Raw genomic sequence first — 114943 nt, 5'->3', positions numbered from 1 at the left:
GCCCCTCCCGCTCATGGGGGCCCCTCCCGCTTGAGCGAAGCCGAGAGTGGGGGAGAAGCCGAGAGTGGGGAGCGTGCCGGGCGTCGGGCGGCAGGTGGGACTTTCGCAACACGCCCTAGGCGCCGTTGGGGTGCTTCTTGGTTGCCGGGTGCGCCCCTTCAGGTTTCGTGCTGTCCCCTCTCGTTACAAGGAATCCGTGGCGTTGTAGCCCCTGTCTGAGCTCTCCTTGGCCGCTTTCGGGAGTCTTGGGGGCTTGAAGCGTTTAAGGGGTTTGGCTTTCGGGTCCGGGCGAACTGCGCCCAGAATCGGGTTGGCCGCGATGGGGGAGACCTTGATCTTGGTGCCGGGGCGGGGGGCCTGGATCACCTTGGCGTCGCCCAGGTACAGGGCTACGTGGGTGGCCTTGGGGAAGTAGACGACCAGGTCGCCGGGGCGCAGGCGGTTCAGGGGGACACGGGGGAGGCGGGACCACTGTTCCTGGCTGGTGCGGGGGATGGGGTGGCCCGCGTGGGACCAGGCCTGGGAGGTCAGGCCCGAGCAGTCATAGGCCTTCGGGCCCTCGGCGCCCCACTCGTACGGTTTGCCGATCTGGGCCACGGCGTAGCGCAGGGCCTTGGCGCCCGGGCCGGTCGGGGGGCGGGCGGAGCTGAGGGCGCCGGAGGTGACGAGGTTCTGCTGGGCCTCGGCGGTGGTGGCCTTCTCCAACTTCCGGACGCCTGCGAGTTGTTCGGCGGTGAGGGAGGCGAGGAGTTTCTCGACCTCGGCCAGGCGGGCGCGAACGGTGTCGTGTTTCTCCTTGCGGCGCTCGGTGAGGGTGAGTTGGCGGTCGAGGGCCGCGCGGGCCTTGCGGGCGAGGGCGTCGGTCTGCTTCTCGCTGCCGACCATGCGTTCCACGGTCAGGGCCCGTTCCCGGGCGACCTGTCCGATCACGTGGCCCTGCTCCATCGCGCGGTGCGGGTTGCGGGTGAGGAGCAGCCGTACGTACGGGGAGAGGTCGGTGCTGCTGTTCTGGTACTGCTGCCGGGCCAGCCGTCCGGCGGCGCCCCGGCTGTCGTACAGGGAGATACGGGCCGACGTGAGCTTCCGGTCGAGCTTCGCGACCTCGGCCCGCTGCTTGGCCAACTCCTCCTCGGTGGCGTTGTGGGCCTCGGTGGCCTCCTCGGCCTCGCGGTAGAGCCGCTGGAGGTCGGTGAGGAGGTCGGCGACCGAACGGTCCTCGGGGGCGGCGTCCGGGTCCGGGGCGTTGGGGGCGGCGTCCGGGTCCAGGGAGTCGAGGGCGGCGTCCGGGTCCAGGGAGTCGGGGGCCGTGTCGCTGGGCGCCGGTTCCGGGGCGCCCGGGGCGGCCGTTGCGGCGGCTGGGGTCGTCGTGAGGAGCGTGCCGGCCGCCAGGGTCGCGACCGCTGCCGTATATGTCCGGCGCAGAAGCCTTTCTGACACTTCATCACCTCCGGTGCGCAGGTGGGCCGTCCACCTCGCATCGGCAGCATCAGAGGAGCGCGGGGCGGGCGCGCGCCGGGGTGGACCGTCCGGCCCACGAGGGTCACTCGTCGTGGCGGTGCGGCTTCTCGGGCGGCGTGGCGGGTTGCCCCTCGCGGGTCCTGCGCGTGGACGACCAGGGCCACTTCAGGCGGCGGCCGGGGTCCGCGTCGGGGGCGTACTCGTACTTCCACAGCTGGTGCAGGAAACCGCCCCGGCCGGCGTCCACCCTCCGGTACACCAGCACGGTCGGCGGGCCGCCGGCCCGGTTCGGCACGGGGATCCGGTACGTCTTCGGCGGGTGCCCGGTGATGCCGAGCAGCACGGGCAGGACGCGCCCGTCCAGGGGCCCGCCCACGAAGGGGGTGTCTTGGCTCTTCACCGGACCAGTGTCACAGCAGGTGAGCCGCGTCGCCGACCAAGGACAGGACGCGGCGGGCCAGGGTGCCGACGGCGCCGTCGGAGGGCTCGATGGTGAGCGCGGCCCGGACGACTGCGGCGGTCTGGGGGTCGCGTCCGGCGGTCGCGGTGAGGCAGGCCACGAACTGTTCGACGAGCCAGTCGCGCAGCTCCGCCACGTCCGGCTGCTTGCCATCGTCCAGCCAGATGAGGGAGGCGGCCTCGACGGAGGTGATCCACATGCGGACGGTCATACGGAGCCTCAGGCCGGGTTCCGCGACCTCCAGGTGCCGGAGGATGTGGTCCGCCGCCGCCCGCCGTACCCCGTCCACGATGGCCGTCGCCCGCGAGGTCTCCACGACGCTGCCGCCCTGGAGGAGGGCGCTGAAACCGGTGTCGTGCTCGTCCACGAAGGCCAGGTAGCGGTCGAGGGCGCGGGTCAGCCGCAGGGTGAGGGGGCCCTCGGTCGGCTCGTCGAAGCAGTGCTCCAGCTCCTCGGCGGCCGAGCGGAGGGCGGCCTCGTAGAGCTGCTGCTTGCCGCCGGGGAAGTAGCGGTAGACGAGGGGGCGGGAGACTCCGGCCGCCTCCGCCACGTCGTCAAGGGAGACGTCCTCCGGGGCGTGGTGCGCGAACAGCTCCAGTGCGGCGTGCAGCAGCTGGCTGCGCCGCTCCTCGACGCTCAGTCGGCGGTACGCGCGGGTGGGGGCGTCGGACGTCATACCTGGCAGGGTAGTCGTGAGGCCGGGAGTTGCTTCGCCCCCGCCGCCCCTACCCGTCCCTCCCCCACTCTCGGCTTCTGCCCCACTCTCGGCTTCTCCCCCACTCGGCTTCGCTCGAGCGGGAGGGGCCCCCATGAGCGGGAGGGGCCCCATGAGCGGGAGGTGCCCCCACCCAGGGGCGCTGCCCCTTCGACCCCGATCTGCGGGTGGTTCGTGGTTGCTCGCGCAGTTCCCCGCGCCGCTGAAAGACACGGCCCCGCCCCACAACGCCGGCCTCCCGAGCTCTCCGGCCCTCCCGCGGCCTCCGCTTACGCCAGCAACCCCGACGACCTCCACATCCGCCGCCCCACACCCCGCAGCACCCCGATGTCGTCCAGGAAGTCCGTCAGCCGTTTCGCGCCGGTTTGCATGATGTCGCGGCGGTGGGTGCTGGCCCGGACCTGGGCGACGGCCTCGCGCTGGTCGAGGCCGACGTTCGGGTAGACCTCGGGGTTGATGAAGGCGACGGAGAAGACGCGGGCGAACTCGCCGGAGGTGACGCGGGTGAACTCGCGGGACCAGCGCGGGGCGGTCACCATCTGGCGGCGGAGCTCCTCGCGGGCGTAGCGGACATGCCGGGCCTCCTCCACCACATGGATGCGGGTCACGCCCCGGATCAGCGGCTGGACCCGCTCGTCGGGGAAGGTCAGCCGCTGCATCCAGTCGAGGATCTCCTCTCCGAGGAGGGTCGCCGTGAAGGAGCCGGGGGTCGTGGAGATCGTCTTGAAGACGCGGCCGAGGTTCTGGTGGAGGCGGCTCACCGGGTAGTACGGCGTCCCGCCCTTGCCGATGAGGCGGGCGAACATCTTCGAGTGCCGGCACTCGTCCTCGATCTCGGTGAGCGCGTAGCGCACATGCGCGCTGGTCGCGGCCCGGTCGTAGATGTGCCGTACGAGCAGCTGCATGAGGATGATCTCGAACCAGATGCCGAGCGAGGCCAGCGCCGCCGCCTCGTGCCGGGACAGGGCGATCCGCTGCTCCTCGGACATCCGCCGCCACATCGGCGTCCCGTACAGCGACACGAGCTCCGGCGGCCAGAACCACTTGCCCTCCTCGAAGGGCGCGTCCCAGTCCAGCTCCTTGTCCGGGTCGAAGGAGTGCTTCGCGGAGGAGGCGAGCAGTCGCTCGGCCACCTGCTCCCGGTCCTTGAGGAGCCCGAGCGCGTCGCGCAGCACCTCCGCCTCGGAGATCGAGGTCACCGTCGTCATGGCTCTGATCAGCTCCTGGTGCGGGTGCTTACCGGCGGTCACCGTTATGAGACTACTTGTCAGCAAGGCCGTCAATCCCCCGCGCACCACTTGTTGACGACCCGTCTACCCCATGTGACTGTGCGAGGTATGCCGACGCACGAGCTGTACGCCAAGGATCCGGGAGACCCGCTGTGGACAGTGCCCGCGAGCGGTGCGGCGCGGTTCAGCTGGGAGTACGACGACGGTCGCGAACGCCTGCTCGCCCTGTACCAGAAGGGCAAGGACAAGCAGTGGGACGGGCAGCGGCGCATCGACTGGGAGCTGGAGGTCGATCCGTACGACGCGCTCGGTACGCCCGACGAGTCGATGACCCTGTACGGAACGCCGTACTGGGCGAAGCTCACCGACCGCGACAAGGGCGAACTGCGCAAGCACTACGCGTCCTGGCAGTTCAGCCAGTTCCTGCACGGTGAGCAGGGGGCCATGGTCTGCGCGGCCCGGATCGTCGAGTCCGTTCCCGACCTCGACGCCAAGTTCTACTCCGCCACCCAGACCATGGACGAGGCCCGGCACGCCGAGATCTACGCCCGCTTCCTGCACGAGAAGATCGGGATGGTCTATCCGATCAACGACGACCTCCAGGCCCTCCTCGGCGACACCCTGCGGGACTCCCGCTGGGACATGCCGTACCTGGGCATGCAGGTGCTCATCGAAGGGCTCGCCCTCGCCGCCTTCGGCATGATCCGCGACACCACCGACAAGCCGCTGCCGAAGCAGATCCTCGCGTACGTCATGCAGGACGAGGCCCGGCACGTGGCCTTCGGCCGGATGGCTCTCAGGGACTACTACCGGCAGCTCACCGACGCCGAACTGCGCGAGCGCGAGGAGTTCGTCATCGAGGGCTGCTACCTGATGCGCGACCGGTTGCGTGGCATGGAGGTCCTGGAGAACTTCGGCATCCCGAAGGCGGAGGCCGAGGAGTTCAGCGAGCGCTCCGAGTTCCTCGCCCTCTTCCGCAAGCTCCTCTTCAGCCGCATCGTGCCCTGCGTCAAGGACATCGGCCTGTGGGGCAGACGGCTCCAGCAGGCCTACGTCGACATGGGCGTCCTGGAGCTGGGGGACGCCGGCCTCGACCTCCTCATGGCCCAGGACGAGGAGATCGCCGAGCGCTTGGACGCGGAGCGTTTCGCCGTGGAGGAACGGGAGCGGGTCGCGGAGGTGGGGGAGGCGATCGAGGCGGGGGCGGAGGGCTGATGCGGGCGTCAACGGCACGCCCGTCGATCACTCGGCGGAGCGGCGACGTCAGACCGAGCACCCCAGATCCTCCGGCACCGCGAACGACACCGGCTCCGCTCCCTGTGCCGGGAACGACGTCCGCAGTGTGAACGCGTACGGCGTAGGGCCGTTCGCGCGCAGATGCAGGAGGCGGGACTCCGCCTCCGCGACCGTCGGGCGGTGGCCGGCCGGAACCCACCACAGGACCACCATCGCCTCCTGGACGCGCTCGAACCACTCGCGGCGGCGGGCCAGCAACTCCCTGTGCTGCCCCTGGTACATGAACGCGGTCAGGGCGTTGGTGTCCCGCCACACCGACATGTTGATGACCAGCCACTCGTCGTTGAAGACGGGTACGTCCGTGGCGTTGCCGGAGTCGCTCTGGAGGCGCCAGACGAAGCCGTCCGAGCCGTCGGCGACGGCGTTCACCGGGTCCAGGGCGGCTACGAAGTCCTTCAACTGCGGGGAATCCAAGGGGGCTTTGAGACGGGCGATGTTCACCTGGGCCAGTTCGTACGCGGTGGAAGTCATGGACCGAACGATAGGTCGGTCGGGGGTGGGGATCACACCCCTTATCTCAGCTGGTGGTCGGTGGATTTCAGTACCGCCTCCATCACCTCCCGCGCGATCGGGGCCGCGTCGCCACCCCCGCTGATGTCACCCCTCACCGTTTCCGCGTCCTCCACCACCACCGCCACCGCCACCTGGGGTTCCATCGCGTCGTCGGACTGGGCCCAGCCGATGAACCAGGCGTAGGGGGTGCCGGAGTTGCCGATGCCGTGTTGGGCGGTGCCCGTTTTGCCGCCCACCGTGGCGTGGGGGATGGCGGCGTTGGTGCCGGTGCCGTCCTCGACCACCCCTCGCATCAGCTCGCGCAGGCGCATCGCGGTCCCCGGGTTCATGGCCTGGCCGAGGGTGCGGGTGCTCGTGGTGGCGACCGTGCGGCCGGCGGCCGTGGTCGTGCGCTCCACCAGGTACGGCGATCTGACAGCACCGCCGTTCGCGACGGCGGCCGTGACGATCGCCATCTGGAGCGGAGTGGCCCGGGTGTCGTACTGGCCGATCGAGGAGAGGGCGAGCTGGGCCCGGTCCATCTCGGTGTCGAAGTTGCTGGGGGAGACCGAGAACGGGATGCGCAGGTCCGCGTTGTTGAAGCCGAAGGCCCGCGCCGTGTCCTTCATGGCGCCCAGGCCCACGTCCACGCCCAGCTTCGCGAACACCGTGTTGCACGACCACTCGAAGGCATGGCGCAGGGAGGCGTTCTCGCAGCCCTCGACCTCGTTCGCGAGGGAGGTGGTGGTACCGGGGAGGGTGTACGGGGCGGGGGAGCGGGTCGGGGCGTCGAGGTCCGTGATCACCCCGGTGTCCAGTGCCGCCGCTGCCGTCACCACCTTGAAGGTCGAACCCGGCGGATACGTCTGCCGCACCGCCCGGTTGAGCATCGGCTTGCCCGCGTCCCCGTTGAGGCGTGCCCAGGCGTCCGTCACCGAGGGGCCGTTGCCGGACAGTACGCCGGGGTCGTACGACGGTCTGGAGACCAGCGCCAGGACGCGCCCGGTGGCCGGTTCGAGCGCCGCGACAGCGCCCCGGCGGGCGCCGAGGCCGAGGTAGGCCGCCTGTTGCGCCGCTGCGTCGATCGTGGTGACGACCTCGCCGCCGGCGTTGCGGTCGCGGGTGATGTCGTTCCACAGGGGGAGGAAGGACAGCAGTGGGTCGCTGCCGTCGAGGAGCGGGTCCTCGGCGTGCTCCAGCAGCGTCGTCCCGTACCGCTGCGAGGCGAAGCCCGTGACCGGGGCGTACAACGGGCCGTCCTGGTACGTCCGTTCGTAGCGGAGCTGCTCTCCCGTGTCCTTCGAGCCGGTGACCGGCCGGCCGTCGACCACGATGTCCCCGCGCGGCTGGGCCCAACGGGCGATCACCGGGCGGCGGTTGGCGGGGCTGTCGTCGTACGCCCGGGACGGGAAGACCTGCACGCGGGTGGCGTTGACGAGGAGGGCGACCAGGAGAAGGACGCACAGGGCGGCGGCGCGGCGGATGTACTTGGTCATGCGCCGGTCGCCTCCGGGCCGTCGTACTGGCGGCGGGCCGAGTCGCTCAGACGCATCAGCAGGGCCACGATGATCCAGTTGGTGACGACCGAGGAACCGCCCTGGGCGAGGAACGGCATCGCCATGCCGGTCAGGGGGATCAGCCCGGTGACACCGCCCGCGATCACGAAGACCTGCAACGCCACGATCGACGCGAGGCCGATGGCCAGCAGGCGGCCGAAGGGGTCACGCAGGGCCAGGCCGGTGCGGTAGCCGCGCTCCACCAGCAGGGCGTAGAGCAGGAAGATCGCGGAGAGCCCGGCGAGGCCCAGTTCCTCGCCCGCCGTGGCCAGGATGAAGTCCGACTTGGCGGCGAAGCCGATGAGGATGGAGTGGCCGAGGCCCAGACCGGTGCCGAGCAGGCCGCCGGCGGCGAACGCGAAGAGGGACTGGGCGAGTTGGTTCGGGCCCCGGCCCGCCTCGATCGACGCGAACGGATGCAGCCAGTCCTCGACCCTGCTGTGCACATGCGGTTCGAGCCAGCCGACGGCCACCGCGCCCACGCACGCCAGCAGCAGCCCCACCGCGATCCAGCCGGTGCGTCCCGTGGCGACGTACAGCAGGATCACGAACAGCCCGAAGAACAGCAGCGAGGTGCCCAGGTCCCGCTCCAGGACCAGCACCCCGACGCTCAGCAGCCAGATGGTGACGATCGGGCCGAGGACGCGCCCGGTGGGCAGTTGGAGGCGCTTGAACCTCCAGATCTGGCGCCCGGCGTACGCCAGCGCGTTGCGGTTGGCCGCCAGATAGCTGGCGAAGAACAGCGCGAGCAGCACCTTCGCGAACTCGCCCGGCTGGAGCGAGAATCCGGCGATCCGCACCCAGATGCGGGCCCCGTTGACCGGCGGGAAGAGGATCGGCAGCGCCAGCAGCACCAGCGCGGCCACCACCGAGACATACGCGTACCGCTGGAGCACCCGGTGGTCGCGCACCAGGGCCACGACCACGATGAACAACCCCACACCCAGCGTCGACCAGTTCAGCTGCGCGGGCGCCGCCTGGTCCGCCGGGGTCTGAAGATCCAGCCGGTGGATCAGCACCAGTCCGAGCCCGTTGAGGAGCACCGCGATCGGCAGCAGCAGCGGATCGGCGTACGGCGCCCGCAGCCGCACCGCGAGATGGGCCAGCAGCGCGAGCACGCCGAGCCCGGCGCCGTAATCGGCGGCGCCGGGCGGGAGGGTGCCGTACTTCGCCAGACCGACCGCGCAGTAGCCGTACACGGAGAGGAGAACGGCCACGACGAGGAGGGTGAACTCGACGCCTCTGCGCCGGGGGAGGCGTACGGCGGGCGGGGACGGTTCCGCGGGATCCGCCGCCAGGGTCGTTCCGGCCTTGGTGGTCATGTCCGGAACTTACCTAAAGGGGATGTCTTGTGGGCCTTGGTTCAGCGGCACCAGCGTGGCGTTTCCTTGGTGGTGATGTAGCGGGCCGGTCCCCAGGCCCAGCTGTGGTTCTTGAGCAGGTACCAGGTCGAGTTGCCGTCGACCTTCTGGCTCTTGATCTTGCAGTGGATCCAGACGTGCTCGCCGTAGGGGGCGACCCGGACGACCGAGCCGCCGCGGATCGGGGCGGTGCGCAGGACCAGCCCGCTACGGGCGGTTACCTGGCCCACGACGGCGCCGGCGGCGGCGCGCTCGTGCTGTCCGCTGTCTTCCCGGTCGTCGCCGATGGCGGGGGTCGTGACGGCGAGCGCCACGAGAGCGCCGCCGGCGGCAGCTATGCCGAAGCGCATGAGCAGAATCCGCAGGGACATTGAGGCTCCTCCAGGAAAAGGGGGCGAACGTGACTATTCGCCACGTTAGGAGTCGCCTGTCGGCCGCGCCCGCCGCAATGGGCCATCAGGGTGCGGTCAGTCCTCAGTCCTCAGTCACCGGCAGCCGCAGGACCGCCGACGCACCCCCGTCGGCGGCGTTCTCGAATTCCAGCCGGGCGCCCAGCACTTCCGCCTGCCCCGCCGCGATGGTCAGCCCCAGCCCGTGCCCCTTGGCGGAGCCCTCCGTCCGGAACCGCTGAGGCCCGTCCTTCACCAGGTACTCCGGATACCCGGCTCCGTGATCCCGCACCGTCACGACGGGCCCCTCCACGGTCAACACCACCGGAGGTCCCCCATGCTTGTGCGCGTTGGCCACCAGGTTCCCCAACACCCGCTCCAGCCGCCGCCGATCCGTCTCCACGCGCGCGTCCTCGACGACCCGGACCTCGGTGCGGGCCGCCCCACCGGCAACCGCTGCCGCGGCCACCCGCTCGGCCACCCGGCCCAGCCGCGTCTCCTCCAGTTCCAGCCGCTCGCTGCCCGTGTCCAGCCGCGAGATCTCCAGCAGATCCTCGGTCAGCGTGCGCAACGCGGCCACCCGGTCCCGCACCAGCTCGGTCGGCCGCCCCGGCGGCAGCAACTCCGCGGCCGCGTGCAACCCGGTCAACGGCGTACGCAACTCGTGCGCGACGTCCGCGGTGAACCGCTGCTCGCTGAGCAGCTTCCGCTGGAGCGTGGACGCCATGGTGTCGAGCGCGGCGGCCACCGCGGCCACCTCGTCCCAGTGCCGCGTCGGGTCCGTCGTACGGGGATCGTCGACCCGGGCGTCGAGGTCGCCCGCGCTGATCCGCCGGGCCACCTGGGAGGTCGTGCGCAGCCGCCGGGTGACGCCCGTGACGGTGAACGCGCCCACCGCCAGCGTCGCCCCGATGGCCAGCGCCGACGAGCCCAGGATGGCCTGGTCGAGGTTCTCGATCGTGGCCGCGCTCTGCGTGTAGTCGATCCGCACGGCGAGGGCTCGGCCGTCGGCGGGGGCGGCCGCCCACATCGTGGGGTACCCCTCCACGTCGCTGACCATCGTGCCCCGCTCCCCGCCCTCGGCCAGCTCGCGCAGCGCCCGCGGCAGTTCCGACGGATCGACCGCGGCGCCCGGCGGAAGCCGGTCCCCCGACTCGTACGCCTGGACCGCCTCGTCGAGCCGTGCGAGCGCTCGCGCGCGGGCCTCGTCGACGGTCTGGCCGGTGACGGAGACATGCACGAGCGCGCCGAGCAGCGCGGCCAGGGCGCAGCACATGACCGTGATGAAGGCCAGCGCCTTCCAGGTGAGCGTGGCGGTCCAGCGGCGCAGCCCGGGCCGTTTCGACGGGGGTCTCATGGCGGGGCCGACCGGGACGGGGCGTGCGAACCGGCCACGCGCAGGATCTCGTCGCGGGTGAGGAGCATCGACAACTGGTCCTTGTCCCAGGTCCACTGCGTGCGGTACTCGTAGCCGACGAGCCCCGCCGGGGAGCGGATGATGATGGAGCGTCCGACCAGTTCGACGGCTGTCACCCCGCTGTCGCTGGTGAGGACCTGCACCAGCTTGTCCTGCTGGAAGGTGTACATCCGTATGGCCGTCTGGTTGACGGGCAGCAGCCGGAATCCGAGCACCATGTCGTCGCGCCCGTCACCGGTGAGATCCCGATAGTAGGCCTTGAGGACGGGGCACTCGCCGCGGTCCCCACTCCTCTTCCGGCAGTCGGCCATGCGGCGGGTCGTCCCGTGGTACGGGGCCTGGGGGTCGGAGTACGCGTACGGCTGCGCGGCTATCTCGGCGCGGACGACCGCCACCGGGTCCACCTTGTGGATGTCGTTGCCGGGGGCCTTGATGCCCTTGACGACGCCCCTCTGGGCCTCGCCGTACTCGTACGGGGGGGAGGAGGCGGGTGGTTCCCCGGGCCACAGTCGGGTCGGGCCGCTCGCGGTGGGCGTCGCGCCCGCGCTCACCAGGCCCCCGGAGTCGCCGCAGCCCGACAGCAACAGGGCGACGGCCACGGCGGCCGCACGGCCGACGGCCGTGCGCGACGCGGGGCGGCTGGGGAACACGGGACTCCTGGGTACGGGACTGGGTACGCGATTGGGTACGGGACGGGCGCGAGGGCTTCCGGCGCCTCCCTCGGGTGGCTGGGATCCCGTACACCCTATTCGCGTGAAAGTCCGTTTTTCATACCACCCTCCGTGACGCACTCCCGTTACTCGGTGACCTCCTCCAACTCCTCCAGCAGGCGGACGGTGGGCAGCCCGGTGTGCAGATAGTCCACGAAGAGTTCGTTGTGCAGCGCGTACGGCGAGCGGCGGGTGCGGATCAGCCGGATCGCCTCCTCGGCGGAGTGGCCGTCGCGGATCAGCGCGTGCGCCACGACCAGACCGGACCGGTTGTAGCCGCTGTAGCAGCGGACGAGGACCTTCTTGCCGTCCTCCAGCGCGTCGCACGCGGCCTGCGCCAGTCGCATCACGCCGGCCAGCTGCGTACCGTCGAGCGGCCCGTCCGGGATCGGCCACACATGGTGCTCGACCCCGTCGTCGGGCCCGCACCCGGGCAGCCGAAGAAGGGTCAGTACGAGGTCGAACTCATCGCGTACGACGGCGAGTTCGACCTCTCCGGTGCCGTTCCGTCGCGCGTACTGGTGCCCGCCCATCCACAGTCCGGGCACCACCTCGCTCCACGGTTCGTCCGGAGCCGGAACATCGGATTGCTTGCGCGTCCGCAACGGCGGCCTCCCCATGGGGCCCTGGCCCCTGACGGCGGGTGGTCACCCCAAAGGTAACGGGGTTCTTGCCGATGGAGCACCCCGCCTGGTCCCATGGTCGTGGGGTGATGGTGTATGAGCGGACTGCGCGTCATACCGACCTGGCGCCATGGACAGGAGCGCTTGTACGTGTGCCGGACCGACGGGAGGCATGTGGCCTGGTACGACCGTGAGGCGGGCCGGGTGAACCTCCTGAGCGAGGAGCACGGCGAGGAAGTGCTCGCCGTCCTCGGCCCCTTCCTCACCGGCTCCGTCACGGTGGGCCCGCCGCCCGTGCCCACCGCCGCGGAGCTGGCCCTGCTGAGCCTTCACCCGGACGACGACCTGGCCCCCAACCGCCCCGGCGAGGCCCTCCTCGTCGCCCTCGACCGCGACCCCGGGCCGCCGCGCCGGCTGCGTCCCGATCCGCGCCGCCGTGCCCTGGCGGCGGAGCGGACGGTCGGGGAGGCGCTGGACCGGCTGGAGGGCGCGGGCTGGCACACCCTGCACTCGGTGCCGCTGCCCGGCGGGGACCGGATCCACCATCTCGTGATCGGACCCGGCGGCCTGTTCTGCGTGCGCTCCCTCTATGCCCGCAGGCAGCGCGTCAGGGTCGCCGACCCCATGGTCGCCGTCGGCCGCCACGAACCGCGCCCCCTGCTCCGCCGGCTCCGCGCCGACGCCGACCGCGCCTCCTACGCCCTGACCGCCGAGGTCCGCCCCGTCCTCGCCCTCACCGAGCCCGCCGACCTCGCCGTCCCCGCGCCCCTGCGGGAGGCCCGCGTCCTGAAGGACACCGACCTCCCGGAACTCGCCCGCATGGGCGGCGTACTCAAGGCGGCGGACGTGGAGGCCCTGCACGCGATGGCCCGCGACCGCCATACGTGGGCCCGGGTGTAGACCGGTCCGCCGGGTGGCTGACGCTCGCGGGGTCAGGGAAGTGGCTGTTCCGTCCAGATGGTTTTGCCTTCGGGGGTGTAGCGGGTGCCCCAGCGTTCGGTGAGCTGGGCCACGAGGAAGAGGCCGCGGCCGCCCTCGTCCTCGGTACGGGCCCGCCGCGGTCGCGGTGACGTGCCGCTGCCGTCAAAGACCTCGCAGATCAGCGCACGGTCGCGCAGGAGGCGGAGCTGGACGGGGCCGGTGGCGTGGCGGATGGCGTTGGTGACGAGCTCGCTGGCGACCAGTTCGGTGGTGAAGGCGAGGTCGTCCAGGCCCCACGCGGCCAGCTGTTCGGTGACCGCCATCCGGGCCCGGGAGACGACCGCCGGGTCGCTCGGCAGCTCCCACTGGGCGACCCGCCCCGGGCCGATCGCGTGCGTACGGGCGATCAGCAGGGCCACGTCGTCCTCCGGCCGGGCCGGGAGCAGGGCGTCGAGGACCACCTCGCAGGTCTCCTCCGGCGCCCGGCCCACGCAGCTCAGCGCGGTGCGGAGCTTGGCGAGACCGGTGTCGATGTCCCGGTGCCGGTCCTCTACCAGGCCGTCGGTGTAGAGGATGAGCTGGCTGCCCTCGGCCAGCTCCAGCTCGACCGTCTCGAAGGGCATGCCGCCGAGGCCGAGCGGCGGCCCCGAGGGCAGGTCGACGAAGTCCACCGTGCCGTCGGGGGTGACCACCGCGGGCAGCGGGTGCCCGGCGCGGGCGAGGGTGCAGTGCCGCGACACCGGGTCGTAGACGGCGTACAGACAGGTCGCGCCGATGATGCCGGAGTCCTGGTGGGTGTTCTCCACGGCCCAGCCCTCACCCCGGTCGAGGCGGCCGACCAGGTCGTCGAGGTGGGTGAGGAGGTCGTCCGGGGGCACGTCCAGGGAGCAGAAGTTGTGCACGGCGGTACGCAGCCGGCCCATGGTGGCGGCGGCGTGCAGGCCGTGGCCCACGACATCACCGACGACCAGCGCCACGCGGGCGCCGGACAGCGGGATGACGTCGAACCAGTCGCCGCCGACGCCCGCCTGCGCGGGCAGATAGCGGTACGCGACCTCGACGGCGTTCTGCTCCGACCTGCCTCGCGGCAGCAGGCTGCGTTGCAGGGTGAGCGCGGTGTTGTGCTCGCGGGTGTAGCGGCGGGCGTTGTCGATGCAGATCGCCGCGCGGCCGACCAGCTCATGGGCCAGCGACAAGTCGTCGTCCTCGAACGGGGCGGGCTGTTCGGAACGGTAGAAGCTGACGACGCCGAGGATGGTGCCGCGGGCCCGCAGCGGGACCGTGATCAGGGAGTGGATGCCCGCCGCGAGCGCCCGTTCGAGCCGCGCCGGATCCTGGGCGATCCAGCCGCCGGCCTCGGCGAGGACGGGTTCGAGCACCGGCCGGCCGTTCTCGAGGCTACGGGCCTGGGGGGTGCTCGGCACGTACTCGACCGGGTCGCCGACCTCGTACAGATGTGACTCCTGGTGCACGGCCCCCAGCGCGACCCGCCGCAACGACCTGCGCACCCCGAACGGCTCCGGTTCATCACCGCGCAGCACGGAGTCCGGCAGGTCCACGGCGGCGAAGTCGGCGAACCGCGGCACGGTCACCTCCGCGAGTTCCTCGGCGGTCCGCGTGACGTCCAGGGTCGTCCCCACCCGGACCCCGGCGTCGTGCAGCAACTCCAGCCGCCGCCGAGCCAGCACGGCCAGCCGCCCGACCCCGGCTTCACCGACGAGCAGCAGCCAGCCGTCGGCGGAGTCGGAGTCGGAGTCGCCGAGGGGGCCGCCGACGGTTCCGTACGGGGTGGTCCGGGGCGGCGCGGGCCGCGTCGGGAGGGGCTGGGCCTGTGGGGAGGGCGGTGCGAGCGTGTGCAGTACGACGGTGGGGGCGCTGCGGGGGCGGGGGGCGACTCCACCGCGACCGCACTCGCCGTTGTGGTCCGCGGTGACGCCGGTCCCGCCGCGGACGGTGTCGTCCGTCCCGGCGGCGGCGACGGCATCTGCCCGATCGGGGCCGATGGCGCCTGCTCGATCGGGGCCGATGGCGCCTGCTCGATCGGGGCCGATGGCGCCTGCTCGATCGGGGCCGACGGCGCCTGCTCGATCGGGGCCGACGGCATCTGCCCGATCAGGGCCGACACCGGCACTGGCGCCTGCCCCACCGGCGGCGTCGGCGCCGACCTCAGTTCCGTGTGGCGCAGCTGGGGCCCGCCCAGGACGCGGGCCTCGACCACCACGCCCAGCTCGCCCGCGGTGCCCATGACCGGGCGGCGCAGCAGCGTGGCGACGCGGCCGCCGGAGAGGGCGACCTCGTCGAGGGTGAGGTGCGGGGAGGCGATGAGTTCCTCGGCCTTCTCGCGGAGCACGGCCAGGTCGACGCGGCCGAGGCGCTCGCCGTCGTGGCCGTGCGGCCCGTGCTCCCCGGGCGGGACCTCGGGCTGGCGGGGCCACAGGGCGGGGCCGGGCGCGTCCCGGGCGGCCCGGCGGTACGCGGCGAGCAGCGCCCGCTCGCGCTCCGTGGCCTGCTCCAGCAGCCGGGCCTCGATGTCGTGGGCGGCCTCGCGGACGAGCCGCAGCATCGCGGGGTCGCCGTCGTCGCGCAGACAGGTGAGGTCGAGGATGGCCTCGATACGGCCGCTGAGCGGGTTGCGGACGGGCGCGCCGGCGCAGGCGAAGGGGGAGAGACAGTCGGCGAAGTGCTCGCGGCCGAGGATGTAGACGGGCCGCCGCTCGACCAGCGCGGTGCCGACGCCGTTGGTGCCCGCGGCCGCCTCGGAGGCGCAGAAGCCGGGGGCGAAGTTCACGTCGTCGAGGCGGGCCAGCAGCTGCCGGTCGCCGCCGTGCCGCTGGACCATACGGGCCTGCCCGTCGCAGAGCACGACGGTCATGCTCACATGCGCGAGGGAGGCGGTGAGCTGCGTGAGCACCGGGTCTGCCGCGTGGAGGAAGGGGTCCTCCATGGCGAGATCGGGTGCGTAGGGGATCAGCAGACGATGCGGTTCGAGCCCCGCGGAACGGCACCGCTTCCAGGAGTCGAGCACCGGGTCGCGGACATCCGAGTCGACCGGCGCACCGGCGAGGAAGCGCTCATGGGCATCGACGAGACCGCCGATGCTGTCCCAGGCGACGGACAACGGGATCACTTCCCTCGCCTGGAGGCGAACCCCGTCGCGCTCCGCCACCCGGCTCGCCCCCGGGGACGCCTGCCAAGCGCTTCAACCCTAGACCTCGCGTGAGTCGAATCACAACATCAGCCGCAGAAGGGTACGGGGGAGTACAAAGTCCCTGTATGGACGCCTGAAAATGGCTCCTGCGGCGGTGGGAATTCGGCTCCTCCACACTTGGGCGTCACGTCCAACGGGAACGGTCCTGTCGTCCCCCTCGTTCTTGTCACGCCTTGCCACCGCCGGTCCGGCCCCCGCCGGGCCGGCGGCGACACGGAAGGACGACGTGCCCCTTGTATCCGCTCCCGCTCGACGCGCCGCCCCCCGCGCGGCCCGCCGCCCCCGCCCCAGGCCCCTCGCGGCTCCCCCTCCCCGCCAGACTCCGGACCCACCTCCCCGCCCTCACCCCGGCCGCCGCCCGTAGGCTCCGCCTCGCCCTCAGCCTGCTGCCCCTGCTGCTGCTCGCGATATGGGCGGCGGTCGACTGGCACACGGTCTACACGGGCGCCGCCCGGCTGGCCTCCGCCCATCCCCTGTGGCTGCTGGCCGGTGCCTTCTTCACCGGCCTGTGCTCCGTGGCCTCCGCGTTCATACGCCAGGGCGCGGTGCCGGAGCGGCTCCCGCCGGGCCAGTTGCTCGCCACGCAGTTCGCCGCGGGCGCGGCCGGCCACGCGCTGCCGGGCAACATCGGCGCCCACGCGGTCGTCCTGCGTTTCCTGCGGGGCCGGGGCATACCCCTCGCCCGGTGCACCGCCTCGCTCGCCATGTACTCGGCGGTCAAACCGGTGGCCAAGACGCTGGTGATCCTCGCCTTCCTCGTCGCCTTCCCGGGCACGCTCCGCCTGACCGCACTCCTCCCGAAGGGCGAGACCCTCGCCCTGGCCGGCGCGATCACCGCCGTCAGCCTCGCCGCCGTGGTCACCCTGATCACCACCGTACGACCGTTGCGTCGGCCCCTGATCGGTGGCCTGCGCACCGCCTTCACCGACACCCGGCTCGTCCACAGCCGTCCCGTCCGCGCCTTCGCCCTCTGGGGCGGAGCCGCTGCCTTCCCCCTCTGCCAGGGGGCCGTTGTCGCCTCGGTCGGCTCCTCCCTCGACCTGCCGGTCTCCTGGATCCAGATGGTCTTCGCCTATCTGGTGGCCAGCACCGCGGCCGGCGCCGTACCCGCCCCGGGCGGCCTCGGCCCCGTGGACGCGGCCCTCGTCTTCACCCTCGTCGCCTTCGGCGCCCCCGCCACCCTCGCCACCACCACGGTCATCGGCTACCGCGTCCTCACGGTCTGGCTGCCACTGATCCCGGGCACGCTGGTCCTCTCGGCGCTGGTACGGGCCAAGGTGCTGTGAACCCGGGCGGTGGGCGTGGATGGGGGTCTGTTGAACGGGGAACTATTCCTGCGACAGGAGGCGTCGGGCGGGTGAGAGCCTGTGTCTGCCCCCCCGGCCGGATCAGCGCACGTCGTCTGGTGCGTGCGATCGCAAGGACCGGACGACGCGATCCCCCTCGACCTGGTCACCAAAGCCCCACGCCCCCTACCCACCGACGGCGACCTCGCTCTCAGCAACTCCTTCGGCTTCGGCGGCCACAACGCGGTCCTGGCCCTCCGCCGCACGGTCCAGGTGCGGTGACCCGCATGGGCGGGGGTCAGGCCGAGCGTTTGCGGCTTGGGGTCTTCTTCGCTGTGGTCTTCTTGGCCGTCGTCTTCTTCGCCGTCGACTTCTTCTCGGCCGACTTCTTCTCGGCTGTCTTCCCCGCGGTCGTCTTCTTCGCCGTCGACTTGGCCGTGGACTTCTTCGCGGCGGCCGAGGGGGCGGCCGTCTTCGTCGTCGCCGTGGACTTCTTGCCGGTGGGCTGTTTGGGGGTGGGCCGGGACCGCATGGGGGCGACTTCGGCGACTTCCTCGCCGCGGGACTCCTTGGCCTCGCGGACGCTCTTCTCCAGGGCCGCCATGAGGTCGAGCACCTTGCCGCCCGGCGCGGGGGCGGGGATGCTGGGGGGCTCCTCGCCGGAGGCCTTCGCGGCGATGAGTTCCTCGACTGCCTCCCGGTAGTCGTCGTGGAGCGATGCGAGGTCGACCTCGCCGAGGGTGTCCATGAGGGCGTCGGCGAGGTCGAGTTCCTTGTCGCGGACGGTGACGCCCGTGTCGGGGGCGACCCCCTCGGTCGTACGGATCTCGTCCGGCCACAGGAGCGCGTGCATGGCGAGTACGTCGTCCACCACCCGGAGCATGCCGAGCCGTTCACGCCCCCGTAGGGCGAACTTGCAGATGGCGACCTTCCCGCTGCGCTTGAGCGCCTCGCGGAGGAGGGTGTACGGCTTGGCGGCGGGAACACCGTTCGCGGCGAGATAGTACGCGGCGTCCACCTGGAGCGGGTCGACGCTCTCCGCCGGCACGAACCCCTCGATCTCGATGGTCTTGGCGGTCGGGATGGGCAGCGCGGCGAGGTCGTCGTCCGTGATCGGGATCATCGTGCCGTCCGCGTCCTCGTACGCCTTGCCGATCTCCCCCTGCGTCACCTCGCGGTCCTCCAGCTCGCACACCTTGCGGTAGCGGATGCGGCCGCCGTCCTCCAGATGGATCTGGCGGAACGAGACGGAGTGGCTCTCGGTGGCGTTGACCAGCTTGATCGGGATGCTGACCAGGCCGAACGAGATGGCGCCGTTCCATATGGATCGCACGAGCAGCACGCACCTTTCGGATCAGTCCGAGTCATCCACACGGTATCCCTTTCAGATGTTTTGTGCCGTTTTCATGCGATTCTCATCGCATGACGCCGATCACCGAGGTGGAGGGCCACCGGGTCGCCCTGTCCAATCTGGAGAAGGTCATCCATCCGGCGACCGGCTTCACCAAGGGCGAGCTGCTGCACTACTACGCCACGACCGCCGACGCCCTGCTGCCCCATCTGCACGACCGCCCGGTCTCCTTCCTGCGCTACCCGGACGGCCCGGACGGCCAGGTCTTCTTCGCCAAGAACGTGCCGCCCGGCACCCCCGACTGGGTCACGACCGCCGAGGTGAAGCGCATGGAGGGCCCGGCCCGGATGGTGCTGGTCCAGGATCTGGCGAGCCTGATGTGGGCCTCGAACCTCGTCACGGAGTTCCACACGCCCCAGTGGACCGCGTACTCCCCGGACGAGGCCGACCGGCTGGTCTTCGACCTGGATCCGGGGACGCCCGCGACGATCGTGGAGTGCTGCGAGGTCGCCTGCTGGCTGCGCGAGCGGCTCGCGGCGGACGGGATCGAGGCGTACGCGAAGACGTCCGGGTCGAAGGGGCTCCATCTGCTGGCGGCGGTGCGCGGGGCGCCCTCCGAACGGGTGACGGAGTACGCCAAGGAGCTGGCCGTGGAGGCGGAGAAGGCGATGCCCCGGCGCGTCGTGCACCGTATGACCCGCAGCCTGCGCCCCGGCAAGGTGTTCGTCGACTGGAGCCAGAACGCGGCACGCAAGACCACGGCCACCCCCTACACCCTGCGTGCCCGCCCCGAACCCACGGTCTCGGCCCCGGTGACCTGGGACGAGGTCGAGGGCTGCACATCCCCCGGCCAACTGGTGTTCCGGGCGCCGGACATCGCCCCCCGCCTCCAGGACTACGGCGACCTGCTGGCCCCCCTGCTCGACCGGGGCGCCGCCCATTCGCTGCCCTGACGCCCCGAAACCCTCCGAAGGGGTAACGCAAAACCTTCTGAAGCGGGCATCTCATGACAAAGTGCCTAAACGCAGGTTCGGAAGAGCCTGCTCGACAAAGGAGCAGCATGCACCCAGCACCACGGCCCCACCGGCCCCGCAGACCCCGACCTTCCCGCAGCACCCGCCGTACCCTCGCCGTCGGCCTCGCGGCCGCCACCCTCGCCGCCCTTCCCTGGGCGGCCGAGGCCACCCAGGACCGGACGTCGGCGGCGCCCTCGGCGCATCCGCACACACCGGGGTCCGAAGTGATCAGCGACTGGAGCAGCGTCGCCACCGCCGTGGTCGGCAAGGACGCCAAGCGCCCGACATCCGAGCCGTTCATCTTCTACGGCATCATGTCGACCGCCGTGTACAACGCGGTCGTGGGCATCGAGGGCCGCTACACCCCGTACAAGTGGCACCCCCGCGAGGCCCGCGGCCCCCGCCACGCCTCCTCCGAGGCCGCCGCCGCGACCGCCGCGCGCCGCGTCCTGCTGACCTACTTCCCCAAGTCGCGGAAACGGATCGACACCGCGTACGCCGCGTCGCTCGCGAAGATCCCCGACGGGCCTGCCGAGGACAAGGGCGTCCGCTTCGGCGAGCGGGCCGCCGCGCACATCGTCGAACTCCGGAAGGACGACGGGCGGGACGTCAAGATCGCGTTCGACAAGAAGCCCGCCCCCGGTGTCTGGCGACCCTCCCCGCCGAACAACGGCGTCTTCACCAACATCTGGCTGGGGAGGACGCGGCCGCTGGTCGCCGACTCGCCCGACCAGTTCATGCCGGCCCCGCCGCCCGCGCTGACCTCGAAGCAGTACGCCCGGGACCTCGCCGAGGTGAAGGCGGTGGGCGGGAAGAAGAGCAAGGTGCGGACCGCCTGGCAGACCGAGACCGCGCGCTTCTTCGCCGACTCGCTGCCGCAGCAGTTCCAGGCCGCCTACCGCGGCTACGCCACCCGGCACAAGCTGGACATCGTCGACGCGGCCCGCTTGTTCGCCGCCGCCGGCGCGGCCACCGCCGACGCGTCGATCACCACCTGGAACTCCAAGTACACCCACGCCCTGTGGCGCCCCATCACCGCGATCCGGCTGGCCGACACCGACGGCAACCCCGCCACCAAGCCCGACCGCACTTGGGAGTCACTGCTCAACACCCCGCCGTACCCGGAGTACATCGGCGGCCACTGCGCCAACGACGGGGCCGTCATGGCCGTACTCGACCGCCTCACCGGCGGCGACATCGACTTCCGCATCTCGTCGGCCGCAACGGACACCACCCGCACGTACACCAGCTCGGCCGACTTCAACCGCGACGTGATCAACGCCCGTGTCTGGGGCGGCGTCCACTTCCGCACCGCCGACATCGTCGGCAACCGAGTCGGCCGCGAAATCGGCGAATGGACCCTGGACCACTACTTCAAGCCGGTCGAATGACGGAGGGTGGGGGCTGACCTGGGGTTCGCCGGCGCTGAGCCGCACTGTCGCGATCCGGTCGACACCGGTTCGCATGCCGAGTGCGGCAGCGATCCGCTCCCAGGTCTGCCCATGGGCACGGGCCTGATCCTCCCGGCCGCCGCCGATATCGCGCCGGTGCTCGTCCCCTGGGCCGCGCTCGGCGGTGTCGCGTCGGCCGGGGGCGGGCCCGTTGTCCACCTCCGTCGCTCCGATCGCCGACGTGGAAAGCCCAGTCGTAGTCCGCCGAGACCGCTGCCGCGGCACCCCCAAAGGCCCGAGCCACCGGCGCCCGCCCGGTCTGGCTGGGCCTTGTCAACGACCCCGACGCGACCGAGGACGCCGCCAAGGAGCCATGTAACGACATCTGCGACCTCGGCGCCACCTCACTGACGACGATGCGGCTGGTGGTGACGATCAAGCAGCGGTACGGCGTCAACATCCCGATCGCCGGCGTCCTGGAGACACCCACCGTCGCGGACCTGGCCCGGCGGCTGAGCTCGGCCCACGCGGTACCCGTCTTCGACCCGCTGGTCCCGATCCGGCCCGGCGGCGGCAGACGCCCGCTGTTCCTGGTCCACCCCATGGGCGGCAACGTCCTGTGCTACCTGCCCTTCGCCCGGCACCTCCCCGCCGACCAGCCGCTGTACGCCCTCCAGGCCGCCGGCGCCGACCCGGCCACCGAGCCGCTGAGATCCATGGAGGCACTGGCCGCGAGCTACATCGAGGCCCTGCGCCGCGTGCAGCCGCAGGGGCCGTACCGTATCGGTGGCTGGTCCTTCGGCGGTTACGTGGCCTTCGAGATGGCCCGCCAACTGACCGCGGCGGGCGAGGAGGTCACCGACCTGTTCGTCCTCGACACCACGGCGGTCACCCCCGGCGAACGCCACCACCACACCGAGGACGAACTCCTCGTCTGGTTCTTCTGGGAAATGCTCCTCCTCGAACGCGGCGGCCGCTCCCCGATCGAGACCATCCCACCCCACCGCACGACCCTGACCGAGAAGTTCGAGTACATCGCCGAACTGGCCGTTGCGGAGGGCGTCCTGCCCGCAGGCACGTCATCCGCCGTCGTCCGCCGCCTCTTCGACGTCTACGCCGCCCACTGGACAGCCGCCCTCGACTATCGCCCCACCCGCCTCCCCCTGGACCTCATCCTCCTCCGAGCCACCGAGCCCTTCCCCCAGGAACTCCGTCCCATGCACGACGCCATGGGCACCCAGTACAACGACAGGACGAACGGCTGGCACCACCTGGTCGACGGCCACGTCGAGGTCCTCCCCGTCCCGGGCGACCACCTCACCCTCATGGAGGAACCCCATGTGAAGACCACGGCCGAGACGCTCCTGACGGCGACGCGCCGAAGCGACTAGGGAACGGCGACCGCGGGCCGGGAAGCGGCCAGCCGCAGGCCGACCTCCACGAGGGTCCAACCGAGACGGGCACGGAGGCGGAGGCCGCGGCGGTGCCGGGCCGTGGTGGCGAGGCGGTACGCGTCGGCTTCGCCACGGAGTTCGGCGGCGCGGGTGTGGTGCAGGGCGAGGTGGGTCTCGGGGTGCATCAGTCGGCCTCTCGGTCCGTGCGGGTGGGGAGGACGTGCGAGTGGATGCGTACCTGCTCGGTGCCCGGGGTGCCCGCTTCGGGTGCCAGGGCGCGGTAGCTCTCCATGAGGGCGTGCGTCTTTTCGACGAGTTCGAGGGCGAGCTCGGGTGTGAGGTTCAGCGTCCAGTCGCTCATGTCCGAGGCGCGGTTCCACTCCTCGGACCAGTCGTGGCGGGTGCCGAGCCAGGTCGCGAGCTCCCGGGTGTGTTGGTTGGCGACCTCGTGCATGAACAGGTCGGCGGCCCCGCGCACCTCGGGGTCGCGGTTCTTGAGCAGCGCATCGTCGAACTGCACGCCCATGTGGACCGCCTTCCACCACCGCTCCCGGCCCTTGCCGTGCTCCGGCGCGTCCTCCACGAAGCCGTGTGCGGCGAGCTGACGCAGGTGATAGCTCGTGGCGCCGCTGGACTCGCCCAGTTTCGCGGCCAGTTGTGACGCGGTGGCCGGGCCGCCGCGCCACAGGGCGGTCAGCAGCTGCATACGGAGCGGATGCGCGAGTCCGCGCAGCGAGTGGGCGTCGAGATTGTGGACCTGCGGGTCCTGCGGCTCGTTCATGCGTACCAACATAGCTTTGCAAAGAAAGCGTTGCAACGGTTCCTTTGCAAAGCTTTCTTTGGGATCGATGGGCCTATGAGGTCACGGCCTCATGCCCCCTCACCGATGCCGCCGAAGCGCCCCACGAAGCGGGCCGTTCCGTCGGCGGAGGTGAGGCCGTGGGCGGCGAAGCGGACGGCGTCGTACGCCTCGGCCGCCCACGGCCCGGGCGCACCCCCGTGACGGGTCCGGAACGCGGCGGCGAACCCCTTGGTACGGGAGTCGGCGCTCGCGTCGGTGTAACCCGTGCCGATCCGCCAGTCCTCGCCGACGCCGAGGAAGGGGGGCGGCGAGTACGTGCTCGCCCGCGACCTTGGCGCCCCGGTGGTCCGTGTCCCGCAGCGCGCGGGCGCAGGCGGCGGCGCGACCGGGGCTCACCTCGGCGAAGAGAACGGCGTCGCGGGGACGGGCGGCGATCCGGCGCGCCGTGTCGGCGAAGGCCTCCTCCGCGGCGGCCTCCTCCACGGCCGTGTCACGTCGAGCTTGCCGTGGACCGTGGCGATATGGACCGTGGGCAGGCTCTCCGCCCCGGTGGCCAGGTCGTGCACGGCCACCGTGTGGGCGGGTTTCACCACCCGGTTCAGATGGCGCAGCGCGGCGGGCGGGTGGTCTGTTGTTCGTCCACCACCGTGGGCTCGACGTCGGGCAGCGCGCGACTCTCACTCGACCGTGCGGCGACGATCCGGCGACGGTGTCGGCGAGCCGGCCGCCGGAGGCGTCCGGAGTGTCCTCGGCGAGCAGCCGCCGTATCTCGCCGGCCGTGGGCCGTTCGTCCCGGTCCTCGCATCCCCGGTTCCGCTCGTACACCCCACCAGCAGCAGCCCCGCTCTCCACCCGCCCACGCGTCCGCTCCCTTCAGCGGGTGACCAGCAGGCCCCGGCCGCGCAGTACCCACCGCTCCAGCGGGCTGAAGATCAGCAGGTCGATGGCGATACCGACGAGCAGGATCAGGAAGATGGCCAGGAACACCTGCGACATGCTGGAGTTCGTGCGCCCGTTCTCCAGCAACTGGCCGAGACCGACGCCCAGATCGGGCGAGGAGGCGATGATCTCGGCGGCCATCAGCGACCGCCAGGAGAACGCCCAGCCCTGCTTGAGCCCCGCCAGATAGCCGGGCAGGGCACCCGGCATGACGATGTGCCAGGCCTCGCGCAGACCCGTGGCGCCCAGTGTCCGCCCGGCGCGCAGGAACAGCGGCGGTATCTGGTCGATGCCCGCGACGAGGCCGTTGGCGATGGACGGGACCGCGCCGAGCAGGATCACGGCGTACATCATCGAGTCGTTCAGGCCCAGCCAGATCACGGCGGGCGGCACCCAGGCCACCGACGGCAGCGACTGCAGACCGGACAGGATGGGGCCGATGGCCGCCCGGACGAACCCCAGCCGGGCGACCAGCAGGCCGAGCGGCGTGCCGATGGCCAGGGCCATGAGGAAGCCGAGCAGACCGCGCGAGGCGCTGGTCCAGATGTAGTCGAGCAGCGTGCCCTGGAGCCAGGCATCGCGCACCTCGTCCCACACCGCGGACGGCGCGGGAAGCTGGTAGCCGGGGGCGATCTCGGCCCACACCAGCAGTTGCCAGACCACCAGCACCAGTGCCACGGCGGTGAGGGGCGGCAGCACTTTGCGCATCAGGGTCTGGCGCAGCGGCGTACGACCGGCCTGCACCGACTCGAGCGCATCGAGGCCGGCCTCCAGGCCGGCCAGACCGTTCGGGTCCTGGGACTCCCCGGCTGACGGGGAGTCGTCGTTCCTGATGTCGATGCGGTTGTCAGTGCCGGCCATGGCGGCGGATCTCCCTGCGCAGTTCTTCGGTGATCTCGACGGACAGTTCGGCGACCGCGCTGTCCTCGAGGCGGCGCGGCTGCGGGATGCCGACGGTCCATTCCCGGGCGATCCGTCCCGGCCGTGAGGACAGCAGCACCACCCGCTGCGCCAGCTTCACCGCCTCCCGCACGTTGTGCGTGACGAACAGCACCGACAGTCCCGTCTCGTGCCAGATGCGGGTCAGCTCGTCGTGCAGCACGTCACGGGTGATGGCGTCCAGCGCGGCGAACGGTTCGTCCATCAGCAGCAGCCGGCTGTCCTGGGCGAGCGCCCGGGACAGTGCGACGCGCTGCCGCATACCGCCCGACAGTTCGTGCACCCGCTTGCCGTGCGCGCCCTGCAGCCGTACGAGTTCCAGGAGCCGTTCCGCCTCGGCGCGGCGCTCCGGCCCCGCGACCCCGCGCAGTTTCAGCGCGAGCTCGATGTTCTTGCCCGCGGTCAGCCACGGGAACAGTGCGTGTTCCTGGAACATCAGGGCGGGCCGGCCGTCCGTGGCGATCGTGCCCGCGGACGGCCGGTCCAGCCCCGCGACCAGGTTGAGCAGGGTGGACTTGCCGCAGCCGGAAGCTCCCAGGAGGGTGACGAACTCGCCGGGTGCGACATCGAGCGTGATGTCGTCCAGCACGAGCTGCCGTCCGCCGGGTGTGCCCGGAGCGGGGAAGGACTTCGAGACGTGCTCGATACGGGCGGCGTGTGTCACCGCCGTGGCGTCCTCGGGGGCCTTGGAGATCGTGGTGGCCATGGTCGTCACCTCCTGGGAAGTCATCGGGTCCGGTTGTCGTTACTCGGCGCCGAGACCGGCGTCGTCGACCTCGTCCTTGCCTTCGGCCTTGAGGACCTTGTTGAGGAGCGTGAGGTCGTAGATGCCCTTCAGATCGGGCTTCTCCAGTAGGCCGGCCGTGACCGCGTGCTCCGCCTCGGTGTTGAGCGTGGCGGCGAGAGGGTCGTCGAGGAAGGTGATGGAATTCCAGGCCGGGTCGATGACCTCGGGGGGCAGAGCCTTGCCCGACTCCGCTTTCAGTGCCGCGTTGGCGGAAGCCTTCGCCTTCTCCGGGTTGGCGTTGATCCACTGATTGGTCTTCACCGAGCCGCGCAGCACGGCCTCGACGACGTCCGGGTGCTCCTTCAGGAACTCCTGGCGCACGATGATGTTCGTGATCACGAACTTCTTGTCGGGCCACAGCGTCGACTCGTCGAGCAGTACCTTCGCGCCCTCGGCGACCAGCTTCGACGCGGTCGGCTCCGGTACCCACGCGCCGTCGACCGAGCCCGCCTTGTAGAGGTCCGGGGTGACCTTGTTGTCGGAGCGGATCACGGAGACGTCACCCTTGCCGCTCTCCGCGTCGACCTTCCAGCCCTGGTCCGCGATCCAGTTGAGGAACGCGACGTCCTGCGTGTTGCCGAGCTGCGGGGTGGCGATCTTCTTGCCCTTGACGTCCTTGAGGGACTTGATCTTGTCCGGGTTGACGACCAGCTTCACGCCGCCGGAGGCGGAACCGCCGATGATGCGCAGGTTCTTGCCGTTCGACTTGGTGTAGCCGTTGATGGCGGGGGAGGGGCCGATCCAGCCGATGTCGAGGGAGCCGCCGTTCAGCGCCTCGATCTCGGAGGGGCCGGCGTTGAAGGTCGCGGCCTTGATCGTGGTGCCGCCCAGCTCCTTCTGAAGCAGGCCTTCCTGGACGCCCACGAGAGCGGTGGCGTGCGTGAGGTTGGGAAAGTAGCCGATCTTCACTTCGTCGGCGGAGAGCTTCTTGGCGCCCGCCGCGACCTTCGTCTGCTTGGCGTCGTCGGTGGACTCGGCACCGTAACCGCAGGCGGTCAACAGGAGGGGCAGTGCCGCCGTGACGGCGATGGTGCGCAGGGTGGTGAGCGGTCTTGCGGCAGACACGGAGGTGTCCTCTCAGGGGAGGGGTGATCAGGGAGGCGTGGAAAGCGAGGCATGAGGCCCATGGGCACGCACCAGCACTCCACTCGCCGGCCCTCGGCAACGGCAAAGCCATCTCGGGCTGAGGAGTGGATCGTGGGGGGAGTGGATGTTGCGCCTGTCCGTCACGGCGCCGCGCCTGAAGCGTGCGGTCAGCGGGTGCGGCGGCGCGTCAGCTCTTGCGGAGGTCTCGGACGGGCCGACAGATGGCGCTGGCCGTACGGCCGAAGTCGATGTGGCGACGCCAGGTCAGGAGGGGGAGCAAGCGGACTGCGCGGTCGAGCGTTCGCATGACCACACCCCTCATTCCCTAGTTTTCCTACCTGGTTGCTAGGGATAGTGGCAGAAGGCGGCGCCCACCCCAAGAGGGTGTTCACATGATGGATGGCGTCATCTCGCTTCTTGGGATCAGAGGTGAGTGCCCTGGTGTGTCACGGCTCAGGCGGGCAGGGTGAACGGAGGGTGGGCTCCGTTGAGGAAGTAGTCCCCGACATCGCGGAGTCGGTGGGCGACGGGCTCGTACAAGGTGTGGGTCCGGGCGTTGCGCCAGAAGCGGTCGAAGCCCAGCCGCGAGGAGGTGGAGCGGGTGCCGATGATGTCGAGGGCGCGGGTGGTGGACTCCTGCGCGGCCCTGGACGCGGCGGCTTCGGCCATGGCCGCCAGGACGGAGATGTCCGCGTACTCGTCGTAGGTGAGGTCGTCGCCGCGTGTCAGCCCGCCCTGCACGGCTTCCAGCGCCTGATCGGTGAGTGCGGACGCGGAGCGGGTGAGGACGGTGAGTTCTCCGTAGGCGGTCAGCGCCTGCGAGTCGTGGGGAGTGCCGACCGGCCGGGCGGGGGGCCAGGGTGTGTGGCCCGTCCTGCTGTACTCACGGGCTTCGGCGAGCACTCCCTCGGCCATGCTGAGAAGGAGTTGGACGGAGACGAGACGTCCGACCGGAGATGCCAGGGCGGCCAAGGGGGACAGGGCGTCCTCGTCCGCGGACAGGGAGCCGAGTACGTCGTCGGAGGCCACCGGCACGGCGTCGAACTCCACGCTTCCGCCGGCCGCGAGCCGCTGGCCGAAGGTGTCGGCGTCGTCGTCGATCCGCACGCCGTGATGGGTGGGGTCGACGATGACGGCGAGTGGTTCGCCGGTGTCGGCCCGGACGGCCCGCACGGCGAGGCGGTCGGCGACCAGGACCCCGGTGGTGTAGCTCTGCCGGCCGTCGAGCACCAGGCCGGCGGCTGTCCTGGCCACCGTCGGAGACGGTTCCTGACGGGCTAATCCACCACCCCACAACCACTGCCCCGCCGCCGACCGCCGCTCGGCCTCGGCGGCGAGAGAGGGCTCCGTGAAAAAGCGGGCGCTCCACGACAGGAAGTAGTGACAGCCGAGCAGTTGACCGATCGCGCCGTCGGCCGCGCCGATCTCCCGGACAACGGCGTAGGCCGTGGGCCAGGCCGCGCCGCCTCCTTCGGACGCGGCCGGTACCAGGAGCGTCAGGAGCCCCGCCTCGCGCAGCCGGGACACCTCGTCGAACGGGGCCTTGCCCGCCTGCTCCCGCGCCACCGCGTCCGTGGCCAGGTCGTCCGCCATCTCACGGGCCACCCGCAGCCAGTGCTCCCGGCCGGGCCCGGTCCGGTCGTATTCCGCGTCGGGGCCGGCCGGAGCGGTGGCAACGCCCATGGCGGTGGTCTCCTCAAGGTCGGTGGCAGGGTGCGGTGTTGGGGCTTTCCCGCTGATCGGGCACGTACTTGTAGCCCACGCGTCGTACGGTGACGATCCGGTGCCGGTGGGCCTCGCCCAGCTTGCGGCGCAGGCGGGCGATGTGGACATCCACGGTGCGGCCGTCGCCGATGTGGTCGTAGCCCCAGACGGCGGTCACCAGCCGATCGCGCGCATGCACCTGGTGGGGATGCAGAACGAGATGCGCCAGCAGCTCGAACTCCAGGTAGGTGAGGTCGAGTTCGCGTCCGTCCACCTCGGCGACATGGCGCGCGGGATCGATGCGGACGACGTCGTCTCCCCTCTGCCGGACAGGGGCCGAGTCCGTGGAGACGACCGGTCGGATCTCGGGCCGGGGCCTGTCCTTGACGAAGAGCTCGGCGGGATCGGTGCCCTCGGGGACGAGCAGGAGATAACCGACGAGCGGCGCGGAAGTGTGTCCATCGGCACCGCTCTGAGCGGTGTCGCCCACCAGGCGGAGATGGCGCGTGTCGGACAGGGGCGGATCGTGTGGAGTGGCCTGGGCCGGAAGTGCCGTGGTCATGGCGGTTGTCCCTCAGGTGTGTGTCGGGCCGTCAGGCGCGGTGGTGAAGGCGTCTGATCGCCGGGGAAAGAAGGAGCGGAGCGGCACGGGCGCTGTGAGCCGCGTGCCTTACGCGCGACAGCAGGCGGCGCTGACGACGTGACCAAAGTCGACATGCCGACGACGAACGAGTCGTTGCTGCGTACGGGACATGTGCATCATCCTGCGCATCCGCGCGGGACGCCGTCAAGGTTTTCCTAGTAATTCGATAGGAAAACTGGGGAAGGGCTCACAACGGCTCACAAGGGCTCACGCCCCCTGGCCGCCCATCCCGCCTTCGGCGGCCACCTCGACCTGGACGGCATCCCCCTCAGGCACCATGCCCGCTGCCGGGGGCTGGAGGTCGCGGGGGCGGCGGTGCAGATTCTGGACTGGGCGGTTCACATCGCGGACGGGGCCGCTCAGCCCTCCCGGGAGCGTCCGGACGCCCGCACGGAACCGCAATACGCTCTCCCCCTCCGTCCGTCCAGCTCCGCCTGGCCGGAGGCGTTCGCCGAGGTTCCGGGCGAAGGGAAGAGCCGGCGCGTCAGACGCGTGGCCACCGACCCGTACGCCACACCGAACACCAGGCAGACCAGCAGGGCCAGCACCGGCGAGTGGTCGCGTACATACGGGTAGACCTGGAAGTGCGTCAGATAGATGTACAGCGAGCTGCCCGCCAGAACACTCGCGAGCCGGTTGAGCGGGTCCACGCTGGGCAGGGACGGGACCCACAGCAGCAGGAGCAGGCCGCCAATGACGATTGTGGTGCGCAGGGGCTGTCCCCCGGGGAACAGCCCCGGAACGCTGACCAGCAGAACGGCGGTCAGGAGCAGCCGCTGTCCCGCTGTGCGTGCCCGCGCCGCTGCCCAGCCCACCGCGAACAGGAAGAACACGACGGTCGGGCTGAGGTGGTAGCGGATGTGCGCGAGGCTCCAGGGGTCGTAGCGCCCGACCAGGCCGAGGCCCACCAGCGCCAGGGCGAAGCCGAAGGGGCTGCGCCGCTCCGCGCGGTCCAGCAGGGGGACCGCCAGGAGCATCGCCAGCCCGGTCAGGAAGTAGACCAGCGCCTCGACGAACCAGTAGCGCCACTCCGGGCCGGAGTTGTCCTGTTCGAAGAGGCTGTTGGCCAGCACGATGTTGGCGAGGTCGTACTCACGGGTCAGCAGCAGCGCGAAGGTGATCCACAGCATGCTCGGTACGGCGATGCGCGCGATGCTGCGGCACATCCGCCGCAGGCGCTCCCGGCGCTCGTGCGCGGAGAGTTGGAAGCGGGCGAAGTTGAAGCCGGCCACGCCGAGCAGTACATGGGCGCCGCCCTGGACGGTGAAGACGGGAATGTGCGAGCCCACGATCAGGACGATCCCGATCGCCCGCAGGGCGATGCCGGTCTCCAGAGGCCGCAGGACCCCGCGCCGCGAGGGCGTACTCCCGGCCGGGAGCGGCGCGGCACGGTGCCGGCGCAGCTCCCGGATCGATGTGGTGTGCCAGTCGGCGGGCAGCCGGCCCAGTGCCCGCTCCAGCCGCAGTGACATCTCGACGTAGGACAGCGAGTCGCCACCCAGGCTCACGAAGCTGCTGTCCTCGGTGACGTCGCTCCGGTCGAGGATCTCCGCGTAGAGCGCGCACAGGTCGTCGGCGGTGGTGCCGGACTCGGCCGGCGGCGCTTCCACCTCGCGCACCAGCCGGCGTACGGCCTGGTAGTCGGGCTTGCCCGAGGCGAGCCGGGGAAGCTCGGAGACCACCCGCACCCGTATCGCCCGCGGCGGCAGACCGCAGCCGTCCGCCACCAGGCGCCGGACGCGTGTCGCGTCGACACCCGCGGTGCGGGCCGCGAGCACGGCCAGCGCGTCGTCCTCACCCGCGCACAGGGCACGTATGCCATGGCCTTCCAGGATCGCTTCGACGCGCTGCGGGTCTATCCGCAGGCCCACGATCTTGGTGAACCGGCTGCGGCGCCCCACGATCTCGTACAGCCCGTCCGGAGCATGCCGGGCGATGTCCCCGGTGTGCAACTCCTCGACCGTCCGGCCCCGGGCGAGGTCCGACGGGCTCTCGGCGTACCCGAGCATGACGTTCGGGCCCGAGTAGACCAGTTCGCCCGCGTCCGGATCGTCGATGCCGTCCACCGGCTTCAGCCGGAAGGAGCCGCCGGGGATCGGCACTCCGACGGCCTGCGGGCGCTCGGCCGCGAACGCCGGGGGCAGATACGCCATGCGGGCGGTCGCCTCGGTCTGCCCGTACATCACGAACAGCTCCCATCCCGCGCGGCGGCCCAACTCGGCGTAGTGAGCGACGCGTTCGGGCGCCAGGCGGCCTCCGGCCTGGGTGACGTAGCGCAGGTGGGGCAGCCGCATCCGGTCGAAGCCGATCCGGTCGAGGAGGTCGAAGGTGTACGGCACTCCGGCGAGCGAGGTGCCGCGGGCGGCGCGGAACTCCTCCCAGAAGTCGGCGTCGGCCACTGACCGTTCGGTGAGGAGCAGCCCGGCGCCGCGCAGCAGATGGCTGTGGATGACGGACAGGCCGTAGCAGTAGTGCATGGGCAGCGTCGTGGCGGCCCGGTCGGTGTCGCGGATGTCCAGGTAGGCGGCGATGGACTCGGCGTTGGCCTGGAGGTTCTCGTGCGAGAGCCGGATCAGTTTCGGGGAGCCGGTGGAACCGGAGGTGCTGAGCAGCAGCGCGAGATCCGGGTGGAGGGTGTGGGCGCTCTCGCGCCGCCGTTCGTCGAGCACCCAGGTGCCGTGGCCGTCCGGCCGTGCGACCACATCCGGGTCGTACGCGGCGGTCAGGGCGTCGATGGTGCCGACGCTGTCGCCGGGTACGAGCAGGACGGGGTGGCCGGCGAACAGGGCTGCGAGGTGGACGACCAGGGCGTCGGCCCGGTTCGCCCCGGCCAGCAGGACCAGGCGGCGTGCGGGGCCGAGGCGTTCGGCGGCGGCGGCGACCCGCTCGGCGAGCGCCAGGTAACTGAGCTCGCCGGAAGGCGTGATGAGCGCGGTGCGGTCACCGTACGACGCGAGGTCCCGTGCGAACGGAACACCACGCGGCCGTACGGGCCGTCGCGGAAAGGGAACCGAGGTCGTGCGTGACGTGGGGAGGGTGAAAGGGGCCGAGAGAGGTCTGACGGGGTCTATCACGCGCGCGCGACCTTTCTGCGGCAGCGTCCGCATCAGCACAGATCCCTTGACGGTTAGGCAAGCTTTACCTTATTCATAGCATGTTCACAGCTGGCTTGAAAGCATCACTTCGCCGCTCGCTGACCGACGACGAACTGCGGCGTCACGGCGAGCCACGCAGGAAGGCACACCACATGCGACGCCCCCTGGCTGGCCGGGTCACCGCGCTCCTCGCGGCCGGTCTGCTGCTCCCCGCCCTTGCCGCCTGCGGCTCCGACGACGACAAGAGCGGCTCGGAGGGCGGCGACACCGGCCTCGTCATCTACTCCGGCCGCAACGAGAAGTTGGTCAAGCCGATCCTCGACAAGCTGGAGAAGGCCGTCGGCGCCGAGGTCCAGGTGCGCTACGGCGACAGCGCCGAACTGGCCGCGCAGATACTGGAGGAGGGCGACGGCACCAAGGCCGGGCTGTTCCTCTCACAGGACGCGGGCGCGCTCGGTGCCCTCTCCAAGGAGGGCATGCTGGCCAAGCTGCCGCAGTCCAGCCTCGACGAGGTCGACTCGGCCTACCGGGGCGGCGCCGGCGACTGGGTGGGCCTGTCGGGGCGCGTGCGAGTCATCGCGTACAACCCGGACAAGGTCACCGAGGACGACGTCCCGGACAGCGTCCACGACGTGGTGAAGCCCGAGTGGAAGGACAAGGTCGGCTTCGCGCCCACCAACGCCTCCTTCCAGGCGTTCGTCACCGGCATGCGCGTCCTGGAGGGCGACGAAGCCACCCGCAAGTGGCTTGAGGACCTGAAGGCCAACGGCGCCAAGACCTACGCCCACAACCTCGCGACCCTGGACGCCGTCGAGGCCGGCGAGGTCTCCCTCGGTCTGGTCAACCACTACTACTGGTACGAGCGGGTGGCCGAGAAGGGCGAGGACAAGGTGGGCGCCAAGCTGCACTTCCTGCCCGGCAAGGACCCCGGCGCGCTGATCAACGTGGCCGGCGTGGGCATCCTGAAGGACAGCGGCCAGACCCAGACCGCGCAGAAGGCCGTCGACTACCTGTTGTCGAAGGAGGCGCAGACGTACTTCGCGGACAAGACGAAGGAGTACCCGCTGGCCGCGGGCGTGACCAGCACCGTTGAGGGGCTGCCGCCGTTCGACTCCCTTCAGTCCCCCGACATCGACCTCGGCAAGCTGGAATCCCTACAGGAGACTCTGGCCATGCTGCAGGACGTCGGACTGGTCTGAGCGGCTTGAGCCCGACGGAAACCGTGAGCATCACGTGACCACAACTTCCTCCGCGGCACGCCCGGCCGGAGCACCCGCTCCGGCCGGGCGCCGACGCCTGCGTACGGCTCGCGGGGCCCCGGCCGGCTCCGGCCGCAGACCCCCGCTGGTCCTGCTCGTCCCTGCCTGCATCGCCGCCCTGTTCGCCCTGCTGCCGCTCGGCTATCTCGCCGTCCGCGCCCTCGAACGCGGGCCGGGCTACGCCTGGGACGTCGTCGCCGACGAACGCACGCTCCAACTCCTGGGCCGCAGCCTCGGCTTGACGGCGGTCGTCGTGGCGGCCTGCCTGGTGCTCGGCATCTCCCTGGCCTGGCTGACCGTACGCACCGATCTGCCCGGGGCACGCGCCTGGTCGGTGCTGGCCACCCTGCCGCTCGCCGTGCCCAGCTACGTCGCCGCCTTCGCCTGGCTGGCCGCCGTGCCTCAGGCCGCCGGCTTCGGCGGGGCCGCCCTCGCGCTGACCCTGGTGAGCTTCCCTTACGTCCATCTGCCCGTCGCGGCCGCGCTGCGCGGGATCGACCCGGCACAGGAGGAGGCCGCACGCTCCCTCGGTCACGGGCCGCTGCGCACCTTCCTCCGCGTCACGCTGCCGCAGCTGCGCCCGGCCGCCGCCGGCGGGGCACTGCTCGTCGCGCTGTACGTGCTCTCCGACTTCGGCGCCGTGTCGCTGATGCGGTACGACACCTTCACCCGGGCCATCCACACCTCCTACCGCGCATCCTTCGACCGCACCCCGGCCGCCGCGCTCAGCGTCGTGCTGGTGGTGATGACGGTGACGCTGGTCGCCGCCGAGGCCCGCACCCGCGGCCGGGCCGGGCACGCCAGGGCCGGAACGGGCACCGCCCGCCCGGCTGTTCAACTCCCCCTCGGGCGCCGGCAGCCCATCGCCCTGCTCTGGTGCGGAGCGGTGGTGGCCGTCGCACTCGCCTTCCCGCTCGGCACCCTCGGCTACTGGCTGGCCGCGGGGACCTCGGCCACCTGGGACCTGGCCGGCCTCGCGGACACCGCCTGGGCCACCCTCGGGGTCGCCGCCGCGGGCGCCGCCCTCACCACGGCCCTCGCCCTGCCGGTCGGCGTGATCGCCGCCCGGCACCGGGGCAGGCGCGCGCAGCTGCTGGAACAGGCGGCGTACGCGGGGCACGCGCTGCCCGGCATCACGGTCGCCCTCTCGCTGGTCTTCTTCGCGGTGCGCTACGCCTATCCGCTCTACCAGCAACTCCCGCTGCTGGTCTGCGCGTACGCCGTGCTCTTCCTGCCGGTCGCCGTCGCCGCCACCCGGGCCGCCGTGCTGCAGGCGCCACCCGTACTGGAGGACGTGGCCCGCTCGCTGGGCAGGTCGCCACTGCGGGTCCTGCGCGAGGTCACCGTGCCACTGGCAGCACCGGGTGTGGCCGCCGGTGCCGCGCTCACCTTCGTGGTCTGCATGAAGGAACTGCCCGCGACGCTGCTGCTGCGCCCCACCGGCATGGACACCCTGGCCACCCGGCTGTGGACCGAGACCGGAGCCGGATCCTTCGCGGCCGCCGCTCCCTACGCCGCCACCCTCATCCTGCTCGCCGCCGTCCCCTCCTACCTCCTGGGCAGGCACCGCACATGAACGACCGTCACAACGAGCTGCGCATCGAGCGACTGACCAAGTCCTACGGCCCTGAAGCCCCCGTCCTCCAAGGGCTGGACCTCACGGTGCCGGGCGGCGCGCTGGTTGCCGTGCTCGGACCCTCCGGCTGCGGCAAGACCACCCTGCTGCGCATCATCGCCGGGTTCCTGCAGGCGGACATGGGCACGGTCAGCGTCGACGGACGCACCCTGACCGGCCCCGGCGTACATCTGCCGCCGGAGCGGCGCCGCATCGGGATCGTCCCGCAGGAGGGCGCGCTCTTCCCGCATCTGAGCGTGACCCGCAATGTGGCCTTCGGCCTCACCGGCCTCGACCGGGCCGAGCGACGCAGCAGGACCGAGGAGATGCTCGATCTGGTGGGACTCGCCGGGTACGGCGACCGGATGCCGCACGAGCTCTCCGGAGGACAGCAGCAACGCATCGCCCTGGCCAGAGCACTCGCTCCGCGCCCCGCGCTCGTCCTGCTCGACGAGCCGTTCAACGCCCTCGACAGCGCGCTGCGCGCCGGGGTACGCGCGGACGTACGGGCTGCCCTGCGGACCACCGGAGCCACGGCACTCCTGGTCACCCACGACCAGCAGGAGGCACTGTCCACCGCCGACCTCGTCGCCGTCGTACGACAGGGCCGCATCGCCCAATGCGACACCCCACAGAACCTCTACCTGCGCCCCGCCGACCCCTGGGTCGCCGGTTTCGTCGGCGATGCCGTACTCCTCTCCGGAACGGTCGGGAACAGCGGCTCCACCGCCACCACACCACTGGGCACCGTGGCGCTGGCCGAACCACCGGACAGACCGCGCACGGGCACGGTGGTGCTGCGCCCCGAACAACTCCGGCTGGCCGACCCGGGCACGGCCGGGACGGTGCCGGGCACGGTGACCGACGTGTGCTTCTACGGCCACGACGCCAAGGTGACCGTGGCCGTACCGGACCTCGACCATCCGGTGGAGGTCCGTGTCACCGGCCTGCCGCCGGTCCTGGGCCCCGGCCAGGAGATCGGCATCCGCGTGACGGGCGAGGCCACGCTCCATCCGTAGTCAGGACCCCTCTCGTCGAGCGCGGTCGGGGTGCTCTGGCCCTGGAGCGCATCGAGCGCTCGTGGACGTCCTGGCGGGGGCGTGCGGTCGAGCTGGTCATCCGCGAGTCGCTGCTGCGGCTGTTGCGGGGCGCCGTGCGCTTCGTCGGCTCCACAGGAGTCGAGTGCCGCGTGGCGGCCGGAGGGAGGGGAGGCCGAGGGCCGGTGCGGCGCGGCACCGGCCCTCTCGGGCATCGCCGCCTACAGCGCGATGACCTGCCATTCCTGGTTGGCTTGGCCGGTGTTGGGCCACTGGATGACCGTGGCGCCGTCAGCGGTGGAGGCGTCCTTGACATCGGCGCACCAGCCGTTGCCGACGTTGACGAGCCGCTAGTAGCCGCTAGTAGCCGCTTGACGCGGGGACCAGGTTCCACCACTGGTTGCTGCTGTCGGTATCGGTCCACTGGTCGAGGGCCGCGCCCTCGGCGGAGCCGCCGGGACTGTCCAGGACCTTGCCGCTGCGGACGTTGGCCAGCCGGTATGAGCCGTCGATGTTCGGCAGCAGCTTCCACTGCTGGTTGGTACCGCCGGTCGACGGCCACTGGATGACGGCCGCGCCGTCGGCGCCGGAGGCTCCGCTGACGTCCAGCACCTTGCCGCTCTTGCGGTTGACCACCCTGTACGTGCCCAGGTCAGCAGCGAAGGGCCGGTCGTAGACCTCCAGACTGCGGATGGACGCCCAGGCCCCGGAGGGCACACCGGTGACGGTCACCCAGGCCGGAAGTCCGGGGCCGGGGAGGGGATGGCTTCAGCGCGGCGCAGCACGACCACGATGGACATGCCGGTCTCGGTGCGCATCCGCGCCTCACCCAGCAGCCGCCCGTTCCAGTGCGACGTGGCGGACAACTCGATCCGCTCGGCCACCAGCCCCAGGTCGGTCGTGGACAGCAGGTTCGGGCTGTGATGCGCCGGCATCAGAGCATCGACGAGGGTCGCCGCCTCACCGGAGGTCAGGCGCACCGACAGGTCGCACGCGTCCGGATCGTGCTCGCGGTAGGCGCTCAGGGTCCGTGTACCGCCCCGGTGCGCGACCACCGACAGGCGGCGCTGCTCCCGCGTGGTGAGGTCGTAGCGGACCCCGATCCCGGGCAATGGCGCACTGCTCAGACGTGGAGCACGCACAACTGTCCCTCTGTCTGGTTCCGGTGTTTCTCCGGGCTTTCTTCAATGACACCCTGACGAGCGCCCGGTCACGACCGACGGCAGCACCCTCCCGGGCGGAGTGGGTGGACAATCCCCGTCAGGCTCCTTGGTGGCGGGACCGCAGGGATGACCCGCGCGCGTCCCGTTGCTGAGGCCGGGGAGACCGGAAGGAAACGGTGAGCATGATCGAGTGGGTGTCTCTCAGCACCGGGGCGAAGCCCGTCCCCCGACCCCTGGCCACGCCCCTGGTGTGGGCCGCGGCCTTCGGCGGCGCGCTGCTGCTGGTGGCACTCCTCAACACCCTGGTGGGTCCGGACCGGCCCTCACTCGCCCTGGCCGTGCTCTCCCTGCTGGCCGCGCTGCTGGGCCTGTGCGCCCGCTTCACCGCGGCCCCCGGCACGGCCGTCATGTGCTGGCTCTTCCTCAACGGCTTCGCCATTCCGCCTGCCGGTACCCTCACCTGGGCCGGTACGCGTGACACATTCTGGCTCGCCTGCCTGTTCACCGCCGCCGTCGTCGGAACAGGCGCAGCACGCCTCATTCATGCTCGTGCCGCCTATCGCCGCCTGACCGAGAGGGTTTTGGGAGACTGACCCCCGGGCTCAGCTGCAATCCCTGGACCCGGCCGGCGGGTCAGCGAACCATCGGGCACGCCGCCCACGATACGAAGGTCACCGACGCCATGACCGCGGCCGACCGCGGCGAGTCGCCGGCTCCCGGTGCGAACGCGTGGGCGGGTGTCGCTGGGTGACAGGCCAATGGCGGTTGGGGCGACGCAGCGTCGCCCCAACCGCCACCGGGTTGCGATCAGGCGGTGGTACGGAAGGGGCCGGTGACCTCGTAGGTGATGCCGCCGGAGGAGCTGCCGGACGTGCCGCGCTGGCTGGAGAAGTACAGCCGCTTGCCGTCGGGGGAGAACGCCGGGCCGCAGATTTCCGAGCTGGACTGGCCGGTGATCCGCAGGAAGGGGGCGACGATGTCGTCGGGGGTGATGATGCAGATCTCCATGTTGCCGCCGTCCTCGGCGACGAACAGGTCGCCCGATGAGCTGCCGGTGACGTTGTCGACGCCGGTCAGCGGTGCCGTGCCGTTGGTGACCAGGCTGTCGTCGTAGGCGAGTTCATAGGTGCTGTTGAGCAGGTTGAGCTGCCAGACGCGGCCGTCGCCCTTGGTGGTGAACCAGACGGTGTCGCCCGCGTAGTGGCAGCCCTCGCCGCCGTTGAAGATCTTGGCGCCGGAGACCTGGTCGCGGGTGTAGGTGGGGGAGCCGTCCGGGTCGGGCACGTTCGTCCAGGTGAAGGAGCCGGAGGCGGCGGTGCCGGCGACGAGCACCTGGAGGGTGCCGGAGGAAAGGTCGCCCCAGGTGGTGGGGATGAACCGGTAGAAGCAGCCGTCCGACTCGTCCTCGGTCAGGTAGATCACCTTGCGCACCGGGTCGGCGGCGGCCGCCTCGTGCTTGAAACGGCCCATCGCGTCGCGGCGGACGGCGGCCTTCACGCCCCACGGGTCGGTCTCGTAGACGTAACCGCGGCTGACCTCCTCACAGGACAGCCAGGTGTTCCACGGGGTGGCACCGCCCGCGCAGTTGCGGTTGGTGTTGGACAGGATGCGGTAGGCACCGGTGATGGAACCCGAGGAGTTGAACTTGACGGCGCCCGCGCCGCCGGTGGAGGAGATCTCCGAGTTGGAGACGTAGATCCAGCCGGTGCCGTCGGCGAAGCAGGCGCCGCCGTCGGGGGCGCCGTGCCAGGTGTACGAGGTGCCGGGGACCGTCTGGCTGGAGCGGGCGATGACTCTGCTGGTGAACCCGCTGGGCAGCATGATCCCATTGGTGTCGGCGGCCAGCAGGCCACCGTACGGGCTGACGCCGTTCTGGGCCGGGGCCGCGTAGGCGGCACCCTGCATGAGGGTGCCGCCGAAGACGGCGGCCGAGGTGCCGAACACTGCACCACGCAGGAAGTTACGACGTTCCACAGCTACTCCTTCATCAAAGAAGGGCGAACAAAGAAGGGCGAACAAAGAAGGGCGAACGATGACTTGTTGAGCGCCGCCGACTGGTCACAGGGACCGTAGGGCCCCTGGCAGCGGAGGATCAGGCTCCCTTCGGCCAACTCTTCCTGGCCGACCGGTGAGTAGATTCGGTGCAGAAACGATCGGTCCGCCACCAAATGAATGATCAGGGAACCCTTGCGGGCCAAGTGGTGGAGGTTCCTTGTCGGAACCAGGGCAAGGAGCCCTGGACCGAGGGCCGTTGGCGATGTGACTGCGGGTGCTGCCACGGAATTGTGGCTCCGCCGTGCGTCAGGCGTGTCGACCCGGCGGTCGCGCTGCGCCGGCCGCGTGGAGTAGGGCCGCGCCGGCCAGGAAGGTAGCCAGGGCCGCGGTCGGCAGCCCCAGCGGGCCGTGCTCGGCCGGCCCGGCGGCGGTCACACCGAGCAGACCGAGCACGGAGGCGGCGTAGCCGACGGTGGTCGCGGTGGCGCGCAGCAGCCTTGGCCGGCCGAGCACGCTCGGCGTCCACCGACTGCGGGAGGTCGTGGCGCCGCGTCGCAGGCTGCGCCTCTCGACCCGGCCGAAGAACGTGACCAACGCGCCGAGCATGGTGAAGAGCATGACCGGCCATGGCAGCTTCCACAGCAGCCACGCTTCTGTGTCGCCGGGGGGTGGGGCAGCGGGAACAGGCCGGAGTCGTCCACGGCCACGGCCACGGCCACGGCCACGGCGACGAGCACGAACGCGCTCATGTGCCACAGCAGCACGGTCAGGAACACCGAGTTCACGGCGATCACGGCCATCCGGCCCGAGCCGTCGCAGTCGCCGCTCCGCTGCGTCGCGCAGCAGCAGCACCAGCCCGAGCTGGGCCGTGGCCAACGCGAGCAGCGCGAGCGTCGGCGGCGAGAGGGTGCGCAACGACGTGCCGGGAACGTCGACCATGCTGATCGGGTACGGGCCGGCCACCGTGAGCAGCACCGCCACCGCGGCCCCGCCCATCAGCAGTGGCACGGCCCCCCCTGGGCCGGGCCGGTGGCATCCCGTCCTGCCGGGCGAAGCCGATCTGGTGCACCGCCGGCCAGGTGAACAGGTAGTTGCCCGGTTGCAGCGTCGACGTGTCGAAGGCCAGCCACGCCAGGCCCCCCGCGGCGACCAGTCCCACGTCAGGAAAACCACCACGAGATAGACGAGCAGGAACCACAGCGGGATGGAGGCCGGCCACACCGCCCGGCCCACCTGAACGGGATCGACGCCCGCCAGCCGGGCGATCAGTGCAGTCGTGGCAGGCGTCACCAGCAGCATGGGCGCGCGGGCCGCCCTCATGGTCGTCGGCCGTACGAGCGTGCGCTGCGGTCGAGCAGCCAGTCCCCGCCGTCCCCGCGGGTGTGCGAGGCCGGCGAGGCGGCGTTGGCGAACGGCAGCACTTCCAGGGCGCTGAAGCCGTCCACGCCGAGGGCCCCGCCGGTGACCACGAGACCATCCAGTGGCCGAGCACCACGATGAGGATGGCGAGTGCCCGCAGCAGGTCGACATGGCGTTCCCGCCGTGGCGGTGTGCGCTCCGCGAGCTCGCGCGGCAACCACCCACAGGCGGCGCGAGCGGGCAGGCCATGTGAGACAGCTTCTTCGCGATCGGCCCTGCCCTCGGCCCACGGTCCAGGTGTGACATCCGCAGCGCCCGGCGCGCTGTAGCAGTTGGGCCGCGAGGGCGGCTCTGTGAGGCCCGCTTTCCCCCCGTGAGCGGGTACTCGTCGCAGGGGCAGGCAGGCGCACCCCCGTCGTCTGCCTGCCCCGCGCGTGGTCCGCATGACTTCGGCCCCGGCCGCCCGCAGCCGAACCCGGGACTGGTGCCCGGTCGGCCGGGACCGGATGGCTGCGCTTCCGTTGCCACTTGTCTCGCTGCCCGCGCCGCCTTGCGACCGGACGCCGCCCCTGGTTCCCGCTTCGGCGCGGTGTCCTGTGCCGCCGCCGCCCGGACCTGTCCCCTGCCGTCGGCGGACCGAGCACAGGAGATCTGTCAGCAGAAGAAACCAGCCCCAACCGCCGGGACACCGCGCGGCTCGAAAGGCCGGGCGTCACGGCAGGTCGGAGCGGACCACGGTGACCGGGCAGTGCGCATGATGGAGTACGGCATGACTGACCGACCCCAGCAGCAGTCCGGCGAATCCGCCGCGTCCGCGCGCACCGATCACCATCAGCTGGGCGCCGCCACTCGCCTCGATCAGCGTGTGCCGCGTACGGCCACGCACGACACGCTCATGGACGGTTACATCCGGGTGGTCCTCCCTGTGCCCGGACAGGGCATCGGTCAGCATTCGCTCTTCCTCTGCCTGCAGTCGCTCCACGTCACCGATCAGGTCCACGAGGTTCGCCGGGCGTGCGTCACTGTGGTCGCTCCACGTTGTCCAGGCGTGCAGCGCGATCAGGTCCGTGCCGCGCAGGGCGGCCTCGTCGAAGGCGAACGCGATCGCAGCCCGAGCCTGGGGAGAATCGTCCACCGCCACCAGCACCGGCCCGTCCTCCCGCATCCGTTCACGCACCACCATCACAGGGCAGTGGCTGTGAGCGGCCAGGTGGACCGCGGTCGATCCCAGCAGCCCCGCGAGACCGCCCGAGCCGCGATGGCCCACCACCATCAGCCGCGCTGTCCTCGACTCGGCTTCCAGGGCTCCGCCTGCCTCCCCCGCGATGACCGCGTGGCCGACCACCACTCCGGGCGCAGCAGCCAGGGCTCGTTCGACGGCTTCCGCGAGCAGGCCCTCGACCGATTCCCATACGGCTCCCGCGGGCGGGCCCAGAGGCGACCCGCCGGGTGGAACGTGAAGGGCGGGCCATAGGAAGGCATGCACCACGCGCAGCTCCGCGCCCCTCATCCCCGCCTCGCGTGCCGCGGCCTCCACGGTGGCCAGCGCGGAGGGCGAGCCGTCCACCCCCACCACCACTGGCGCGGACATAGCGCTTCGTTCTCCTCACGCGGCGCCGACGCGGGTTCCGACCCGGCGTCCTGTTCTCCCAGGCTCTCTCGCTCCCAAGACCGGCGCCACCGTCCCAGCCGCCTTCGCAGCCCCGCACGCCGTCCCGGGGATCAACGATCGCGGCCCGGGAACAAGCGCGGCCAGGTGTGTGCTGACGCACGCCTTGGCCTGGAGCCGCGCATGGGTGGCGTAAACACACTCGGCGACGGTAGCCGGTGGCCGATGACGGGGCGTGCACCGACAGCCCGGGCGTTGCTGCCGCCGCATCATCGATAGCGGTTGCCGTCCCGCAGGTATAGCGTGGTGATTCAGCAGTCGTGGTTCCGAAGTCCCGTTCGCCCGTGATTCGCAATCACGGGCGTTCTTGCTGTTCAGCGCCTCTCCGGACCAGGGCGATCACCTCCCGGGCGCGCAGGGCGCGGGCCCGGTTCCTCTCGAAGGAGACAGTCATGGCCAAGGGCACCGTCAAGTGGTTCAACAGCGAGAAGGGCTTCGGCTTCATCGAGCAGGAGGGCGGCGGCCCCGACGTCTTCGCCCACTACTCCAACATCGCCAGCCAGGGTTACCGCGAGCTGCACGAGGGCCAGAAGGTCGAGTTCGACGTCACCCAGGGCCAGAAGGGCCCGCAGGCGGAGAATATCCGCCCCGCCTGATCGAGCCGCCTCAACAAGGCCCGGCTTCCCGACTTCGGGAGCCGGGCCCAGTTGGCCGGCGAGTTCAGGGCCGAACTCGCCGATCCGGCCGAAGTGTCCCGGCGTGCGGCAACAGCGTCTACCGGGCGGGCGGCCGCCACGGCTGCCGCGCCTGCGGCAGTGACCGGCCTGGTCGGCAGGCTCGGGAATGGTGCAGGCGATCTGGCGCCGCCGCAGGTGGGCGCGGATGGCGCGGGAGGAATATCCCTCCGGAGACCTCACTCCTTCCCGATCAGGACACGCCGCCGCTCAGCTCACTCCGAAACACGCCCTAGTCGCGCTTGGGCCAGATCAGGCCCTGATCGGTCCAGATGACACCCTTGTTGCGGCAGAGGCAGAAGGGGTGGCCGATGGGGTCGGCGTAGACGCGGAAGCCGTAGCCGTCGGGGTCGGTGCAGTCCCGCTGCAGGGTCGCGCCGAGGGCCAGGACGCGGCGCTGTTCGGCCTCGATGTCGTCGACTTCGAAGTCGAGGTGGAACTGCTTGGGGTGCTCGCTGTCGGGCCACTGCGGGGCGCGATAGTCCTCCACCTGGATGAAGGCCAGTTCGATGTCGCCGAACTGGATACCGGCCCAGTTCTCGTTACTGCCCTCCTTGACCGGGAGCCCCGTCACCTCGGAGTAGAAGGCTGCCAGCTTCATCGTGTCCGGGCAATCGATGATGAAGTCGGTTAGTCGTAGCATCCCGCGATCTTGCCACAAGATCAAATGAGCCGGACTTTGAGACAGGCCCTAGCCGTTGGCGTATGCGCAGGAGCCAACGCATCAGGTGCGCGAGTTGCTGGGCCGGGGTCTGCGGGGAACGAAAGGCGCAGCGCACTGCTCACCGAGTTTCTTGTCGGCCTGGACCGCCAGGCCGACGCCCTCCGTCCGGCCGACGCCCTCCGTCCGGCCGACGCCCTCCGTCCGGCCGACGCCCTCCGTCCGGCCGACGCCCTCCGTCCGGCCGACGCTACGCGGCTGGGTACGGTCGTACTCAGTCTGGTGTCGGCCTGGCTCGCCGAGGTACTGGAGATGGAGCGGGCCCTGCCGGAGGAGACCCGGCAGCGAGGGACGGCCGAGCGCGTTCGGTCGTTCATCCGGCAGAACCTGCACGACCCGGAGCTCGCGCCGCCTGTGGTCGCCGCCGCGCATCACATCTCCCTCAGCTACCTGCATCGGATCTTCCAGCAGGAGTCGCCCGGCGAGACGGTCGGCGCCTGGATCCGCGGCCGACACCTCGAAGGCGCCCGCCGTGACCTGGCGGACCCCGCGCTGCGCGGCCTGCCGGGCCATGCCCTCGCCGCCCGCTGGGGCTACCCCCGCGCCTCCGACTTCACCCGCGCCTTCCGCCCCGCGTACGGGCTCCCGCCCACGGAGTACCGGTTTCAGGTGCTGCCTTGCGACGGTGCCTAGTTGTAGACATACCGGCTGTAGGTGTCCCAGACGCCGTTGAGCTCCAACTGAGCCCTGCCCTTGGCGACGGCGCTGCCGACTTGGGCCGAGGGCCCGTAACAGCCGTGCGTGTAACCGGGGTTGAGTGGGGACGGGGCGCAGAAGACCGTGTATTCGGACCCGGCTCCCTCGAACTCGAGCCAGCCCTCGATCGCCACCGCTACGCTCGCCCTGTTCTGCACCACCAGGACGGTCTGGGCGTCGCCGTTCGCGTTGTGGACGACGCAGGTCTTGAACCTGACGTTGTTGGACACCACGTGGTTCTCGTAATCACCGCAGTTCCAGGTGGAGTTGGTGCTCACGGGGCCCCAGTTCTCAGCCGCGGTGGCAGGAGTCGCGCCGAGCGCGATGGTGAGCTGACCCCAGTTTCGTGGAGTCCCTGAAGCCAGGCTTATGATCCTGGCCCGAAGGAGAACCACGAGCCGTGCCGGCACCCCCAGGTCGTTGCTGACGCCGAGGCTGAGCCGGTCATCGAGGCGAAAGCCCAGGTCGTTGCTGACGCCGAGGCTGAGCCGGTCGTCGAGGCGAAGGCCGCGGGCGCGGAGACGCCGGAGCCTGTCGCCGTGGCCGAGCCCGAGCCCGTCGCCGAGCCCGCTGTCGCGGAGATGCCGGAATCCGCTGCCGAGCCCGAGCCCGAGCCCGAGAAGCCGGTCGCTGTGACCGAGCCCGAGCCCGTCGCCGAGCCGGAGGCCGCGGTTGCCCCCGAGCCGACCGTCGAGCCCGAGCCGCAGGCCCAGCCGGAGCCCGAAGCCGTAAAGGCGCCGAAGGCTGAGCCGGAGGTTGCGCCGGAACCGGAACCGGAACCGGAGCCCGTGGCTGCGGCCGTGGAACCCTCCGTGGCCGAAGAAGCACCCGAGGCTGCGGAGGCCCCCCAGCCTTCGCCGTCCTCCTCCCCGTCCCCCGAACCCGCAGTCGCCGCACCCGCAGTCGCCGCACCCGCAGCCGACGACGAGAGCGGTACAGGTGGTGCTGGAGGGAAGACGGAGGCGACCGAGGGCGAAGCCGAGGCCGGGAAGCCCGCCACCACCGCCGCCAAGGTCAGGACCCGCGCCCCCGGGCTCTCCGCCCCGTACAAGGCCGCCGGTGCCGTACTCAAGGAGCGGGACCTGACCGGCGCCCGGGCGAAGGTGTACCTCGTCCTCGACCGCTCCGCCTCGATGCGCCCGTACTACAAGGACGGCTCCGCCCAGGCCCTCGGCGAGCAGACCCTCGCCCTCGCCGCCCACCTGGACCCGGAGGCCACGGTCCCCGTCGTGTTCTTCTCGACCGAACTGGACGGCACCGGCGAGCTCACCCTCACCGAGCACGAGAACAAGGTCGACGAGCTGCACAACGGCCTCGGCCGCATGGGCCGTACCAGCTACCACGTGGCCGTCGAAGAGGTCCTCGCCCAGCACCAGAAGTCGGCCGACCCCACGGCTCCCGCCCTGGTCGTCTTCCAGACGGACGGCGCCCCGGACGCCAAGACCCCCGCCACCCAGGCCCTCACGGACGCCGCCAAGAACCACCCCTCCGTCCACTTCGCCTTCGTCGCCTTCGGTGACCCGGAGAACAAGGCCTTCGACTACCTCCGCAAGCTGAAGTCGGCCAACACCTCCCACTTCCTCGCCGGCGAAACCCCCCGCGAGCTGACGGACACCGAGGTCTACGAGGGCCTCCTGGCCACCTGGCGCCCGTAACCCGCCACTCACGCCCCTCACGCCCCGTGCCGCCCGCTTCCCACCCCTCAAAAGGGGAGGCGGGCGGCACACCCATGTCGGCTAGGATTTCAAGACTCACGAAAACGACCGACCTGGGAGCATCCCCCGATGGCTCGACACCTCATCACCAGCGCCCTTCCGTACATCAACGGGATCAAGCACCTGGGCAACATGGTGGGGTCCATGCTCCCGGCGGATGTGTACTCGCGGTACCTGCGGCAGCGCGGCCACGATGTCCTGTACATCTGCGCGACGGACGAGCACGGGACCCCGGCCGAGCTGGCGGCGAAGGAGCAGGGGATCCCGGTCGACGAGTTCTGCGCGCAGGCGCATGACGCGCAGAAGGCGGTGTACGACGGGTTCGCGCTGGCCTTCGACTACTTCGGGCGGAGTTCCAGCCCGCAGAACGTGGAGATCACCCAGCACTTCGCGCGGAAGCTCAAGGAGAACGGGTTCATCGAGGAGCGGGCGATCCGCCAGGTGTACTCACCCGCCGACGGCCGGTTCCTCCCGGACCGCTACGTCGAGGGCACCTGCCCGCACTGCGGCTACGACAAGGCCCGCGGCGACCAGTGCGAGAACTGCACCCGCGTACTCGACCCGACGGACCTGATCGACCCGCGCTCGGCGATCTCCGGGTCGACCGAGCTGGAGGTCCGCGAGACCAAGCACCTCTTCCTCCTGCAGTCGAGGTTGCAGCACGAGGTCGAGGCCTGGGTGGCGGCGCACGAGGAGGAGTGGCCGCATCTGTCGTCCTCGATCGCCCGCAAGTGGCTGAACGAGGGTCTGCACGACCGCGCCATCACCCGCGACCTGGACTGGGGTGTGCCGGTCCCGGCCGACACCTGGCCGGAGCTGGCGGCCGAGGGCAAGGTCTTCTACGTATGGTTCGACGCGCCGATCGAGTACATCGGCTCCACGAAGGAGTGGTCGGACCAGGACCCGGAGAACCGCGACTGGAAGTCGTGGTGGTACGACGTCGACACCGACGTCCGCTACACGCAGTTCATGGCCAAGGACAACGTCCCGTTCCACACGGTGATGTTCCCGGCCACCGAGCTGGGCATCCGCGAGCCGTGGAAGAAGGTCGACTACGTCAAGTCCTTCAACTGGCTGACGTACTACGGCGGGAAGTTCTCCACGTCGCAGAAGCGCGGTGTCTTCACCGACCAGGCGCTGGAGATCCTGCCCGCCGACTACTGGCGGTACTTCCTCATCGCCAACGCCCCCGAGTCGGACGACTCGTCCTTCACCTGGGAGCACTTCACCGCCACGGTCAACAAAGACCTCGCCGACACCCTCGGCAACTTCGTCAACCGTGTCCTGTCCTTCTCCCGCAAGCGCTTCGGCGACGAGGTCCCGGCGGGTTCGGCGGCCGGCGAGGCGGAGGCCCGTCTGGGCGAGGAGATCGCCCGCCTGCTCGCCGAGTACGAGTCCCAGATGGAGGCCCTCCAGTTCCGCAAGGCGGCGGCCGCGCTGCGCGCCCTGTGGTCGGCGGGCAACTCCTACCTGGAGGAGAAGGCCCCCTGGCTGGAGATCAAGACCGACCAGGACGGCGCGGCCCTGACCCTCCGTACGGCGATGAACCTCATCCACCTCTACTCGGTGGTCTCCGAGCCGTTCATCCCGGCCTCCTCGGCCGCCATGCGCACCGCCTTCGCCCTGCCGGACGACACGGCCACCTGGGTCACGGCGGACGAGGCCAAGGCCCTGGACTTCGTCCCGGCCGGCACCCCGTTCACCGTCCCGCCGGTCCTCTTCGCGAAGCTGACGGAGGACGACCTGGAGGCATACAAGGAGCGCTTCGGCGGCGAGCCGGTGTAAGTAACTCGCAGACTCCGGAAAAGGGGACCGGTGACGTCGGATGGCGTCACCGGTCCCTGCCGCTGTCGCGACGCGGGAGTTGCCCTCACTCCCGCCCCGGCCGGATACGCTGGCAGGGCCACTCCTGGAGGACACCATGAGGACACTGGCCGACCACGGACGCGAGCTGATCCCCCGACCCGAGCAGACCCCCGACGCCCTCCGTGTCGCCCTCGCCGTCATTGCTCCGGGCCGCCTGGAGGAGATGCAGGCCTCGAAGGACGAAGCCTTCGCCAAAGCCGTCGAGTGGCAGTCCCTGAGCCCGGTGCAGAGCTGGGTCCTCATCTGGGCCCGGGACATCGAAATCACCCGCCGCCCCGATTTGTCCGCCCGCTTCTCCCAGGCGCAGAGGAGTGGCGCGGCGTATCCGTAAAGCAACCCTGTGCGCCCGTGTGTGCGTCTCCCCGGGCATGGCACTGTTCGGAAACGCGCACACCGTCAATCCCGGCAAGGCCCAGCAGGACTACGCCCGTCTGCTGGGGCACGGCGAGCAGGTTCACGCGGCGTTCCTGCTGATCCGCGACACCATCCTGTTCACCGACCGTCGGCTGATCCTGATCGACAAGCAGGGACTCACCGGCAAGAAGGTGGAGTACCACTCCGTCCCGTACCGCAGCATCACGCACTTCTCGGTCGAGACGGCGGGTCACTTCGACTTGGACGCCGAGCTCAAGATCTGGCTCTCCGGCACCCATGAACCGATCGAGAAGACCTTCACCAAGGGCGTGGACATCTACGAGGTCCAGGCGATCCTCACGCAGTTCGTGGCCCGTTAGGGGACGACGATGCGGCCCGGAGGTACGTGGTTCGGGAACACGTGGTTCGGGACCACGTGGTTCGCGTGGAGCCCCCTGAAAGGGAGTTCCGACTCATCTGCGGTCGCGGGTTCGGGAAGGGTTGCCGCCAACTTCCTTATCCGTCACGGGTTCTGAGTGGGGGTCAGCCGAGGTTCGACTTGACGTGGCTGATGACCTGCTCGAATTCCTTGCGGGGCGAGAAGTCCACGTACTCGCAGTCCTCCAGCGCTTCCGGTGCGTGACCGGGCGGCCAGTAGAAGGCCTCGCCCTCCTTGTAGGTCTTGTCGCCCTCCTTGGTGTGCATCACGAGCCGGCCCTTGAACATGTAGCCCCAGTGGGGGACCTGGCACAGGCCGTCGGGCTCGTCCTTGAGGGCCGGCCGCATGTCCGCTCCCTTGGGGAACCGGACGAACGCGACCTCCGTGTCGCCGCCGATGTCCTGCATCCGCAGTTCGACGCCGTTGCCCTCGATCTCGACGGGTACATCCGTCCGCGTGACTGCCGTCATGTTTCCTCCATGACCGGATCACTGCGGGGCCTCGGGAATCTCCGTACGGCGGTCCGCTCTCTCGGGAAACCCCGCACTTCCAGCCTGCGACACACCACCGTGACATGCATCACGCCGGGGATATGCATGCATATCCCCGGCTGTCCGATTTCCTTTTGGCGACAACCACTTTCTTTTGCGCACGAATCGGGCTCTTGCCGTCATCGTGGCCAATTCAACCGGTCTTCCGGCTCGATGAATTCGGCGCCCGCGACTGCGGGAGAACACCTCCCGCCAGATCCCGGGGGCCAGTTCGCGTGTGACGGCGGCGGGATCCGCAGGCCTCACACCCCCGGCGAGACCTCCTCGGCGCCGCTCGGCGGTCGGACGGGTGTTCGTTGCCCGGGGCGCGCGAGGGTCCCCATAATGACGGCTCGCCAGGGCCAAGGCCGGCCGACGTCGCTTGTGAGTGAGGCCACGCATGGGCAAGCACCGCCAGAGAAAGAAACGCTCCAAACGCCGCAAGATAGCCATCGCCTCGGCTGTCGTAGTGGCTGTGGGCGCCATCGGCATACCCGTGGCCGCGCAGGCGAGCGGTGTCGGACTCGGCGGCTGGCGCAGTGTGGCGTTCTCCTGGTGGGGAGGGGACGACTCGGACCGGGCGGCTCCCGCGCGGCCGTCGCGCACACCTTCCGCGTCCGCGACACCCTCCGCCCCGACACCCTCCGCCCCGGCCACCTCCGCCGAACCCACCGGCAAGCCGAGCCCCTCTCGCTCCCGCACCAGCCCGAGCGCGTCACCCTCGAAGTCGGCGAGTCCGACCCCCAAGCGCACCGCCGACGAGCCCGCCAAGACCACGTCGCCGCCGAGCACGCCCAAGCCCACGCGTGCCGCGAGCGCTCCCACCAGCGCCGCGAGCAGCACCGCCTCCGGCCCCACGGCCCGGGTGCTGGAGTTGGTCAACTCCGAACGCGCGAAGGCCGGTTGCGCGCCGGTCACCGTGGACACCAAGCTCACCAAGGCCGCGCAGAACCACAGCCAGGACATGGCCGACCACCAGAACATGTCCCACACCGGTTCCGACGGCTCGTCCATGACCGACCGGCTCGCCCGTGTCGGATACCAGTACAGCTCCGCGGGCGAGAACGTCGCCGCCGGGTACGGCACCGCCGACAGCGTCATGGACGGCTGGATGAACAGCCCCGGCCACAAGGCCAACATCCTGAACTGCGGCTTCAAGGAGATCGGCATCGGCCTGGCGGGCCCGGGCAGCTACTGGACCCAGAACTTCGGCTCACCCGGATAGCGGCTACTGCCTGCCGCCCGGGCCGCCGCCCCCGAAGCCGCCGCCCTCGGGGGTTTCGCTCGGCTGTGACCGTGGCGATCTTCTCGGCGTCGCCGAGTTTCCCGGACTCGGCGACGCCGGAGGTGGTGCCGCCGGAGTGGACGGTGTACTCCTCGCCGGGGTAGACGACGTTCTGGATGGTCTTGGAGGTGACGTACGAGGCCATGACCTCGCCGTCCGCGTCGACGACTTCGGTGGTGGCTGTGAAACGGCTGTGGAGATCCATCGGTATGTGAGACTTCAAGATTCATTACTGGCGAGTTCTCTGTGACATTGGGGGCCAATGGGGGACGAGGTCTTACCAATTCGATTGACATGGACCACAGTTGACTCACCATCACATACGCCCGAGAGCGGCTGTCACCCTTCTGGCACCGCTCCTCGCCGGAGCCCTGACGCTGACCGCCGTCACCGCTCCCACCGCCTACGCCGCCGACAACTCCGTGGAGAGCGACGGTAGTTACGGCCCCGGCATCTACGTCGTGACACTCGCCGACGCGCCCGTCGCCGCCTACGAGGGCGGCCTGCCCCGCCTGAAGCGGACTGCGCCGAAGGACGGCAAGCGGCTCGACCCCGACTCCGGCGCGGTCGACGCCTATCGAGACCACCTGGACGACCGCCGCGACGACGTCCTCGACGCCGTACCCGGCGTCAAGCCGCTCTACGACTACGACTTCACACTCAACGGCTTCGCCGCGAAGCTGACCGGCCGGCAGGCGTCGAAGCTGGCGGGGATGCCGGGGGTGGTCGCGGTGACCCGGAGTACGGTCAACAAACTGACCGCCGAGACCCCGACGCCCGATCACGGCCCCGCGGCCGACGCCCTCGGCCGATCCGACGCCACGGCCGGCATCGCGAAGGCACCGGCCGCGCCCGACACCGGCGAAACCACCGGCTCCGCCTCGCTCCCCGACCTCCCCGCCCTGCTCGGCCTGTCCGGCAAGAAGGGGCTGTGGTCGAAGTTCGGCGGCCCCGAGCACGCCGGTGAGGGCATGATCGTCGGCATCATCGACACCGGCTTCGACCCGTCGAACCCGATGCTCGCCCCGCTGCCGGAACCCCGCCCCGACGCCGAGATCATCGCCAAGAAGTGGCGCGGCGCCTGCGACGAGGGCAGCGACCCCAACCCCGCCAACCGTGTCACCTGCAACAACAAGGTGATCGGCGCCCAGTGGTTCCGCAAGGGCGTCGCCAAGCCCACCCCCGACGACGTGGCCTCGCCGCTGGACCGCAACAGCCACGGCACCCACACCGGTACGACGGCCGCCGGGAACCACGGCGTCGAGGCGTCGATCCCCGGCAGCGGCACCAGCGGCAAGCTCAGCGGAATCGCGCCGGCGGCCCGGCTGGCGTACTACAAGACCTGCTGGAGCACGAACTGCCCGGTCGTGGACACCGTGGCCGCGATCGACCGGGCAGTAGCGGACGGCGTCGACGTCATCAACTACTCCATAGGTGGGGCCATCACGGGCACGACCACCAAAAAGGCCATGTTCAACGCGGCCAAGGCGGGCGTGTTCGTCGCCACCTCGGCCGGCAACAGCGGACCGGACACGGTCGAGCACACCGCACCCTGGGTGACGACGGTCGCCGCGTCGACGCACGACACCGACTACACCGCGTCCCTCGCCCTCGGTAACGGCCGCCGCTTCACCCAGCGCAACATGAACCCGGGCGTCCCCTCGACCCCGCTGGTCAACGCCGTCGACGTACGCAAGTCGGACGCGACCGCCGAGCGGGCCGCACTGTGCGCGCCGGGCACGCTCGACCCCGAGCGGACCAAGGGGAAGATCGTGGTCTGCGACCAGGGCGGCGAGGGCATCTTCGTCGATGTCAAGGCCACCGAGGTCAAGGCGGCCGGCGGCGCGGCGATCGTCCTCACCCATACCCCGACCAGCGGCCAGGACTTCTTCGTCTTCGTCTTCTCCGTCCCCGTGTTCCAGGTGGGCAAGGAGGACGCGCCGGCCGTGAAGGAGTACGCGGCCACGGCGGGCGCGACCGCGGAATTCCTCCCCAGCGAGCGCCACAAGGTCAAGACCCGGGACGTCACCTCCTGGTCCTCCAGCGGCCCCGACCACTACAGCAACGGTGACCTGCTCAAGCCGGACATCGCCGCCCCCGGCGAGACCATCCCGGCGGGCACGGTACCGGGCAGTCTGAGCGGCTACACGGGCTCGTTCGGCTTCATGTCCGGTACGTCGATGGCGTCGCCGCACATCGCGGGCCTCGCAACCCTGCTGAAGCAGCTCCACCCGAGCTGGTCGCCGATGGAGGTCAAGTCGGCGCTGATGACGACGGCGACGACGAAGGACGAGGCGGGCGACCCCGTCGGCCGCCAGCTCGCCGACTCCGCCACCCCGCTCGACTACGGCTCCGGCACCCCCCGCGTCACCCGCGCCGCCGACCCCGGCCTGGTCTACGACTCCACGTCCGCCGACTGGACCGCGTACCTCTGTGCGATCGGCAACCCCCCGGCGGCCGAGAACGGCGAGGACCCCTGCGCGACGGCCGCGCCGCTCGACCCCAGTGACCTGAACTACCCGTCGATCTCGGTCGGCGACCTCTTGGGCCACCAGACGGTCACCCGCAAGGTCACCAACGTGGCGGCGAAGGCGGCCACGTACAAGGCCAAGCTCCAGACCCCGCCCGGGTTCCGCGCCCAGGTCACCCCGAAGCGGCTGAAGCTCGCGCCGGGCGAGTCGGCCTCGTACACGGTCCGCTTCAAGCGTACCGACGCCCGCTTCGACACCTGGTTCTACGGCTCCCTCACCTGGAGCGACGCCCACGCCCGCCACCGGGTCACCAGCCCGATCGCCCTGCGCCCCACGGGCCTCACGGCGCCGGCCGAGGTCACGGTCAGCGGCCAGGAATCGGTGAAGCTGACCACCGGGGTGGGCTGGACCGGCTCCCTGACAGCGAAGGCGGCCCTGTACACCGGCAAGAAGACGACCGGCACCCTCACCGGCACCGACACATCCGACTTCCCGAAGAGCCCGCACACCAACGACGCGGTCGTGAAGCACCGGATCCACGTCCCCGAAGGCGCCGCCTTCACCCGCCTCGCCATCACCTCCGCCGACCACCTCCCCGGTAGCGACATCGACCTGTACGTCTTCGACACCGCCGGCAAGCACATCGGCCGCTGGCCGGGCCCCGACTCCGACGAGCACACCGACCTGCCGCCCGGCGACTACGACGTCTACGTCCTCCAGTACCAACTCCCGGCCGGCGCGAGCAGCCAGCAGTACACGCTGTGGACCTGGGAGGTCGGCCAGGGTGACCCGGCGCTGACCCCCACGGTCAGCCCTTCGAGCCAGCGGGTCACCGCGGGCGACCGCTCCGAGGTGACGGTGACGTGGGGTTCGGCCGCGACGCGCGGCGAACGGTACGTCGGCGTCGTGGAGTTCGGGGACGGGAAGACGAAGGTGCAGCATACGGCGTTGGCGGTGACGCCGTAACGCCGTAAGTGAACAGCTGTCGTCCCGACGAGCCGCCCGCGAACTCCCTTGAGTTCGCGGGCGGTTGGCGTTACCCAAACCTTCGCCTCCCTGGTTTCCCCCGATGGGATGGCGGGTCGCTCCATCCTCTATGGCGCTGCTCTCCCCTCCTCTACAAGTAGCGACGGCAGCAGGGGAGTTGGGGCATGAGGGGGTACGAATCGTGCGGCAGAACGGGCTGCGGACGACCGGGCTCGGCGGCTGGATGGCAGCGGTGATGGTGGCGGCAGCGCTGGCGCCGGGTGCGGCGGCGCGGGCCGCTGTTCCGCCATCGGCTGCCATCGGGGAACAAGCCGAAGCGGCGGCGGCTGTGCGAAAACCGGAGATCAACGGCTTCATGACGATCGTCAACAAGGCGCGAGCGGACGTGGGCGTCCTTCCCCTGGTCTGGGACGACACGCTCACCGCCCACGCCCGCCACTGGGCCCGCCTGCGCGTCGACGACTGTGGGCTCATCCACTCGAACAGCCGGTACGGCGAGAACCTGGCCAAGGGAACGAGCGCCGACTTCTCGATGCCGGACGCGGCCCGTCTGTGGGTGGAGGAAAAGCCCGACTACGACCGCGCCGCGAACTCCTGCGTCAAGGGCAAACCCTGCCTCCACTACACCCAGGTGGTGTGGCGCACCTCGACACGGGTCGGCGCGGCGAAGGTGCGATGCGGCAACGGCTGGACGTACGTCGTCGCGAACTTCGACCCGCCGGGCAACTGGGTGGGCCGGCGGCCGTACTGAGCCGATGAGCCGTACAGGTACGGCAAGGGGGACCCGGGGCCGTGATAATCCCTCCATGGCCCCACCCCCCACGACCACCCCACAGGCCCCCAGGTGAACGACCTCCCCGAAAACCCGCTCCCTGCCCCGCCCCCGGACCCGAACCCGGTCCACCACCTCCTCACCGACATCCTGACCATCGGCGCCCCCTACGCCCTCGCCCTCACCGGCGACTACGCGGCCCAGGCCCACGGCCTGACCGCCAGGGGTGGCGGCCGCGCACTGGAGCTGGCGACGGAACACCCCGCCCCCATGGACCAGATCGCGACGACGATCCGCGCCGACCTGATGTCACGGGGCTGGCTGGTACACGAGGTCGAGACGACCCCCCTCTCCGCCCGCCTCCTGATCACCGACCCCACGACGGCGGAGGAACGCACGCTGGACCTGATGAAGGAGACCCTCTGGCGCCCGCCGGTGGCCACGTCCCTCGGCCCGACCGTCTCCCTCGAAGACCTGATCGGCACCAAGGTCCGCGCCCTGGCCGACCGGGGCACGGCCCGCGACCTGGTCGCCGTCCACGCCACCGCCGACCACTGGTCCCACCCCGAACTGGAAGAACTCGCCCGCCGCCACGCCCCCGACACCTTCGACCTCACCGACCTCCAGTCCCGCCTGGAGGCCACGGAGTGGCTCGACAACAGAGAATTCGCTCGCCACGGCCTGGACGCCGAAGCCATCATGGCCGTCCGCCAGTGGGCCCAGACCTGGGCCGACGACATCGCCGAACGCCTCCTGGAAGAGGAGGCGATGGAACCCCCTCCGGAGGACGACCCCTGGTGAGCGCCTGATGAGCAGGAGACGCTACGTCGCCCGAGGTGTCCCCGGCGGCTACCGCATCTACGACAACCGGCGGCGGGGTTGGTGGGGCGACCTGTACGAGCTGTGCCCCGACGCCCTCCTCACAGAGCTGAACGGCGCGAAGGACCCGGCGAGGTTGTCGGCGCTGCTGAAGCGGTACCGAGCGCTGAAGCGGTAGTACGGCGGAGCCGATGGAACCGTGGAGAACCGGGGTCCCCGCATCCGGCGTTTCGGTGTACGGGAAGTGGCGTATCCCTACGCTGTGTTGGCAGCGAGAGGGCTGGGGGTCGGGATGAGCACGGAGATCGGTCAGCTGGTGGGCCAGGCGGGCCCGTATCTGACGGCGGCGGTCGTCGCGTACGGCACCGGCGTGCTGACGAGAGCGGAGAGCGCGGCGGTGGAGGCCACGGCGAACATTGGCCGCCGCATGCTTCAGGCAGTCTGGCACCGCCGCGACGACCAGAGCCGCGCCGCCCTGGAGTCGGCGGTGGCCGACGCGGCGGCGGAACCGGAGGACGACGACGCGTCGGCAGCGCTGCGCGTGCAGATCAAGAAGGCGCTGCGGGAGGACGAGGAGCTGCGGCGCGAGCTGGCGAGCCTGCTGCCGTCCGGTAGTACGGGGACCGTCACGGTCACGGCATCCGGCACCCGCGCGATCGCCGCCGGCGGCAACATCGGCATCGCCATCACCGGCGACGGCCACGACGTACCACGGCAGTGATCGGCGAGCAGCCTCCGGGGGTCGGGGCCTCCGGCGACCGTTCGATGGCCGCCGGCGGCTCCATCGGCGTGGCGATCAGCGGGGACAACACGCGCGTGGTGATACTGCCACCCGATGCGGTGCACTGGGCGCGGACGGTTCAGGCGCCGCCGGAGGCGGGGTACTTGCCGGGGTCGGCGTCCGGTGTCTTCGTTGGCCGGGAGGACGAACTCGCCGGGCTTCGTGCAATGTTGACGGGCGAGGGCACCGCAGCCGTCACGCAGGCTGCCGTACGCGCGATCCACGGCCTGGGCGGCGTCGGCAAGAGCACACTGGCGTTGCAGTACGCGCACCGCTACCGCGGCGAGTACACGCTGGTGTGGTGGATGACGGCCGAGTCGGCGGAGTCGATCGTAAGGAGTCTGTCGGAGCTGGCCATGTCGCTGTGCCCGCACTGGGCGGGGGCGGCGAGCCCGGACGAGCGAGCGGCCTGGGCGATGCTGTGGTTGCAGGAACACTCCGACTGGCTGCTCATCTTCGACAACATCGAGAACCCGGCCCACCTACGCCCGTACCTGGGCACCCTGCACCGCGGCCACCACCTGGCGACGAGCCGCAAGGCAACCGGCTGGCACGCGCTGGCGCCCACGATGGCTCTGGGTCTGCTTCCTCTGGAGAAGGCCACGGACCTGCTGTGCACGCTGGTGGCGTTCCCGGACGGTACGGCCACGGATCACGACCGTGACGCGGCCCGGGAGTTGGCACGCACACTCGGCTGCCTGCCACTGGCTCTCGAACAAGCGGGTGCCTACGCCTTCCAGACCGGAACCGATCTGGACACGTACCGCCAGTCCCTGGGCCTGGTCCTGGACGAGGTCACGGAAGGCATCGACCCGGAGCGGACCATCGCCCGCATCTGGGATCACACGATCACCGCCATCACCGACCGCAACCCCTTGGCGGTCACCCTCCTGACAGTGATGGCGTGGTTGGCCCCCGATGACATCCCCCGCACCTACCTGGCGCCGCTCGCCCCGACCTCGATCGCCCTCAACTCCGCGCTGGGGGTGCTGCACACGTACAACATGGTCACGTTCACCGACCAGAAGAACCTCAACGTCCACCGCCTGGTCCAGACCGTCCTGCGTACGCGCGGCAACCCACCGCCCGGCCGCGCCGACGCCGAGCGCCTGATCCACCAGGCCATGCCCTCCCACGACGGCTCGCCCGCTCCCGCCGAACAGTGGCAACAGTGGCTCCCACACATCACGGCTCTCGCCGAGAGCTCACCGCCCGACCACATGGCGGCAGCCGAAACCATAATGGCCTACAGGACCGCCACCGATTACCTCCACAGACAGGGACGGACAGTCCACGCTGTCTCCCTGCTCCAAGCCATCCTGGCTCACGCCGAGCGGACCCTCGGAGACACCCACCCCGCCACCCTCACCAGCCGTCACCAACTCGCCTATGCCTACAAAGAGGCAGGGAACCCGGAGCGGGCGATCCCCCTGCACGAGACCACCCTCGCCCAGCGCGAACAAACCCTGGGACACACCCACCCCAGCACCCTGACCAGCCGCAACGGCCTCGCGACCGCCTACGACGACGCGGGCGACCTGGAGCGCGCGATCCCTCTCTACGAGACCACCCTCGCCCAGCGTGAACAAACCCTGGGACACACCCACCCCAGCACCCTGACCAGCCGCAACAACCTCGCCTACGCCCACTGGAAGGCGAGAGACCTGGAGCAGGCGATCCCTCTCTACGAAACGACCCTCGCCCAGCGCGAACAAGTACTCGGACACACCCACCCCGACACCCTGACCAGCCGCAGCAACCTCGCTGTCGCCTTCGAGACTGCAGGAGACCTCGAGCGCGCTATCCCCCTGTACGAGGCCACCCTCGCCCAGCGCGAACAAACCCTGGGACACACCCACCCCAGCACCCTGACCAGCCGCGGCATCCTCGCAAACGCCTACGCGAATGCAGGAGACCTGGAGCGCGCGATCCCCCTCTACGAAACGACCCTCGCCCAGCGCGAACAAGTCCTCGGACACACCCACCCCGACACCCTGACCAGCCGCAGCAACCTCGCTGTCGCCCGGGCAGCCCAACGGACTTCCTCATCCACCTGCCCGCCGGACGACCACACCAATGCGTCTACTCCCCGCCCCCACGACTGAGCAACTCCCCAACCCTCGAAACAGCGACCCCCGTCCGAGGACACACCCACACCGCCGCACTCTTCTCCACAGTCGCCCTCAACGGATGCGTATCCGGATGCTCCGGGCACTGCGGCCACACCGCCGACAGCCCCGCCTCCCACAGCGCCTCCACCGCCCACCCCTGCACCTGGTCGGCCACATCGGAGAGAAGGACCGCCGGGCGCCCGTCCGGCTCGGCGTAGACGCCCCACCCGGAGAGCAGAACTCCGGGATAGTCGTCCTCGGGTTCACGGATGGCCGGCCGTACGGCGCACTGGGCACGAAGGTCACGCAGCACGGTTTCCAGGGCACGGCCGAACTCGTCGTCGTGGCTCACGGTCAGCTGCGCTCCGCCTGAATCCGCCGGAGGAGCGCGGCGAGACCGCCGGGGGCGACGCGAAGTATTCGAGTCGGTTCATCGCTCTCACGCACGACCAACTCCCCATCATTCCGAGCGAGTTGAACGCACTCATTTCCGTTGGCGCCGCCCGAGAAGGAGGACTTCTGCCACTGGATCACGGTCACAGCTCCTTCGACAAACGGTGGATGAAGTCACGGGACCTCACGGGGTCGAGTGCCGCCGATTCCACCTTACGAAAGAGCGTTCGCATGTTCCGGAGCTCCATGGCGTCGTCCAGGAACGCGGTGCCGTACGGCGTGTCCCGTTGCACGGTGTCCAGCGCGGGCACTGCCCCACCCACGTACAACAGCGCGGAACTGGCTCCGCCGAAGCCATCCGTGTCGAAGGGGACCACTCGTACGGTGACGCTCGGGCGCTCCGACTCCCGGATGATCTGGTCAAGTTGGGCCCGCGCGACTCTGCGATCGGCGACTCGCGTACGAAGCACAGGCTCGTGCAGCACCACCTCGTACGGGCACCGCTCAAGGACCGCCTTGCGCCGCATGCGATGCTCGACCCTCGGCTCCACGTCGCCCGTCACTAACTCCGGAACCCAGTACGAGAACACCGCCCGCGCGTAGTCCTCGGTCTGCAACAGCCCAGGAACGTGCGAGGTTCCGATCACCTGGATGGACTGGGCATGGTGTTCCAGTTCCGCGAGGCATCCCCACCCTGGCCTCCACGCGAGAGCGCATCAGCTCGTGCCATGACCCCGTCACCCTGCTGCACTGGGTGGACGAGGCCCTCACGGTCACCAGCGCCGAGGAACTGTTCGACCGGTTCCCCGAAGCGTCCAGATCAACAAGTTAGGTAGAACCAATCTACGTAGAATTAATCTACCCTCGATTTCGGCGCCTCAGGAGGCCCCATGCCCACCCCCTTCGTAGGCCGTCAGACCGAGCTGGCTCTCCTCCGCAAACGCCTCGACCGCGTCACCACCGACGGCGCCGGGGTCGCCGTCGCCATAAGGGGGCGACGGCAGGTCGGGAAGTCGCGGCTTGTGCAGGAGTTCTGTGATCAGGTGGGGCGGCCGTACGTCTTCTTCACCGCGACCAAGGGTGCCTCCCCTCTGGAAGGGATCGCCGACTTCATGGCCGAGCTGAGGGAGTCGTCCCTCCCAACCGATCCCGAACTCGTACCGAAGAGCGCCCCGACCAACTGGCCTGACACCCTTCGCGCACTCGCCGCCGTTCTCCCCGCCGACTCCCCGAGCATCGTCGTCATCGATGAACTGCCCTGGCTCGCCGAGCAGGATCCCGTCTTCGATGGAGCGCTCCAGACCGCCTGGGACCGGCTGCTGGCCAATCGGCCCGTGCTTCTCCTCCTGCTCGGCAGTGATCTGCACATGATGGAGCGGTTCACGGCATACGACCGGCCGTTCTACGGACGGGCGGACAGCCTGGTCCTCGGTCCGCTCAACCCGGCAGAGACGGGGGACGCGCTGGGGTTGGAGGCCGCGGACGCCATGGACGCGCACCTCGTTTCAGGGGGACTGCCGGGAATTCTGCGCGCTTGGCCGCACGGCACACCCGCGCTCGACTTCATCGAGGCCGAGTGCGCGGACCCCGCCTCGCCGCTCTTCGGCGTTCCGGAGGCGGCCCTCTTGGCTGAGTTCCCCGCGCCCGACCAGTCCCGGCGGGTGCTGGAGGCGGTGGGCAGCGGCGACCGTACACACGCCAACATCGGGGCGACGGCGGGAAGCCAGAGCGGGGCCCTGCCGTCCGGGATACTGTCCCCTCTTCTGCGCAGGCTCACGGAGGAGAAGCGCGTCCTCGCCTGCGACACACCACTGTCCACCAGTCCCGGCAAGCCCGCCCTCTACCGCGTCGCCGACAGCAACCTGCGCCTCTACCTCGCCGCCATGCGCTCCGCGCAGGAACTGTCGCGGCGCGGCCGACCCGAGGCCGCGTACCGGCTCGTTCAGCGGCGTTGGGCCGCCTGGCGTGGGCGGGCCGTCGAGCCGCTGATCCGGGAGGCACTGGAACTGGCCGCCGCGGCCGGGGGGCTCCCGTGGCCGGACACCGAGGTCGTGGGCGGGTGGTGGAACCGACAGTTCTCCCCAGAAATCGATCTGATCGGTGCCGATCGCGCACCCGTCGCGAGCCGCCTTTTCTTCGCCGGCTCCGTGAAGTGGCTCGCCTCTCCGTTCGACCAGCACGACCTGGCCGCGCTGCGGAGGGGTGCCGCGCAGGTTCCCGGTTTCGCCTCGGACGTCGCTGGGCGGCTGGCTGTGGTGTCCCTCTCCGGGACCGTGGGGCCCATGGGGCGTGACGATGCGGTTGAACTCGTGTGGGGTGCCGGGGACGTTGTCTCCGCCTGGCAGTCCTGAGGTTCGCAAGGAAGTGCGGGGCACATCCCCGGGCGGCAGCAGGTGGGGTTAACCGTCCGCCGTCCGCCGTCCGCCGTAGGAAACCTCATCCCGCCCGCCCCCGAAACCGCCCTCAGGAATCTGGTCAGCCGTTCGAGCCGTCGGGATGCTCGGAGCAACGGGGGTGCTCGACACAACCGGGACATTCGATGGCGGGGACCGCAAAGGGGAGCTACGGCCATGAAGGCGATCGTTCAGGATGCGTACGGGTCGGCGGATCTCCTGGAGCTGCGGGACATCGAGCGCCCCGTACCCGGCGACGACGAGGTGCTGGTCGAGGTGCGGGCCGCCGGTTGCGGCCCCGAGGTGTGGCATCTGATGACGGGCAAGCCGTATGTGGCCCGGGTCGCCCTCGGACTCCGTAAGCCCAGGAATCCCGTACGGGGGTGGGACGGGGCCGGGCGGGTCGAGGCGGTCGGGGCGAAGGTGACCCGGTTCAAGGTGGGGGACGAGGTGTTCGGCAACTGCGAGGGGTCCTTCGCCGAGTACGCGTGCGCCAAGGCCGACAAGATCGCGCTCAAGCCCGCCAACCTCACGTTCGAACAGGCGGCCGCCCTCCCCGTCTCCGGCATGACCGCCCTCCAGGCCCTCAGCGGCAGGTCCCGCCCACAGCCCGGCCAACGGGTCCTCGTCATCGGCGCGTCCGGCGGCGTGGGAACGTACGCCGTCCAGCTCGCCACGATGTACGGCGCGGAGGTCACCGGCGTCTGCGGTCCGGCCGGCGCGGACCTCGTCCGCTCACTCGGCGCCACCCATGTCATCGACTACACGCGCGAGGACATCACCGACAGCCCGCACCGCTACGACATCATCGTCGACAACGCGGGGCTCCGGCCACTGCCGGTACTCCGTCGCGTCCTCACGCCACGCGGCACTCTCGTCATCGTCGGCGGCGAGGGCGGCAGCGGCTTCCTCGGCGGCATGAGCCGTGGTCTCCGGGCCGTCCTGCTCTCGCCGTTCACCACGCAGAACCTCCGCAACCTCGTCTCCCTCAGCCGCCAAGAGGACCTCCTGGCCCTGAAAGACCTCGCTGAGCAGGGCAGGATCACCCCGGCCATCGACCGCGCGTACCCCCTCGGCGAGGCACCCGAGGCCCTCCGCCATCTGCGCGACGGCCACCCCCGGGGCAAGCTCGTCATCACGGTCTGAACCGTCTGACGCTCTCTCGGTCGCCGTCCAACCGCTCACGTCACCGTCGTGATCACCACCACCGTCGTCACCATCGTCGCCGCCGTGAGGGCCGCCGCCGTCGCGGCCGCGGTATCGGCCATGCGGCGGAGGGCGGGGTCCGCCCAGTGGTGTTCGGCGATCTCGGCCATGCGCTGTTTGGCCGGCGAGCCGTCGGTGTCCGCCTCGGGGAAGACGAGGGCCTGGAGTTCGCCGTGGTGGAGGAGGGTGATCAGGGCGGCGGTACGGGGGTCCGGGTCGGCTCCCTCCAGGACCACCTCGGCCAAGCGGCGTCGCAGGGCCGACTCCACGCTTCCGTCCGACTCCGGGTACCTGGTCGTACGGAAGACCAGGAGGACCCGGCGCTTCTCCTTACGGATCAGGCCCTTGGCCACGAGGCCCTGGAGCGCGGTCTCGTACTCCTTGTTGCGATGCTCGAAGATCCACTTCTCGGCATCGTCCGGGAGCGCCGCCTCCGCCGCGTCGCCGGACAGGGCCCGTTCCAGCAGGGTCGCCGCGGCGATCGCGTACGTCGTCCGCAGGGGCAGCTGAGTCTCTCCCGTGGTGTCGTCGAGGGAGAGGAGGAGGACTTCTTCGCCGAGGGTCGTGGGGGTGGGTGTGGGGGTGGAGGGGAAGGCGGTCATGATCTGTAAGACGTGGGCCGAAGTACCCCAGTTCCGGGCCCACCCGAACCGGAATCGGAACCGGAATTCGGTTGAGCTGTCCCTCAACCCGCTCGCTGCCCCAACCCGGCTGGTGGCCTCGGGGTCGAGGCCCACCGTGATGGAGCCGATGACGCCCTTGGCGATGTCGTTCTTCTGGTAATTCGGCTTGAGCAGACCGCCCTGGGTGCCGCTCTGGTCGTAGATCGTGTCCTCGTCAGCTGAGAAAAGGGACCCTTTCCCCCCGCGCACAGGAAAGGGACCTGAAATCGACGGGCGCGATTTCAGGTCCCTTTACGAAAGGCAAGCGGAAAGACTTGCCTTACTTCAGCTACGGGCTACTTCGGCTGCGGGCTACTTCGGCTGCGGCTTCCGCACCGAGAGATGCAGCTCGCGCAGCCGCGCCTCCTCCAGCTCCGTCGGCGCGCCCATCATCAGGTCCTGGGCGTTGCCGTTGAGCGGGAAGGCGATGGTCTCGCGGATGTTGGGCTCGTCCGCGAGGAGCATGACGATGCGGTCGACGCCGGGTGCGATGCCGCCGTGCGGCGGGGCGCCGAAGCGGAACGCGCGCAGCATGCCCGCGAACTGCTCCTCGACGGTGTCCCGGTCGTAGCCCGCGATCTCGAAGGCCTTGAGCATGATGTCGGGCTCGTGGTTCCGGATCGCGCCGGAGGAGAGCTCGACGCCGTTGCAGACGATGTCGTACTGCCAGCCGAGGATGTCCAGCGGGTCCTGGGTCTGCAGGGCCTCAAGGCCGCCCTGCGGCATGGAGAAGGGGTTGTGCGAGAAGTCGATCTTGCCGGTGTCCTCGTCCTTCTCGTACATCGGGAAGTCGACGATCCAGCAGAAGCGGAAGACGCCCTCCTCGAAGTGGCCGGCCCGCTTGGCGGCCTCGACGCGGACCGCGCCCATGATCTTCGAGACTTCCTCGAACTCGCCCGCGCCGAAGAACACCGCGTGCCCGGCGGCCAGCGACAGCCTCTTGGTCAGCTCGGCGACGTTCTCCTCGGTGAGGAACTTCGCGATCGGACCGGACAGCGAACCGTCCTCGGCGACGCGCACCCAGGCCAGGCCCTTCGCGCCCTGCTCGATCGCGTACTCGCCGAGCTGGTCGAAGAACTTACGGGGCTGGGCGGAGACGTCCGGCACCGGCAGCGCGCGTACGTGCTTACCCGCGAAGGCCTTGAACTCCGAGCCCTCGAAGATGTCGGTGATGTCCACCAGCTCCAGCTGGGCGCGCAGGTCCGGCTTGTCGGAGCCGTACTTGAGCATCGCCTCGCGGAACGGGATGCGCGGGAAGGGGGAGGTGACGTGACGGCCGTTGCCGAACTCCTCGAACAGCTCGGTCATGAGCTTCTCGATGGGCTGGAAGACGTCCTCCTGCTCCACGAAGCTCATCTCGACGTCGAGCTGGTAGAACTCGCCCGGCGAGCGGTCCGCGCGCGCGTCCTCGTCACGGAAGCAGGGCGCGATCTGGAAGTACCGGTCGAAGCCCGAGATCATCAGCAGCTGCTTGAACTGCTGCGGGGCCTGTGGGAGCGCGTAGAACTTGCCCGGGTTGAGACGGGAGGGGACCACGAAGTCGCGGGCGCCCTCGGGCGAGGTGGCGGACAGGATCGGGGTCGCCATCTCGTTGAAGCCCAGCGCCGTCATCTTGTGACGGATCGCGGAGATCACCGCCGTACGCAGCATGATGTTGCGGTGCATGCGCTCGCGGCGCAGGTCCAGGAAGCGGTACTCCAGGCGCCGCTCCTCGTTGACCCCGTCCTCGGCGTTGATGGTGAAGGGGAGCGGGGCGGCCGCGCCGAGCAGCTCGACCTCTCCGACCTCGACCTCGACCTCGCCGGTGGGCAGCTCGGGGTTCACGTTCTCGGTTCCACGTGAAACGACCTTGCCGTCCACGCGGACGGTCGACTCCTTGGAGATCTTGTCCAGCGCTTCGTACGCCGGGGTGCCCGGACGGGCGACGAGCTGCGTGATGCCGTAGTGGTCGCGCAGATCGATGAAGAGGATGCCGCCCAGGTCGCGCCGATTGTGCAGCCAGCCGCTCAGCCGGACGTCGGTGCCGACGTCAGAGGCGCGGAGCTCGCCGCAGGTGTGGGACCTGTACCGATGCATCGTCGTTCATCCAGTCTTCGCTGATCGGGGATTCCGGGCTGTGTTTCACGTGAAACAAAACCAGGGTACCGGCCGGGACCGGCTCGCTCGGGGCGCCCCGTAAGGGGCACGGGGCTGTATCGATGTGCGGCTCCGCCGCGTGGGCACGACGAACCCCCACGCACCCGCGGATTCTCAACAGCCCTCAACCGCCCAAAAACCCCACCTCGCCCCCAGCGGAGCGACTACGCTTCGGTGGCACCGTCCGATCAGCTGTTCTTAGAGTGGGTCAATGCGCACTGGTGAGCCCCCACCCACCGTGGAGGACGTCCTGTCCGCCCTCGCGACTGGGCTGTGGACCTGGGACAGCGCTGCCGGTGCCGTCACCGTGGACGCCGAAGCCGCCCGGTTACTGGGGCTGCCCGGGGAGCCGACGACGCTGAGCCAGGCCTACGCCCGGGCGAGGCTCCACCCCGTCGACTGGAACGAGATCGTCTCCGTCGTCCAGCTCGCGGGCGCCGAGGACACCATCGCCGAGGTCCGGATCCGCGTCATGGACGAGCGGGGCCGGGTGATCCGAACGCTCCGCAGCCGATCCAAGTCGAGGTTCGACCCGGTCCGGGACTCCGTCGAGATGATCGGCACCATCCAGGAGGTCACCGAGCCCTCGCCGAAGACCGCCTCCCGCGCCCCCGCCGTCACCGGCGACTGGCGGCGCTCACGCGAGGCGTTCCTGCTGGACGCGGGGCGCGCGCTGGCCGAGGCGCGGTCCACGGACGAAGTGCTGCGGGTAGCGGCGGGCCTGGCGATGCCGGGCATCTCCCCGGACGGGCTCGCCGTGTTCGGGGTGGAGGCCGACCGCCTCACCGTCATAGGCCACCACGGGCACAAGAAGGGCGACGAGGCTGCCTTCCACATGCCCTTGGAGACGGACTACCCGGCTGCCGAGGTGGTCCGCACCGGCCGCGCCGTCTACCTCTCCTCCCCCGAGGAGTACAAGGCCCGCTATCCCACCTCCTGGCCGCTGGCCGAACAGTTCGGCCGCCAGTCCTGGGCGTTCCTGCCGCTGATCGTCGCCGGCCGCACCATGGGCGCGTGGATGGCGGGCTTCACCTATCCGGTCACCTTCACGCCCGACGAGCGCTCGGTCCTGACCACCGTCGCCCGTATGCTCGCCCAGGCCCTGTCCCGCGCGGGCGCCGCCGAGACCGAACGCGAGCTGACCGACGGACTCCAGCGCACGATGCTGCCCACGCTCGGCCCCGAGATTCCCGGCATGAACGTCGCCGCGCGGTACGTCCCCACCGGCGGCGGACTCCAGGTCGGCGGCGACTGGTACGACATGATCGCCCTGCCGAGCGGCCGCTTCGCCCTGGTCATCGGCGACGTCCAGGGCCACGACGTACGCGCCGCCGGGCTCATGGGCCAGCTCCGCATCGCCCTGCGCGCCTACGCCTCCGAGGGCCACCGCCCCGACGCCGTCCTCTCCCGCGCCTCGCGCTTCCTGCACGGGGTCACCAACGACTCCGCCGCCGACTTCACCGACCTGCGCTTCGCGACCTGCCTGTACGTCGAGGTCGACCCGGTGACCGGCGTACTGGACATCGCCCGCGCCGGGCACCTCGACCCGGCGATCCGCATGGCCGACGGCACCGTGCTGATCCGGACGACCGCGGGCGGCCTGCCGCTGGGCATCGACCCCGACGCCGACTACCCCACCACCCGGCTCGTGCTGGAACCCGGCGAGACCATGCTCCTGTGCACCGACGGCCTCATCGAGACCGGCGGCCACGACCTCGACACGGGCTGGCGCCGCGTCCGGACAATCCTGGAGGGGTTCGACGCGAGTGCGGAGGACGGGGACGGCAGCGCAAACGACGACGCGAACGGCAACGTGGGCGACGGGCTGGGGTCCGATGGCATGGGATCCGACGGCCTGAGCTCCAACGACCTGGGATCCGACGACCTGGGATCCGGTGGCATGAGGTCCGGTGGGCTGAAGCCGTTGCCGGGCCTTCTGGAACCGGGGCGGCTGGAGGCGCTGGCCGATGTGCTGGTCCAGGCCGTGCACGGTCCCTCCTCGCACCACACCCCCGGCCCGCTCGCCGACCGGCGCGAGGACGACATCGCGATGCTGCTGCTGTGCCGGGCGGGCGAGGGCTGCGGGTGCGGCGACACCACGGTCGTACGGCCTCCCGTACGGCGTACCGCCCTGACCGTCGCCCAGGCCGAGCCCGAGCGCATCGCCGGGGCCCGCCAGCAGGTCCGCGAGCTCCTGCACGACTGGACCTGCGACGACCAGGTCCACTCCGCGGTCCTCCTCGTCTCCGAGATGCTCACCAACGTCCTCGTCCACACCGACGCCGACGCGCTGCTCGTCGCCGAGATGACCGGGGAAGGGGGCAAGCGCCGGATGCGTATCGAGGTGACCGACACCAGCGACGACCTCCCGCACAAGCGCCACCCCGGCGAACTGGCCTCTTCCGGCCGCGGCCTGGTCCTCATGGACATGCTCGCGGACGCCTGGGGGGTGGATCCGCGCGGCGACGGCAAGAGCATCTGGTTCGAGCTGCAGGAGGCGGCACCGGCGGGCGGGTCGGACGGGGCATTGGTCATCTAGGGTGTTGGTCATCCAGGGGGATCTGGCGCCGCACGAGCTCGGCGAGCAGTTGCGCGCCTCCAGCGCCCATGGCCCGACCGTCACCCTCGCCCGATGAGGAACACCTGCGCGGGGGCGACCGTATCCGTCCCCTTCTCCGTCCCCTTCTCCGCGCAGTTCTCCGCCACGGCCACCGCGTTCGCCTCGTCGGCGTTCCCGCGGATGCCGACGCACATGTCGCCGGACTGCTCGGGGCGCAGTCGCCAGCCGTCGTCGGTGCCCTCGGCCCGCTCGATACGGAAGAGTTGGGAAGATCCCCCGATCTGGCAGTCGCTCCAAGGTTCGAGCATCTGCCGGAACTCCCCGTCGGTCAGGAGGGTGAGGCAGCCCTTCCCCTTGGCCGGGTCCGGGTGGTCCCACTGGATGCGGTACAGCCCGTCGTCCGCCTTCAGCAGATACGTCTTCGGCGGTACGGCCTCGCTGCACGGCCGCTGTACCGCCACGACCTTGGACGCACCGCTCTCGACGCGCGCCTCCCCCTCGGTCAGGCACAGTTCGGGGGCGCGCACCGGGCGAATGCGGGACAGTCCGGGGGCGGGGCCGGGTCCTACCGGGGTGGACGTCTCCGACGCCTGGCCGCCCGCACCCTCGGTGGCCGGCGCCTCCCCGTCCTGCGGCAACAGCACCACCGCGCCGATGACGAGCAGAGCGACCGTCCCGAGCGAGGCCACGGTGGCGAGGGAGGCGGTACGGATACGGCTGCCGGAGGCGTCGGAGCTGCCGGAGGACGACACGGGGGAGTCCGGAGAATCCGGTGAATCAGGTGAATCAGGTGAATCCGAAGACTCGCCCTCGGCCCCACCCATGGACGCGATCCGCTCCCTGGCCGCCAGCCACGCGGACTCGTCCCTCCCGGCCCCGCACGCCCGGACGAGCGCGGCGACGACTTCCGCGCGGGGCAGCGCGTCGCGTCGCAGTACGTCCGCGAGGGTGCTGCGGGCCAGGACGTCACCCCGCTCGGCGGCCTTCTGCTCCAACTGCCGGAAGGTGAACCCGCTGTGCTCCTTGAGCCGCCGCAACAGGACGACGTACTCCGCTGCGGTGCGTGCGCCGCCCGGTTCTAACCCCCCGGTGTTTCCACTGCGTTCGCTGTTGTCGCTGTTGTGACTGTTGTCGGCGTTCTCGCCGTCCCCCGTGATCGCCATGCGGTCATTGTGATCCCGGCCGTCGCGGCCGACAACCCTCGTCCCGGCCACGTCGGGCGCCCCCAGCCGCACCGCCCGTACCGCCCGGACAAGCCGCCGACCAGCCCGCCGACCAGCCGCCGACCAGCCGCCGACCAGCCCGGACAGCGGCCCGTCTGTCCCGGACACGGAAAGCCATTGCCGGACAAGATCCCACGGCCCAGGCTCGGTTGCTGTCGCGACGGCCGGCCCCACGGGGGAGGCCCGGCCGCACCCCACCCACCCGACCAACCTGATGAGGAGTTGCCCCATGCGTACGCACGCCCCGCGTACCCGTTCCGTACCGAAGGCCTTCGTCACCACCGCGGTCGGCAGCGCGCTGATCCTGGGTGCCCTGGCCGAGCCGAGCTGGTCGGCGCCGGACGTGGCCGCGAAGTACCCGGGGCGTCTCCGGCGACCCCGTACGCATCCGGGACCGCAGCAGCGACAACACGGTGAGCGGCAACACCTTCACCAAGTCGGGCACGTACGCCATGTTCAGCGAGTGGCGCGACACGGAGCGGGCCCCAACAAACTCACCTGGAAGAACTGCGAGAAGGCCACCATCGTCAACAAGGGCGACAACAGCAGGCTTTGACGTTCGGCCGAGCGACAAAGGGGGAGAGGGGCAGGCGGAGGGGACCTGCCCCTCTCCCCCTTTGTCACAGAATCGATACCGCTGTCCACTATAGGGTGAACATCCTTGCTATGCCCGCGAGTTGTTCCGCCCTCTGCCTAGCGTCCGAGGCGGAGGTGATGCTCGATGTACGAGCAGAACAACACGCCGCCCGACGAATCGGCGGCACGGCGACCGGACGCCATCGACATCAACGACTTCGTGTTCGCGGCCACGGGGCGCGCATGCGGAGGCTTACGACCCCGGACGGGGAGCACTGGTTCGTGGCGGCCGACGTGGCCTCGAATCTCGGCTACGCAAACACGCGTCAGGCTCTCGGCTGGCACGTTGCGCCAGATTGCACGAAGCCTCTGAGTGAGATTGCACAAGGCGTCTATACAGTAGACACCTCACGCAAACTTGCAGATCACAGGCTGCAAAAGTCAATGAAGATGGTGAACCTGCGCGGCCTCGTCGCGCTCGTCAACGGGTGCACCAAGCCGGAATGCGCACCCTTCAAGGCGTGGGTCTCCGACGTCATCACCACCATCCAGCGCGACGGCTCCTACGCCCTCGAACCCTCCCCCGTCCAAACCCCCGCCGTCGGCCCCCCGGCCTACGTCATGCCCCAATAAGTCGCCGACGCGATCGTGCGACTCGAACAACGCAACCTGGAGGCGGACGAGATGCTCGCGGCCTTCACGGAGGACCGCAACCATCTGCTGCAGCAGCTCAACCAGAGCCAGAGCAGGATCGCCGACGCCCTCCAGGACATCGCCGAGTCCCTCAGACGCCCCAACCGCTCCCACTCGACCCCGGAACCAGAACCGGAACTCACCCCCCAGGACCTGCTCGCCACCTGGAAGGCGAAGAACCTGGTCGTCACCGAGGATGTCCACGCGGTCGCGGCCTGTCTCGCCCCGGCGCTGGTGCGCGGTGAGGCCCGCTATCGCCTGGAGGAGATCTCCACTCGTACGGGGCTGTCGCAGGAGCGCGTCAACGACTGCCTGCGGATGCTGCTGAAGCGGGGATGCGTACGGCAGAGGGGCTGCACCGAGGACGGGGCACCGGTGTACGTGCTGCCGTAACCCGTAGAACCCCGCACTACCTCGCAGTGCAGCCCTCGTAAGACAGGCCCGAAGTCGCAAATCCAAGTTGCGGCTTCGGGCCTCGTCGCACCGTACCGGACTCAAGCACCCGCCGGAAGCGAAGAGGCCCCCGCCCATGGTCCGGCAGGAGCCTCGGCTCGCTCAGGCTCAGATACCGCCCTCGGCCATCCCGTGGACCGCCGGGATCGTCCCGAGCCGGCCCTTCTGGAAGTCCTCGAACGCCTGCTGCAGCTCCTCGCGGGTGTTCATGACGAACGGCCCGTAGTGGGCCATGGGCTCACGGATCGGCTCTCCGCCCAGCAGCACGATCTCCAGGTCGGGCGCGTTGGAGTCCTGCTTCTCGTCCGCGCGGAAGGTGATCGAGGAGCCCGCGCCGAAGACCGCCGTCTGTCCCATGTGGATCGGCCGCCGGTCCGCACCGACAGTGCCGCGCCCGGCGAGGACGTACGCGAGGGCGTTGAAGTCCTCGCGCCACGGCAGCGTGATCTCCGCGCCCGGCGTCACGGTCGCGTGGAGCAGGGTGATCGGCGTGTGGGTGATGCCCGGCCCCTGGTGGCCGTCCAGCTCACCGGCGATGACGCGGAGGAGCGCGCCGCCGTCGGGGGTGGTGAGGAGCTGGACCTGGCCGCCGCGGATGTCCTGGTACCTGGGGGCCATCATCTTGTCCTTGGCCGGGAGGTTCACCCAGAGCTGGATGCCGTGGAAGAGCCCGCCGGACATGACGAGGGACTCCGGCGGCGCCTCGATGTGGAGCAGGCCGGAACCGGCCGTCATCCACTGGGTGTCGCCGTTGGTGATGGTCCCGCCACCGCCCTGGCTGTCCTGGTGGTCGAAGATCCCGTCGATGATGTAGGTCACGGTCTCGAAGCCGCGGTGGGGGTGCCAGGGCGTGCCCTTCGGCTCTCCCGGCGCGTACTCCACCTCACCCATCTGGTCCATCATGATGAACGGGTCCAGGTGGCGGTAGTGGATCCCGGCGAACGCGCGGCGAACCGGGAAACCCTCACCCTCGAAGCCACTGGGCGCGGTTGTCACACCGAGCACGGGACGGGCCACCGCGTCGGCCGGCGCCACCACTCGGGGCAGGGCCAGCGGGTTCTCGACGGTCACTGCGGGCATGTCGGTACCTCCTCGTCGTACGCTCACTTTAGTTGATTGTTGAACTTTCCGCCAGCCTCAACAGCGCACGACCCGCGTCGCATTCCCGTCTTCGCCATGGGGCTTCATTCCGCTTTCCGCCGTGGGCCTCATTCCGCCCCGGCCCAGGGGCACAGGGCCACCACGCCCACGACCATGAACGCCGCCCCGGCCACCACCGCCGGGACCCCGACGAGCAGGACGAGCAGCCATGCCCCTGCCAGCCGCACCGCCGTACCGCGTCCGACCTTGTTGTTCTCCTTCGGGTCCGCGGGGTCGTAGACGATCTCGACCCGCTCGGCACCGCCGCCCTGCGTGCCATGGCGCTGATGGACCTCACCGCTCGTGTCGGCGAAGGAGTAGACGTACTTCTTGACGGTGTCCTCCCCGGAGCGTTCCTCGTACGAGTACTCCAGTCGTCCCTCCACCGTGATCCCCCGGGTGCGCAGCGCGGCGGCCTTCTCCTTCGCCTCCCAGCCACCCATCACGCTCCCCAGTCCGAGCAGGGCCACCCAGGGGCCCAGCAGCCACAGGACGAAGGGTGTCGTCCTTCCGGCGACCCAGAGAATGAGTGGCACCAACAGATAGACGATCAGCAGGCCCGTCGCCACCCAGTGCGCCGGACTCGGCGACCACCGCTTGACCACCTCCTCCGACACCAGCCCCGCCCCGTCGTGACGCGGCTCCTCGGCATCCCGCACGGGCAGCGCCCGGCTCACGGCCGCCGCGAACTCCCGGACCATCGGGGCGCTGCGTGCCCGCAGAACATACGTCACGGCGGGCGGGGTCCCGGCGGTCAGGACGACCGTCAGTTCACACGCCCGAGGGCCGCCCACGTCCACCCGTTCGATCGCCGAGACGGGGATACGGCGACGGATCCGCCCCTGGTCCAGCAACAGCACGCCGGCCTTCAGTCGGGCAACAGAACGCCGCCGGCCATACAGGACCAGCGGCGAGGTGTCGATCTCGGTCACCGGGGCACAGTAGGCCACCCAATGAACGGAAGAAACAGTTCAGTAAAGCCGTGAGGGCCCACGGCAGCCAAGCAAAGGGGCGCGGGGAACTGCGCGAGCCCCACACACAACCCGCACCCCGCAGCAAACCGCAGCCCACCGGGCCGAATCCGGACCCGGCCCAACCAGCGGAGCTACCCGTACATCCGCCGCATCGCGAACTCCACCATCTGTTCCACGGCCTTCGCGTCGAAGACCATGCGGTGCTCGCCCTCCATGTCGAGGACGAAGCCATAGCCGGTCGGCAGCAGGTCGATCACCTCAGCGCCGGTGATGACGAAGTACTTGGACTCCTTGCCGGCGTAGCGGCGGAGCTCCTTGAGCGAGGTGAACATCGGGATCACCGGCTGCTGGGTGTTGTGCAGGGCCAGGAACCCGGGATTGTCGCCGCGCGGGCAGTACACCTTCGACGTCGCGAAGACCTGCTGGAAGTCCTCGGCGGCCATCTGACCGGTGGTGAAGGCGCGCACCGCGTCCGCGAGCGAGGGCGGTGACGGCTCGGGGTACAGCGGTGGCTGCTGCCCGTACCCGCCGCCCATCGGGCCGCCGGGCATCTGCTGGCCCGGCATCTGCTGCTGCGGTGGCGGGGCGTACTGCTGCTGAGTGCCAGCGCTCTGGTCGTAGCCGTACATGCGGCAAAGCGTAACGAGTCACAGATGACCCGATCGGGGTTGCTTCTTATTACCGATGGGTAGCATCATCGACATCGAAGCTACTTGTTGGTATGTGAACTAGCGCGAGGATCCAGTGCCTCGCCGATCTCTCTACGGAGCCATCGCCATGGGGCACTACAAGTCGAACCTCCGCGACATCGAGTTCAACCTCTTCGAGGTCCTCGGGCGCGACAAGCTGTACGGCACCGGTCCGTTCGCGGAGATGGACACGGACACGGCCAAGAGCATCCTGGAGGAGCTGACCCGCCTCGCCGAGAACGAGCTGGCGGAGTCCTTCACGGACGCCGACCGCAACCCGCCGGTCTTCGACCCGGAGACGAACACCGCTCCGGTCCCGGCCTCCTTCAAGAAGAGCTACAAAGCGTTCATGGAGTCGGAGTACTGGCGCCTCGGCCTGCCCGAGGGCATCGGCGGTACGACCGCTCCCGCCTCCCTGATCTGGTCGTTCGCGGAGCTGATCCTCGGCGCCAACCCGGCCGTGTGGATGTACTCCTCCGGCCCGGCGTTCGCCGGGATCCTCTACGACGAGGGCAACGACGTACAGAAGAAGATCGCCCAGATCGCGGTCGAGCGGACCTGGGGTTCGACCATGGTCCTCACCGAGCCCGACGCGGGTTCGGATGTGGGTGCCGGCCGTACGAAGGCGGTGCAGCAGGAGGACGGCTCCTGGCACATCGAGGGCGTGAAGCGGTTCATCACCTCCGGTGAGCACGACATGGAGGAGAACATCCTCCACTACGTCCTCGCCCGCCCCGAAGGCCACGGCCCCGGCACCAAGGGCCTGTCCCTCTTCCTCGTCCCGAAGTACCTCTTCGACTTCGAGACCGGCGAGCTGGGCGAGCGCAACGGCGTCTACGCCACCAACGTCGAGCACAAGATGGGCCTGAAGGCCTCCAACACCTGCGAGATGACCTTCGGCGACCGCCACCCGGCCAAGGGCTGGCTGATCGGAGACAAGCACGACGGCATCCGCCAGATGTTCCGGATCATCGAGTTCGCCCGGATGATGGTCGGTACGAAGGCGATCTCGACGCTGTCGACCGGTTACCTGAACGCGCTGGAGTACGCCAAGGAGCGCGTCCAGGGTCCCGATCTCGCCAAATTCATGGACAAGACCGCGCCCAAGGTCACCATCACGCACCACCCCGACGTCCGCCGCTCGCTGATGACGCAGAAGGCGTACGCGGAGGGCATGCGCGCGCTCGTCCTCTACACCGCGTCCATCCAGGACGAGATCGCGGTCAAGGAGGCGGCGGGCGAGGACGTCTCGGCCCTGCACGCGCTGAACGACCTGCTCCTGCCCATCGTCAAGGGCTACGGCTCCGAGAAGGGCTACGAGCAGCTCGCCCAGTCGCTGCAGACCTTCGGCGGCTCCGGCTTCCTGCAGGAGTACCCGATCGAGCAGTACATCCGCGACGCCAAGATCGACACCCTGTACGAGGGCACCACGGCGATCCAGGGCCAGGACTTCTTCTTCCGGAAGATCGTCCGCAACCAGGGAGCCGCACTGAACTCCCTCGCCGAGGAGATCAAGAAGTTCCTGGCGCTCGGTGAGGGCGGCGAGCAGCTGGCCGGTGCCCGTGAGCACCTCGCCAAGGCCGCGGTCGAGCTGGAGGCCATCGTCGGCCTGATGCTGACCGACCTCGCCGCCACCGAGCAGGACGTCAAGAACATCTACAAAGTGGGCCTGAACACCACGCGTCTGCTGCTGGCCTCCGGTGACGTCATCGTCGGCTACCTGCTGCTCAAGGGTGCCGCGGTCGCCGCCGAGAAGCTGCCGAACGCCTCCGCCAAGGACAAGGCGTTCTACACCGGCAAGATCGCGGCCGCGAAGTTCTTCGCCGCCAACGTCCTCCCGGGCGTCACCCTGGCCCGCAAGATCTCCGAGACCGTCGACCTGGACCTGATGGAACTGGACGAGGCGGCGTTCTAACAGCCGCTGGCTGAAGCTGGGGGCAGCCGCGCCGCCGGGCCGGCTGCCCACCCACCTGTCCCACCTGCGGGCGAGGACCCGCTCCCAACCGTTCCTGAAGACTGAGCAGAAGTGAGTCCGCTCAGCCGCGCGCCCCGAACGGTCTTGGGCGAGCTGGTCCCCGGCATGCTCGACCCCGGGGCGGCGACACGGATCCTGTCCGTGGTCCGATCCCAGGAGGTCTCCGCGGCCGGAGGCCGCTGATGAACGCTGCCCTCACAACCTGGGCATATGGATAAGGCCAGAGGCGACGGGGAGGCCCCGAACCATCACTCCGGTGGAGCGGGGGCCCCGCACGCCGACGCCATACCCGGCGTCCCAGATCGCACGCTCACCGTAGCCCGAACGGCCCAGCCCCCCACAAGCCCGGGAACGGCCCATCACACGAGCGAGCCAACACGACCTCCCGCATGCTGCCCGGCGAGCAGTTCCCAACCCCCGGAGCGGGCCCTCGTACGTCGTTAAGGTGAACCCCATGCGCACACCCCCACGCTTCGATCGCGGCCACACCGACGACCTCATGACCTTCCTGGCGGCCAGCCCGTCCCCGTACCACGCGGTGGCGAGCGCCGCGGAACGGCTGGAGAAGGCCGGCTTCCGACAGGTCTCGGAGACCGACGCATGGGACGGCACCCTGGGCGGCAAGTACGTGCTGCGCGGCGGCGCGATCATCGCCTGGTACGTGCCGGAGGGCGCCACCCCGCACACCCCGTTCCGCATTGTCGGCGCCCACACCGACTCCCCCAACCTGCGCGTCAAACCCCGCCCGGACAGCGCAGCGCACGGCTGGCGCCAGGTCTCCGTCGAGATCTACGGCGGCCCGCTGCTCAACTCCTGGCTGGACCGCGACCTCGGCCTCGCCGGCCGTCTCTCCCTGCGTGACGGCACCAGCCGCCTGGTCAACATCGACAGGCCCCTCCTCCGCGTCCCCCAACTGGCCATCCACCTCGACCGCACGGTCAGCTCCGAGGGCCTCAAACTCGACAAGCAGCGTCACCTCCAGCCCATCTGGGGCCTGGGCGACGACGTCCGCGACGGCGACCTGATCGCCTTCCTGGAGGAGGAGTCGGGCCTCCCCAAGGGCGAGGTCACCGGCTGGGACCTGATGACCCACTCCGTCGAACCGCCCGCGTACCTGGGACGCGACAAGGAACTCCTCGCCGGTCCCCGCATGGACAACCTCCTCTCCGTGCACGCCGGTACGGCCGCGCTCGCCGCCGTCGCCACCTCCGGCGACGAACTCCCCCACATCCCCGTCCTCGCCGCCTTCGACCACGAGGAGAACGGCTCGCAGAGCGACACCGGCGCCGACGGGCCGCTCCTCGGCGGCGTACTGGAGCGCTCGGTATTCGCCCGCGGCGGCTCGTACGAGGACCGGGCGCGCGCCTTCGCCGGTACGGTCTGCCTCTCCTCGGACACCGGTCACGCCGTCCACCCCAACTACGCGGAGCGCCACGACCCGACGCACCACCCCCGCGCCGACGAAGGCCCGATCCTCAAGGTCAACGTCAACAACCGCTATGCCACGGACGGTTCGGGCCGCGCGATCTTCGCCGCCGCCTGCGAGCGGGCCGGCGTGCCCTTGCAGACCTTCGTCTCCAACAACTCCATGCCCTGCGGCACCACCATCGGCCCGATCACCGCCGCCCGGCACGGCATCCGTACCGTCGACATCGGCGTCGCCATCCTCTCCATGCACAGCGCCCGCGAACTGTGCGGCGCCAAGGACCCGTACCTCCTGGCGAACGCGCTGGCGGCGTTCCTGGAGGGCTAGGCCCGCGGCTGGTCCCATGGGCTGGGCCCCTGTCGCCCAGTTACGGACAGCCCCGTCCGGGTACCCGGAACCGACCGGAAGGACCGAACGACCGGAACGACCGGCCGACCCAACCGGACTGGGAGGGAACACTCATGGGCCTGGGCGGGTGCATCATTCTGATCGCCGTGGGGGCCATCCTCACGTTCGCCACCGACTGGGACATGCAAGGGGTCAACCTCGACCTGGTCGGCGTCATCTTCATGATCGTCGGACTCATCGGAGTCGCGACGTTCAGCAGCATCGCCAGGCGGAGGCGCGTCGTGGTGCCGCCCGCGACGCCCGTCATCGACGATGACCGGCACCGCCATCACCGCGACGGCTACCAGGGGTACTGAGGTTGATCACGGCGGTTTGCTGCACGGGCTCACCGACGGTCTCCATTACGATCACGCATATCACCATAATTAGTACATTTCTCTGCGTGAGGAGATCGCATGCCCGACGAGCACCTCAACCGAGTCGACCCGGAGCGCCTTGAGCTGTCTCGCGCGGTCTCTCAGGTGGTCAAGCAGGCAGCGACGATTCTCCAGCAGGAGCTGACCGACGGCTCGGGTCGCGCCACGGCCATGCAGAAGAAGTACGCGACAACGAAGAAGGTCGACCCCAACGAGTTCCAGCTGTTGAGCAGCCGGGTCCGCAAGGACGTGCACGACCTCATCGCGATGGCCGCCGAGATGTTCTCCGAACTCAAGACCAACGAGGTCCAGTCGCTGGTGTCGCGGATGGCCACCGACGCGCACGACGTGGTCGACACCACGATGAACCTCGTCGAGAACACGCCCGCGACCGCCAGGACCCTGGCGAACCTGGGCTTCACCACGCCGCCACCCGCGGGCCCCACGCCGCTCACCGACGACGGCGACACGCCGGCGTCGGATTCCGGTGACGAACCACCGCGCCCCAGCGCCTGAGGGGGGCCGATCCATGACCGCCGAACCGGGCGTGGGCCTCGGCCCCTCAGCCGTGGAATCCGTTCTCACGCGCTACCGCGACCTCACGATGGCGCGGCTGCTGTCGGACATTCCGGACTCGGCGGAGGACGAGCTGTACAGCCTCGTGCGCGACTACCCCAGCCGATCCGGCAAGGGTCTGCGCCCGGCGCTGTGCCTGGCGGTGTGTCGGGCGCTCGGCGGCGACATCGAGAAGGCGATCGACTCGGCGGTCGCCATCGAGCTCACCCACAACGCGTTCCTCATCCTCGACGACGTACAGGACGGCAGCGAGATGCGCCGCGGGGCGCCGACGCTGCCCGCCGAGTACGGCCTCGGGGTCGCGGTCAACGTCGGCAGCGCGACCAATCTTCTGGCGCTGCAGCACCTGATGGCCAACCGGTGGGCACTCGGACCCAACCTCGCGTGGGCGATCCTCCAGGAATCCGCGCTGATGATGCGCCATTCGCTGGAAGGGCAGGCGATCGAAGTCGGCTGGATCCGGAACAACGCCTGCGACCTGGTCGACGACGACTACTACCGGATGTGCATGAAGAAGTCGTCCTGGTACACGTGTATCCACCCTTGTCGCGTCGGCGCCCTCGTGGCCGAGGGCAAGCACAGGGCGACGGCCCGTTTCGACCGCTACGGCTGCTACCTCGGTGCCGCGTTCCAGATCCAGGACGACCTGCTCAACCTGACCGGCCACTACTCGCGGTACGGCAAGGAGATCTCCGGGGATCTCCGGGAGGGCAAGCGCACGCTCGTCCTCATCGAATACATGCGCCGCTGTACCGCCGCCCAGCGGGCGCGGATGGAGCGCTTCCTGGGCAGGACCCGTGCCGCCCGCACCGAGGACGAGGTGCGGTGGGTACGCGACGAACTGCTCGCGTCGGGCTGCGTCGAGACCGTACGGGCGAGGGCGAGGGCCCTCGCCGACGAGGCTCACAGGGAGGCGCTCAAGGCGTTCGACGACAATCCCGACTCCGAGGACAAGCAGTTCCTGCTCGACCTGCCGTACTACATGGTGGAGCGGGACAGCTGAACCGCCTCGGTCCTCGTGTCCGACAGACCGCCTCAGTCCTCGTGTCCGACAGACCGCCTCAGTCCTCGTGTCCGACAGACCGCCTCAGTCCTCGTGTCCGGCCGGGGGCCTCAGTCCTCGTGTCCGGCCGGGGGCAGCTGGATACCGGCCCGGCAGCCGAAGAAGGACGCGTTGGGGCAGAAGGCGTCGAAGCCCATGCCGTAGCGGGCGAAGGAACCCCAGGCCGCCTTGCGGACCTCGGGGTACTCGGCCTCGGTGAACGCCGTGCCCTTGAGGTCCTTCAGGGCCCGCAGGATCGCGCCACGGGCGGTGAGGAACGACGGGTTCTTCGGGGTAAGTTTCAGCCCGTCGACGACGGCCTGCCAGGCGACCCGGTAGCCGCGCTCCTTGCTGCCGAGTTCCGCGCTGATCCGGCGGGTCATCTCCATGAGCGCGGCGCACCAGATCTCGCCGACATTGTGGATCCTCGTGTAGTCGAGCCCGCCCTTGGCCTGCCCGATGTCCCCGAAGCCACCGGGGTAGCGGTCGTCGTACGGCCGCTGGCGGATGCCGCCCGGGTCGTCGACGACCCAGGCGCCGACGACGATGTGCTCCCGCTCCCGGAAGAAGTTGGGGATGGTGAGTGCGAAGTAGTCCGACCAGCCCTCGCCCATCGCCCGGGACTGGTCCTCGCGCAGACCGTTGGCATCATGCAGGCCGCCGACCAGCCGGTTGGTCACACCGTGCGTGAACTCGTGGAAGACGACGTGTGCGTCGTTGGCCGTGTGCCGTCCGGTGCCGGCGACCAGCCCCATGTTCATCTCCGCCGCCCGACCGTCGGGGGGCGTGAGCATGTTGGCCGTCCCGAAGACCGGGCCGGGATGCGCGAGGGCGACGACCGGGTCGGCGCCGTGGCCCAGGCCCGAGAAATTGACGGTCTGGAAGTTGCCGTGCTCCTCCGTGAAGTCGAGCATCACGAAGAAGTCGTGCATGTAGTTGCAGAAGAAGAAGATGTTGGTGACGAGTTGCTCGGGTGTGTCCGGGTTCGGGGCGAACACCCCGTTGCCCGACGTGTCGACGCCGACCTTGAAGCTTTCACCGGTGTCCCCGTCGACGGCGTGCACGTTGTTCCCCGCGGTCGCCACCTGCCCGTTCTGCCGCTCGGCCCATGGCCCGGGGAACCCGGGCAGCGGTTCGGGCGGCGGTTCGACCGGATAGTCGCTCAGCGGTAGCGGGAAGGAAGCCAGGGCGTACCCGGTCTCGGCCGGGTTCTGCCGGAACACCAGTCCTCCGACGACATGGTTCGTCAGGTCCTGGAGGTAGAGGACCTGGGGCGCGGCCTTGTCCGGCGTTCTCTCGTCGGCCTCCACGAGCGCGTGGTACTGCACGGCTCCCTTCGCGCGCGAGAACCTGAACGACCAGGCGAGTCGGACGGTGTCGCCCATGTAGAAGTACACGAGCCGCGCGGGGATCGCCTCGTCGAAGGCGCCTTTGTCGAACGTCATCGGCTGGTCGTTGCGTGCCTGGGAGCTCAGTCGGCGGAGGCCTTCCGAGAGGTCCAGAGCCGGCAGTTCGTCGGTGCCGAAGAGGCCGTCGATCGTGACCGGTTCGGCGGCCTTCGCGGCGCCGGCGGCCAGAGCCGTCTCGACCGGCACCGCCGGCATCGTGGGCACATTGCTCGGCACGCTCGCCGTGTCGCCGACGACTCTGTCGACCGTGCCGTCCTGGCGCAGCCACACCTTGGGAGCCATGCCCCACACGTCGATGCCGTTGAGTGTCTGCTGGAGGCTGACCACGCGCATGCCGCCGCTCGTGGACGTCACCTTCGGATCGGCCTCGAACTCGGCGGGCTCTCCGGCGGCGAAGCCGATCGCCTCCGAGACCGAGGAAAGGTACTCCTTGGCGCGGACGATGTAGTCGCCGTCGGCGGCCTCGGCGCCCGCCCGTTCGGCGAGGTCGGCCGGTGCGCCCTCCACCCGCAGCTCGGTCAGGTGCCCGGTGAAGCGGTTCACCTTGCTGTCGTCGGCGATGAGGGTGTGGTGCACCGACTCCGCCACACGATCGGTCTGGGCGAGGAACGCTTCGGCGCCCCGGACCCGGGCGAGCCGGTCGTACTGCAGATCCCGCTTGTCGATCAGCTGTGTCATGACGGTTGCTCCTGTCGCCGGGTGCGAGGCCCGGCTTCGGCTGTCCTGTTTCGGCTGTCTCGTGGGGTGGAGGCCCGTGTGTCGGGGGTTACGTGTCGGGGTTACGTGTCGGGGGTTACGTGTCGGGGGTTACAGGCCGGCCAGAGTGAGCGCGGTCGCCGTGACGGAGCGGGCGACCGTGGCCGCGAACTCCGGGCTGTGATCCCGGTCGATGAGGGTGTCTCCCGGTGTGTGGTACTGCCTGGTGCCCGTACCGGGCCCGCCGTCCGGAGCGAAGATGTCCTCGGAGACAGCGATGGCCGCCCACCCCCGCTCGTGGAAGCTGGCGTGGTCGCTCCGTCCGATCGCAGGATCGGAGGGGCCCATGAGCTGTTGGACCGTCACCGCGGGGTCGACGGCGGGGACGGTGTCCGCGACGAGAGCGCCCAGCCTGTCGGATGCGTCGACGACCGGACCCGGCACCGAGGAACCGGCGTGGATCTCGACGGTGGGTGTGCTGCCCTGCTGACGCCCCGCGATCATGTCCATCTGGAACACACCGGCGATACGGTCGTCCGCCGCGGCGGCGGCCCGCGCGTAGAACTTGCTGCCGACCAGGCCCTGTTCCTCGGCGTTGAAGAGCACGAAGCGCACGTTCCGGGTCGGTGTCCTGCCCTCCGCGAGCAAGTGGTGCAGGCACTCGGCCGCGGCCATGACGGCGGCGGTTCCGCTGCCGTCGTCGTCGGCGCCCGGTGCGGGGTCCACGGTGGGGTCGTAGGGGCGCGGGTCGCCGTTCTCGTCGACGAATGCGCCGTTGGAGGCAGTGGAGTCCAGATGCGCCGTGATGAGAACCGTGGAGTCCGCCCCGGCCACACGATGCTCGGCCTCCACGTTGAACAACGGGCGTCCGCGCCACCGGAACCGGTGCAGTCGTACATCCAGGCCGAGGTTCTGGAAGCGGTCCGCGAGCGCCTCGACGACTCGGGGGTTGTCCGCGGCGGACGCGTCCCGACTGCGCACCAGCAGCGCCTCGCCGTCTCTGAGCGGTTCGACACCGGAGATGCGCGCGACATGGCCGCGCAGTGCCTGGGGGGTCACGGCCGCCCGTACCGCGGCGATCGTCTCCGGGGAAGGGCGGCCGTCACCGGCTGCCGACGCGGGTCGGCCCGGCTCCGCCGGAACTTCCGTAGCGCCTTCCATCCGTTCCGTAGGGCCTGCGGCGAGTCCTTGCGCCCATGCCTCGCCGGGGCGGGAGAGGAGCGCCGGATCCGGAAGCAGTCGCTCGGTGTGGCCGGGCTTCGCGCCCGGCAGGTGGACGTCCTCGATCGGAGCGCCGGCGGGAACGGCGACATAGACACCGCCCGGCGCGGGGCCCAGTGGGAGGAGCGGCGGGGCCGTGAGGCCGGCGAGTTCGTCGGCTACGACGCCGAAAGCGGACGTGGCACGGGTCGTCGCCCTCTCCGGGACGTCCTCGAAGCCCTGGGCGGGGGTGAGGGGGCGGTCGTCGCGGATCAGGAAGGCCGCCGTGTCCTCCACCGGCCCCCGCAGGTCGACCGTGAACCCGGCCTGTTCGAGTGCCGCGGCGCCGCGCATGCTCGCCATGGCCAGCACGAGCCGCGCGGAGGCGATGTGCACGGGAACGACCTCGGTCCGGTTCGCGACCGTCTCCAGTGCGGGCAGCCCCCGGTCCTCGGGCAGCTCGATCCGAGCCCAGAGGACAGGACGGTTCTCCAGGGCGGCGCCGGTGAACACGGGGTGGGCCGCCGTACGCAGCCCGGCTTGCCCGGCGAACGCGCGCTCCTGGTGGTCCTCACCCACGAAGACGCATTCGCCGGCCGCGGAGGCCGGGATCCCCTCGCCCGCCGTGCCGGCGACCGCCTCGTCGAAGATCTCCCGGCTGTTCTTGGGGCCCCAATGGATGAGCGCGTCGTCCGTGAACCGGCCGGGGAACGCCTCCCGCAGGGCTGACGCGGCCCGCTCCGCGGCGCCTTCACCCGGGCCCGGGTTGGAGATGACGCCCTTGCGTACGTCGCCGAAGGCGTCGAGCACGGCGAGGACGCGGGGCCGGGGCACCAACGTCAGCGAACCGTCCACCTCCTCCCGGGCATCCGCCAAGGTCGCTCCTATGTCGAAGAAGAGCACGGGCATGTGAGTGCCTCCACGAAGTGAACCGGTCCGGAATCGGCACATGACCGAGTGAACGTCCCGGGCGGCGACGGCCGTTCGAGAACGAGGGGAACAGAACCGCGAGAGCGGGACGCGGCGAGAGAGAGGGAACCGTGGACGGCCCCCGCGCCAGCCGTCCACTGCCACACCACACTCCACTGCGGGAATACGCGCCCGACCACTCCATCGTCCGCCTTCGGTTGCGCGCTCGCATCCCGGGCTATAGGCGAATGCCGTTCAACTTCGGACAGTTGAAGGACGCACTGGACCTAGAGACTCTCGTCCATCCCCGCCAGTACCAGCGGCAGCCGGTCCGCCCCGCCGTCCGTGATCCGGACCGGCACGCCCCAGTCCTGCTGGTGGACGTGGCAGGCCGGGTACTCGTTGGCACCCGCGGCGGAGCCGCTGTTGGACGCCGTGTCGTCGCAGGAGGCCGCCATCGCCGAGACGTGCAGTACGCCCTCGGATATGGACGGGTTGAGCTCCAGCGTGCGGGACAGGGCCGGGTCCGCGCCCTCGCCCCGGAGCAGCAGCTCGGGCGGGGTTGCGGAGACGAGGAGACGGGTCGACGGGCCGTACCGTTCGTCGAGCTTCTGGCCGGGCGGGGCCTGGAAGATGACCTCCAACCGCAGGCTGCCGGGGGCGACTTCGGTGGCCGCGCGCTGCGTGCGGTGGGCGACGGCCTCGACCTTCACGGTCTCCTCCGGCAGCCGCAGCCGAGTGAGCCGGTGTCTCGCCGACTCGACGACCACGATGTCGTCCCCGACGAGCACCGCGTCGCTCGGCTCCCGCAGATCCGTGGCAAGCGTGGTCACCTCACCCGTCGCCGGGTCATAGCGCCGCAGCGCGTGGTTGTACGTGTCGCTGACCGCCACCGAACCGTCGGGCAGGACCGTGACCCCCAACGGATGCTGGAGCAGCGCCTGTTCGGCCGCGCCGTCACGGTGCCCGAAGTCGAAGAGCCCGGTGCCGACCGCCGTGTGGACCACCCCGTCGAGGTCCACCCATCTCAGCGCGGACGTCTCGGAGTCGGCCAGCCACAGCCGGTCGGCGGTGGCCGCGAGCCCCGACGGCTGCGCGAACCAGGCGTCCGCCCCCGGCCCGTCCACGAGCCCCTCGTTCGTCGTACCCGCCGCCACGGCCACGGTGCAGTCGGCCGGGTCGTACGTCCACAGCTGGTGGACACCGGCCATGGCGATCCAGACCTTGCCGGCGAAGACGGCCACGTCCCACGGCGAGGACAGGTCGACCTCCCACGCGAGACCCGAGGTCGGCGCCCCCTGCCACCACTGGCGGCCGCTGCCGGCGAGGGTCGAGACCTCACCGGTGGCCGGGTCGAGGCGGCGCAGGGCGTGGTTCACGGTGTCGGCGACGACCACGGTGGCGTTGTCCAGCAGCGCCAGCCCCTGCGGCTCGCTGAAGCGGGCGTGCTCGGCGGTGCCGTCCACAAATCCGCGCTCACCGGATCCGTAGCGCCGTACGACGGTCTCGCCGTCCGCCGCCAGCCGGACCAGCTGGTGCCGGGTCGTGTCGCTGACCAGGAAGTCGCCGTCCGGGAGGAGCAGCGCCTTGCCGGGAAAACGCAGCACCGTCGGCTCCGGATCCGGCGCCACATACGGCCCGTCGCCGCGCCGTAGCGTGCCCTTCGCCCCGTGCTCGGCCTCCAGCTCCGCCACCAGCCGCTCGATGGCGTGGGCATGCCCCTCGCCCGCGTGCTGGGCGACGACATACCCCTCCGGGTCGATCACCACGAGCGTCGGCCAGGCCCGTACCGCGTACTGCTTCCATGTCGCGAGCTCCGGATCGTCGAGGACGGGGTGCTCCACCTCGTACCTCTCCACGGCGTCGACCACCGCCCGGTGCTCCGCCTCGTGCGCGAACTTCGGCGAGTGCACCCCGATGACCACCACCGTGTCCCGGTGCTTCTCCTCCAGCTCCCGCAGCTCGTCCAGGACGTGCAGGCAGTTCACGCAGCAAAATGTCCAGAAATCGAGCACCACTATCTTTCCCCGCAGGTCAGCGAGGGTGTACTGCTTCCCGCCCGTGTTCAGCCAGCCGCCCTTGCCGATCAGCTCGGGGGCGCGGACACGGACACGGCGGGGTGTCGGGTGCTGGGTCGTGGTGTCGTTCATGGGTCCAGAGTGCCACTCGCCCGCCACCCGCTCGCGAGCCTGTGGAAAACCTCGCGGACGGGCCTGTGGACAACTCGCGGAGGCCCGGTGTTCAGGCCAGCGCATGCCCCGTCGTCGCGTCCACGTGGTCCGGGATCTCGTCGTGGCGGTCGCCCACGGTGAGGGTGCCGGTGGGCTCCAGGACGAGGATGGCGGCGCGGGCCGGGGCGTACGGCTTGTGCTCGGTGCCTCGCGGGACGGTGAAGACCGAACCCTGGGGCAGGACGACCGTGCGCTCGCCGGACGGTTCGCGCAGGGAGATGTGCAGTTCACCCTCGATGACCAGGAAGAACTCGTCGGTGTGGTCATGGGTGTGCCAGAGATGTTCGCCCTCGACCTTCGCGACGCGGACGTCGTAGTCGTTGACGGTGGTGACGATGCGGGGGCTCCACAGGGCGTCGAAGGAGGTGAGAGCGTCGAACAGGGAGATGGGTTCGGTGGGTTCCGTGGATTCCATACGGTCATCGTGCGGGTGACGGCATTACCGGACGAGTGCTAGGAATCGCACATGCCGAAAGGATCCTCGCAACACTCTCCACCGCTTCCGCATCGCGTCGCGATCGTCGTCGACGAAGCCACCAACCCCTTCGAGGTCGGCGTGGCGACCGAGTTGTTCGGGCTGCCGCGGCCCGAGCTGGGGCTCCCGGGGCCGCTGTACGAGGTGACGCTGTGCACGCCCCAATCCGAGGTCCGGATGAACCATGGGTTCTTCACCATGACCGGGGTGGCCGGGCTCGACGCCGTCGACGACGCGGACACCCTCGTCGTACCGGGCCGTCCGGACAACGTCGTGCCGCGCGGTCCCGCAGTGCTCGACGCCATCCGGTGCGCCCACGCGCGCGGGGCACGTGTCGTGAGCTTCTGTACCGGCACTTTCGCCCTGGCGGAGGCCGGGGTCCTCGACGGGCGCCGGGCGACCACCCATTGGCGCTGGGCCGACGCGTTCCGGGAGCTGCATCCGAAGGTGCGGCTGGAGCCGGACGTGCTGTACGTGGACGAGGGCGACCTGCTGAGCTCGGCCGGGAGCGCGGCCTCGCTCGACCTGGGGCTGCACATCTGGCGCCTGGACCACGGCGCCGAGATCGCCAACGCGGTGAGCCGGCGACTGGTCTTCGCCGCCCATCGCGACGGCGGACAGCGGCAGTTCGTGGAGCGGCCTGTTCCGCACATCCCGGACGAGTCCCTGGCCCCCGTACTGGCATGGGCCCAGGAGCGGCTCGACGAACCCCTCTCCGTCGCGGACCTCGCCGCGCGGGCGGCCGTCTCGCCCGCCACCCTGCACCGCCGTTTCCGCGCCCAGCTCGGCACGACTCCCCTGGCCTGGCTCACCGGAGAACGCGTGAACCTGGCCCGTCGGCTCATCGAACGCGGCGAGGAACGGCTCGACATCGTCGCCGAGCGCAGCGGACTCGGGACCGCCGCGAACCTCCGCGCGCGGTTGCGCCGGGAGACCGGACTGAGCCCTTCGGCCTACAGACGACGTTTCGGAGCGGGCCCCGGGAAACGGAACGCCTGAGGGCATGAGATTCCAGACCGCGCGCCACCATGGTGATCGAACGGGACGGCGAGCCCCTCGCGCCTATCCGTCGCACACCAGGGTGGCGGGCCGTTGACGCAGGTCAGCGGCGTGGCGTCGGCAGTCCCAGCACCCTGTCCTTCAGGGCCGGGAACTGTTCCCGTGTCGTCGGGACCTTCGTCGGGTCGAAGTCGACGGTGAGAATCTCCTCGTCGGAGCCGGCCTCCGCGAGGACCTCGCCCCAGGGATCGACCACGATCGAGTGACCCGCCTGCGGAACTCCCGCGTGCGTACCGGCCGTTCCACACGCGAGGACGTACGACTGGTTCTCGACCGCTCGGGCCTGGGCGAGAAGGGTCCAGTGGGCGCGGCGGCGTTCGGGCCAGCCGGCGGGGATGACGAGGGTCTCGGCGCCCGCGTCGACGAGGCCGCGGAAGAGTTCGGGGAAGCGCAGGTCGTAGCAGGTGGCCAGGCCGATGGTCGTCTCGGGGAGGCGGAGCGTCACCAGCTCCGACCCCGCGCCCATCAGTACGGCCTCGCCCTTGTCGAAGCCGAAGCGGTGGATCTTGCGGTAGGCGGCGGCCAGTTCGCCGGAGGGGGAGAAGATGAGAGACGTGTTGTAGAGGGGGCCCTCAGGGTCTCGCTCGGGGATCGAGCCGGCGTGCAGCCAGACGCCCGCGTCGCTCGCCGCCTTGGCCATCACCTCGAAGGTCGGCCCCTCCAGCGGCTCGGCCTCGGCCGTGAAGGACTCGAACGCGAATGCGCCGGTGGTCCACAGCTCGGGAAGGACGACGAGATCGGCGCCGGCCTGCTCCCGTACCAGTGACGCCACACGCCGCCTGCGCGAATCAACCGATTCGTCCTCGTTTACACCGATCTGGATGAGCGAGGCGCGCACACTACCACCGTCCTGGCATTCGAGCCGTCCATATCGGGCCTACGATCGTCACACGAAAGCACTGCCGGGGTGCCTCTCAGCAGCGTAACTTAACGTTCCACAGCACCCACCGACAGCCGCCGACGCCCACTCCCGCCGTCAACGCCGACGCCCCCACCCACGAAGACCACCCACCACGTAGCCGACACGTACCGACTGTACTGACACGTACCGACCGCCCGAGGGGTCCCGTTCCGTGAGTCTGCATCCCACTCTCCAGCCCTACGCCGACGCCTGGACCCACTCCGTGGACGCGATATCCGAGCTGGTGTCCCCACTCGTGGAGGGGGAGTGGAACCGGCGGACACCATGCCCCGGCTGGTCGGTGCGCGACGTGGTCTCCCATGTGATCGGCCTGGACTGCGAGATGCTCGGCGACCCGCGGCCGATCCACACCCTCCCGCGCGACCTCTACCACGTACGGACCGAGCACCAGCGGTACATGGAGATGCAGGTCGACGCCCGGCGGCACCACACCGCCCCGGAGATGACCTCCGAGCTGGAGTACACGATCATCCGCCGCAACCGCCAGCTGCGGAACGAGTCGAGGGACCCGGGCCACAAGGTGCGCGGCCCGCTCGGCACGGAGGTGACGCTCGAGCAGGCCATGCGCAACCGCGCGTTCGACGTGTGGGTCCACGAGCAGGACCTGCGCGCCGCGCTGGGCCGGCCGGGGGACCTGGACTCGCCGGGCGCGTACGTCGTCCGTGACGAACTGCTCTCCGTACTGCCGAAGGTCGTCGCCGAGGACGCGCGGGCGCCGCGCAGTTCGGCCGTCGTCTTCGACGTGCACGGCCCGGTGGAGTTCATCCGTACCGTCCGTGTCGACATGCAGGGCCGCGGCACCCTGGAGACCGCCCCCGCCCTCGGCCCCGCCGCCACCCTCACCCTCGACTGGGAGACCTACGTCCGCCTCGCCTGCGGCCGCGTGACCGCCGACCTCGTCGCCGACCGCATCAAGGGCGAGGGCGACCCCCAGCTGATCGCGGAGATCCTGCGGTCGTTCGCGGTGACGGTGTAGGGCCACCGAGGCCGGCGCGCGACCTCAGCGTCGGCTCACGCCGGTACGTGCACCGTCTCCACCCTGCTCGCCACCAGGCGTTCCCGCTCTCGGCGGGCCGCTCGGCCGCGTAGGCGGAGGATCTGAGTCAGGCCCAGGGCCTGGAGGGCGAAGACGGCGGAGAAGGCGATGCGGTAGTTGTCGCCGGTCATGTCCAGGAGCACGCCGACCGCGAGCAGGGTCGTCATCGAGGCGACGAAACCGCCCATGTTGGTGATTCCGGAGGCGGTGCCCTGACGCTCGGGCGGGTTCGCCGGGCGGGCGAAGTCGAAGCCGAGCATCGAGGCGGGGCCACAGGCGCCGAGAACCGCGCACAGGAGGATCAGGAGCCACATCGGCGCGTGCTCCGCGGGGTACAGGAGCGTGGCCGCCCAGACCGCCGCCGTCGTGAGGACCGTGCCGAGCGCCAGCGGCAGCCGTGCCGCGTGGTGCCTGGCGACGACCTGGCCGTACACCAGTCCGACGGCCATGTTGGACAGGACGACGAGGGTGAGCAGTTCACCGGCCGTGCCCCGGCTCAGCCCCTGCGCCTCGACCAGGAACGGCAGCCCCCACAGCAGCAGGAACACCATCGCCGGGAACTGGGTGGTGAAGTGCACCCACAGCCCGAGCCGCGTCCCCGGCTCCCGCCAGGACGCCATGATCTGGCGGCGGACGTACGCCGCCCCCTGGTGCGGGAACGGCTCCGGCTCGTGCCCGTCCGGGTGATCCTTGAGGAACAGCAGCACGAGGACGAGGACGACGACCCCGGCGGCGGCGCTGCCCAGGAACGCCGCCGTCCAGCCCACCCCGTGCAGCAGCCGGGCCAGCACCAGCGTCGAGACCAGGTTGCCCGCCATTCCGGCCAGCCCCGCGAACTGCGCGATCAGCGGCCCGCGCCGGGCCGGGAACCAGCGGGTGCCCAGCCGCAGCACACTGATGAACGTCATCGCGTCACCGCAGCCCAGCAGCGCGCGCGAGGCCAGCGCCATCCCGTACGACGGCGACAGCGCGAAGCCGATCTGGCCGGCCGTGAACAGCAGGACACCCAGGGTCAGCACCTTCTTGGTGCCGAGCCGGTCGACCAGCAGCCCGACGGGTATCTGCATGCCCGCGTAGACCAGCAGCTGAAGTATCGAGAAGGTCGACAGGGCGGAGGCGCCCACATGAAAGCGGTCGGCGGCGTCGAGACCGGCCACGCCCAGCGACGTACGGAAGATGACGGCGACGAAGTAGACCGCGACACCGGTGCCCCAGACGACGAGGGCTCGCCGGCCGCCGGGCGGATCGCCGGGGAGAGGCCCCGAGGAGGCTGAGGACGCCGAGGATATGCCGGGGCGGCTCAACGGATCTCCCCTCGCGCCAGGTTGGAGAACCAGCTGACGTGCCGGTGCACGAGGCCCACCGCCGCCTCCGCGTCGCCCGCGCGCAGTGCCTGCAGGATCTCCTCGTGCTCGCTCAGCGTCTTCGTGATGCGGTCGGGGTGGGCGTGCATCACGGCGACGCCCATGCGCAACTGCCGGTCGCGGAGCTGGTCGTAGAGGCGGGAGAGGATCTCGTTGCCGCCGCTGCGGACGATCTCGGCGTGGAAGCAGCGGTCGGTCACGGCGGCGCCCGCCAGGTCCCCGGCGGCGGCCTGTGCCTTCTGCTTCTCCAGCAGTTCCTCCAGGCGCTCGATCAGCTGCGGCGAGGCCGGGACCGTCTTGCGGACCGCGTGCTCCTCGACCAGCTGCCGGGTCTCGACCACGTCCGCGATCTCCTGCGCGGAGACGGGCAGGACCAGGGCGCCCTTCTTCGGGTAGAGCTTGATCAGCCCCTCGACCTCCAGCCGCAGCAGCGCCTCGCGCACCGGCGTCCGGGACACCCCGACCGCCTCGGCCAGCTCGCCCTCGGTGAGCAGCGTGCCTCCCTCGTAACGGCGCTCCAGAACGCCCTGTTTGACATGGGTGTAGACGCGGTCCGCGGCGGGCGGCTGCTTCACGGCGGGGGCTGGGGCGGAGGACATGTCCACAGCATAGATACAACACGTACCCATCACCGCCCCCGTCCACGATCCGGGATGGTGACCCCACCCTGAACCCCCCGGGCGGCTGTGAGATGGACTTGAATTGACCCCCGCCTCACCCACCGCACAACCTTTTGTGCTACTCACTTGTCATACGAGAAGCGGCCGTGCTGTGCCTGAATGTCGGCGCCCAAGTGGCCGCACTCCTCAGACATTTGACGCAATCGGGGTATTTGACTTGATGACCGCCATAAAGGGCGCACGTGTCCGCAGAGCCGCTGCCGTCGTCGTGACCTCCGGTGCGATGATCGCGGCCGGAGTCGTCACCACCGCTCCCGCGCATGCCGCCGTCACGAAGCCGACGATCACCGCCGCGGGCGGGTTCGTGATGAACAACGGCACGGGCAAGACGCTGTTCACCAAGGCCGCCGACACGCCACGCAAAACGGGTTCGACGACCAAGATCATGACAGCCAAGGTCGTGCTGTCGCAGAAGAACCTGAACCTGGACGCCAAGGTCACCATTCAGAAGGCGTACAGCGACTACATCGTCAAGAACGGAGCCTCCCACGCCGGCTTGATCGTCGGCGACAAGGTCACTGTCCGTCAGCTCCTCTACGGGCTGATGCTCCCTTCGGGCTGCGACGCCGCATACGCGCTCGCTGACAAGTTCGGCACGGGCTCGACTCGTGCAGCGCGGGTGAAATCGTTCATCGCCAAGATGAACTCCACCGCCAAGAGCCTCGGCATGAAGAACACGAAGTTCGACTCGTTCGACGGCATCAGCAACGGCACCAACCAGTCGACGCCCCGAGACCTCACCAAGCTCGCGAGCAACGTGATGAAGAACTCCACGTTCAAGACGATCGTGAAGACGGTGACCACCAAGCAGAAGGTGACAACCAAGAGCGGTGGCTACCGTTACTACACCTGGGAGAACAGCAATAAGTTGCTGCTGACCGGCTACGCGGGCGCAATTGGCATTAAGACCGGCTCCGGCCCTGAGGCCAAGGCCTGCCTCGTGTTCGCCGCCACTCGCAATGGCAAGACAGTCATCGGCACGGTCCTCACCGCTCCGACGCCCGGTGACCGTCTCGCGGACGCGAAGAAGCTGCTGAATTACGGCTTCAAGGTCTGAGTTTCCGAATACGCACAGGGGGGCCACCGCTCACCAGCGGTAGCCCCCTTCGGCGTTTCAGCCCGGGCCACCTGGTCCAGGCAGTATGCCCCGGAGCCTAAGGAGAGCGAACAAGCGTCCGATGAGCCACTGGGTCTGATGATTACCCAGGAAGTATCGGGTGTGCGTGCTGTTGTCGCACTACGGTCCGATGGCATGAAGCTGGTGGTCCAAGTGAAGCTGCTGCCGACGCATGCGCAAGCGTCGGTGCTCGAGGCGACGCTGCGCGCCTGCAACCGTGCCGCCACGTACGCCTCGCACGTGGCCTTCGCCAAGAAGTTAAAAGACCGTAATGGCCTGCAGAAAGAGGTGTATACGGACCTGAAGACGGCCTTCGGGCTGTCGGCCCAGCCTACGGTACGGGCGGTGAAGAAGGTCGTAGACGCATACACGACGCTGAAAGCCAACCTCCAGGCCGGAAACCTGGGGCTGCCCACCTCCAAGCGGTACCGAGCAGCCGTCAGCACCCCCATCAGCTTCCGTCCGGAGGCGGCTCAGCCGTTCGATGATCGCTGCCTGTCCTGGCAGTACGACGCGCGCACCGTGTCCATCTGGACGGTGGACGGGCGGATGAAAGGGATCCGATTCGCCTGCTCACTCGACCAGCTCAAGACCCTTGTGCAGTACCGCAAAGGCGAGAGCGACCTGGTGTGCCGGGGCGGCAAGTGGTACCTCGTCGCCACCTGCGACATCCCGGAGCCCGAGCTGTATCAGCCGGTCGATTGGATCGGGGTGGACCGGGGCATCGTCAACCTGGCCACCACGTCCGACGGAACCAACTACCAGGGGCGACGTCTGGGCCGCTACCGGCGCTGGCAGGACCGTAAGCGTGCTGAACTACAGGCCAAGCAGACCCGCTCGGCCATCCGCCGTCTAGCGCGCCGAGCTCAGAAAGAGAAGCGTCATGCCGGGCAGGTAAACCACCGCATCAGCAAGGAGATCGTGTCCGTCGCGCAACGCACCGGTCGCGGGGTCGCCGTCGAGGAACTCGGCGGAATCCGCGAGCGGGTACGGCTACGCCGCGACCAGCGGGGCACCCTCTCCTCCTGGCCTTTCCACCAACTCGGACAACACCTTGCCTACAAGGCCCGGCAGGCCGGGGTGCCCTTCCTCGAAGTGGATGCGGCCTATACCTCGCAGCGCTGTCCGCGCTGCGGACATACCGAGCGGGCCAACCGGTCCGACCGGGACCATTTCTGTTGTCGTCGGTGCGGGCTCGCTGGCCCGGCCGATGTTGTCGCCGGGGTCAACGTGCGCAACCGCGCACGCTCGGCGTGGGTGTTCGTCACCGCACCCGCACCCTCCCCCTGACATTCGTTCGGGGGCTGGGTGGATGCGACCCGTGACCGTCCTGTCGTAGGGGACAGTCGGGAGCGCGACAAGGTGTGAAACGACCGAGTGCACAAACTCGGCCGTTCACGGCCGAGGAGGTGACATGATCGAACCCAGCAATGCCCGCCAGGATCCACTGGTTCCGGCAGCCGATGTTTGCAAGCAATTGGCCACACCAACTCTCGAGAGACTCTCTCCGACCCCGTCCCAAAGGAACACCGAGAGATTCCTGAGACTGTAACTGGAGGTTACGGTCTCAGCATTCACGCAGGTAGAGAGTGGCGCCGAGACATGAATTTCCTCAGTCTCCGGACGCTGATTCTCCTCGTCAACGCCTGCACGAAGTTCGACTGCGCCCCCTTCAAACAGTGGGTCGCCGAGGTGATCGAGACGCTGCTGCGTAAGCACGCCTCTATCTACCCCCTGGGGCGCGACGGAGGAAGGGGCGCCGGTGTACGTGCTCAGCCGAGGCTGACGGCACCTGAACAGGCGCCAAAGCAGAAGGGGTCGGTCGCAAGTCGAGTTTGCGGCCGGCCCCTTCCCGTTGAGCCTATCCGGTCGAGCGACTCACGCCCAGGTAATCAGCCTCTTCGGCTGCTCCAGAATCGCCGCCACATCCGACAGCACCTTCGAGCCCAATTCCCCGTCCACCAACCGGTGGTCGAAGCTCAGCGCGAGGGTCGTCACCTGGCGGGGCTTCACCTTGCCCTTGTGGACCCACGGCTGGAGCCTGATCGCGCCGACGGCGAGGATCGCGGATTCGCCGGGGTTGAGGATCGGTGTGCCGGTGTCGATGCCGAAGACGCCGACGTTGGTGATGGTGACCGTGCCGCCCTGCATCGCGGCGGGGCTGGTGCGGCCCTCCTTCGCCGTGGAGACCAGCTCGCCGAGGGACTCAGCCAGCTCCGGCAGCGTCTTCGCGTGGGCGTCCTTGATGTTCGGAACGATCAGGCCGCGCGGGGTGGCCGCGGCGATGCCGAGGTTGACGTAGTGCTTGACCACGATCTCCTGGGCGGCCTCGTCCCACGACGCGTTGATGTCGGGATGACGCTTGATCGCCACCAGCAGAGCCTTGGCGATCAGCAGCAGCGGATTCACTCGCAGGCCCTGGAACTCCTTGTCCTGCTTGAGCTCCTCGACCAGCTTCATCGTGCGCGTCACGTCGACCGTCACGAACTCCGTGACGTGCGGCGCGGTGAACGCCGAGCCGACCATCGCCGCCGCCGTCGCCTTGCGGACGCCCTTGATGGGGATACGGGTCTCGCGCGCGCCCTCGTACGACACCACCGGCGCCGGGGCGACCGCGGGGGCCGCCGCGACGAGCTCCGGGGCCTTCGGCGGGGCCACGGCCGCGTGCACGTCCTCGCGAGTGATGATGCCGTCCGGGCCGGACGGGGTGATCGTGGCCAGGTCGACGCCGAGGTCCTTGGCCAGCTTGCGCACCGGCGGCTTCGCCAGCGGTCGCGGCTGCGCACCACCCCCGTGGCCGTTCAGCTCACCCTGGATGCTCTGGAGGGCGGAGGAGCCATACAACGTGTCCTCGGGCGGAGCCGCGGCGGCGGGCACGCCCTTGCGGGGGCGGCGCTTCGTGGAGGACTCGGCGACCCCGTAGCCGACGAGGACCGGCTTGCGTCCCTCGGGCTTCTTGGCCGCCGGCTCCGGCTTCGGCTCGGCCTTCGCAGGGGCCGCCTCCTCGACCGGCGCCGCGCCACCCGCCACGTCCACCGCGATGATCGACGTGCCGACGTCGACCGTGGCGCCTTCGGCGAAGTGCAGCGCGCGTACGACACCGTCGTACGGGATCGGCAGTTCGACGGCGGCCTTGGCCGTCTCGACCTCGCAGACGATCTGGCCGTCGGTGACCGTGTCACCGGGCTGGACGTACCACTTGAGGATCTCGGCCTCGGTGAGCCCCTCGCCCACGTCGGGCATCTTGAACTCGCGCAGAGACGTGTCTGTCATCGTCGTCACGGACCTCTCCCTCAGTACGCCAGCGAGCGGTCGACGGCGTCGAGCACCCGGTCCAGGCCCGGCAGGTACTCCTCCTCCAGACGGGCCGGCGGATACGGGGCGTGATACCCACCGACCCGGAGGACCGGGGCCTCCAGGTGGTAGAAGCACCGCTCGGTGATGCGGGCGGCGATCTCCGCGCCCGAGCCGAAGAACACCGGAGCCTCATGGACCACCACCAGGCGGCCCGTCTTCTCCACCGACGTCTGGATCGAGTCGAAGTCGAGCGGGGACACCGAGCGGAGGTCCAGGACCTCAAGGGACCTGCCCTCCTCGGCGGCCGCGTCGGCGACCTCCTGGCAGAGCTTCACCATGGGGCCGTACGCGGCGAGCGTGAGGTCCGTGCCCTCCCGGACGACCCGGGCCTTGTGCAGGGGGCCGGGGATCGCGTCCGGGTTGACCTCGGCCTTGTCCCAGTAGCGCCGCTTGGGCTCGAAGAAGATCACCGGGTCGTCGCTCTGGATGGCCTGCTGCATCATCCAGTAGGCGTCCGACGCGTTGGAGGGGCTGACCACCTTCAGACCCGCCACATGGGCGAACAGCGCCTCCGGGGACTCGGAGTGGTGCTCGACCGCGCCGATGCCGCCGCCGTAGGGGATGCGGACGACGACCGGGAGCTTGACCTTGCCCAACGCGCGCGCGTGCATCTTCGCGAGCTGGGTGACGATCTGGTCGTACGCCGGGAAGACGAAGCCGTCGAACTGGATCTCGACCACCGGGCGGTAGCCGCGCAGGGCGAGGCCGATGGCCGTGCCGACGATGCCCGACTCGGCGAGCGGCGTGTCGATGACCCGGTCCTCGCCGAAGTCCTTCTGGAGGCCGTCGGTCACCCGGAAAACACCGCCGAGCTTGCCGACGTCCTCGCCCATGATGAGGACCTTGGGGTCGGCTTCGAGGGCCCTGCGCAGCGACTCGTTGATCGCCTTGGCGACCGCCAGGCTCTTCACGGCGGAGTGCCCGGCCGTCTGCGCGGCTGTCTGCGTGGTCATCGCTACTTGCCCTCCTCTTCGTCCACATCGGCGAACGACGCCTGGTACGCGGCGAACTGGGCGCGCTCCTCGTCCACGAGCGCGTGTCCGTCCGCGTACGCGTTCTCGAAGATGGCGAAGTGGTCCGGGTCGGGCATGGCACGCACCACTTCGCGCACTCGCCTTCCCAACGCCTCGCTCTCGGCTTCGAGTTCCGCGAAAAATCCCTCGTTCGTGTCCGTTTCGGACTCGAGGTAGCCGCGCAGACGCGCGATCGGATCCTTGGCCTCCCAGGCCACCCGCTCGTCGTCGTGCCGATAGCGGGTCGGATCGTCGGAGGTGGTGTGGGCGCCCATGCGGTACGTGTACGCCTCGACCAGGGTCGGTCCCTCACCCCGGCGGGCCCGCTCCAGCGCCCACTTGGTGACCGCGAGGCAGGCCAGTACGTCGTTGCCGTCGACCCGTACGCCCGGGAAGCCGAAACCCTGGGCGCGCTGGTAGAGCGGGACGCGGGTCTGCTTCTCGGTGGGCTCGGAGATGGCCCACTGGTTGTTCTGACAGAAGAACACGACCGGCGCGTTGTAGACCGCGGAGAAGGTGAACGCCTCGGCGACGTCACCCTGGCTGGAGGCGCCGTCGCCGAAGTAGGCGATGACCGCCGAGTCGGCGCCGTCCTTGGCGACGCCCATCGCGTAGCCCGTGGCGTGCAGCGTCTGGGAGCCGATGACGATCGTGTAGAGGTGGAAGTTGTTGGTGGTCGGGTCCCAGCCGCCGTTGTTCACGCCGCGGAACATGCCGAGCAGATTGGTCGGGTCGACGCCGCGGCACCAGGCGACGCCGTGCTCGCGGTAGGTCGGGAAGACGTAGTCGTCCTCGCGGGTGGCCCGCCCGGAGCCGATCTGGGCGGCCTCCTGGCCGAGCAGCGAAGCCCACAGGCCCAGCTCGCCCTGGCGCTGCAGGGAGGTGGCCTCGGCGTCGAAACGCCGGGTCAGCACCATGTCGCGGTACAGACCGCGCAGCTCGTCGGGGGTGATGTCGGCGACGTACGGGTCGTACGCGGCGGTGCCGGCGTTCTTGACGCGCTTGCCCTCGGGCGTCAGCAGCTGGACGAGTTCGGGCTCGGCGCCGGTCGTCTTCTTCGCAGCGGTGCGCCTGGTGCCGGTGGTGCCGGTCGCCTTGCCACCGGTGGTGCCGGTCTTGCCTGCGGCGCTGCGTCGCGGCTTGCGCGCGGCAGTGCTCTCCACGGTCACGTGTGCTCCTCCGTCGGTCCGGCCCCCGGGATTGCCGGGTGACCAGTGCGGCTCGCCTGATCCCGGTACCCGTGCACGGGGTGGGTGCCCTTGGCCGGGAACAGACGTGACAGGTGCCCCGGCGGGCGCCCTGCACGAGGCACGTTACCCAGTGCTCCACATTCCTGTGAAACCCTTCCTGACCTGCTATTTTCCTTGGATTTCCAAGTATTTCGGTACTGGGAGGTCCAAGTAAGTCGCGTGTGTCGGGAACAGCTGCTGGTCACAGCACTGGTTACAGCCTCGCAGGGGGCCGGAACACGGGCACGTTATCCCGGCCGACCCTGGCTCGGGAAGAGTTCTCCTTTGGAGTATCGCGAGGGTTTCGGGCGGCGTTTTTCGGCTGCGTGTCGTCGTCGGCCGCTCACACCCTGTGGGGTGAGGTCGGTTGCCGGGAAACAACACGCGCGCGTGGAGCCCTTTTCGGGCTGCACGCGCGCGTGGAGGGTGTTTCCGGGTTTCCAGGTCCTACCTGGGGCGGGTCAGTCCTCCTCGCCGCCGGTGACCTCCCCCGTCAGGCCGCCGCTGTTTCCGCTGCCGTCGCCGGGTGTCTCGGGCGTCTCGGGAACCTCTTCCGATGGCGTCGGGCTCTCCGGCTCGGCGGACGTCGGCTCCGCCTCGGTGGGCTCCCCCGTCGGCTCGCTCTGCGTCGGCGACTGACTGTAGGTCGGGGACTGGGTGTACTCAGGCGTGTAGTTCGAGCCGTTGCCCGAACTGGTGCTGTCGTGCGTCGTCTCCTCGGTCGCCTCCTCACTGGGCGACTCGCTGGCCTCCTTGTCCTTGCTGGATGTCGAGGCCGTAGGCGTCGGCGTGGTCTTCCTGTCGCCGCTGTCGCCGCCGGTGTTCTGCAGCGCCACCGCGACGCCCACCGCGACGGCGATCACCGCGAGGACGGCGAGCATCCACAGCTTGCCGCGGCCGCTGCCCCGGTTGCCGTGCCCCTCGAAGCCGCCGTCGTCCCGGCCGCCACCCCCGCCGCCGTAGCCCGGGATGATCGGCTGCGGGATCTGCGAGGTGCCCATGTCCCCGGGATGCGGCATGGCCGTCGTTCCCGCCATGCCGCCCGGCGGCATGTGCCTGCCGTCGTGCATGGTCACGGGCCCGGTGTTCCAGGTGCCGGTGTGGCCGCCCTGGTCGTACAGCATCTGCAGGCCGTACTGGACGAGGCCGCGCATCTCCTCGGCCGTCTGGAACCGGTCGTCCGGCTCCTTGGCGAGGGAGCGCATGACGAGTCCGTCGAGCTCCGGGGGCGCCGCCCCCTCCGAGACCTCGGACGGGGGCACCGGGATGTCCTGGACGTGCTGGTAGACCACCGACAGCGGGGTCTCCCCGACGAACGGCGGGCGCAGCGCGAGCAGTTCGTAGAGCAGACAGCCCGTCGCGTACAGGTCGGAGCGGTGGTCGACGGCCTTGCCGAGCGCCTGCTCCGGGGACAGGTACTGGGGCGTGCCCATGACCATGCCGGTCTGCGTCATCGTGGTGGACGCCCCGTGCAGGGCGCGCGCGATGCCGAAGTCCATCACCTTCACCGCGCCGTTGGTGGTGATGATGACGTTGGCCGGCTTGATGTCGCGGTGCACGATGCCGTGCTGGTGGGAGTACGCGAGCGCCTCGAGGACCCCCGAGACGATGATCAGCGCCTGCTCGGGGCCCGGCGCCTCCGCGTTGATCAGCAGATCGCGGATGGTGCGCCCCTCGACCAGCTCCATGACGATGTACGGAACCGGCGTACCGTTCACAACATCTTCACCGGAGTCGTAGACCGCCACGATGGAGTGGTGGTTGAGTCCGGCCACGGACTGGGCCTCGCGCGTGAAGCGGGCCTTGGAGACAGGGTCCTCGGCCAGATCGGAACGGAGCAGCTTGACCGCGACCGTACGACCGAGACGTACGTCCTCGGCCGCGAACACCTCGGCCATGCCGCCCCGGCCGAGTCTGTGGGTCAGCCGGTACCGACCGTCGCCGACAAGCCCGCCGTTGCCCCACAACTCCGGCGCGTCTGACATGCCGCCGCCAGTCGCCTCGGGGTCGGACGGGCCCTGAGAGCGCTGCTGCTGTGCCATCAGTCCTCGCCGTCGTTTCTGCCCGCGGTCCGCGCGGTTCTTGTTACGGTCTCCGTCTTACGGTCTCAGTCGGCCACGCTACAGCCTTCACGCAAGGGGCCGGTCCGAGTTGGAGCGCGACGGCTCTCGAGGGATCGCCAAGGGATCGCCGACGGGTTCAAGGTGGATTCAAGGGTTGATCGGCCATGAAACCCGCACCGCGCGCACTCGTGCAAGTTCTGTGTACCGGGCGTACGCCCCCTGTAACGCTTCCGCGACGCTTCTTTCGCGTACGGTCACGGAACGGGCACCGCGCTTGACCTGTCAGTGGCCTGGGGCAGACTTGGCCGGGAATAGTACAAAGGATCACCAGGATCTCAGGGATCACCGATCGCGGAAGCCCCAACAGCGGCTTCCGCGCGCGCCGATGGGGGACGCAGGAACATGAGCCAGGACGCCGCACAGGGCCGGTACGCGGGGCGTTCACTCGCCGGCGGCCGCTATCAGCTGCGTGACCTGCTCGGCGAGGGCGGCATGGCCTCCGTCCACCTCGCGTACGACTCGGTGCTCGACCGGCAGGTCGCGATCAAGACCCTGCACACCGATCTCGGACGTGAGCAGGCCTTCCGTGAGCGCTTCCGCCGCGAGGCCCAGGCCGTGGCGAAGCTCACGCACACCAACATCGTCTCGGTCTTCGACACCGGCGAGGACGAGCTCGACGGCATGACGACGCCGTACATCGTCATGGAGTACATCGAGGGCAAGCCGCTCGGCTCGGTGCTCGACGCGGACATCCAGCAGCTCGGCGCGATGCCCGCCGACAAGGCGCTGAAGATCACGGCGGATGTGCTGGCGGCGCTGGAGATCAGCCACGAGATGGGCCTGGTCCACCGGGACATCAAGCCGGGCAACGTGATGATGACCAAGCGGTCCGTGGTCAAGGTGATGGACTTCGGCATCGCCCGGGCCATGCAGTCGGGCGTCACGTCGATGACGCAGACCGGCATGGTCGTCGGCACCCCGCAGTACCTCTCACCGGAGCAGGCCCTCGGCCGCGGCGTGGACGCGCGTTCCGACCTGTACTCGGTCGGCATCATGCTGTTCCAACTGACCACCGGACGGCTGCCCTTCGAGGCGGACTCGCCGCTGGCGATCGCGTACGCGCACGTCCAGGAGGAGCCGGTCGCTCCCTCCGCGATCAACCGTTCCCTGCCGCCGGCCGTGGACGCCATCGTCGCCCGCGCGCTGAAGAAGAACCCGAACGAGCGGTTCCCGAGCGCCGAGGCGATGCGCGACGAGTGCCTGCGGGTCGCCGCGTCCCTCCAGCCCGTCGCGCCGAGCATCGTGCCGGGCGTGCAGACCTCCAGCGGCGCCGGGGTGTCCTCCGCCGTCTTCCCGCCGGTCGACCAGACGGGCGCACCGCAGTCGGGCAGCATCCAGACGCCGTACCAGCCGCCGTCGACGGGCGGCTACGGTCCGGCGACGCCCGCGCCGACCCCGGCGCCCGCCCCGTCGTACGGCTACCCGCAGCAGGGCGGCTACCAGACGCCGCCGCAGACCGCCGCGTACGCGCCCCAGCAGGGCACGGCCACCCCGCCGCCGTACAACATCGCGCCGCACCAGTCGTCGCTGTCGGCGGGACGTTCCGGAGGCCAGAAGAGCAACAAGGGCATCGTCATCGGCGCGATCGTGGTGTCCCTCGTCGCGATCGGCGGCCTGGTCACGGCGCTCGTGCTGAACAGCGGCACCGGCCGCCAAGAGGCCGGTGGCGACTCCGACGGGTCCCCGTCGCCGACGGCGACCGTGGTGGAGGGGCACAAGGGGCCGGACACGACCAAGGTCATCGAGAAGACCAAGTGCACGGAGCCCACGGAGTCGTACAACGACCCCAAGAAGATCATGCTCCCGGACTTCACCTTCAAGAACATCGACTCGGTGAAGGCCTGTCTGCAGGCGGCGGGTTGGCAGTACGACACCCAGGACGTCGACGAGAACACGTACGGCGAGGGGACGGTCATGGAGCAGTACCCCAGCGCCGACGATGATGTCGACCCCAAGGACATGGACACGATCATCCTCAAGGTCTCGACGGGCAACCCGGCCTGACCTCGGCTCACAGGCCAGGCTCGGCCCAGGTCACAGCCCATGGGAAGGGGCCCGGCACATCGTGTGCCGGGCCCGTTTTCGTAAGTCTTTCGTACGTCGGTGGGGGGGGTGGCCGGGGATTAGAGGTACGGGCCGCCCGAGCGGCCGAGGGTGCGCTCGTCACCGTCGCCTTCGTGGCCGCCGACGCCCGGCGGCAGGGCGCGGCGCATCTGCTCCAGCTGGGCCCTGGCGGCCATCTGCTGGGCGAACAGCGTCGTCTGGATCCCGTGGAAGAGGCCTTCGAGCCAGCCGACCAACTGGGCCTGCGCGATGCGCAGTTCCGCGTCGCTGGGGATCGCCTCGTCGGTGAAGGGCAAGGAGAGCCGCTCCAGCTCCTCGACCAGCTCGGGTGCCAGACCGTCCTCGAGTTCCTTGACCGAGCTGGCGTGGATCTCCTTCAGCCGGGCCCGGCTCGCCTCGTCGAGGGGGGCCACCCGGACCTCTTCGAGCAACTGCTTGATCATGCTGCCGATGCGCATGACCTTGGCCGGCTGTTCCACCATCTCCGTCACCGGGACCTCGCGGGAGTCCTCGTCTCCTCCGCCGCCCACCGCCATTCCGTCCTGGCCCACGACCAGGATCTGGGGCTGTTCGGGCGACCGTTCGTTCCTCGGCATCTCCATGCCGCCATTCTCTCGCACACGTACACCTCACCACCGTGGTGCCCCCGACGCAGGGTGATCCACCGTTTACGTACCAGCTGTTCGTGTCACGACCTGCGCATTTCGGTACTGGGTGGGGGTGGGGGCCTGGAGGTGTCGGATATCGGGTGCTGAGTGCCGGGACCCAGGGTGCCGAGATGCCGGGGTGGGGGTGGCGTGTGAGTCTGGGGGCGTGGCTCCTTGGCTCCGCTTGTCGCATGTGACGGGACTGGTCCTCGTCGCGGGACTGCTCGTGGTCCCGGTGGCGGGAGCCGTGCCGTCCGGGTACGCCGCCGAGCCCGACCCGGCCACCTCCTGGGCCGGCAGCCGTGCGGGCGAGGGGCGGGAGCGGCCGGGGCGCCCGGACGCCCTTCTCGAGGATCCGGCGGAGGAAGACGCGTACGCGGCCTCGCTGGAGCCCTCCGCGGAACCGGACGGCCCGGAGGCCACCGCCGTCCCCGAGCCGTCGCAGAACGCCGCGCTCCCCGTCCCGTCGTACGCCGCCCGGCCCGGAACCGGAACCACCGAGGAGCCCGTACTGCAGGCCCTCGCCCTCGGCGCCGGCCTGATGCTGATGGGCCTGGGCTTCGGACTGGCCTTCGTGGGCCTGCGGATACGGCGCGGCTGAGCGGGGGCTCGCAGCGGGGCGGGCGGCTTCTGCGACCGTCCGTACGGCGTCCCGGCGGTGCCTACGGCGCGACCAGTACGACCTTGCCGACGTGGCCACTCTCCTCCAGGACCCGGTGGGCGGCCGCCGCGTCGTTCATCGGGATCTCGCGGTCGACGACCGGCCGTACGTGACCGCCCGCTATCAGCGGCCACACGTGCTCTCGTACGGCGGCGACGATGGCCGTCTTCTCTTCGAGGGGGCGGGCGCGCAGCGAGGTCGCGCTGATCGCGGCACGCTTGGCCAGCAGGGCGCCGATGTTCAGCTCGCCCTTGACGCCGCCCTGCATGCCGATGATGGCGAGGCGGCCGTTGACGGCGAGGACGCGGATGTTGCGGTCGAGGTACTTGGCGCCCATGTTGTCGAGGATGACGTCCGCGCCCTTGCCGTCCGTGGCCCGCCTGACCTCCTCCACGAAATCCTGCTCGCGATAGTTGATCAGGATGTCGGCGCCCAGGGCGGCGCACTGTTCGAGTTTCTCCTTGCTGCCCGCGGTGACCGCGACCTTCGCACCGACCGCCTTCGCGAGCTGGACGGCCATCGTGCCGATGCCGCTGGAGCCGCCGTGCACGAGGAGGGTCTCACCGGGCCGGAGGTGCGCGATCATGAAGACGTTCGACCAGACCGTGCAGGTCACCTCGGGCAGCGCGGCCGCCTGCTTGAGGTCGAGGCCGGCGGGAACGGGCAGCAGCTGACCGCCCGGGACGACGACCTTCTCCGCGTAGCCACCGCCCGATAGCAGCGCGCACACCTCGTCGCCGACGCTCCACCCGGAGACGCCGGGCCCAATCTCCGCGACCCGCCCGGAGCACTCCAGGCCGGGGTAGGGGGAGGAGCCGGGCGGAGGATCATAGAACCCCTGCCGCTGAAGCAGGTCGGCGCGGTTCACGGCGCTCGCCACCACCTCGACGAGCACCTCACCGTCCCCGGGCGCCGGATCAGGAACCTCGTCCCAGACCAGCGCCTCGGGCCCACCGGGTTCGGGAATCGTGATCGCATACATGAGCCCGACGCTACTCCTCGGCCTCCGCCGCCCACCGCCGGTACCGCTTCCGTCTTCGGGCCCGCACGCCTGGGGCTGGCTCCGCGCCTGGGTCCCCGGGCCGCGCCTGGGTCTGGGGGCCGCGCCTGGGTCTGGGGGCCGCGCCTGGGTCTGGGGGCCTTCGGGGGCCGGGAGCTGTCCCTCGGTCCCCCTTCGGCGCCGTCCTTGAGGCTCGGGAACCTTCCTTGAGGCCGGGAGCCTTCCCTGAGGCCGGGAGCCGTCCCTGAGGCCGGGAGCCGTCCCTGAGGCCGGGAGCCTTCCCTGAGGCCGGGAGCCTTCCCTGAGGCCGGGAGCCGTCCCTGAGGCCGGGAGCCGTCCCCGAGGCCGGGAGCCGTCCCTGAGGCCGGGAGCCGTCCCCGAGGCCGGGAGCCGTCCCTGAGGCCGGGAACCCCCCTTCAGTCCCGGTGGAGTACGAACTCCGCACCCCGCCGGTAGCCTGAAACCAGGCAACTCGACTCCACGCAACTCGGGACAGTCCGGAGCCTCCATCAGACCCGGAGCGCTTCACATCGAAACGGCTCCCGCAGTCACGTACATAACCAGATGGGAGGCCGTCGCGTGACGACTGCTGTGCCCCTGCCCCGCTCCCTGCTCACCCTGACCGCCGCCCTTCTCCTGTGAGGTCCGTCCGCAGGCCAGGTGCCCTGTGGGTGGTCTTGGAGCGTTTCGCCTGTGAGTGATGGTTGTCAGGAGTGGTCCTCGGTCGCCGGGGGTGCGTTGTTGAGATCGGCGAGGTCTTGGGGCGTCAGTTCTAGGTCCGCTGCGTGAATGTTGTCCCGTAGGTACGTCGGGCGGGTAGTACCGGGGATGGGGATGATGTGCTGGCCCTGGGCGAGAGTCCAGGCGAGAGCGATCTGGGCCGGGGTCACGGCGTGGCGCTCTGCCACCGTGCGCAGGACGGTGACGATCTGTAGGTTCGCTGCGCGGGCCGGAGGGGTGAAGCGGGGGTGGCGGGCGCGCAGGTCGCTGGGCGGGAAGGGGGTGTTGGGGGTGATGGTGCCGGTGAGGAATCCGCGTCCCAGGGGCGCGAAGGGGACGAACAAGGCACCGTTGCGGGCGCACCAGCCGACGGTGTCCTCCTCATGTGCCCGGGTGCCGAGCGATAGTCGAGACCAAAGGGAGAGCTCGGACTGGATGGCGGCGACGGGGTGGATGCGATGTGCCTGTTCGGCCTCCTGGGTGCGGACGTCCGAGAGGCCGAGGTGGCCTATCTTGCCCTCTGCCACCATTTCGGCGAGGGCGCCCCAGCTGTCCTCCAGAGGCACGGCCGGGTCGATACGGTGCAGGTAGCACAGGTCCACGGTGTCGGTACGCAGGCGGCGCAGGCTCGCCTCGACCGCGTTGCGCAGGTGTGTTGGTCTGCCGTCGCGATGCAGCGCCATGGCCGCGAGGTCGTCCACGACCAAGCCGACCTTGGTGGCGAGGAACGCCTCGCAGCGGCGGAGGCCCAAGGTCTGGCCGATCAGCGTCTCGTTGTGACCTTCACCGTATACGCCCGCGGTGTCCAGGAGTGTGACGCCAAGGTCCAAGGCTGTGTGCAGCAGCGCGGCTGAAGCCTGGTCGTCGGGTTGCGGGCGGGCGTACATCCAGGGGCTCATTCCGGCACAGCCCAGGCCGACGGCTCCGAGCGGCCGTCCGGAGGGCAGGAAGGGTCTGGTCTTCGTGTTCATCGGTCAGCCGCTGTTTCCTCGTCCGGTGTGTCATTCACGCGGTGGCCGGCACGAAAAACGGCGCGGATCCAATCACATGATCAGCAGCTCACGCTACCCTGCCCCGGAAGCCCAACCAGCAACCAGGGCGTCGGCGAGGGCTTGCCAAGTCATGTGGCCGTAGCGCCACCACACCGGCCCGTGCGGGCCGTGGGCCGCGAGCAGGCGCAGGGTGGTGGCCAGCATCGGCACCATGCCCGTGTAGTCGCGGTAACCGCCCGGCGTCGGATCGTCGGGGGTGTGGGCGTCGTTGTTCCACTGCCCGCGCCTGTGCTCGCGGGCGAGTTCGCCGACCTCGCGCATGCAGGTCTGCATGGCGAGCTGCCCGATGTAGCTGTAGTAGCCCCCCGTCGTGGATCACCCGCACGGCCCACGCCCGGACGAGGGCGAGGACCAGGTCGTCCGCGGTCTCGGCGGCCGCCGCCTCGCTCGCCAGGGCCAGCCACCGCTCCCGACCGCAGGCCAACCCCCTGGATTCGTTCTTCACCGCGGTGACCCCGTTGGCCAGCAGGGCTGCGGTCAGGGCCAGCGCCCGGCGGGACACGTCGAGACCGGTGGCCTGGGAGATCGCGGGACGTAGGCGACCGAGTCGTGTGCGTCCACCGCGGCCCAGTCGTCGATGATCCTGCGGGAGTGGAGCGCGGAGTCAAACGCCTCATGCATCCGGGGGTCCGGCTCTCGCTGGAACGCGTCGAGTTCGAAGTCCCCGCCGCCCGCCTCCTCGACCACCCGGCTGATGACATCGGGATCCAGTGCCCACGCCGACCGCGCACAGCACGTGCCTCGGCGTCACACCGGACGCCGGGACCACGAAGCGCGTGCCATCGATGACGTGTCCTTGCCACACCTTGCCCATCTGCCCAGCACCGCAGATGTGCGTACGACGTTGTGATCTCCATGGCACCAACAGACATGGTGGTCCAGCCCGTTCACGCGGTTCCCCCTCGTCACCGGGAAAGCAGGAGCGCGGGAAACGGTCAGCCACGACAGTTTGCCACGGCGAACTCTCGGGCTTCGTGGGGGTCGCCTCTCAGGTGTCGCCGTACGCCTTCGTCACGTCGCGTGCTTTCCGTTATGGGCGACGTGTCGGTGCGTCTCCTGTAGCACGACCCCGTCCAGAGGTCAGGGGACGGAGGGAACGGAGGAGCAACGCTGTTTCTGCGGTCTTCACCCATCTTGACACCCGCTTTAACCCCGCTCTAACTTTTGCCGAATCCACGAATGATGTCCGATATGTCGAACGAGATGTCATTCGTGAGTCACTGCCCAGTCGCCCTCGCTTCCGCTCCGCGACGTGAAACAAGGATGTCTCTGTCATGAGCGTTGCTCCCGCCACTGCCGGCATGGAACAGATCGCCCCCCGGCGTTTCTCCACGGCCACGGCGCTCGCTGTCCTCGCCCCAGCGAGACGGCCGGGACGGGTACGGCCACTCCCCTCGCGCGCGTCAGCGACGTCGGCGCCTCGGGCACTGACCTGGCCCTGATCGGACAACGCGCCATCGGCACAGCCACCGGCTTCCAGTGGTCACGCGCCCGGAATCACATTGCCGCCCCGTCCCGGCACCCGTAGAAAGAAAAGACAGGACACGCACATGGCAAGGCTGCTCACCCGGCTCGCGGCGATATTCCTCGCCGTCGGCCTCTTCTTCACCTCCCAATCCCTGGCCGCACCCGAGCGGGCGGCCGCCGCGGACCCGGGCTACCTGATGCTGCACTTCACCGGGGAGGGTTCTGCCGGTCAGCAGATGTACCTCGCGCACAGCGCGGACGGCCTGCACTGGAACGACCTCAACGGTGGAGCGCCGATCCTGCGCTCCACGGTCGGCACCAAGGGCGTGCGTGACCCCGCGCTGGTGAGGTCCCCTGACGGCAGCAAGTACTGGATCATCGCGACCGACCTGTGTTGGGGCTGCGGCTCGACGGTGGACGGCTCCATCAACAACGGCAGCCGCAGCATCGTGGTGTGGGAGTCGACGGATCTGGTCAGCTGGTCGGAGCCGTGGCTGCTCAACGTGGCCGGCGCGATCCCTGACGGGCGCAACGCCTGGGCGCCGGAGGCGATCTGGAACCCGGAGACCAACGACTACGTCCTGTACTGGGCGACGAACGTGCCCCTCGACGGCAAGACCAAGCACCGCATCTTCTACGCCCGCACCAGCGACTTCCGCTCCATCACCACCCCGCAGATCTACATCGACCGGCCCGGTGCCCAGGAACTCATCGACACCCAGATCGTCGAGGTCCCGGCCGGTGTCGGCAACTACCGTTACGTACGGGCCTCCGGTGACGGACAGATCACCCTCGAAGGCAGCAACTCGATCCTCGGGACGTGGACCAATCTCGGCAACCTCTCCGGCATCGGCCTGACCGGCGCCCAGGTCGAGGGCCCGATGTGGATGAAGTTCCGCGACCGCAACGAGTGGACCCTGTACCTCGACCAGTACGCCTCCCGCGGCGGGTACATGCCGGTCACGACGACCAATCCCTCCGCCGTCGGCACCTACCAGCTCCCGGCATCGGGCAGCTACAGCCTGGGCGTCAACAAGAAGCGCCACGGCTCGATCATGACGCTCACCGCCGCGGAGGAAACCCGGGTCCTCGCCCGGTACGTCAACACCCCCGCCAAGCGGCTCCAGTCGTTCAACTTCCAGGACCGGTACGTCCGGCACGCCAACTTCGACGTGCGCATCGACCAGAACATCACCAGCGACGACGCCAAGTTCCGGATCCGGCCCGGTCTGGCGGGCTCCGGCACCGTCTCCTTCGAGTCGGTGAACTTCCCCGGCTACTTCCTGCGCCACGCCAACTACGACTTCCAGCTGGTCCGCAACGACGGCACCGCCCAGTTCGCCGCGGACGCCACCTTCAAGCAGGTCGCTGGCCTCGCCGAGCCCACCTGGTCCTCCTTCCAGTCCTACAACCACCCCGACCGCTACATCCGCCACTACGCCTACCAACTGAAGCTCGACCCGATCACCACCGCGACAGGGCGCGGCGACGCCACCTTCCGCGTGACGGACTGATCCGACCCGACAAGGTGGGGGCGCCTGCACGGCGCCCCCACCCACCGATCGCTCCACCAGACCGAAAGGAGCTGTCCGGCATGCCGGATACTTTTCGAACGCGCGGCGTGACAGCACAGCGCCGCCCGAGTTTCCGGCAGGGCGCTCTGGCCGCCGTGGCGGCCGCCGTCTCGTTTCTGGCGGCGTCGTCGATCCGGCGGCCCCTGCCCGGGCGGCGGAGATCACCGACGGCCTGGCCCTCTGGTACAAGCTCGACGCCACCTCGGGCACGGTGGCGGCGGACGCCTCGGGCAATGGCCGGGACGGAACCGTGAATGGCACCGGCGGCTGGTCCGGTTCCGGTGAAGGGGGCCGCCGGCTGCGCCTGTCCGCCGAGCCCGTCACCGGACCGGCCGGCACGACGGACGCCGTGGTGGTCGCGGCCGTCGACATCTCCGGGCACCTGGACAGCCACGGGCGGCTGAGGCTGTTCCTCACCATCGCCTGTGCGGTCCTGGTAGCCCTTTCGGCCATGGCCGGCCGCTGGCTCGCCGGACGCGCCGTCCGGCCGGCGCTCACGGCACTCGACCAGCAAGAGGCCTTCTTCGCCGACGCCGCCCACGACCTGCGCACACCCGTCACCTCGATGCGGTTGCTCGCCGAGACCGGCCTGCGCGGGGAGGCGGACAGCCACGAAGTGCTGCGCCGCACACTGCGCCAGTCCACCCGGATGAGCGAGCTGGTCGACGACCTGCTCACCCGCGCCCGGCTGATGGCCGGCGCCGTCCCGCTGGAACGGGAGCCACTACGGCTCGACCAGCTCGTCGATGCCGTCGTCGCCGACACCCCGACTCACGGGCACCGGGTAACCGTCCGGGCCGAAGCCGTGGTCGTCCTCGCCGACGCGGGACTGCTGCGCCGTGCCGTCGCCAACCTGCTGGGCAACGCGCTCACCCACGGCCACACCCCGGGTGAGCTGGACGCCTCACCGAATCCTCCGGTTCCACCGAGCAGACTTCCCGCGGTCCCCCGAACAGCAGGCGACGAGCAAAGGGCGTGCACCACCGGTTCTACGGGACTGGGTCGCAGGCGCACGGAGCGAGGAATCGGTTTCATGGCCGGATGCGGGAACACATGGTGGCCGAGCGGTTCTACTGACCTTCGCGGCGTGATGTCGTTGGGGGCAGACGATGAATCGTCGCGGTATGCCTGAACGGCAGGCGTTTCGCGAGCGAATCCGGCTGGAGGCCGCGGAGCGATTCGCTGCGGGTGCCGCCGATGCCGAGGTCGCCAAGGACCTACGGGTAAGTGTGCGCTCGGTGCGGCGTCGGCGCCGGGCGTGGCACGACGCCGGCACCGAGGGGCTGCGGTCTGCCGGGCCCACGTCACGGCCCAAGCTGAGTGAGGCCCTGTTCACCGTGCTCGAGCAGGAGCTCGCCAAGGCGCCGGTTCCGCACGAGCATGACGCTGTCGGCGATCGCGCGGATGCCGCACGGGCACGGTTTCAATCACCAGGTCCCGGCCCGCCGGGCGATCGAGCGCGACGAGGAGGCCGTGGCGGGCTGGGTGACTGAGACCTGGCCACAGGTGGAAGGCCCCGGCCCGCCCGTACAGCCTCGGGATTGACGGTTGGTTCCGGGCGGGCCGCATCCGGCGGCTATGGAGTTCGGCCCTGCAGTGAAGCGCCCAGGAAAGGCGTGGCACCCATCCTGGCCGTTTGGCGGCAGTGCGATAGCGGCACGGCTGCACCGCTGAGTTGTCACACGCTTCTGAGACCCTCTCAAGCGGGACGGGCGCATGGGCAGAGAGGCGCTACGTCGGCTTCGAGGGAATGCGCGGATGCAGGGCACCCGGCAGCTCGCGTGCCTGGGTGGAGTGCGCAACGGCCGGGATTCAGTCGAACAGCCCCAGGTGCAGACCCGGTTGTTGGAGTGGCCCTGTCCGACGGCAGAACATCGCACGCGGTGGAGCGGGTCACTCCGCGGGAGTGGTGTATCGACGGCCACTCGGTGATCTCTTCTTTGAGGCTAGTCGGTCGGGAGGGCGGTCTCGTAAGTTTCTGACTCGATCGGGTGGAGGCGGGCCTTGGCCAGGAGGCCGAGGCCATGTATCGACGGGTTTCGGTCCAATCGTCGTTCTGCTCGGCCAGCACCGCTCCGACCAGGCGGATCAGGGCGGGGTGGTCGGGGAAGATGCCGACCCCATCGGTGCGGCGGCGGACCTCCTTGTTCAGCCGTTCCTGGGATGGGATTCTCGCCGGCGTCGCAGCGGAACCGGAGGACCGGATCCGGAGCAACGCCGCTACCTGTCGTCGCCCTTCGCTGCGATGGCACGGTCCAGAACGTCGTGTTCGGCCCAGCTTCCGTGGAAGCCGAACGGCACCCGGCTGGGGAGCTTGACCCGGGCCAGCGGGGTGCGGCGCAGGTCGGCCGCGTCATGGACGAGGAGCTCGCTCAGGTCGGTGGCGCGGTTCCACCACAGCGAGAGCAGGTAGCCGTCGTCCTCGCCGCGGGCGTTCTCACGGGCCACGAAGACCGGTTCGCTCGGGCTGGTCAGGCCGTCGGGTCCTTCAACGACGGTGGTGCTGTCGAGAAGGTAGTCGTGACGGGCGAGGCCGTCGGACATGGTGTCGTCGGCCAGGCTGCGCGTGGTGACGAAGTAGCCGTAGCGGTGGGGCCGACCCGTGTAGGCGTCGTTGATCTTCGGGAACTCGCCGAAGACGCCGCTGATCATCTCCTCCGTGGCCCGTCCGGTCGCCAGGTCGACGCGCCAGCGGTAGGGCAGCGCCGGCGGGAACCACTCGTGGGAGCCCACCGGCGTGGAGAGACGGTCGACCGGGCTGCCGAGGCGGCTGATCCGGTGCCCGTCGACGATCAGCTCACCGTCCTGCTCGTAGGCATTGTAGAAGTGGGTGTTGGCCCAGTGGCCGCCGAGCTCGTGCCAGGTGATCTCATGGGTGTGGCGGTTCATCAGGACGATCTGGACGCCGTGTTCAAGGGAGCTCTCGTCCCAGACGACGCCGGGCCTGCTCTGGGCCACCAGGTCGAGGCGGAACTGGGCGGGCGTGACAAAGAAGATCGCGTACGTGTCGCTCACCGCGAAGTCGTGCATGAGGACCGGCACGCCGATGTCGAAGGAATGCGAGTCCTTGATCTCGGCCGTCTTCACGTCGGCGCGGTACCAGGTGATGGTGGGTCCGACCGCGGCGAAGAACAGCATGTCGCCGGTGTCCGGGTCGGTCTTGTAGTGGCCGGTGCACAGGACGTCGACGCCGCCGTGGAAGTCGTACGTGCCGAGGGTGCGCAGCGTCTCGGGGTCCAGCGCGTGCGGCAGTCCGCCGTCGAAGTAGACAAGCAGGTGGTCGTCGAAGAGGCCGGCGTTGATGTTGGCGACGTTCTTGGCGCGCGGGGCGCCCTTGGGCAGTCGGCCCTGGGTGCCGCCGTTGACGAAGCCGCTGTAGATCGCCTCGCCGGCCTCCACCTCGACCTTCATCGAGTCGGTCTGGACCCAGCGGGTGCGGTAGGCGGCCTTGCCTTCGCGGAGATAGACACCGCATACCATGCCGTCGCCCTCCCACCAGTGGTAGCGGTCGGTGTTGCGGGGCTGGAAGCGGGGATTGGAGGAGACGCGGAACAGCGCGCCCGCGAGGTCGGACGGTATCTCGCCGTCCACCTCCAGGTCGTACGCCTCGTTCTCCTCCGTCCAGGGCGCGAAGGGGCCGTTGAGGAACCTGTTGCCGGTGTGCCAGTCGGCTCCGGCGCCGACGGGGCTCTCTCCGGTACCGCGGGGAACGACGGTCATGGGGTTCGCGGGCATGGGGCTCTCCGTGCGGGTTGGTGTGTCGGGGCGGTCAGAACGGGTAGCGCGGGAGTTCGCCGCGTACGGTGACCCACTGCTGTTCAGTGAAGGCCTCGAGGTTGGCGACGGAGCCACCGTGACGGGCGCCGGTGCCGGAGTCGCCGACGCCGCCGAAGGGGATGTTCGGTTCGTCGTTGACCGTCTGGTCGTTGATGTGGACCAGTCCGGTGGGCACGCGGTCCGCCAGGGCGAGGCCCTTCGCGACGTCCCGGGTGAGGATACCGAGGGACAGTCCGTACTCGGTGCCGGCGGCGAGCCCGGCCGCCTCGTCCAGGTCCCGGAAGGGGACGACGGGCGCGACGGGACCGAAGATCTCCTCGGCGTACGCGGGCGCGGTGAGCGGTACGCCGGTGAGCACGGTGGGCCGGTAGAACAGGCCCTCGTAGGTGCCACCCGCGGCAAGCCGGGCGCCGGCCTCGACCGTGTCCGTGACGATGCGGTGGACGTTGTCGCGCTGAGCGCTGTCGATGAGCGGTCCGACGGCGACGTCCTCGGTGGCCGGGTCGCCCACCCTGAGCGCGTCGGCGTGCTGGGCGAGCAGAGCGGTGTAGTCGTCGGCGACCGAGGCGTGGACGAGGTGACGGCTGCTGGCCATGCAGATCTGGCCGGCGTGGACGAAGGACCCCCAGGCGCCCACCGAGGCAGCCTGCTCCAGGTCGACGTCGTCCATCACGACGAGCGCGGAGTTCCCGCCCAGTTCCAGGTGGACCCGCTTGAGGTGCCGGGCCGCGGCGATACCGATGGCGCGCCCGGCCCGAGTGGAACCCGTGAACGCGATGACAGGAACCTGCGGATGTTCCACGACGGCTGCCCCGACGTCCGCCCCGCCGGGCAGGACATGCAGCAGACCGGCAGGCAGGCCCGCCTCTTCGAAGACACGGGCGAAGACGGCACCGCCGCTGATCGCGGTGCGGGGGTCCGGCTTGAGGACGACCGCGTTGCCGAGGGCGAGCGCCGGGGCCACGGCCCGCATGGCCAGGATGATCGGCACGTTGAACGGGGCGATGACGCCGACGACCCCGACGGGGGTGCGGCGGGAGAAGGACAGCCGCTGCTGCCCGGAACGCAGCAGCTCACCGTAGGGCGCCCCGGCCAGGGCGGCGGCCTCGAAGCACTCCTCCGCACCACCGCTGCTGACCTGCAGGGCGGCGAACGGCCGAATCGCACCGGACTCCCGTACCAGCCAGGTCTCGATCTCCTGCTGGTGCTCCTCGAAGAGACGCGCGGCGCGGCGCAGGACAGCGGCACGGTCGGAATACGGCCGCGCGGCCCACTCCCGCTGGGCCCGCACCGCCCGCTCCACCGCCCTGTCCACGTCGGCCGGTGTGGCGGTGCCGACGCGGCCCAACGTCTTGCCGGTCGCGGGCTCGACGGCGTCGTACTCCTCGCCGGTGCCGATGATCCACTCACCCGAGCCAGAGAAGATGCGGCCTTCCCAGGTGCTGCTGTCCAGAAGAGTCATGGTGTCCCGTTCCATGTCAGGGGCTGTTACGGCTGTGCCCTCGGGGCTGATGGTCAGGCGCTGGGGAGCGACTTGACGGAGTTCGGGGCGCCGGCCGGTGCGGTGGCCGCCTCCTGGGCGGACGTGCCGACGGCCATGGCATCAGCGGCTCCGCTGTGCCGCAGGGCGAGAGCGGCGATTACCGCGCCTGCCAGGGCGGCGCCAGCGCAGACGTACATGCTGAGATCAAGGC

General features: G+C 70.0%; 100 protein-coding genes and 8 pseudogenes (1 of these 108 cut by a window edge). 47 read left to right on the top strand and 61 right to left on the bottom strand.

The genetic code is table 11. The features are described from left to right. Nucleotides 1–183: 183 nt before the first annotated feature. From CES90_RS38115 to CES90_RS38100, 4 genes are all read right to left on the bottom strand, one after another. Entirely contained in the window at nucleotides 184–1437 is a 1254-nt protein-coding gene (locus tag CES90_RS38115) for a C40 family peptidase (protein ID WP_189783950.1), read from the bottom strand. A 103-nt stretch (nucleotides 1438–1540) separates the two neighbouring features. Next, nucleotides 1541–1858 (bottom strand): hypothetical protein, encoded by a 318-nt coding sequence (locus CES90_RS38110; protein WP_189783951.1) that lies wholly within the window; start codon nucleotides 1856–1858, stop codon nucleotides 1541–1543. 10 nt (nucleotides 1859–1868) lie between these two features. Next, nucleotides 1869–2594, bottom strand: a complete 726-nt coding sequence (locus tag CES90_RS38105) for a TetR/AcrR family transcriptional regulator (RefSeq protein ID WP_189783952.1) — start codon at nucleotides 2592–2594, stop codon at nucleotides 1869–1871. A 308-nt stretch (nucleotides 2595–2902) separates the two neighbouring features. Continuing rightward, nucleotides 2903–3841, bottom strand: coding sequence for an AurF N-oxygenase family protein (locus CES90_RS38100; RefSeq protein ID WP_189784000.1), 939 nt, complete (start codon nucleotides 3839–3841; stop codon nucleotides 2903–2905). Between the two features lie 129 nt (nucleotides 3842–3970). On the opposite strand from CES90_RS38100, the gene CES90_RS38095 reads away from it, so the two are divergent. Then, nucleotides 3971–5077, top strand: coding sequence for a ferritin-like domain-containing protein (locus CES90_RS38095; protein ID WP_189783953.1), 1107 nt, complete (start codon nucleotides 3971–3973; stop codon nucleotides 5075–5077). Between the two features lie 48 nt (nucleotides 5078–5125). On the opposite strand, the gene CES90_RS38090 is transcribed toward CES90_RS38095, so the two are convergent. The 7 genes from CES90_RS38090 to CES90_RS38060 all read right to left on the bottom strand — a co-directional run bounded on the left by CES90_RS38090 (nucleotide 5126) and on the right by CES90_RS38060 (nucleotide 11703). Continuing rightward, the gene (locus CES90_RS38090; protein WP_189783954.1) at nucleotides 5126–5629 is read right to left on the bottom strand and encodes a DUF3291 domain-containing protein; all 504 of its coding nucleotides are present in this window, start codon (nucleotides 5627–5629) and stop codon (nucleotides 5126–5128) included. A gap of 41 nt (nucleotides 5630–5670) precedes the next feature. Then, nucleotides 5671–7146, bottom strand: a complete 1476-nt coding sequence (locus CES90_RS38085; RefSeq protein ID WP_189783955.1) for a peptidoglycan D,D-transpeptidase FtsI family protein — start codon at nucleotides 7144–7146, stop codon at nucleotides 5671–5673. Then, entirely contained in the window at nucleotides 7143–8528 is a 1386-nt protein-coding gene (locus CES90_RS38080; protein ID WP_189783956.1) for an FtsW/RodA/SpoVE family cell cycle protein, read from the bottom strand. Before CES90_RS38080 ends, CES90_RS38085 begins: the two co-directional genes overlap by 4 nt. Before the next feature lie 41 nt (nucleotides 8529–8569). Further along, entirely contained in the window at nucleotides 8570–8938 is a 369-nt protein-coding gene (locus tag CES90_RS38075) for an SH3 domain-containing protein (RefSeq protein ID WP_189783957.1), read from the bottom strand. 103 nt (nucleotides 8939–9041) lie between these two features. Beyond that, nucleotides 9042–10313: a sensor histidine kinase gene (locus CES90_RS38070; protein ID WP_189783958.1), complete on the bottom strand. Its 1272-nt coding sequence runs from the start codon at nucleotides 10311–10313 to the stop codon at nucleotides 9042–9044. Continuing rightward, the gene (locus CES90_RS38065; protein ID WP_189783959.1) at nucleotides 10310–11023 is read right to left on the bottom strand and encodes a hypothetical protein; all 714 of its coding nucleotides are present in this window, start codon (nucleotides 11021–11023) and stop codon (nucleotides 10310–10312) included. The genes CES90_RS38070 and CES90_RS38065 overlap by 4 nt, the downstream gene beginning before the upstream one ends. A gap of 146 nt (nucleotides 11024–11169) precedes the next feature. Continuing rightward, on the bottom strand, nucleotides 11170–11703 hold the full coding sequence (locus CES90_RS38060; RefSeq protein WP_189783960.1) for a protein-tyrosine phosphatase family protein: 534 nt from the start codon (nucleotides 11701–11703) through the stop codon (nucleotides 11170–11172). A gap of 99 nt (nucleotides 11704–11802) precedes the next feature. On the opposite strand from CES90_RS38060, the gene CES90_RS38055 reads away from it, so the two are divergent. Continuing rightward, nucleotides 11803–12606, top strand: a complete 804-nt coding sequence (locus tag CES90_RS38055; RefSeq protein WP_189783961.1) for a nuclease-related domain-containing protein — start codon at nucleotides 11803–11805, stop codon at nucleotides 12604–12606. A 32-nt stretch (nucleotides 12607–12638) separates the two neighbouring features. Here the strand turns inward: CES90_RS38055 and CES90_RS38050 are convergent, their stop codons facing one another. Both CES90_RS38050 and CES90_RS52160 read right to left on the bottom strand, forming a co-directional pair. Then, complete coding sequence (locus CES90_RS38050; protein WP_408646625.1) at nucleotides 12639–14315, bottom strand: ATP-binding SpoIIE family protein phosphatase; 1677 nt, start codon at nucleotides 14313–14315, stop codon at nucleotides 12639–12641. After that, nucleotides 14216–15754 carry a GAF domain-containing protein gene (locus CES90_RS52160; RefSeq protein ID WP_408646624.1) on the bottom strand — a complete coding sequence of 513 codons (1539 nt, stop codon included), beginning with the start codon at nucleotides 15752–15754 and terminating at the stop codon, nucleotides 14216–14218. Before CES90_RS52160 ends, CES90_RS38050 begins: the two co-directional genes overlap by 100 nt. Nucleotides 15755–16068: 314 nt before the next feature. Here CES90_RS52160 and CES90_RS38040 point away from each other — a divergent pair, with 314 nt between their 5' ends. Continuing rightward, nucleotides 16069–17121 (top strand): lysylphosphatidylglycerol synthase transmembrane domain-containing protein, encoded by a 1053-nt coding sequence (locus tag CES90_RS38040; RefSeq protein WP_189783962.1) that lies wholly within the window; start codon nucleotides 16069–16071, stop codon nucleotides 17119–17121. A 141-nt stretch (nucleotides 17122–17262) separates the two neighbouring features. After that, a pseudogene (locus CES90_RS38035) lies at nucleotides 17263–17403 on the top strand (beta-ketoacyl-ACP synthase); the annotation flags it as partial. Nucleotides 17404–17419: 16 nt separating this feature from the next. On the opposite strand, the gene ku reads toward CES90_RS38035, so the two are convergent. Next, a complete protein-coding gene (gene ku, locus CES90_RS38030) occupies nucleotides 17420–18454 on the bottom strand; it encodes a non-homologous end joining protein Ku (protein WP_444545337.1) in 1035 nt (344 codons plus the stop codon). Between the two features lie 89 nt (nucleotides 18455–18543). Here ku and ligD point away from each other — a divergent pair, with 89 nt between their 5' ends. The 3 genes from ligD to CES90_RS38015 all read left to right on the top strand — a co-directional run bounded on the left by ligD (nucleotide 18544) and on the right by CES90_RS38015 (nucleotide 22270). After that, nucleotides 18544–19425, top strand: a complete 882-nt coding sequence (gene ligD / locus CES90_RS38025) for a non-homologous end-joining DNA ligase (protein WP_189783964.1) — start codon at nucleotides 18544–18546, stop codon at nucleotides 19423–19425. Between the two features lie 107 nt (nucleotides 19426–19532). After that, nucleotides 19533–20879 (top strand): vanadium-dependent haloperoxidase, encoded by a 1347-nt coding sequence (locus CES90_RS38020; protein WP_189783965.1) that lies wholly within the window; start codon nucleotides 19533–19535, stop codon nucleotides 20877–20879. A 323-nt stretch (nucleotides 20880–21202) separates the two neighbouring features. Continuing rightward, a complete protein-coding gene (locus CES90_RS38015) occupies nucleotides 21203–22270 on the top strand; it encodes a thioesterase domain-containing protein (RefSeq protein WP_332836436.1) in 1068 nt (355 codons plus the stop codon). Here CES90_RS38015 and CES90_RS38010 read toward each other — a convergent pair. From CES90_RS38010 to CES90_RS37980, 7 genes are all read right to left on the bottom strand, one after another. Further along, nucleotides 22267–22458 carry a hypothetical protein gene (locus tag CES90_RS38010; RefSeq protein WP_189783967.1) on the bottom strand — a complete coding sequence of 64 codons (192 nt, stop codon included), beginning with the start codon at nucleotides 22456–22458 and terminating at the stop codon, nucleotides 22267–22269. The genes CES90_RS38015 and CES90_RS38010 overlap by 4 nt on opposite strands. Continuing rightward, entirely contained in the window at nucleotides 22458–23054 is a 597-nt protein-coding gene (locus CES90_RS38005; RefSeq protein ID WP_189783968.1) for an ArsR/SmtB family transcription factor, read from the bottom strand. Before CES90_RS38005 ends, CES90_RS38010 begins: the two co-directional genes overlap by 1 nt. An 894-nt stretch (nucleotides 23055–23948) precedes the next feature. Then, the gene (locus tag CES90_RS38000) at nucleotides 23949–24875 is read right to left on the bottom strand and encodes an ABC transporter permease (protein ID WP_189783969.1); all 927 of its coding nucleotides are present in this window, start codon (nucleotides 24873–24875) and stop codon (nucleotides 23949–23951) included. Then, complete coding sequence (locus tag CES90_RS37995) at nucleotides 24862–25659, bottom strand: ABC transporter ATP-binding protein (RefSeq protein ID WP_189783970.1); 798 nt, start codon at nucleotides 25657–25659, stop codon at nucleotides 24862–24864. Before CES90_RS37995 ends, CES90_RS38000 begins: the two co-directional genes overlap by 14 nt. A 39-nt stretch (nucleotides 25660–25698) precedes the next feature. After that, nucleotides 25699–26805, bottom strand: a complete 1107-nt coding sequence (locus CES90_RS37990) for an aliphatic sulfonate ABC transporter substrate-binding protein (RefSeq protein ID WP_189783971.1) — start codon at nucleotides 26803–26805, stop codon at nucleotides 25699–25701. A gap of 474 nt (nucleotides 26806–27279) precedes the next feature. Next, nucleotides 27280–28509 carry an acyl-CoA dehydrogenase family protein gene (locus CES90_RS37985; RefSeq protein ID WP_189783972.1) on the bottom strand — a complete coding sequence of 410 codons (1230 nt, stop codon included), beginning with the start codon at nucleotides 28507–28509 and terminating at the stop codon, nucleotides 27280–27282. A 13-nt stretch (nucleotides 28510–28522) separates the two neighbouring features. Then, nucleotides 28523–29092: a winged helix-turn-helix domain-containing protein gene (locus CES90_RS37980; RefSeq protein WP_189783973.1), complete on the bottom strand. Its 570-nt coding sequence runs from the start codon at nucleotides 29090–29092 to the stop codon at nucleotides 28523–28525. Between the two features lie 288 nt (nucleotides 29093–29380). On the opposite strand from CES90_RS37980, the pseudogene CES90_RS50445 reads away from it, so the two are divergent. Next, a pseudogene (locus CES90_RS50445) lies at nucleotides 29381–29524 on the top strand (glutathione S-transferase family protein); the annotation flags it as partial. Between the two features lie 8 nt (nucleotides 29525–29532). Here CES90_RS50445 and CES90_RS37975 read toward each other — a convergent pair. Continuing rightward, entirely contained in the window at nucleotides 29533–32247 is a 2715-nt protein-coding gene (locus tag CES90_RS37975) for an AMP-binding protein (RefSeq protein ID WP_229913924.1), read from the bottom strand. 173 nt (nucleotides 32248–32420) lie between these two features. Here CES90_RS37975 and CES90_RS37970 point away from each other — a divergent pair, with 173 nt between their 5' ends. Genes CES90_RS37970 through CES90_RS37960 form a run of 3 tightly spaced genes read left to right on the top strand, consistent with a single transcriptional unit; the run spans nucleotide 32421 to nucleotide 36161 of the window. Beyond that, the gene (locus CES90_RS37970; RefSeq protein ID WP_189783975.1) at nucleotides 32421–33467 is read left to right on the top strand and encodes an iron ABC transporter substrate-binding protein; all 1047 of its coding nucleotides are present in this window, start codon (nucleotides 32421–32423) and stop codon (nucleotides 33465–33467) included. Nucleotides 33468–33501: 34 nt separating this feature from the next. Continuing rightward, nucleotides 33502–35103 (top strand): ABC transporter permease, encoded by a 1602-nt coding sequence (locus CES90_RS37965; RefSeq protein WP_189783976.1) that lies wholly within the window; start codon nucleotides 33502–33504, stop codon nucleotides 35101–35103. Then, the gene (locus tag CES90_RS37960) at nucleotides 35100–36161 is read left to right on the top strand and encodes an ABC transporter ATP-binding protein (protein ID WP_189783977.1); all 1062 of its coding nucleotides are present in this window, start codon (nucleotides 35100–35102) and stop codon (nucleotides 36159–36161) included. The genes CES90_RS37965 and CES90_RS37960 overlap by 4 nt, the downstream gene beginning before the upstream one ends. A gap of 239 nt (nucleotides 36162–36400) precedes the next feature. Here CES90_RS37960 and CES90_RS50440 read toward each other — a convergent pair. The 3 genes and pseudogenes from CES90_RS50440 to CES90_RS37950 all read right to left on the bottom strand — a co-directional run. Beyond that, nucleotides 36401–36475: pseudogene (locus CES90_RS50440) on the bottom strand (hypothetical protein); the annotation flags it as partial. 64 nt (nucleotides 36476–36539) lie between these two features. Continuing rightward, nucleotides 36540–36911 (bottom strand): RICIN domain-containing protein, encoded by a 372-nt coding sequence (locus CES90_RS37955; protein ID WP_232791355.1) that lies wholly within the window; start codon nucleotides 36909–36911, stop codon nucleotides 36540–36542. After that, the gene (locus CES90_RS37950; RefSeq protein ID WP_229913925.1) at nucleotides 36908–37291 is read right to left on the bottom strand and encodes a cation:proton antiporter regulatory subunit; all 384 of its coding nucleotides are present in this window, start codon (nucleotides 37289–37291) and stop codon (nucleotides 36908–36910) included. The genes CES90_RS37955 and CES90_RS37950 overlap by 4 nt, the downstream gene beginning before the upstream one ends. Before the next feature lie 233 nt (nucleotides 37292–37524). Between CES90_RS37950 and CES90_RS37945 the strand changes: the two genes are divergently transcribed. Beyond that, nucleotides 37525–37935: a hypothetical protein gene (locus CES90_RS37945; RefSeq protein WP_189783978.1), complete on the top strand. Its 411-nt coding sequence runs from the start codon at nucleotides 37525–37527 to the stop codon at nucleotides 37933–37935. Nucleotides 37936–38149: 214 nt separating this feature from the next. Here the strand turns inward: CES90_RS37945 and CES90_RS37940 are convergent, their stop codons facing one another. The 4 genes from CES90_RS37940 to CES90_RS37925 form a co-directional block, all read right to left on the bottom strand. After that, nucleotides 38150–39316: an alkaline phosphatase PhoX gene (locus CES90_RS37940; RefSeq protein WP_189783979.1), complete on the bottom strand. Its 1167-nt coding sequence runs from the start codon at nucleotides 39314–39316 to the stop codon at nucleotides 38150–38152. Between the two features lie 327 nt (nucleotides 39317–39643). Further along, entirely contained in the window at nucleotides 39644–40345 is a 702-nt protein-coding gene (locus tag CES90_RS37935; protein ID WP_208921535.1) for a hypothetical protein, read from the bottom strand. 308 nt (nucleotides 40346–40653) lie between these two features. Then, entirely contained in the window at nucleotides 40654–40806 is a 153-nt protein-coding gene (locus tag CES90_RS37930) for a hypothetical protein (RefSeq protein ID WP_208921534.1), read from the bottom strand. 602 nt (nucleotides 40807–41408) lie between these two features. Next, nucleotides 41409–42287, bottom strand: a complete 879-nt coding sequence (locus CES90_RS37925; RefSeq protein ID WP_189783980.1) for a universal stress protein — start codon at nucleotides 42285–42287, stop codon at nucleotides 41409–41411. A 470-nt stretch (nucleotides 42288–42757) separates the two neighbouring features. Between CES90_RS37925 and CES90_RS37920 the strand changes: the two genes are divergently transcribed. Next, on the top strand, nucleotides 42758–42961 hold the full coding sequence (locus CES90_RS37920) for a cold-shock protein (RefSeq protein WP_086605444.1): 204 nt from the start codon (nucleotides 42758–42760) through the stop codon (nucleotides 42959–42961). Nucleotides 42962–43271: 310 nt separating this feature from the next. On the opposite strand, the gene CES90_RS37910 is transcribed toward CES90_RS37920, so the two are convergent. Next, a complete protein-coding gene (locus tag CES90_RS37910) occupies nucleotides 43272–43682 on the bottom strand; it encodes a VOC family protein (RefSeq protein WP_189783981.1) in 411 nt (136 codons plus the stop codon). A 73-nt stretch (nucleotides 43683–43755) separates the two neighbouring features. Here CES90_RS37910 and CES90_RS50435 point away from each other — a divergent pair. After that, nucleotides 43756–44393, top strand: a pseudogene (locus tag CES90_RS50435) (helix-turn-helix transcriptional regulator); the annotation flags it as partial. Here CES90_RS50435 and CES90_RS37900 read toward each other — a convergent pair. After that, nucleotides 44390–44734, bottom strand: coding sequence for a hypothetical protein (locus tag CES90_RS37900; RefSeq protein WP_189783982.1), 345 nt, complete (start codon nucleotides 44732–44734; stop codon nucleotides 44390–44392). The pseudogene CES90_RS50435 and the gene CES90_RS37900 sit on opposite strands and share 4 nt — an antisense overlap. A gap of 261 nt (nucleotides 44735–44995) precedes the next feature. Between CES90_RS37900 and CES90_RS37895 the strand changes: the two genes are divergently transcribed. The 4 genes and pseudogenes from CES90_RS37895 (at nucleotide 44996) to CES90_RS37880 (ending at nucleotide 48771) form a co-directional block, all read left to right on the top strand. Continuing rightward, complete coding sequence (locus CES90_RS37895; protein WP_332836410.1) at nucleotides 44996–46111, top strand: VWA domain-containing protein; 1116 nt, start codon at nucleotides 44996–44998, stop codon at nucleotides 46109–46111. A gap of 129 nt (nucleotides 46112–46240) precedes the next feature. Further along, nucleotides 46241–47956: a methionine--tRNA ligase gene (gene metG, locus CES90_RS37890; RefSeq protein WP_189780796.1), complete on the top strand. Its 1716-nt coding sequence runs from the start codon at nucleotides 46241–46243 to the stop codon at nucleotides 47954–47956. A 136-nt stretch (nucleotides 47957–48092) separates the two neighbouring features. Continuing rightward, nucleotides 48093–48344: pseudogene (locus CES90_RS37885) on the top strand (hypothetical protein); the annotation flags it as partial. Nucleotides 48345–48405: 61 nt separating this feature from the next. Further along, on the top strand, nucleotides 48406–48771 hold the full coding sequence (locus CES90_RS37880; protein WP_149823558.1) for a PH domain-containing protein: 366 nt from the start codon (nucleotides 48406–48408) through the stop codon (nucleotides 48769–48771). Nucleotides 48772–48934: 163 nt separating this feature from the next. Here the strand turns inward: CES90_RS37880 and CES90_RS37875 are convergent, their stop codons facing one another. Next, nucleotides 48935–49300: a cupin domain-containing protein gene (locus tag CES90_RS37875; protein WP_189780797.1), complete on the bottom strand. Its 366-nt coding sequence runs from the start codon at nucleotides 49298–49300 to the stop codon at nucleotides 48935–48937. A gap of 460 nt (nucleotides 49301–49760) precedes the next feature. Between CES90_RS37875 and CES90_RS37870 the strand changes: the two genes are divergently transcribed. From CES90_RS37870 to CES90_RS37840, 7 genes are all read left to right on the top strand, one after another. After that, nucleotides 49761–50585, top strand: a complete 825-nt coding sequence (locus tag CES90_RS37870) for a CAP domain-containing protein (protein ID WP_189780798.1) — start codon at nucleotides 49761–49763, stop codon at nucleotides 50583–50585. Between the two features lie 365 nt (nucleotides 50586–50950). Next, nucleotides 50951–54082: a S8 family serine peptidase gene (locus CES90_RS51420; RefSeq protein WP_189780799.1), complete on the top strand. Its 3132-nt coding sequence runs from the start codon at nucleotides 50951–50953 to the stop codon at nucleotides 54080–54082. A 202-nt stretch (nucleotides 54083–54284) separates the two neighbouring features. Continuing rightward, a complete protein-coding gene (locus CES90_RS37860) occupies nucleotides 54285–54854 on the top strand; it encodes a pathogenesis-related family 1 protein (RefSeq protein WP_229913578.1) in 570 nt (189 codons plus the stop codon). A 168-nt stretch (nucleotides 54855–55022) separates the two neighbouring features. Next, the gene (locus tag CES90_RS37855) at nucleotides 55023–55676 is read left to right on the top strand and encodes a nucleotidyl transferase AbiEii/AbiGii toxin family protein (protein WP_189781089.1); all 654 of its coding nucleotides are present in this window, start codon (nucleotides 55023–55025) and stop codon (nucleotides 55674–55676) included. A gap of 7 nt (nucleotides 55677–55683) precedes the next feature. Beyond that, nucleotides 55684–55872: a hypothetical protein gene (locus CES90_RS37850; RefSeq protein ID WP_189780800.1), complete on the top strand. Its 189-nt coding sequence runs from the start codon at nucleotides 55684–55686 to the stop codon at nucleotides 55870–55872. Between the two features lie 114 nt (nucleotides 55873–55986). After that, nucleotides 55987–56415, top strand: a complete 429-nt coding sequence (locus CES90_RS37845) for a hypothetical protein (protein ID WP_189780801.1) — start codon at nucleotides 55987–55989, stop codon at nucleotides 56413–56415. After that, on the top strand, nucleotides 56412–58580 hold the full coding sequence (locus CES90_RS37840) for a tetratricopeptide repeat protein (protein WP_189780802.1): 2169 nt from the start codon (nucleotides 56412–56414) through the stop codon (nucleotides 58578–58580). The genes CES90_RS37845 and CES90_RS37840 overlap by 4 nt, the downstream gene beginning before the upstream one ends. Here the strand turns inward: CES90_RS37840 and CES90_RS37835 are convergent. The 3 genes from CES90_RS37835 to CES90_RS37825 are packed head-to-tail and all read right to left on the bottom strand — an operon-like array spanning nucleotide 58558 to nucleotide 59653. Beyond that, on the bottom strand, nucleotides 58558–58938 hold the full coding sequence (locus CES90_RS37835) for a hypothetical protein (RefSeq protein ID WP_189780803.1): 381 nt from the start codon (nucleotides 58936–58938) through the stop codon (nucleotides 58558–58560). The two genes, CES90_RS37840 and CES90_RS37835, sit on opposite strands and share 23 nt — an antisense overlap. A 2-nt stretch (nucleotides 58939–58940) precedes the next feature. After that, complete coding sequence (locus CES90_RS37830) at nucleotides 58941–59120, bottom strand: DUF397 domain-containing protein (protein WP_189780804.1); 180 nt, start codon at nucleotides 59118–59120, stop codon at nucleotides 58941–58943. A gap of 2 nt (nucleotides 59121–59122) precedes the next feature. After that, nucleotides 59123–59653, bottom strand: coding sequence for a DUF5753 domain-containing protein (locus tag CES90_RS37825; protein WP_308437830.1), 531 nt, complete (start codon nucleotides 59651–59653; stop codon nucleotides 59123–59125). Nucleotides 59654–59869: 216 nt separating this feature from the next. On the opposite strand from CES90_RS37825, the gene CES90_RS37820 reads away from it, so the two are divergent. Together CES90_RS37820 and CES90_RS37815 are read left to right on the top strand one after the other, a co-directional pair. Next, nucleotides 59870–61330 carry an ATP-binding protein gene (locus tag CES90_RS37820; RefSeq protein WP_189780805.1) on the top strand — a complete coding sequence of 487 codons (1461 nt, stop codon included), beginning with the start codon at nucleotides 59870–59872 and terminating at the stop codon, nucleotides 61328–61330. 219 nt (nucleotides 61331–61549) lie between these two features. After that, nucleotides 61550–62518, top strand: a complete 969-nt coding sequence (locus CES90_RS37815) for an NAD(P)-dependent alcohol dehydrogenase (protein WP_189780806.1) — start codon at nucleotides 61550–61552, stop codon at nucleotides 62516–62518. A 35-nt stretch (nucleotides 62519–62553) separates the two neighbouring features. Here the strand turns inward: CES90_RS37815 and CES90_RS37810 are convergent, their stop codons facing one another. Beyond that, entirely contained in the window at nucleotides 62554–63450 is an 897-nt protein-coding gene (locus tag CES90_RS37810) for a GOLPH3/VPS74 family protein (protein WP_373313258.1), read from the bottom strand. Nucleotides 63451–63552: 102 nt separating this feature from the next. Next, nucleotides 63553–65316 carry an aspartate--tRNA ligase gene (aspS, locus tag CES90_RS37800; protein WP_189780807.1) on the bottom strand — a complete coding sequence of 588 codons (1764 nt, stop codon included), beginning with the start codon at nucleotides 65314–65316 and terminating at the stop codon, nucleotides 63553–63555. A gap of 271 nt (nucleotides 65317–65587) precedes the next feature. Between aspS and CES90_RS37795 the strand changes: the two genes are divergently transcribed. After that, nucleotides 65588–67915 (top strand): SpoIIE family protein phosphatase, encoded by a 2328-nt coding sequence (locus tag CES90_RS37795; protein ID WP_189780808.1) that lies wholly within the window; start codon nucleotides 65588–65590, stop codon nucleotides 67913–67915. Between the two features lie 80 nt (nucleotides 67916–67995). On the opposite strand, the gene CES90_RS37790 is transcribed toward CES90_RS37795, so the two are convergent. Then, the gene (locus CES90_RS37790) at nucleotides 67996–69099 is read right to left on the bottom strand and encodes a helix-turn-helix domain-containing protein (protein WP_229913580.1); all 1104 of its coding nucleotides are present in this window, start codon (nucleotides 69097–69099) and stop codon (nucleotides 67996–67998) included. Between the two features lie 289 nt (nucleotides 69100–69388). Here CES90_RS37790 and CES90_RS37785 point away from each other — a divergent pair, with 289 nt between their 5' ends. The 3 genes from CES90_RS37785 to CES90_RS51710 all read left to right on the top strand — a co-directional run bounded on the left by CES90_RS37785 (nucleotide 69389) and on the right by CES90_RS51710 (nucleotide 70821). Then, nucleotides 69389–69715, top strand: a complete 327-nt coding sequence (locus CES90_RS37785; RefSeq protein WP_189780809.1) for a hypothetical protein — start codon at nucleotides 69389–69391, stop codon at nucleotides 69713–69715. A 110-nt stretch (nucleotides 69716–69825) separates the two neighbouring features. Next, the gene (locus CES90_RS51715; RefSeq protein ID WP_332836435.1) at nucleotides 69826–70368 is read left to right on the top strand and encodes a BRO-N domain-containing protein; all 543 of its coding nucleotides are present in this window, start codon (nucleotides 69826–69828) and stop codon (nucleotides 70366–70368) included. 15 nt (nucleotides 70369–70383) lie between these two features. Next, the gene (locus CES90_RS51710) at nucleotides 70384–70821 is read left to right on the top strand and encodes a hypothetical protein (RefSeq protein WP_308437827.1); all 438 of its coding nucleotides are present in this window, start codon (nucleotides 70384–70386) and stop codon (nucleotides 70819–70821) included. 168 nt (nucleotides 70822–70989) lie between these two features. Here the strand turns inward: CES90_RS51710 and CES90_RS37775 are convergent, their stop codons facing one another. The 3 genes from CES90_RS37775 to CES90_RS37765 form a co-directional block, all read right to left on the bottom strand. Then, complete coding sequence (locus CES90_RS37775; protein ID WP_208921533.1) at nucleotides 70990–71961, bottom strand: pirin family protein; 972 nt, start codon at nucleotides 71959–71961, stop codon at nucleotides 70990–70992. A gap of 128 nt (nucleotides 71962–72089) precedes the next feature. Then, nucleotides 72090–72953 (bottom strand): DUF3592 domain-containing protein, encoded by an 864-nt coding sequence (locus CES90_RS37770; RefSeq protein WP_189780810.1) that lies wholly within the window; start codon nucleotides 72951–72953, stop codon nucleotides 72090–72092. A 173-nt stretch (nucleotides 72954–73126) separates the two neighbouring features. Next, a complete protein-coding gene (locus CES90_RS37765; protein WP_189780811.1) occupies nucleotides 73127–73624 on the bottom strand; it encodes an SseB family protein in 498 nt (165 codons plus the stop codon). A gap of 148 nt (nucleotides 73625–73772) precedes the next feature. Between CES90_RS37765 and CES90_RS37760 the strand changes: the two genes are divergently transcribed. From CES90_RS37760 to CES90_RS37740, 5 genes are all read left to right on the top strand, one after another. Continuing rightward, nucleotides 73773–75599, top strand: coding sequence for an acyl-CoA dehydrogenase (locus CES90_RS37760; protein ID WP_189780812.1), 1827 nt, complete (start codon nucleotides 73773–73775; stop codon nucleotides 75597–75599). A gap of 514 nt (nucleotides 75600–76113) precedes the next feature. Further along, the gene (locus CES90_RS37755) at nucleotides 76114–77412 is read left to right on the top strand and encodes a M18 family aminopeptidase (RefSeq protein WP_189780813.1); all 1299 of its coding nucleotides are present in this window, start codon (nucleotides 76114–76116) and stop codon (nucleotides 77410–77412) included. 134 nt (nucleotides 77413–77546) lie between these two features. Further along, nucleotides 77547–77789 carry a DUF6458 family protein gene (locus CES90_RS37750; RefSeq protein ID WP_189780814.1) on the top strand — a complete coding sequence of 81 codons (243 nt, stop codon included), beginning with the start codon at nucleotides 77547–77549 and terminating at the stop codon, nucleotides 77787–77789. A gap of 99 nt (nucleotides 77790–77888) precedes the next feature. Next, the gene (locus CES90_RS37745) at nucleotides 77889–78365 is read left to right on the top strand and encodes a hypothetical protein (RefSeq protein ID WP_189780815.1); all 477 of its coding nucleotides are present in this window, start codon (nucleotides 77889–77891) and stop codon (nucleotides 78363–78365) included. Nucleotides 78366–78378: 13 nt separating this feature from the next. Further along, on the top strand, nucleotides 78379–79428 hold the full coding sequence (locus CES90_RS37740; protein ID WP_189780816.1) for a polyprenyl synthetase family protein: 1050 nt from the start codon (nucleotides 78379–78381) through the stop codon (nucleotides 79426–79428). 110 nt (nucleotides 79429–79538) lie between these two features. On the opposite strand, the gene CES90_RS37735 is transcribed toward CES90_RS37740, so the two are convergent. The 4 genes from CES90_RS37735 to CES90_RS37720 all read right to left on the bottom strand — a co-directional run bounded on the left by CES90_RS37735 (nucleotide 79539) and on the right by CES90_RS37720 (nucleotide 86327). Beyond that, a complete protein-coding gene (locus CES90_RS37735; protein WP_189780817.1) occupies nucleotides 79539–81554 on the bottom strand; it encodes a M36 family metallopeptidase in 2016 nt (671 codons plus the stop codon). Between the two features lie 129 nt (nucleotides 81555–81683). Then, the gene (locus tag CES90_RS37730; protein WP_189780818.1) at nucleotides 81684–83681 is read right to left on the bottom strand and encodes a M28 family metallopeptidase; all 1998 of its coding nucleotides are present in this window, start codon (nucleotides 83679–83681) and stop codon (nucleotides 81684–81686) included. Nucleotides 83682–83968: 287 nt separating this feature from the next. Then, the gene (locus tag CES90_RS37725) at nucleotides 83969–85831 is read right to left on the bottom strand and encodes an NHL domain-containing thioredoxin family protein (protein ID WP_189780819.1); all 1863 of its coding nucleotides are present in this window, start codon (nucleotides 85829–85831) and stop codon (nucleotides 83969–83971) included. Nucleotides 85832–85922: 91 nt separating this feature from the next. Further along, on the bottom strand, nucleotides 85923–86327 hold the full coding sequence (locus tag CES90_RS37720; protein ID WP_189780820.1) for a cupin domain-containing protein: 405 nt from the start codon (nucleotides 86325–86327) through the stop codon (nucleotides 85923–85925). A gap of 51 nt (nucleotides 86328–86378) precedes the next feature. On the opposite strand from CES90_RS37720, the gene CES90_RS37715 reads away from it, so the two are divergent. Continuing rightward, a complete protein-coding gene (locus tag CES90_RS37715; RefSeq protein ID WP_189780821.1) occupies nucleotides 86379–87386 on the top strand; it encodes a GlxA family transcriptional regulator in 1008 nt (335 codons plus the stop codon). A gap of 103 nt (nucleotides 87387–87489) precedes the next feature. Here the strand turns inward: CES90_RS37715 and CES90_RS37710 are convergent, their stop codons facing one another. Beyond that, nucleotides 87490–88284, bottom strand: coding sequence for a carbon-nitrogen family hydrolase (locus CES90_RS37710; RefSeq protein ID WP_189780822.1), 795 nt, complete (start codon nucleotides 88282–88284; stop codon nucleotides 87490–87492). Between the two features lie 235 nt (nucleotides 88285–88519). On the opposite strand from CES90_RS37710, the gene CES90_RS37705 reads away from it, so the two are divergent. Continuing rightward, nucleotides 88520–89344: a maleylpyruvate isomerase family mycothiol-dependent enzyme gene (locus CES90_RS37705; protein WP_189780823.1), complete on the top strand. Its 825-nt coding sequence runs from the start codon at nucleotides 88520–88522 to the stop codon at nucleotides 89342–89344. A 35-nt stretch (nucleotides 89345–89379) separates the two neighbouring features. On the opposite strand, the gene CES90_RS37700 is transcribed toward CES90_RS37705, so the two are convergent. Then, the gene (locus tag CES90_RS37700) at nucleotides 89380–90708 is read right to left on the bottom strand and encodes an MFS transporter (protein WP_229913581.1); all 1329 of its coding nucleotides are present in this window, start codon (nucleotides 90706–90708) and stop codon (nucleotides 89380–89382) included. After that, complete coding sequence (locus CES90_RS37695; RefSeq protein WP_189780824.1) at nucleotides 90705–91367, bottom strand: GntR family transcriptional regulator; 663 nt, start codon at nucleotides 91365–91367, stop codon at nucleotides 90705–90707. Before CES90_RS37695 ends, CES90_RS37700 begins: the two co-directional genes overlap by 4 nt. 241 nt (nucleotides 91368–91608) lie before the next feature. On the opposite strand from CES90_RS37695, the gene CES90_RS37690 reads away from it, so the two are divergent. From CES90_RS37690 to CES90_RS50415, 3 genes and pseudogenes are all read left to right on the top strand, one after another. Further along, on the top strand, nucleotides 91609–92505 hold the full coding sequence (locus CES90_RS37690) for a D-alanyl-D-alanine carboxypeptidase family protein (RefSeq protein ID WP_189780825.1): 897 nt from the start codon (nucleotides 91609–91611) through the stop codon (nucleotides 92503–92505). Between the two features lie 195 nt (nucleotides 92506–92700). Beyond that, nucleotides 92701–93855, top strand: a complete 1155-nt coding sequence (locus CES90_RS37685; protein ID WP_189780826.1) for an RNA-guided endonuclease InsQ/TnpB family protein — start codon at nucleotides 92701–92703, stop codon at nucleotides 93853–93855. A 140-nt stretch (nucleotides 93856–93995) separates the two neighbouring features. Continuing rightward, nucleotides 93996–94281 (top strand): annotated as a pseudogene (locus CES90_RS50415) (BRO family protein); the annotation flags it as partial. A 162-nt stretch (nucleotides 94282–94443) separates the two neighbouring features. Here the strand turns inward: CES90_RS50415 and CES90_RS37680 are convergent. The 4 genes from CES90_RS37680 to CES90_RS37665 form a co-directional block, all read right to left on the bottom strand. Next, nucleotides 94444–95847, bottom strand: coding sequence for a dihydrolipoamide acetyltransferase family protein (locus CES90_RS37680; protein ID WP_189780827.1), 1404 nt, complete (start codon nucleotides 95845–95847; stop codon nucleotides 94444–94446). Nucleotides 95848–95858: 11 nt separating this feature from the next. Then, complete coding sequence (locus tag CES90_RS37675; RefSeq protein WP_189780828.1) at nucleotides 95859–96875, bottom strand: alpha-ketoacid dehydrogenase subunit beta; 1017 nt, start codon at nucleotides 96873–96875, stop codon at nucleotides 95859–95861. A 2-nt stretch (nucleotides 96876–96877) separates the two neighbouring features. Continuing rightward, nucleotides 96878–98104 (bottom strand): pyruvate dehydrogenase (acetyl-transferring) E1 component subunit alpha, encoded by a 1227-nt coding sequence (pdhA, locus tag CES90_RS37670; RefSeq protein WP_189780829.1) that lies wholly within the window; start codon nucleotides 98102–98104, stop codon nucleotides 96878–96880. A 521-nt stretch (nucleotides 98105–98625) separates the two neighbouring features. Further along, the gene (locus CES90_RS37665; protein ID WP_189780830.1) at nucleotides 98626–100206 is read right to left on the bottom strand and encodes a protein kinase domain-containing protein; all 1581 of its coding nucleotides are present in this window, start codon (nucleotides 100204–100206) and stop codon (nucleotides 98626–98628) included. A 423-nt stretch (nucleotides 100207–100629) separates the two neighbouring features. On the opposite strand from CES90_RS37665, the gene CES90_RS37660 reads away from it, so the two are divergent. Continuing rightward, nucleotides 100630–102291, top strand: coding sequence for a protein kinase domain-containing protein (locus tag CES90_RS37660; protein ID WP_189780831.1), 1662 nt, complete (start codon nucleotides 100630–100632; stop codon nucleotides 102289–102291). Nucleotides 102292–102410: 119 nt separating this feature from the next. Here the strand turns inward: CES90_RS37660 and CES90_RS37655 are convergent, their stop codons facing one another. Then, nucleotides 102411–102953, bottom strand: a complete 543-nt coding sequence (locus CES90_RS37655; protein ID WP_189780832.1) for a bacterial proteasome activator family protein — start codon at nucleotides 102951–102953, stop codon at nucleotides 102411–102413. 238 nt (nucleotides 102954–103191) lie between these two features. On the opposite strand from CES90_RS37655, the gene CES90_RS37650 reads away from it, so the two are divergent. Then, nucleotides 103192–103599, top strand: a complete 408-nt coding sequence (locus CES90_RS37650) for a hypothetical protein (protein WP_229913582.1) — start codon at nucleotides 103192–103194, stop codon at nucleotides 103597–103599. Nucleotides 103600–103660: 61 nt separating this feature from the next. On the opposite strand, the gene CES90_RS37645 is transcribed toward CES90_RS37650, so the two are convergent. From CES90_RS37645 to CES90_RS37630, 4 genes are all read right to left on the bottom strand, one after another. Next, a complete protein-coding gene (locus tag CES90_RS37645) occupies nucleotides 103661–104641 on the bottom strand; it encodes an NAD(P)H-quinone oxidoreductase (protein ID WP_189780834.1) in 981 nt (326 codons plus the stop codon). Between the two features lie 725 nt (nucleotides 104642–105366). Then, nucleotides 105367–106350 (bottom strand): aldo/keto reductase, encoded by a 984-nt coding sequence (locus CES90_RS37640; protein ID WP_107467889.1) that lies wholly within the window; start codon nucleotides 106348–106350, stop codon nucleotides 105367–105369. Nucleotides 106351–106443: 93 nt separating this feature from the next. Further along, complete coding sequence (locus tag CES90_RS37635; RefSeq protein ID WP_055539549.1) at nucleotides 106444–106704, bottom strand: hypothetical protein; 261 nt, start codon at nucleotides 106702–106704, stop codon at nucleotides 106444–106446. A gap of 204 nt (nucleotides 106705–106908) precedes the next feature. After that, nucleotides 106909–107118, bottom strand: coding sequence for a hypothetical protein (locus CES90_RS37630; protein ID WP_107467890.1), 210 nt, complete (start codon nucleotides 107116–107118; stop codon nucleotides 106909–106911). Nucleotides 107119–107981: 863 nt separating this feature from the next. On the opposite strand from CES90_RS37630, the gene CES90_RS37625 reads away from it, so the two are divergent. The 4 genes and pseudogenes from CES90_RS37625 to CES90_RS50405 all read left to right on the top strand — a co-directional run bounded on the left by CES90_RS37625 (nucleotide 107982) and on the right by CES90_RS50405 (nucleotide 111017). Continuing rightward, the gene (locus tag CES90_RS37625; protein ID WP_189784344.1) at nucleotides 107982–109412 is read left to right on the top strand and encodes a glycoside hydrolase family 43 protein; all 1431 of its coding nucleotides are present in this window, start codon (nucleotides 107982–107984) and stop codon (nucleotides 109410–109412) included. 310 nt (nucleotides 109413–109722) lie between these two features. Beyond that, entirely contained in the window at nucleotides 109723–110604 is an 882-nt protein-coding gene (locus CES90_RS37620) for a sensor histidine kinase (protein ID WP_229913971.1), read from the top strand. After that, nucleotides 110582–110749: pseudogene (locus CES90_RS50410) on the top strand (helix-turn-helix domain-containing protein); the annotation flags it as partial. The gene CES90_RS37620 and the pseudogene CES90_RS50410, both read left to right, overlap by 23 nt. A gap of 103 nt (nucleotides 110750–110852) precedes the next feature. Next, nucleotides 110853–111017: a helix-turn-helix domain-containing protein gene (locus CES90_RS50405; RefSeq protein ID WP_308408372.1), complete on the top strand. Its 165-nt coding sequence runs from the start codon at nucleotides 110853–110855 to the stop codon at nucleotides 111015–111017. 401 nt (nucleotides 111018–111418) lie between these two features. Here the strand turns inward: CES90_RS50405 and CES90_RS52500 are convergent. The 4 genes and pseudogenes from CES90_RS52500 to CES90_RS37595 form a co-directional block, all read right to left on the bottom strand. Beyond that, nucleotides 111419–111630 (bottom strand): annotated as a pseudogene (locus CES90_RS52500) (transposase); the annotation flags it as partial. 62 nt (nucleotides 111631–111692) lie between these two features. Then, nucleotides 111693–113207 (bottom strand): carotenoid oxygenase family protein, encoded by a 1515-nt coding sequence (locus CES90_RS37605; protein WP_079054921.1) that lies wholly within the window; start codon nucleotides 113205–113207, stop codon nucleotides 111693–111695. A gap of 34 nt (nucleotides 113208–113241) precedes the next feature. Then, nucleotides 113242–114711: a benzaldehyde dehydrogenase gene (locus CES90_RS37600; RefSeq protein WP_055539553.1), complete on the bottom strand. Its 1470-nt coding sequence runs from the start codon at nucleotides 114709–114711 to the stop codon at nucleotides 113242–113244. 53 nt (nucleotides 114712–114764) lie between these two features. Beyond that, nucleotides 114765–114943 carry the 3' portion of an MFS transporter gene (locus CES90_RS37595; RefSeq protein WP_055539554.1) on the bottom strand. 1465 nt of this gene lie beyond the right edge of the window, so the window shows 179 of its 1644 coding nt (coding positions 1466–1644); its start codon lies beyond the right edge, outside the window — the gene reads right to left on this strand; it ends in the stop codon at nucleotides 114765–114767.

The sequence above is a fragment of the Streptomyces capitiformicae genome (assembly GCF_002214185.1).
GTDB lineage: Bacteria > Actinomycetota > Actinomycetes > Streptomycetales > Streptomycetaceae > Streptomyces > Streptomyces capitiformicae.
Note: the sequence above shows the minus strand (reverse complement) of the source record. Positions and strands in the feature narration are given on the sequence as shown.

Coding starts and splice junctions, on each gene's coding strand:
- CES90_RS38105 (WP_189783952.1), bottom strand. CDS start 2,594: ATGACGTCCGACGCCCCCACCCGCGCGTACCGCCGACTGAGCGTCGAG.
- CES90_RS38100 (WP_189784000.1), bottom strand. CDS start 3,841: ATGACGACGGTGACCTCGATCTCCGAGGCGGAGGTGCTGCGCGACGCG.
- CES90_RS38095 (WP_189783953.1), top strand. CDS start 3,971: ATGCCGACGCACGAGCTGTACGCCAAGGATCCGGGAGACCCGCTGTGG.
- CES90_RS38090 (WP_189783954.1), bottom strand. CDS start 5,629: ATGACTTCCACCGCGTACGAACTGGCCCAGGTGAACATCGCCCGTCTC.
- CES90_RS38085 (WP_189783955.1), bottom strand. CDS start 7,146: ATGACCAAGTACATCCGCCGCGCCGCCGCCCTGTGCGTCCTTCTCCTG.
- CES90_RS38080 (WP_189783956.1), bottom strand. CDS start 8,528: ATGACCACCAAGGCCGGAACGACCCTGGCGGCGGATCCCGCGGAACCG.
- CES90_RS38075 (WP_189783957.1), bottom strand. CDS start 8,938: ATGTCCCTGCGGATTCTGCTCATGCGCTTCGGCATAGCTGCCGCCGGC.
- CES90_RS38070 (WP_189783958.1), bottom strand. CDS start 10,313: ATGAGACCCCCGTCGAAACGGCCCGGGCTGCGCCGCTGGACCGCCACG.
- CES90_RS38060 (WP_189783960.1), bottom strand. CDS start 11,703: ATGGGGAGGCCGCCGTTGCGGACGCGCAAGCAATCCGATGTTCCGGCT.
- CES90_RS38055 (WP_189783961.1), top strand. CDS start 11,803: ATGAGCGGACTGCGCGTCATACCGACCTGGCGCCATGGACAGGAGCGC.
- ligD (WP_189783964.1), top strand. CDS start 18,544: ATGACGCCGATCACCGAGGTGGAGGGCCACCGGGTCGCCCTGTCCAAT.
- CES90_RS38020 (WP_189783965.1), top strand. CDS start 19,533: ATGCACCCAGCACCACGGCCCCACCGGCCCCGCAGACCCCGACCTTCC.
- CES90_RS38010 (WP_189783967.1), bottom strand. CDS start 22,458: ATGCACCCCGAGACCCACCTCGCCCTGCACCACACCCGCGCCGCCGAA.
- CES90_RS38005 (WP_189783968.1), bottom strand. CDS start 23,054: ATGAACGAGCCGCAGGACCCGCAGGTCCACAATCTCGACGCCCACTCG.
- CES90_RS38000 (WP_189783969.1), bottom strand. CDS start 24,875: ATGGCCGGCACTGACAACCGCATCGACATCAGGAACGACGACTCCCCG.
- CES90_RS37995 (WP_189783970.1), bottom strand. CDS start 25,659: ATGGCCACCACGATCTCCAAGGCCCCCGAGGACGCCACGGCGGTGACA.
- CES90_RS37985 (WP_189783972.1), bottom strand. CDS start 28,509: ATGGGCGTTGCCACCGCTCCGGCCGGCCCCGACGCGGAATACGACCGG.
- CES90_RS37980 (WP_189783973.1), bottom strand. CDS start 29,092: ATGACCACGGCACTTCCGGCCCAGGCCACTCCACACGATCCGCCCCTG.
- CES90_RS37970 (WP_189783975.1), top strand. CDS start 32,421: ATGCGACGCCCCCTGGCTGGCCGGGTCACCGCGCTCCTCGCGGCCGGT.
- CES90_RS37960 (WP_189783977.1), top strand. CDS start 35,100: ATGAACGACCGTCACAACGAGCTGCGCATCGAGCGACTGACCAAGTCC.
- CES90_RS37945 (WP_189783978.1), top strand. CDS start 37,525: ATGATCGAGTGGGTGTCTCTCAGCACCGGGGCGAAGCCCGTCCCCCGA.
- CES90_RS37925 (WP_189783980.1), bottom strand. CDS start 42,287: ATGTCCGCGCCAGTGGTGGTGGGGGTGGACGGCTCGCCCTCCGCGCTG.
- CES90_RS37920 (WP_086605444.1), top strand. CDS start 42,758: ATGGCCAAGGGCACCGTCAAGTGGTTCAACAGCGAGAAGGGCTTCGGC.
- CES90_RS37910 (WP_189783981.1), bottom strand. CDS start 43,682: ATGCTACGACTAACCGACTTCATCATCGATTGCCCGGACACGATGAAG.
- metG (WP_189780796.1), top strand. CDS start 46,241: ATGGCTCGACACCTCATCACCAGCGCCCTTCCGTACATCAACGGGATC.
- CES90_RS37880 (WP_149823558.1), top strand. CDS start 48,406: ATGGCACTGTTCGGAAACGCGCACACCGTCAATCCCGGCAAGGCCCAG.
- CES90_RS37875 (WP_189780797.1), bottom strand. CDS start 49,300: ATGACGGCAGTCACGCGGACGGATGTACCCGTCGAGATCGAGGGCAAC.
- CES90_RS37870 (WP_189780798.1), top strand. CDS start 49,761: ATGGGCAAGCACCGCCAGAGAAAGAAACGCTCCAAACGCCGCAAGATA.
- CES90_RS37850 (WP_189780800.1), top strand. CDS start 55,684: ATGAGCAGGAGACGCTACGTCGCCCGAGGTGTCCCCGGCGGCTACCGC.
- CES90_RS37845 (WP_189780801.1), top strand. CDS start 55,987: ATGAGCACGGAGATCGGTCAGCTGGTGGGCCAGGCGGGCCCGTATCTG.
- CES90_RS37820 (WP_189780805.1), top strand. CDS start 59,870: ATGCCCACCCCCTTCGTAGGCCGTCAGACCGAGCTGGCTCTCCTCCGC.
- CES90_RS37815 (WP_189780806.1), top strand. CDS start 61,550: ATGAAGGCGATCGTTCAGGATGCGTACGGGTCGGCGGATCTCCTGGAG.
- aspS (WP_189780807.1), bottom strand. CDS start 65,316: ATGCATCGGTACAGGTCCCACACCTGCGGCGAGCTCCGCGCCTCTGAC.
- CES90_RS37795 (WP_189780808.1), top strand. CDS start 65,588: ATGCGCACTGGTGAGCCCCCACCCACCGTGGAGGACGTCCTGTCCGCC.
- CES90_RS37790 (WP_229913580.1), bottom strand. CDS start 69,099: ATGGCGATCACGGGGGACGGCGAGAACGCCGACAACAGTCACAACAGC.
- CES90_RS37785 (WP_189780809.1), top strand. CDS start 69,389: ATGCGTACGCACGCCCCGCGTACCCGTTCCGTACCGAAGGCCTTCGTC.
- CES90_RS51715 (WP_332836435.1), top strand. CDS start 69,826: ATGCCCGCGAGTTGTTCCGCCCTCTGCCTAGCGTCCGAGGCGGAGGTG.
- CES90_RS37775 (WP_208921533.1), bottom strand. CDS start 71,961: ATGCCCGCAGTGACCGTCGAGAACCCGCTGGCCCTGCCCCGAGTGGTG.
- CES90_RS37765 (WP_189780811.1), bottom strand. CDS start 73,624: ATGTACGGCTACGACCAGAGCGCTGGCACTCAGCAGCAGTACGCCCCG.
- CES90_RS37760 (WP_189780812.1), top strand. CDS start 73,773: ATGGGGCACTACAAGTCGAACCTCCGCGACATCGAGTTCAACCTCTTC.
- CES90_RS37755 (WP_189780813.1), top strand. CDS start 76,114: ATGCGCACACCCCCACGCTTCGATCGCGGCCACACCGACGACCTCATG.
- CES90_RS37750 (WP_189780814.1), top strand. CDS start 77,547: ATGGGCCTGGGCGGGTGCATCATTCTGATCGCCGTGGGGGCCATCCTC.
- CES90_RS37745 (WP_189780815.1), top strand. CDS start 77,889: ATGCCCGACGAGCACCTCAACCGAGTCGACCCGGAGCGCCTTGAGCTG.
- CES90_RS37740 (WP_189780816.1), top strand. CDS start 78,379: ATGACCGCCGAACCGGGCGTGGGCCTCGGCCCCTCAGCCGTGGAATCC.
- CES90_RS37735 (WP_189780817.1), bottom strand. CDS start 81,554: ATGACACAGCTGATCGACAAGCGGGATCTGCAGTACGACCGGCTCGCC.
- CES90_RS37730 (WP_189780818.1), bottom strand. CDS start 83,681: ATGCCCGTGCTCTTCTTCGACATAGGAGCGACCTTGGCGGATGCCCGG.
- CES90_RS37725 (WP_189780819.1), bottom strand. CDS start 85,831: ATGAACGACACCACGACCCAGCACCCGACACCCCGCCGTGTCCGTGTC.
- CES90_RS37720 (WP_189780820.1), bottom strand. CDS start 86,327: ATGGAATCCACGGAACCCACCGAACCCATCTCCCTGTTCGACGCTCTC.
- CES90_RS37715 (WP_189780821.1), top strand. CDS start 86,379: ATGCCGAAAGGATCCTCGCAACACTCTCCACCGCTTCCGCATCGCGTC.
- CES90_RS37695 (WP_189780824.1), bottom strand. CDS start 91,367: ATGTCCTCCGCCCCAGCCCCCGCCGTGAAGCAGCCGCCCGCCGCGGAC.
- CES90_RS37690 (WP_189780825.1), top strand. CDS start 91,609: ATGACCGCCATAAAGGGCGCACGTGTCCGCAGAGCCGCTGCCGTCGTC.
- CES90_RS37685 (WP_189780826.1), top strand. CDS start 92,701: ATGAAGCTGGTGGTCCAAGTGAAGCTGCTGCCGACGCATGCGCAAGCG.
- CES90_RS37675 (WP_189780828.1), bottom strand. CDS start 96,875: ATGACCACGCAGACAGCCGCGCAGACGGCCGGGCACTCCGCCGTGAAG.
- CES90_RS37665 (WP_189780830.1), bottom strand. CDS start 100,206: ATGGCACAGCAGCAGCGCTCTCAGGGCCCGTCCGACCCCGAGGCGACT.
- CES90_RS37660 (WP_189780831.1), top strand. CDS start 100,630: ATGAGCCAGGACGCCGCACAGGGCCGGTACGCGGGGCGTTCACTCGCC.
- CES90_RS37655 (WP_189780832.1), bottom strand. CDS start 102,953: ATGGAGATGCCGAGGAACGAACGGTCGCCCGAACAGCCCCAGATCCTG.
- CES90_RS37645 (WP_189780834.1), bottom strand. CDS start 104,641: ATGTATGCGATCACGATTCCCGAACCCGGTGGGCCCGAGGCGCTGGTC.
- CES90_RS37640 (WP_107467889.1), bottom strand. CDS start 106,350: ATGAACACGAAGACCAGACCCTTCCTGCCCTCCGGACGGCCGCTCGGA.
- CES90_RS37635 (WP_055539549.1), bottom strand. CDS start 106,704: ATGCAGACCTGCATGCGCGAGGTCGGCGAACTCGCCCGCGAGCACAGG.
- CES90_RS37625 (WP_189784344.1), top strand. CDS start 107,982: ATGGCAAGGCTGCTCACCCGGCTCGCGGCGATATTCCTCGCCGTCGGC.
- CES90_RS50405 (WP_308408372.1), top strand. CDS start 110,853: ATGACGCTGTCGGCGATCGCGCGGATGCCGCACGGGCACGGTTTCAAT.
- CES90_RS37605 (WP_079054921.1), bottom strand. CDS start 113,207: ATGCCCGCGAACCCCATGACCGTCGTTCCCCGCGGTACCGGAGAGAGC.
- CES90_RS37600 (WP_055539553.1), bottom strand. CDS start 114,711: ATGACTCTTCTGGACAGCAGCACCTGGGAAGGCCGCATCTTCTCTGGC.